This is a genomic window from Pseudonocardia terrae (assembly GCF_021343995.1).
Classification (GTDB): Bacteria; Actinomycetota; Actinomycetes; order Mycobacteriales; family Pseudonocardiaceae; genus Pseudonocardia; species Pseudonocardia terrae.
The window spans coordinates 1-97161 of record NZ_JAJTTE010000029.1 but is presented as its reverse complement, the minus strand read 5'-3'; the positions used below and the strand labels follow the sequence as shown (position 1 = coordinate 97161).

General features: G+C 73.2%; 90 protein-coding genes and 1 tRNA gene. 55 read left to right on the top strand and 36 right to left on the bottom strand.

From position 1 onward, the window contains the following. Nucleotides 1–147: 147 nt before the first annotated feature. Nucleotides 148–570 (bottom strand): hypothetical protein, encoded by a 423-nt coding sequence (locus LWC33_RS20170; RefSeq protein ID WP_233305968.1) that lies wholly within the window; start codon nt 568–570, stop codon nt 148–150. A 121-nt stretch (nt 571–691) separates the two neighbouring features. Beyond that, nucleotides 692–1717: a 6-phosphofructokinase gene (locus tag LWC33_RS20165; protein ID WP_233305967.1), complete on the bottom strand. Its 1026-nt coding sequence runs from the start codon at nt 1715–1717 to the stop codon at nt 692–694. A gap of 129 nt (nt 1718–1846) precedes the next feature. On the opposite strand from LWC33_RS20165, the gene LWC33_RS20160 reads away from it, so the two are divergent. After that, nucleotides 1847–2320 (top strand): hypothetical protein, encoded by a 474-nt coding sequence (locus LWC33_RS20160; protein ID WP_233305966.1) that lies wholly within the window; start codon nt 1847–1849, stop codon nt 2318–2320. Nucleotides 2321–2439: 119 nt separating this feature from the next. On the opposite strand, the gene LWC33_RS20155 is transcribed toward LWC33_RS20160, so the two are convergent. The 11 genes from LWC33_RS20155 to LWC33_RS20105 all read right to left on the bottom strand — a co-directional run bounded on the left by LWC33_RS20155 (nt 2440) and on the right by LWC33_RS20105 (nt 15315). Beyond that, nucleotides 2440–3243, bottom strand: coding sequence for a VldE C-terminal domain-containing protein (locus LWC33_RS20155; protein WP_233305965.1), 804 nt, complete (start codon nt 3241–3243; stop codon nt 2440–2442). Nucleotides 3244–3504: 261 nt separating this feature from the next. After that, nucleotides 3505–4584, bottom strand: a complete 1080-nt coding sequence (locus LWC33_RS20150; protein WP_233305964.1) for a DUF3616 domain-containing protein — start codon at nt 4582–4584, stop codon at nt 3505–3507. A gap of 32 nt (nt 4585–4616) precedes the next feature. Next, a complete protein-coding gene (locus tag LWC33_RS36145) occupies nt 4617–5138 on the bottom strand; it encodes a VldE C-terminal domain-containing protein (protein WP_233305963.1) in 522 nt (173 codons plus the stop codon). 618 nt (nt 5139–5756) lie between these two features. Beyond that, complete coding sequence (locus LWC33_RS20140; protein ID WP_233305962.1) at nt 5757–5948, bottom strand: hypothetical protein; 192 nt, start codon at nt 5946–5948, stop codon at nt 5757–5759. A gap of 265 nt (nt 5949–6213) precedes the next feature. Beyond that, complete coding sequence (locus LWC33_RS35640) at nt 6214–6393, bottom strand: DinB family protein (RefSeq protein ID WP_305080882.1); 180 nt, start codon at nt 6391–6393, stop codon at nt 6214–6216. Next, nucleotides 6390–7940, bottom strand: a complete 1551-nt coding sequence (locus LWC33_RS20130) for a lipopolysaccharide biosynthesis protein (protein WP_233305961.1) — start codon at nt 7938–7940, stop codon at nt 6390–6392. The genes LWC33_RS35640 and LWC33_RS20130 overlap by 4 nt, the downstream gene beginning before the upstream one ends. After that, entirely contained in the window at nt 7937–9172 is a 1236-nt protein-coding gene (locus tag LWC33_RS20125; protein WP_233305960.1) for a phosphotransferase, read from the bottom strand. The genes LWC33_RS20130 and LWC33_RS20125 overlap by 4 nt, the downstream gene beginning before the upstream one ends. A gap of 121 nt (nt 9173–9293) precedes the next feature. Next, complete coding sequence (locus LWC33_RS20120; protein ID WP_233305959.1) at nt 9294–13355, bottom strand: bifunctional nitrate reductase/sulfite reductase flavoprotein subunit alpha; 4062 nt, start codon at nt 13353–13355, stop codon at nt 9294–9296. A gap of 278 nt (nt 13356–13633) precedes the next feature. Beyond that, nucleotides 13634–13708, bottom strand: a tRNA-Arg gene (locus tag LWC33_RS20115). A 57-nt stretch (nt 13709–13765) separates the two neighbouring features. Further along, nucleotides 13766–14491, bottom strand: coding sequence for a DUF305 domain-containing protein (locus LWC33_RS20110; RefSeq protein ID WP_233305958.1), 726 nt, complete (start codon nt 14489–14491; stop codon nt 13766–13768). 5 nt (nt 14492–14496) lie between these two features. Continuing rightward, nucleotides 14497–15315 carry a thioredoxin-like domain-containing protein gene (locus tag LWC33_RS20105; protein ID WP_233305957.1) on the bottom strand — a complete coding sequence of 273 codons (819 nt, stop codon included), beginning with the start codon at nt 15313–15315 and terminating at the stop codon, nt 14497–14499. Nucleotides 15316–15430: 115 nt separating this feature from the next. Here LWC33_RS20105 and argS point away from each other — a divergent pair, with 115 nt between their 5' ends. The 10 genes from argS (at nt 15431) to LWC33_RS20055 (ending at nt 28000) form a co-directional block, all read left to right on the top strand. Continuing rightward, nucleotides 15431–17074 carry an arginine--tRNA ligase gene (argS, locus tag LWC33_RS20100; RefSeq protein WP_233305956.1) on the top strand — a complete coding sequence of 548 codons (1644 nt, stop codon included), beginning with the start codon at nt 15431–15433 and terminating at the stop codon, nt 17072–17074. A gap of 10 nt (nt 17075–17084) precedes the next feature. Beyond that, entirely contained in the window at nt 17085–18533 is a 1449-nt protein-coding gene (gene lysA / locus LWC33_RS20095) for a diaminopimelate decarboxylase (protein WP_233305955.1), read from the top strand. Nucleotides 18534–18645: 112 nt separating this feature from the next. Continuing rightward, a complete protein-coding gene (locus tag LWC33_RS20090) occupies nt 18646–20022 on the top strand; it encodes a homoserine dehydrogenase (RefSeq protein ID WP_233305954.1) in 1377 nt (458 codons plus the stop codon). A 37-nt stretch (nt 20023–20059) separates the two neighbouring features. Next, complete coding sequence (gene thrC, locus LWC33_RS20085) at nt 20060–21139, top strand: threonine synthase (protein ID WP_504937544.1); 1080 nt, start codon at nt 20060–20062, stop codon at nt 21137–21139. Continuing rightward, a complete protein-coding gene (gene thrB, locus LWC33_RS20080) occupies nt 21139–22065 on the top strand; it encodes a homoserine kinase (RefSeq protein WP_233305953.1) in 927 nt (308 codons plus the stop codon). The genes thrC and thrB overlap by 1 nt, the downstream gene beginning before the upstream one ends. A 329-nt stretch (nt 22066–22394) precedes the next feature. Further along, complete coding sequence (gene rho / locus LWC33_RS20075) at nt 22395–24602, top strand: transcription termination factor Rho (protein WP_372476659.1); 2208 nt, start codon at nt 22395–22397, stop codon at nt 24600–24602. A gap of 169 nt (nt 24603–24771) precedes the next feature. Further along, entirely contained in the window at nt 24772–24990 is a 219-nt protein-coding gene (gene rpmE, locus LWC33_RS20070; RefSeq protein ID WP_232871709.1) for a 50S ribosomal protein L31, read from the top strand. 92 nt (nt 24991–25082) lie between these two features. Beyond that, complete coding sequence (gene prfA / locus LWC33_RS20065; RefSeq protein WP_372476658.1) at nt 25083–26168, top strand: peptide chain release factor 1; 1086 nt, start codon at nt 25083–25085, stop codon at nt 26166–26168. A 124-nt stretch (nt 26169–26292) separates the two neighbouring features. Continuing rightward, the gene (gene prmC, locus LWC33_RS20060) at nt 26293–27153 is read left to right on the top strand and encodes a peptide chain release factor N(5)-glutamine methyltransferase (protein ID WP_233305951.1); all 861 of its coding nucleotides are present in this window, start codon (nt 26293–26295) and stop codon (nt 27151–27153) included. A gap of 187 nt (nt 27154–27340) precedes the next feature. After that, the gene (locus LWC33_RS20055; RefSeq protein ID WP_233305950.1) at nt 27341–28000 is read left to right on the top strand and encodes an L-threonylcarbamoyladenylate synthase; all 660 of its coding nucleotides are present in this window, start codon (nt 27341–27343) and stop codon (nt 27998–28000) included. 109 nt (nt 28001–28109) lie between these two features. On the opposite strand, the gene LWC33_RS20050 is transcribed toward LWC33_RS20055, so the two are convergent. Further along, nucleotides 28110–28808, bottom strand: coding sequence for a TetR/AcrR family transcriptional regulator (locus tag LWC33_RS20050; protein ID WP_233305949.1), 699 nt, complete (start codon nt 28806–28808; stop codon nt 28110–28112). Nucleotides 28809–28981: 173 nt separating this feature from the next. Between LWC33_RS20050 and glyA the strand changes: the two genes are divergently transcribed. The 18 genes from glyA (at nt 28982) to LWC33_RS19960 (ending at nt 45610) form a co-directional block, all read left to right on the top strand. Beyond that, complete coding sequence (glyA, locus tag LWC33_RS20045; protein ID WP_308190971.1) at nt 28982–30292, top strand: serine hydroxymethyltransferase; 1311 nt, start codon at nt 28982–28984, stop codon at nt 30290–30292. A 22-nt stretch (nt 30293–30314) separates the two neighbouring features. After that, nucleotides 30315–31595 carry a glycosyltransferase family 4 protein gene (locus tag LWC33_RS20040; RefSeq protein ID WP_308190972.1) on the top strand — a complete coding sequence of 427 codons (1281 nt, stop codon included), beginning with the start codon at nt 30315–30317 and terminating at the stop codon, nt 31593–31595. A gap of 183 nt (nt 31596–31778) precedes the next feature. Continuing rightward, the gene (locus LWC33_RS20035) at nt 31779–31982 is read left to right on the top strand and encodes an AtpZ/AtpI family protein (protein WP_308190970.1); all 204 of its coding nucleotides are present in this window, start codon (nt 31779–31781) and stop codon (nt 31980–31982) included. Nucleotides 31983–32050: 68 nt separating this feature from the next. Further along, complete coding sequence (locus LWC33_RS20030; protein ID WP_233305947.1) at nt 32051–32425, top strand: hypothetical protein; 375 nt, start codon at nt 32051–32053, stop codon at nt 32423–32425. After that, entirely contained in the window at nt 32422–33147 is a 726-nt protein-coding gene (gene atpB, locus LWC33_RS20025) for a F0F1 ATP synthase subunit A (protein ID WP_233305946.1), read from the top strand. The genes LWC33_RS20030 and atpB overlap by 4 nt, the downstream gene beginning before the upstream one ends. A 76-nt stretch (nt 33148–33223) precedes the next feature. Beyond that, a complete protein-coding gene (gene atpE / locus LWC33_RS20020) occupies nt 33224–33511 on the top strand; it encodes an ATP synthase F0 subunit C (RefSeq protein ID WP_372476657.1) in 288 nt (95 codons plus the stop codon). Nucleotides 33512–33518: 7 nt separating this feature from the next. Continuing rightward, nucleotides 33519–34079, top strand: coding sequence for a F0F1 ATP synthase subunit B (locus LWC33_RS20015; protein WP_233305945.1), 561 nt, complete (start codon nt 33519–33521; stop codon nt 34077–34079). After that, nucleotides 34079–34597 carry a F0F1 ATP synthase subunit B gene (gene atpF, locus LWC33_RS20010; protein WP_233305944.1) on the top strand — a complete coding sequence of 173 codons (519 nt, stop codon included), beginning with the start codon at nt 34079–34081 and terminating at the stop codon, nt 34595–34597. The genes LWC33_RS20015 and atpF overlap by 1 nt, the downstream gene beginning before the upstream one ends. Next, a complete protein-coding gene (locus LWC33_RS20005; RefSeq protein WP_233305943.1) occupies nt 34597–35427 on the top strand; it encodes a F0F1 ATP synthase subunit delta in 831 nt (276 codons plus the stop codon). Before atpF ends, LWC33_RS20005 begins: the two co-directional genes overlap by 1 nt. Nucleotides 35428–35483: 56 nt before the next feature. Then, on the top strand, nt 35484–37130 hold the full coding sequence (gene atpA, locus LWC33_RS20000) for a F0F1 ATP synthase subunit alpha (protein ID WP_233305942.1): 1647 nt from the start codon (nt 35484–35486) through the stop codon (nt 37128–37130). A 14-nt stretch (nt 37131–37144) separates the two neighbouring features. Further along, a complete protein-coding gene (locus LWC33_RS19995; RefSeq protein ID WP_233305941.1) occupies nt 37145–38089 on the top strand; it encodes a F0F1 ATP synthase subunit gamma in 945 nt (314 codons plus the stop codon). Next, the gene (atpD, locus tag LWC33_RS19990; protein WP_233305940.1) at nt 38089–39516 is read left to right on the top strand and encodes a F0F1 ATP synthase subunit beta; all 1428 of its coding nucleotides are present in this window, start codon (nt 38089–38091) and stop codon (nt 39514–39516) included. The genes LWC33_RS19995 and atpD overlap by 1 nt, the downstream gene beginning before the upstream one ends. 6 nt (nt 39517–39522) lie before the next feature. Then, nucleotides 39523–39915 (top strand): F0F1 ATP synthase subunit epsilon, encoded by a 393-nt coding sequence (locus LWC33_RS19985; protein WP_233305939.1) that lies wholly within the window; start codon nt 39523–39525, stop codon nt 39913–39915. A gap of 33 nt (nt 39916–39948) precedes the next feature. Continuing rightward, nucleotides 39949–40386 (top strand): DUF2550 domain-containing protein, encoded by a 438-nt coding sequence (locus LWC33_RS19980; protein WP_233305938.1) that lies wholly within the window; start codon nt 39949–39951, stop codon nt 40384–40386. Between the two features lie 55 nt (nt 40387–40441). After that, a complete protein-coding gene (locus tag LWC33_RS19975) occupies nt 40442–41023 on the top strand; it encodes a cob(I)yrinic acid a,c-diamide adenosyltransferase (RefSeq protein WP_233305937.1) in 582 nt (193 codons plus the stop codon). A 26-nt stretch (nt 41024–41049) separates the two neighbouring features. After that, a complete protein-coding gene (murA, locus tag LWC33_RS19970) occupies nt 41050–42318 on the top strand; it encodes a UDP-N-acetylglucosamine 1-carboxyvinyltransferase (protein WP_233305936.1) in 1269 nt (422 codons plus the stop codon). Nucleotides 42319–42435: 117 nt separating this feature from the next. After that, the gene (locus LWC33_RS19965; RefSeq protein ID WP_233305935.1) at nt 42436–43419 is read left to right on the top strand and encodes a DUF1206 domain-containing protein; all 984 of its coding nucleotides are present in this window, start codon (nt 42436–42438) and stop codon (nt 43417–43419) included. Between the two features lie 172 nt (nt 43420–43591). Then, on the top strand, nt 43592–45610 hold the full coding sequence (locus LWC33_RS19960; protein ID WP_233305934.1) for an ethylmalonyl-CoA mutase: 2019 nt from the start codon (nt 43592–43594) through the stop codon (nt 45608–45610). 604 nt (nt 45611–46214) lie between these two features. On the opposite strand, the gene LWC33_RS19955 is transcribed toward LWC33_RS19960, so the two are convergent. Beyond that, complete coding sequence (locus LWC33_RS19955) at nt 46215–47411, bottom strand: coiled-coil domain-containing protein (protein WP_233305933.1); 1197 nt, start codon at nt 47409–47411, stop codon at nt 46215–46217. A 254-nt stretch (nt 47412–47665) separates the two neighbouring features. On the opposite strand from LWC33_RS19955, the gene ehuB reads away from it, so the two are divergent. The 4 genes from ehuB to LWC33_RS19935 are packed head-to-tail and all read left to right on the top strand — an operon-like array spanning nt 47666 to nt 50777. Continuing rightward, nucleotides 47666–48577 (top strand): ectoine/hydroxyectoine ABC transporter substrate-binding protein EhuB, encoded by a 912-nt coding sequence (gene ehuB, locus LWC33_RS19950; protein ID WP_233305932.1) that lies wholly within the window; start codon nt 47666–47668, stop codon nt 48575–48577. Between the two features lie 19 nt (nt 48578–48596). Further along, entirely contained in the window at nt 48597–49310 is a 714-nt protein-coding gene (ehuC, locus tag LWC33_RS19945; RefSeq protein ID WP_233305931.1) for an ectoine/hydroxyectoine ABC transporter permease subunit EhuC, read from the top strand. Next, nucleotides 49310–49966, top strand: coding sequence for an ectoine/hydroxyectoine ABC transporter permease subunit EhuD (ehuD, locus tag LWC33_RS19940; protein ID WP_233305930.1), 657 nt, complete (start codon nt 49310–49312; stop codon nt 49964–49966). Before ehuC ends, ehuD begins: the two co-directional genes overlap by 1 nt. Nucleotides 49967–50015: 49 nt before the next feature. Further along, the gene (locus LWC33_RS19935; RefSeq protein WP_233305972.1) at nt 50016–50777 is read left to right on the top strand and encodes an amino acid ABC transporter ATP-binding protein; all 762 of its coding nucleotides are present in this window, start codon (nt 50016–50018) and stop codon (nt 50775–50777) included. A 14-nt stretch (nt 50778–50791) separates the two neighbouring features. On the opposite strand, the gene LWC33_RS19930 is transcribed toward LWC33_RS19935, so the two are convergent. Continuing rightward, nucleotides 50792–51679: a transporter substrate-binding domain-containing protein gene (locus LWC33_RS19930; RefSeq protein ID WP_233305929.1), complete on the bottom strand. Its 888-nt coding sequence runs from the start codon at nt 51677–51679 to the stop codon at nt 50792–50794. A 22-nt stretch (nt 51680–51701) separates the two neighbouring features. Continuing rightward, nucleotides 51702–52472: an enoyl-CoA hydratase-related protein gene (locus LWC33_RS19925; RefSeq protein ID WP_233305928.1), complete on the bottom strand. Its 771-nt coding sequence runs from the start codon at nt 52470–52472 to the stop codon at nt 51702–51704. A gap of 49 nt (nt 52473–52521) precedes the next feature. Between LWC33_RS19925 and LWC33_RS19920 the strand changes: the two genes are divergently transcribed. Together LWC33_RS19920 and LWC33_RS19915 are read left to right on the top strand one after the other, a co-directional pair. After that, nucleotides 52522–53238 carry a TetR/AcrR family transcriptional regulator gene (locus tag LWC33_RS19920; RefSeq protein WP_233305927.1) on the top strand — a complete coding sequence of 239 codons (717 nt, stop codon included), beginning with the start codon at nt 52522–52524 and terminating at the stop codon, nt 53236–53238. A 5-nt stretch (nt 53239–53243) separates the two neighbouring features. Beyond that, nucleotides 53244–54482 (top strand): cytochrome P450 family protein, encoded by a 1239-nt coding sequence (locus LWC33_RS19915; protein WP_233305926.1) that lies wholly within the window; start codon nt 53244–53246, stop codon nt 54480–54482. Between the two features lie 154 nt (nt 54483–54636). Here LWC33_RS19915 and LWC33_RS19910 read toward each other — a convergent pair whose 3' ends face one another. Then, nucleotides 54637–55170 (bottom strand): NUDIX domain-containing protein, encoded by a 534-nt coding sequence (locus LWC33_RS19910; RefSeq protein ID WP_233305925.1) that lies wholly within the window; start codon nt 55168–55170, stop codon nt 54637–54639. 32 nt (nt 55171–55202) lie between these two features. Here LWC33_RS19910 and LWC33_RS19905 point away from each other — a divergent pair, with 32 nt between their 5' ends. Both LWC33_RS19905 and nucS read left to right on the top strand, forming a co-directional pair. Beyond that, the gene (locus LWC33_RS19905) at nt 55203–56204 is read left to right on the top strand and encodes a helix-turn-helix transcriptional regulator (RefSeq protein WP_233305924.1); all 1002 of its coding nucleotides are present in this window, start codon (nt 55203–55205) and stop codon (nt 56202–56204) included. 6 nt (nt 56205–56210) lie between these two features. Then, on the top strand, nt 56211–56870 hold the full coding sequence (gene nucS / locus LWC33_RS19900; RefSeq protein ID WP_233305923.1) for an endonuclease NucS: 660 nt from the start codon (nt 56211–56213) through the stop codon (nt 56868–56870). Here nucS and LWC33_RS19895 read toward each other — a convergent pair. After that, a complete protein-coding gene (locus LWC33_RS19895) occupies nt 56832–57488 on the bottom strand; it encodes a TetR/AcrR family transcriptional regulator (protein WP_233305922.1) in 657 nt (218 codons plus the stop codon). The genes nucS and LWC33_RS19895 overlap by 39 nt on opposite strands. Nucleotides 57489–57724: 236 nt before the next feature. On the opposite strand from LWC33_RS19895, the gene LWC33_RS19890 reads away from it, so the two are divergent. The 3 genes from LWC33_RS19890 to LWC33_RS19880 all read left to right on the top strand — a co-directional run bounded on the left by LWC33_RS19890 (nt 57725) and on the right by LWC33_RS19880 (nt 61486). Then, entirely contained in the window at nt 57725–59218 is a 1494-nt protein-coding gene (locus tag LWC33_RS19890; RefSeq protein WP_233305921.1) for an aldehyde dehydrogenase family protein, read from the top strand. 109 nt (nt 59219–59327) lie between these two features. Beyond that, nucleotides 59328–61112, top strand: a complete 1785-nt coding sequence (locus LWC33_RS19885) for a 3-hydroxyacyl-CoA dehydrogenase family protein (protein WP_233305920.1) — start codon at nt 59328–59330, stop codon at nt 61110–61112. A 110-nt stretch (nt 61113–61222) separates the two neighbouring features. Beyond that, nucleotides 61223–61486, top strand: coding sequence for an Rv1322 family protein (locus LWC33_RS19880; protein WP_372476656.1), 264 nt, complete (start codon nt 61223–61225; stop codon nt 61484–61486). Between the two features lie 86 nt (nt 61487–61572). Here LWC33_RS19880 and LWC33_RS19875 read toward each other — a convergent pair whose 3' ends face one another. The 3 genes from LWC33_RS19875 to mce all read right to left on the bottom strand — a co-directional run bounded on the left by LWC33_RS19875 (nt 61573) and on the right by mce (nt 64958). Continuing rightward, nucleotides 61573–62643: a coiled-coil domain-containing protein gene (locus LWC33_RS19875; RefSeq protein WP_233305918.1), complete on the bottom strand. Its 1071-nt coding sequence runs from the start codon at nt 62641–62643 to the stop codon at nt 61573–61575. 270 nt (nt 62644–62913) lie between these two features. Continuing rightward, nucleotides 62914–64245, bottom strand: a complete 1332-nt coding sequence (gene ccrA / locus LWC33_RS19870) for a crotonyl-CoA carboxylase/reductase (RefSeq protein WP_233305917.1) — start codon at nt 64243–64245, stop codon at nt 62914–62916. A gap of 239 nt (nt 64246–64484) precedes the next feature. Beyond that, on the bottom strand, nt 64485–64958 hold the full coding sequence (mce, locus tag LWC33_RS19865; protein ID WP_233305916.1) for a methylmalonyl-CoA epimerase: 474 nt from the start codon (nt 64956–64958) through the stop codon (nt 64485–64487). A 142-nt stretch (nt 64959–65100) separates the two neighbouring features. Here mce and LWC33_RS19860 point away from each other — a divergent pair, with 142 nt between their 5' ends. Further along, the gene (locus tag LWC33_RS19860) at nt 65101–66285 is read left to right on the top strand and encodes an acetyl-CoA C-acetyltransferase (RefSeq protein ID WP_233305971.1); all 1185 of its coding nucleotides are present in this window, start codon (nt 65101–65103) and stop codon (nt 66283–66285) included. A 4-nt stretch (nt 66286–66289) separates the two neighbouring features. Continuing rightward, nucleotides 66290–67237, top strand: coding sequence for a methylmalonyl Co-A mutase-associated GTPase MeaB (gene meaB / locus LWC33_RS19855; RefSeq protein WP_233305915.1), 948 nt, complete (start codon nt 66290–66292; stop codon nt 67235–67237). Between the two features lies 1 nt (nt 67238). Here the strand turns inward: meaB and LWC33_RS19850 are convergent, their stop codons facing one another. After that, on the bottom strand, nt 67239–67742 hold the full coding sequence (locus tag LWC33_RS19850; RefSeq protein WP_233305914.1) for a MarR family winged helix-turn-helix transcriptional regulator: 504 nt from the start codon (nt 67740–67742) through the stop codon (nt 67239–67241). A 60-nt stretch (nt 67743–67802) separates the two neighbouring features. On the opposite strand from LWC33_RS19850, the gene LWC33_RS19845 reads away from it, so the two are divergent. Both LWC33_RS19845 and LWC33_RS19840 read left to right on the top strand, forming a co-directional pair. Continuing rightward, on the top strand, nt 67803–68114 hold the full coding sequence (locus tag LWC33_RS19845) for a thiamine-binding protein (RefSeq protein ID WP_233305913.1): 312 nt from the start codon (nt 67803–67805) through the stop codon (nt 68112–68114). Next, complete coding sequence (locus tag LWC33_RS19840; protein WP_233305912.1) at nt 68107–68817, top strand: alpha/beta fold hydrolase; 711 nt, start codon at nt 68107–68109, stop codon at nt 68815–68817. Before LWC33_RS19845 ends, LWC33_RS19840 begins: the two co-directional genes overlap by 8 nt. 58 nt (nt 68818–68875) lie before the next feature. Here LWC33_RS19840 and LWC33_RS19835 read toward each other — a convergent pair whose 3' ends face one another. Next, nucleotides 68876–69163, bottom strand: coding sequence for a hypothetical protein (locus tag LWC33_RS19835; protein WP_233305911.1), 288 nt, complete (start codon nt 69161–69163; stop codon nt 68876–68878). Between the two features lie 246 nt (nt 69164–69409). Here LWC33_RS19835 and LWC33_RS19830 point away from each other — a divergent pair, with 246 nt between their 5' ends. Genes LWC33_RS19830 through LWC33_RS19820 form a run of 3 tightly spaced genes read left to right on the top strand, consistent with a single transcriptional unit; the run spans nt 69410 to nt 72662 of the window. Continuing rightward, complete coding sequence (locus tag LWC33_RS19830) at nt 69410–70345, top strand: SCO6745 family protein (RefSeq protein ID WP_233305910.1); 936 nt, start codon at nt 69410–69412, stop codon at nt 70343–70345. Between the two features lie 56 nt (nt 70346–70401). Continuing rightward, nucleotides 70402–71409, top strand: coding sequence for a tetratricopeptide repeat protein (locus LWC33_RS19825; protein ID WP_233305909.1), 1008 nt, complete (start codon nt 70402–70404; stop codon nt 71407–71409). 50 nt (nt 71410–71459) lie between these two features. Beyond that, nucleotides 71460–72662 (top strand): glycosyltransferase family 87 protein, encoded by a 1203-nt coding sequence (locus LWC33_RS19820; protein WP_233305908.1) that lies wholly within the window; start codon nt 71460–71462, stop codon nt 72660–72662. Nucleotides 72663–72752: 90 nt separating this feature from the next. On the opposite strand, the gene glgB is transcribed toward LWC33_RS19820, so the two are convergent. The 7 genes from glgB to LWC33_RS19785 form a co-directional block, all read right to left on the bottom strand. Next, the gene (glgB, locus tag LWC33_RS19815) at nt 72753–75122 is read right to left on the bottom strand and encodes a 1,4-alpha-glucan branching protein GlgB (protein WP_233305907.1); all 2370 of its coding nucleotides are present in this window, start codon (nt 75120–75122) and stop codon (nt 72753–72755) included. A gap of 92 nt (nt 75123–75214) precedes the next feature. After that, nucleotides 75215–76633, bottom strand: coding sequence for a maltokinase N-terminal cap-like domain-containing protein (locus LWC33_RS19810; RefSeq protein ID WP_233305906.1), 1419 nt, complete (start codon nt 76631–76633; stop codon nt 75215–75217). Next, nucleotides 76630–78369, bottom strand: a complete 1740-nt coding sequence (gene treS, locus LWC33_RS19805) for a maltose alpha-D-glucosyltransferase (RefSeq protein WP_233305905.1) — start codon at nt 78367–78369, stop codon at nt 76630–76632. The genes LWC33_RS19810 and treS overlap by 4 nt, the downstream gene beginning before the upstream one ends. Before the next feature lie 82 nt (nt 78370–78451). Further along, nucleotides 78452–78805 (bottom strand): hypothetical protein, encoded by a 354-nt coding sequence (locus tag LWC33_RS19800; RefSeq protein WP_233305904.1) that lies wholly within the window; start codon nt 78803–78805, stop codon nt 78452–78454. 27 nt (nt 78806–78832) lie between these two features. Then, on the bottom strand, nt 78833–79060 hold the full coding sequence (locus LWC33_RS19795) for a type II toxin-antitoxin system antitoxin (RefSeq protein ID WP_233305903.1): 228 nt from the start codon (nt 79058–79060) through the stop codon (nt 78833–78835). A 4-nt stretch (nt 79061–79064) separates the two neighbouring features. After that, the gene (locus LWC33_RS19790) at nt 79065–79988 is read right to left on the bottom strand and encodes an SPFH domain-containing protein (protein WP_372476655.1); all 924 of its coding nucleotides are present in this window, start codon (nt 79986–79988) and stop codon (nt 79065–79067) included. Nucleotides 79989–80144: 156 nt separating this feature from the next. Continuing rightward, a complete protein-coding gene (locus LWC33_RS19785; RefSeq protein ID WP_233305902.1) occupies nt 80145–82118 on the bottom strand; it encodes an alpha-1,4-glucan--maltose-1-phosphate maltosyltransferase in 1974 nt (657 codons plus the stop codon). 357 nt (nt 82119–82475) lie between these two features. Between LWC33_RS19785 and glgP the strand changes: the two genes are divergently transcribed. Beyond that, a complete protein-coding gene (gene glgP, locus LWC33_RS19780; RefSeq protein WP_233305901.1) occupies nt 82476–85052 on the top strand; it encodes an alpha-glucan family phosphorylase in 2577 nt (858 codons plus the stop codon). Between the two features lie 116 nt (nt 85053–85168). Here the strand turns inward: glgP and LWC33_RS19775 are convergent, their stop codons facing one another. The 5 genes from LWC33_RS19775 to glgX form a co-directional block, all read right to left on the bottom strand. Then, nucleotides 85169–85402, bottom strand: coding sequence for an FmdB family zinc ribbon protein (locus LWC33_RS19775; protein ID WP_233305900.1), 234 nt, complete (start codon nt 85400–85402; stop codon nt 85169–85171). A gap of 175 nt (nt 85403–85577) precedes the next feature. Further along, entirely contained in the window at nt 85578–86402 is an 825-nt protein-coding gene (locus tag LWC33_RS19770) for a PadR family transcriptional regulator (protein ID WP_233305899.1), read from the bottom strand. Next, nucleotides 86399–87355, bottom strand: a complete 957-nt coding sequence (locus tag LWC33_RS19765) for a ParA family protein (RefSeq protein WP_233305898.1) — start codon at nt 87353–87355, stop codon at nt 86399–86401. The genes LWC33_RS19770 and LWC33_RS19765 overlap by 4 nt, the downstream gene beginning before the upstream one ends. A 189-nt stretch (nt 87356–87544) precedes the next feature. Further along, nucleotides 87545–88639, bottom strand: a complete 1095-nt coding sequence (locus tag LWC33_RS19760; RefSeq protein ID WP_233305897.1) for a hypothetical protein — start codon at nt 88637–88639, stop codon at nt 87545–87547. A 155-nt stretch (nt 88640–88794) separates the two neighbouring features. Next, complete coding sequence (gene glgX, locus LWC33_RS19755) at nt 88795–90822, bottom strand: glycogen debranching protein GlgX (protein ID WP_233305896.1); 2028 nt, start codon at nt 90820–90822, stop codon at nt 88795–88797. A gap of 100 nt (nt 90823–90922) precedes the next feature. Between glgX and LWC33_RS19750 the strand changes: the two genes are divergently transcribed. The 7 genes from LWC33_RS19750 (at nt 90923) to LWC33_RS19720 (ending at nt 97092) form a co-directional block, all read left to right on the top strand. Then, complete coding sequence (locus tag LWC33_RS19750) at nt 90923–91687, top strand: ABC transporter ATP-binding protein (RefSeq protein ID WP_233305969.1); 765 nt, start codon at nt 90923–90925, stop codon at nt 91685–91687. Nucleotides 91688–91776: 89 nt separating this feature from the next. Then, nucleotides 91777–92556 (top strand): enoyl-CoA hydratase/isomerase family protein, encoded by a 780-nt coding sequence (locus tag LWC33_RS19745; RefSeq protein WP_233305895.1) that lies wholly within the window; start codon nt 91777–91779, stop codon nt 92554–92556. 60 nt (nt 92557–92616) lie between these two features. After that, nucleotides 92617–93531: a ribonuclease Z gene (locus tag LWC33_RS19740; RefSeq protein ID WP_233305894.1), complete on the top strand. Its 915-nt coding sequence runs from the start codon at nt 92617–92619 to the stop codon at nt 93529–93531. Nucleotides 93532–93621: 90 nt separating this feature from the next. Continuing rightward, nucleotides 93622–94575, top strand: coding sequence for a class I SAM-dependent methyltransferase (locus LWC33_RS19735; protein WP_233305893.1), 954 nt, complete (start codon nt 93622–93624; stop codon nt 94573–94575). Between the two features lie 83 nt (nt 94576–94658). Beyond that, entirely contained in the window at nt 94659–95798 is a 1140-nt protein-coding gene (gene macS / locus LWC33_RS19730) for a MacS family sensor histidine kinase (RefSeq protein WP_233305892.1), read from the top strand. Further along, the gene (locus LWC33_RS19725; protein ID WP_233305891.1) at nt 95795–96442 is read left to right on the top strand and encodes a response regulator; all 648 of its coding nucleotides are present in this window, start codon (nt 95795–95797) and stop codon (nt 96440–96442) included. Before macS ends, LWC33_RS19725 begins: the two co-directional genes overlap by 4 nt. Nucleotides 96443–96651: 209 nt before the next feature. Continuing rightward, complete coding sequence (locus LWC33_RS19720) at nt 96652–97092, top strand: hypothetical protein (protein ID WP_233305890.1); 441 nt, start codon at nt 96652–96654, stop codon at nt 97090–97092. Nucleotides 97093–97161: the final 69 nt, after the last annotated feature.

Here is a 97161-nt window from a genome sequence, read left to right as displayed (position 1 = left end):
CACGACGCCACGGTAACCACGCGAGGCTCGGTTCGCCTACCCTTCCCCGAGGTATGTGTAGGCAGGCCGTACCGCGAGTCCGATTTACGTCGTTCCGGTTCGGACACAAGGGATGGAGCGAGCGACGACCGCGGCACCCGCACGCCGTCAGGGGGCCACGCGGAGGTGGCGCGGCGGGGTCGCGGGGACGAGCGTCGGGCAGATCCCGTCGCCCAGACCCTCCGTCATGCCCACGGCCCGGTCCAGCGCCGTGGGCGCGGTCACGCGGGTGCCGCGCAGCGCGGCGTCGGCGGCCAGCGAGAAGATCCGTCGCGCGCGCTCCGGGTCCCGCCAGCGGTGCCTGTCCGCGAACTCCACCCAGCGCGCCGGCGGGATCGTGGTCTCCTCCGGGTACTCCAGCTCCGCCCAGGTCACCGCGGTCTCGAACAGGTCGACGACGGCGTCCGGGTCGGTCTCGACGTCGAGCAGCCGGTCGTGGTGGGCGCGCCACGGATGGTCCGCGCGACACTCGGCGGGGCAGGCGAGCCGGGCCGGGACGGGCATCTGCCGACCTGCGGGCTGCTCGGGCACGCGGGCCTCCGATCCGGCGGGCGCTGGGGACTCCCCAGTTCTAGATCGCGACCGGCACCGGGCGGTTTCCGGACTGTTTCATCCGGATGAAGGAGGCCGCCGGACCCGCTCCGCCCCGGGCTCAGCCGAAGAACACCTCCGCCTCGGCGTAGAGCGCCGGGTCGACCGTCTTGAGCTGCTTGGTCGCCTCCAGGAGCGGGACCATCCGGATCTCGGTGCCGCGCAAGGCGGTCATCATGCCCCACTCGCCGGCCTCGACGGCGTCGATCGCGTGCAGGCCGAAGCGGGTGGCGAGCCAGCGGTCCCGGGCGGTGGGCGTGCCGCCGCGCTGGACGTGCCCGAGCACGGTGGTCCGGGCCTCCTTGCCGGTGCGGCGCTCGATCTCCTGGGCCAGCCAGTCCCCGACGCCGCCGAGCCGGGCGTGCCCGAACGCGTCCTTCTGGGCGCTCTGCAGCACCTCGGCGCCACCGACCGGCATCGCGCCCTCCGACACGACGATGATCGACGCGTAGGCGTCCCGGAAGCGGCTCTCCACCCACGCCTCGACGCGGTCGACGTCGAAGGGCTGCTCAGGGATGAGGATCCCGTTGGCGCCGCCCGCCATGCCCGCGTGCAGCGCGATCCAGCCCGCATGCCGGCCCATGACCTCGACGATCAGCACACGGTGGTGCGACTCGGCCGTGGTGTGCAGCCGGTCGATCGCCTCCATGGCGATGGAGACCGCAGTGTCGAAGCCGAACGTGTAGTCCGTGCCGCCCAGGTCGTTGTCGATGGTCTTGGGCACGCCGACGACCCGCACCCCGTCGTCGTGCAGCCTGGCCGCGACCCCGAGCGTGTCCTCGCCGCCGATCGCGATCAGGGCGTCGACGCCCTGCGCCTCGATCGTGCCGCGGATCCGGGCCACGCCGTCGTCGGTCGCGAAGGGGTTGGTCCGCGAGGAGCCGAGGATCGTGCCGCCGCGGGGGAGCAGGCCGCGGACGTCCGGCACCCCGAGCGGGCGCACGTCGCCCTCCAGGACGCCGCGCCAGCCGTCGCGGAACCCGACGAACTCGTGTCCGTACGCCGCCGCGCCCTTGCGGACGATCGCCCGCAGCACGGCGTTCAGCCCGGGACAGTCGCCCCCACCGGTCAGCACCCCGACTCGCATGGCGGGCCTCCGTTCTCCATCGATGCAGAAACGCGCTGATGTTACCGTCGTCACATCAGCGCGGCCGGGTGGGTCCGGGCATCCGGGACAGCCGCGGTTCGGGCCTCGGGGCCAGGGGTACCGATGGACATGAGCACGACCGACGCCGCCCCGTCCGACACCGTCTCCCGCTCCGTCGACGCCGCGCACTCCCGCCCCGAGGGCGCCTCGGACGAGCTGGTCGCGGCCGCCGGCAAGTTCTCCGAGATGCTCGAGCGGATCGAGCGGGCCCGCGGCGCGCTGTACGAGTTCCACCAGCTCATGGGTGGCGCCGACGCGATGCTCGACGACGTCGTGGACAAGCTGCGTGAGTGCGGTCAGCAGGAGTGGGCCGAGCGCATCGAGACGGAGCTCATCGGGCGCAACGCGATCGAGGGGCGGTGGAGCTTCCAGATCGTCGAGGACTTCGACGACAACTACTACGCCCCGCTCAAGGACACCGAGCGCGCGCTGCGCGACGACCTGATGGACGGGCGCCGGCACGTCTTCGAGGCCGAGATGAAGCAGAGCCGGCGCACCCACGGCCACCCCCACCACACCGCCACACCCGACTCGAAGGACTGAGGCGGAGGGTGGGAGTAGCCGCGTCCGGTCAGGCCGGCACGTAGACGAGGCTCCCGCTGAAGTCACCGGCTTGTGCGTCCGGCGCGGCGGTCACCTTCATCGTTGCGGTCAGGGCGCCCTCAGGTGCAGAGATCGGGATCCGGGGCGCCCGAGCCGGCGGAGCGCTCGAACGACACGTGCACGTGGTCGAAGTGGTTCTCGGTCGTGCTGCCCCGGTTCTCCATGGGCTCCCAGCCGTCGCCGTAGTTGATCCGCTGCTCCCAGATCACGTACGAGATGCCGAGGGCCTCGCGGTTGGCGAGGGCACAGGCGGCGATCCGGTCGCCGTGCGCGCCGGTCGTCATGAGGTCGATGGCCCGGCCGGCGGGGTGGTCCGAGACGCGTCCGCGCCCGGCGACGCCGATGAGGTCCGGCTGGTCGTAGAGGCAGGACAGGAACCGGGCGGCGTCGCGCACCCACGGCGTGACGGCACCCAGCCCGGAGAGGTCCACCCCGCAGTTCGTGCGGGCCTCGCGGGCCAGCCGCTCCTCCTCGGCCCGGCGGGCGGCGTCGTTGAGGCCCGCGGACTTCAGCAGGTTCTCGGCCGCGGCCAGCCCCGGCGGCTCGGCCTCGCGGCGGACCGGCAGGACGCTCGCCGCCAGTGCGGCGCCGTCCGCGGCGAACAGCTCGTCGTCGACGACGTCCGACGACGCCAGGTCCACCTGGGCGGACTCGACCGTGGAGGAGGTCCCCGTGCCCAGCAGCGACACCGCCGGAGCGAGCGCGGCGAGCGCGCCGCCGGTCACCGCGGCGGCGGTGGCGCCACGACGCAGCGCCCGACGACGGCTGCGGGGCGGCGGGGCGCCGGCACCCGCGAGCAGCCGGCGTACGTCGACCGTCCCGCGACCGGGCGCGCCCGCGGCGGGGGAGCGGTGCCGCGACACGTCCTGCCTTCTCGGTGCGAGGCCCGGGCGGACCGCCGGTGCGGGGACACCGGGCGGAGGGTCTCCGGGTCCGTCGGGGGAACCGGGCCGTCGCGTCGTGCCCGGAACGTAGCGGAGAGGTCACGAATGGCCCGGTATCCGTGACTCACCGTGAGGCGTGCGTGCCCGCGGGCGCGGCGAGCGGTCGGCCCGCGCGTCGAGTGCGGCCCACTGGCCAGCGGGGCTCACCCGTCGAGTGCAGCTCAACCCGTCGAGTGCGGCTCACCCGTCGAGCGTGATGATGTCCGCGAGCACGGACGACGCCGTCGGCCGCCGGTCCGGCCCGGGACTGTCGTGCACCACCAGCAGCCGCGCCGGCCCGGTCCCGGGCATCAGCGAGATGCCCTCGGCGTGGTCCTCGCCCTGCCCGTGCGGGAGCTCGCCGAGCAGCGGGAGGCGGTCCCGGCGGACCAGCCCGCTGCGGTCCGTCGCCGCCGCGTCGCGCCACCGGTACAGCCGCACCGGCCCGGACAGTGCCATGCTCGGCCCGGCGAGGACGAGCAGGTCGTCGCCGTGCGGGCAGAGGTCGCGCACGCCGAGCCCGCCCAGGTCGAGCAGGTGGGTGCGGTACCGCTCCCCGCCGGGGAAGGCGCCGAGGACCAGTTGCCCGTCGTCGGCCGGGTGCGGTTGCGGGAGCAGCTCGAGGACGACCGCCCAGCCGCGCAGCACCGGGCCGCGCAGCCCGACGTAGACCGAGTCGCCGTGCACGGCCAGGCCCTCGACGTCGAACCCGTTGTCCTTGCCCGGGATCGCCAGGAACGGGCCGAGCCGAGGGTCGTCGGCGAGCAGGTCTGCCAGGCCGATGCTGCCGGGTGCGCCGACGAGGGCCGAACAGGCGCCCGCGGCGGTGCGCAGCCGCAGCTCGGGCGGCCCCTCCGTGTACGCCTCGACGGCGAGCCGCGCGAGGACGTACCGGTTCTCCTCCCGGCGGACCTTCCCCAGCCGCTTGAGGGCCTTGGGCACGTCGTCGTGCGGGCGGACGCGGCGGCGCTTGAGGCTGTGCGAGCCGATGGCCCACAGGAAGGCGCCGGACCGCGCGAGGCCCTCGATGTCCGCCTCCTGGTCCGGCGGCCCGGGCAGCCGGACCAGCTCCGCGAGCGGGAACGTGACCGGTTTGTCGGCGACGGCGAGCCCGTGGTCGAGCTCGAGCCGCTCGACCGTCGCGGTCTCGTCCCCGGCGAGCCACAGGGCGGACCCCTCCACGCGCACGGCCGAGAGGTTCACGTGGTTGCCCGTGCGCACCGTGTCGCCCGCGAACCGGAGCTCGAGCTGCCGTTCGAGGCGGAGGAGGCCTGGGTCCATCCCCCAGTTCTACCGGGGCGGCGGGGTCGGGGTCAGCAGGTCGCGGGCCGCCCGCACGGCGCCGACCTCTCGAACGACACGTGCACGTGGTCCTCGTGGTCGGCCGTGGGGCTGCCGCGGTCCTCCATGGCCCGCCAGCCGCTGCCGTAGTTGATCCGCTGTTGCCAGATCACGCAGGAGACGCCGAGGGCCTGCATGTTCTGCAGCGCGCAGTCCGCGATCGCGTCCCCGGTCGCCCTGCCCACCATGAAGTCCGCGGCGAGGCCGGACGGGTGGTCCGAGGCGTTGCCGCGGCTGCCGCCCCCGAGCGTCTGCGGCTCACCGAACCGGCAGCCCAGGAACTCGACGGCGTCGGACACCCAGGGCTTCACGGCGCCGAGGCTCCCGGTGCTCAGCCCGCAGGAGGCGCGGCCGGTGCCCGTCTGCAGGGTCCGGCCGGCGAGCGCCTGCGTCGCGCGTTGCCCGGCCTGCGCGGCCTCGGCATCCTGCTCGTGCTGCCGTGCGGCCTCGGCGGCGGCGTGCTCGCCCGCCTTGCGGGGCGGCGACGACGCCACCCGCGGCGAGCGCGAGCGCGGAACCGCGGCGGGCGGGTCCGGGGAGCGACCGGACCGCGTCCCCCACCCGCGCGGGACGGCGCCGCGGGGAGCCCGGCGCCGGCTGCTGGTGGGGGATCGCGGTGCGGCCTCGTGGGGAGCGATGCCGGGCCACGACGACCTCTCGTGTTCAGCTGTCGGACGGCGACCGGGCCGCGGGCGGTTCGAAGGGGATCGGCCCTGCTGGGGAGGCGGGCGTTCGGGGCGCCCAGGGCCGTTCGTGATCGTTCCGTGATCCGGTCGCGGTCGACGCTAGGGCTTCCGGCCCGGGTCGTGTGGGGAGGTTGCTCCTGCTGAGACGATCGGATCGAGCGGAGCGGCGAACGGCCGTTCGGGTGGTGACGGTCTCGCCGGGTGGCCTGCGCCGTGGTCGCGTTCACCGGTGAGGTGCCGTTCGGCGCGTGGTTCGCGACGGTTGCGGCCGCTCTTCGGCCGGATGTCCGGTCCGGGCGGCCATGTCCTGCGTCCGTTCGATGCAGCGTCCTGAGTGGAGCCGGTGTGGATCCGAGCGGTGGGGCGGGCGGCTCCGAGGAGCTCCGCGCCTGCGGCGGGAAGGCCCACGGGCAGTCCGGCGCGCGGTCAGGCGCTGCGATGCCGGCCGTGGAGCGTCCCGGGCAGCCCGCCGCGCTGGATGTACTCGGCCTCCTCGGCGACCTCGCGGGTGGCGCACGGCCACGCCGCGGCGATACCCGACGCCTCGCGACACTCCCGGCAGTACCCGTGCGGGTCGGGGGTGTGCTGCGAGAGCGTCCGCTGCAACAGGTCGGGCATACCGGACAAGATCGACGCAAGCGCCACTGACTGTCACCTCCTGGAACTGTGGCCGCGAAAGTAGTGCCGCGACTACGCGAGGTGACAGCCAGGGGCGTGGTGAACCGGTTAACGGGGGCCTGCTATCGGCGTACGGCCGAGGGGTCCGACGGGCGATCCGTGGGCGGGCGAAACGGTCGGCCGAAGCCCTTGCTGACCGCCCGTTCTCCGTTTCCCGCGGACAGGGACGGAACCACCCGCCCGGGCCCCGCATAGGACCGGACTCTCACGAAGTAGTACGGGAGACAGTCCGTGGACGAAGCAGGGTGGTGCCGGTCAGGGTGGACGGGCGCCGCCCGTCGTACTCGGACACGCCGTCGAGCTTCCACAGCAGCGCCTCGCGACCCTGCCGGAAGGAGTGGAGCAGCTCGGCCTTGACGGTCGTTCCGCCGTCCTCCCGGCTCACGCCGGGACCGGCACCTTCTTCCCGCGCCGCAGATTGGCGACCACGGCCAGCTCCTCGGTGAACCGCCCACGCAGCAGCACCAGCACACCCGCGGCGGCGAGGACCCCCGCCACGCCGGCCGCGAGCAGCGTGAGCACGTCCGACCCGGCCGGGCGCACCACGGACGCGACCGCCCAGCTCGCCAGCGCGACCGCCACGACCGCGGGCACGTGCTTGACGTACATCCGCAGCACCGCGCCCATCAGCCCGTCGGACACCCGCGCCGAGAATCGCAGCATCACCAGGAAGTGCGCCAGGATCGCGACCGACGCCCCGACGGCCACCCCGTCGACGCCCCACAGCCGCGCACCGATCGAGCACAGCACCACGACCTCGGCCGCGTAGAGCCACTGCCGCCACGCCGCCCGGTACACCGCCCCGGTCGCGCGGGTGAGCGACGTGCTGATCTTGTAGGACGTGCGCGGCAGCAGGACCAGCGCGAACACCTGCACCGGCAGGATCACGGCGTCCCACTGGCCGCCGAGCAGGATGTGCACGACCTCGGGTGCGAGCACGAACAGCAGCACGGCGGCGGGTGCGGTAACCAGGGCGACGAGCGAGGACGTGCGGACATAGGCGTGCCGCAGCCGGGCGCCGTCGTCGCGCACCCGGGCCATGGCCGGGAACAGCGCCTTGTCCGCGGCGCCACCGATCACGTTGGCGGGCTCGGAGAGCAGGTTGTAGGCCCGGGTGTAGACGCCGAGCGGGCCGGTGCCCAGGACGTTGGCGACGACGAGGTTGTCGGCGTTGAGGGCGATCCAGTTGCCGAGCTGGGTGAGGGAGTACCCCGAGCCGAAGTTCAGCATCGGGCGCAGCCGCCCCCAGGCCGCGGAGGGCGCCTCGACGGCCACGGACGGCCGGGTCAGGGCCAGGTACCCGACGCATTTGATCACCGCCGCCGCGATCTCCGCCCACGCCAGCGCCGTGGCACCGAAGCCGAGCAGCGCCAGCACCACGGACACGCCGATGATCCCGGGCCCGGCCGCGAGCAGGTCGACGACGGCCATCGGCCGGAACCGCAGGTCCCGCTGCAGCAGCCCGGTGGGCACCGCGGTGGCACCGGCGAGCACGAGCGTGACCGAGAGCATCCGGAGCAGCCCGGAGTCCGCGGGCAGGCCCACCAGCCCGTTCAACGCCGGCGCGAACCCGAACAGCAGCGCCGCGAACACGGCCGACAGCACGATCGAGAACCAGAAGGCCGCCGCGACGTCCCGGTCGGTGAGCTCCCGTTGGTGCACGAGCGCCGCGGCCACGCCCAGCTGCGTGACCAGCTGGGTCAGGCCGACGACGAGCAGCGCGGCCGCGACCGAGCCGAACTGCTCCGGCGTGAGCAGCCGGGCGAGCACCACGGTCGCCGCGATCTGCAGCACCGCCTGCCCGACCGACCCCGTGAAGGACCAGGCGAACCCGCGGACCGTCCGGGCGGTGAGGCTCGGCTTCGACGGGCGGCCGGGGTTCGGGATCGGCTCCGTGGGCGGTTCCGGCGGCAGGGCCGGCGGTACCGTCATCGGCGCATCGCGGGGTGCACGCGGCCGGCGACGGCGAGCCCGGCGTACCAGGCGAGCTGCGTGGCGGCGCGGCGCACGGTCTCGCCGCGGCGCGGGGGCCCGAACAGGCTCTCCGGGGACAACCCGGACACGGCGGGATGGAACACCGAGTTCCCGACCCCCTTCGTCAGCATCAGGTCCGGCAGGCCGTCGCCGATCCGGCGGAGCTCGCGCGGGACCCCGTGGAAGCTCCAGCACTCCGCGAGCGGCGGCACCGGCCCCGGGTAGTCGAGCACGAACTCGAGATCGAGCACCTTGAGGCCCGCGTGAGCGTCCCACATGAGGTTGTGCGGGGAGAGGTCGAGCACGAACTTGCCGCGGTCGTGCAGGTCCCGGGCGAACCGGGCCAGCTGCCGGACGACGTCGGGCCGCAGCTGGTGCATCTCCTTCACCCCGGACAGCGGCCGCACGAGGTGCCGGCCGACGTCGGTGTAGAAGGGCGTGAGCAGCCAGTTCGGGCCGTGCTCGAGCAGCTCGGGCACCTCGGGCAGGTCGGCGAGCTCCTGGCGGGCCCGCAGCTCGCGTCGGAACGAGTCGAGCGCACCCGGGCGGAAGATCTTGCACACCGTCCGGCCGTGCACCGGGTGGTCGACGAGCGCGACGCGCGCCCGGTAGCCGGGGGAGTCCGGCGCCAGCATCCGCACGAGCGGGAACGGCACGGAGCAGGCCTCGATCAGCGCGGTGACCCGCGGGAGCAGCCGGGCCTGGACGCCGAGGTCGCCGAGGACCTCCAGGAAGTCCAGCGCCTGCTGCGGCCCGGTGGAGACGTGCAGCGGCTCGTAGTGCTGCTGCGGCGGGAGCTGGTGCAGGAGGCGGTGCGTGGTGCGGGCGCGGACCTCGCCGATGCGGTCGGCCATGCTCCGCACGCCCTGCACGACGCCGACCGGCGGCGCGACGTCGCAGGCGACCACGAAGGTGTGCGGGCCGCCGCCGGGCACCGGCTTGCCGCCCGGTCCCCAGTCGGCGCCGGCCAGCCCCGTGCGGGCGGCGGCGCGCTGCGCGGCGTCGAGCTCGATCACGTCGAGGATCTCCAGGCCGCGGGCGATGCCCGCCACCGCCTCGTCGATCTGGTGCGCCGCGGCCTCGCGGACCACGAACACCACCAGTCCTCGCCAGGCCGGGATCTCGGCGGCCGGCCGGGCCGCGAGGCCCCTCGGCGGTGTGACCGCGTCGCGTGCGTCGTCGATCGTCATCGTCCCCCCATCGGCCCAAGCAACGGCCGGACGGGGCGAGCATACGGGTGAGGTGAACTCCCGGTGAAGGAACCCTGACCGGGCGTCGACGATCACGCGTTCGAGCCATGACCTGGGATGATCAATACACGTCGCGCACGTAACGCCCGTCGGCGACCAGCTGCTTGACGTAGGCCGCGGTGCGGTCGGCGTCCATGCCCCCGTGCGCGGCGACGACGTCGCGCAGCGCGAGGTCCACGTCCTTCGCCATCCGGCCGGCGTCACCGCAGACGTAGAAGTGGGCGCCGTCGGCGAGCCAGCGCCACAGCTGCGCGCCGTGCTCGCGCATCCGGTCCTGCACGTAGACCTTGTGCCGCTGGTCGCGGGAGAAGGCGACGTCGAGCCGGGCGAGCGTGCCGTCGGCCCGCATGCCCTCCAGTTCCTCGCGGTAGTAGAAGTCCGTCGCGCACCGCTGCTCGCCGAAGAACAGCCAGTTCGGCGCCGTGTGCCCGCGCGCCCGCCGGTCCTCGAGGAACCCGACGAACGGGGCCACCCCGGTGCCCGGCCCGACCATGACCATCGGGGTGGCGGGGTCGGCGGGCGGCCGGAACCGGGGCGACGACCGCACCAGCACCGGCGTCGGCCCCTCGCCCGCCGCGTCGGCGAGGAAGGTGGAGCACACGCCGCGCCGGCCCCGGCCGTGCCGGCTGGTGAACCGGACCACCGACACGGTCAGCGAGACGGCGTCGGGGCTGGTCAGCGGGCTGGAGGAGATCGAGTACCAGCGCGGCTGCAGCGCGGTCAGGGTGTCCGCCCACTCCTGCGCCGGGGCCCGCACCGGGAACTCGGTGAGCACGTCCGGGGCCTGGCGGTCCCACGTCCAGCGCGCGAGGTCGGTGCCGTGCCCGGCCCGCAGCAGCTCCTTGAGCACGCGGTCGCCGGTCCGCTCGGCGACGAACCCCAACAGCGCCGGGGAGATCCGGGTGATGTCGAGGTGCCGGCCCAGCGCCTCGGCGAACGCCATGTCCTCGCCGCGCACCGTCACGGCGTCGTCGGCGGGCAGACCGGTCAGCTCCAGCCATTCCTCGACCAGGTCGGGGTGGTTGACGGGCCGGACGCTGAGCGCGTCGCCCGCCTCGTAGGCGAAACCCCCGTCGCCGGCCAGGGTGAAGCGGCGGATCTCCTTCGCCGAGCCGGGCAGGCTCAGCAGCCGGGTCTCGCGCAGCACGGCGTCCACGGGCACCGGCGCGGGCGTCGGCTCGGCGGCCGGTGCCGGCGGTGCGACGGGCCGGGTGGTGGCCGGGGCGCGCGTCGCGCCGTCGTCGGAGGTCAGCAGGGCCACGACCTGCCCGGTCCACGCGTCGGCGGGGGCCTCGAAGTCGGGGTCGCAGTCCACGCGGTCGAGCAGTCGGGTGCCGCCGAGCTCGGCCAGCCGCTCGTCGACCCGGCGGCCGTGCCCGCAGAACTCCGAGTAGCTCGGGTCGCCGAGCGCGAGGACCGCGAACCGGACGTCCCGCAGCGGCGGACGGTCGGCCGCGAGGTCCGCCCAGAAGTCCGCGCCCACGTCCGGGGAGTCGCCGTCACCGAACGTGCTCGTGACCACGAGGAGGTCGGCGTTCGGGGGCAGGGCGTCCGGACAGGTGTCACCCATGCAGACCAGCTGTGGTGTCCGCCCGACGGCGTCGAGTCGCGCCGCGACGGAGGAGGCCACGGCCTCGGCGTTGCCCGTCTGGGAGGCCCACAGGACGAGCAGGGGCCGCCGCCCGCCCACCCCTGGCTCCTTCGGCTCGCTCGCGGCCAACCGTGAGAAGGTGCCGGCGAGCATCCCGTTGATCCACGCGGCCGTGTCGGTCCCCACCGGCGCCCCGGCCGGCAGGACCGGCACGCCCGGCGCCCCGCCCCGGTCGACGCCGGCCAGGAAGCCCGCGAGGTAGCGCCGCTCGGCGCCGGTGAGCACCGGCGGGGTGAGGTCGAGCCCGAACACCGCTCCGACCTCCCGGGGGCCCTCGTCCGCGCTCGCCGGGAGTTCGGCGGGCGCGACCCTCTCCAGCGCGACGGCGCACGCCTTGAGCTCGGGCTGCAGCGAGGCGGGGTCGACGGCGTCGTTGGTGACGGCGTTGACCGCGAGGTCCTCGCCGAACAGATCGCTCCAGTGGAAGGGCGCCCAGCAGGTACCGGGCCGCATCCGGTCGGTGACCACGGCGGGCAGTACGGCGCGGCCGCGCCGGGAGGCCACCGCCACCCTGTCGCCGTCGGCGATGCCCGCGGCCTCGGCGTCGGCGGGGTGGATCTCGACGAACGGGCCCGGGTTGAGCCTCGTCAGCGCCGGGACCTTGCCGGTCCTGGTCAGCGTGTGCCACTGGTGCTGCAGCCGGCCGGTGGTGAGGACGAGCGGGTGCTCGTCGTCGGGCAGCTCGGCCTGCGGCATGTGCGGGCGGGGGAGGAACTGCGCCCTGCCCGACGGCGTGGCGAAGGACAGCCGCCCGTTCTCCGGCCGGCGACGCCGGCTGATCCCGTCGTTGAGGTAGCGGACGGGGTTGCGATCCGGCCCGTCGGGCGCGGCCGGCCACTGCACCGGGGTCCCGCGCAGCCGCGCGTAGCTCACGCCCCGGACGTCGTACCCCGTGGCGGGGTTCCAGGCCCGCTTGAGCTCCTCGAAGACCTCCTCGGCCGAGGAGTAGGTGAAGTGCTCGGCGTACCCCATCTCGCAGGCGACCCGGGCGATGATCTGCCAGTCCGGCAGCGCCTCGCCCGGCGGCGTGACCGCGGGCTGCAGGAGCGTCAGGTTCCGCTCCGAGTTGATCATCACGCCCTCGACCTCGGCCCACATGGCCGCCGGGAGCACGACGTCGGCGTACGCGTTGGTCTCGGTGGCCTCGAAGACGTCCTGGGTCACCACGAAGTCGCAGCGCTCGAGCGCGTCGACCACCGTGCCCCGGTTCGCCACGCTGGCGACCGGGTTCGTGCAGACGATCCAGCAGGCCTTGATCTCGCCCTCGGCCATCCGCGCGAACATGTCGATCGTCCCGGTGCCGACGTCGGCGCGGATCGTGCCCTCCGGCACCGCCCACAGCTCCTCGACGAAGCGGCGGTCGTCGGCCGAGAGCACGGCCCGCTGGCCGGGCAGGCCGGGGCCCATGTAGCCCATCTCCCGTCCGCCCATGGCGTTGGGCTGGCCGGTGAGCGAGAACGGCCCGGAGCCGGTGCGGCAGATCGCCCCGGTGGCGAGGTGCAGGTTGACCAGGGCGTTCGTGTTCCAGGTGCCGTGGGTGCTCTGGTTGAGCCCCATCGTCCAGCAGCTCGTCCAGTTCGCGGCGCCACCGATCAGCCGGGCCGCCTCGCGCAGGTCGTCCTCGGGCACGCCGGTGATCGAGGCGACGGCCTCGGGCCCGTAGTCGGCGAGGAACTCCGGCATCGCCTCCCAGCCCTCGGTGAACCCGGCGACGAACTCCTCGTCGACCGCGCCCTGCTCCACGAGCAGGTGCAGCAGCCCGTTGAGGAGCGCGAGGTCGGTTCCCGGCTCCAGCTGCAGGAACAGGTCGGCCTTGGCGGCGGTCGCCGTCCGGCGGGGGTCGACGACGATGAGCTTCGCGCCCTGCTTGACCCGGTCCATCATGCGGAGGAAGAGGATCGGGTGGCAGTCGGCCATGTTCGCCCCGACGACGAGGAAGACGTCGGCGTGGTCGAGGTCGGCGTACGAGCCGGGCGGCCCGTCGGAGCCGAGGGACTGCTTGTAGCCGGTGCCGGCGCTGGCCATGCAGAGCCGGGAGTTCGACTCGATCCATCTCGTCCGCCAGAAGCCCTTGGCGAGCTTCGTGGCGAGGTACTGGGCCTCGAGGGTCATCTGGCCGGAGACGTAGAGCGACAGCGCGTCCGGCCCGTGCTCGTCGAGGATCTCCCGCAGCCGGCGGGCGGTGTCGGTGATGGCGGCGTCGACCGGCGTGGGCTCGGCCTGCGCCCCACGCTCCGGGCGGCGCAGGGCGGTCCGCAGCCGGCCGTCGGCGACGAGCATCTCGGCGCTGTGCGCACCTTTGGTGCACAGCCGGCCGGCGTTGGCGGGGTGGTCGGCGTCGCCGCGGACCTTGCGGATGCGGGTGGCCCCGTCCGGGCCGGGCTCGAGGTCCAGCACCATCCCGCAGCCGACGCCGCAGTAGGAGCAGACCGTCCGAACGCTGGTGAGCGGGCCGGGGTCCGGTGTGCCCACGCCTGTTGTCCTCCGTGCGTCGTGCTGCCCGACCTGGGGCGGGCTCTCGCCACCCGCCCGGCCGACGCTAGGAACGGGGGATTGCGGGCACGTCAGCGGAATCGGTCCGCCGTGTCACATCCCCCTCACCGCGCCGTGTGCGGGTGTGTGCGGCAGTGGGCCGGGTCACGCCGGGCGCGAGCCGGGGACGGATGCGGTCCGGCCGGGACCGCTGGAGAACGAGAACGGCCCCTCACCCTGTTCTCGCTGGTGAGGGGCCGTATCCGCTGTGGCACTGGTGGTGCCCCCGGCAGGATTCGAACCTGCGCTCCCGCCTCCGGAGGGCGGTGCTCTATCCCCTGAGCTACGGGGGCGACTCCCGCTCGCCGCGTTCCCGCGGCGTGCAGGAGAACCCTACAACACCCTCCGGATCAGTTCTGCGGGAGGGGCTGGGCGCCGCGTGCGGCCAGCAGCTGCCGCATGAGATCGGCTTCGGAGGTCTGCGCGGTGAGCGCCTGCGCGGCCAGGTTGCGGACCTCCGGCAGGGCGGCGTGGTCGGCCGCGTACTGCAGCATGTCCGTGCCGCCGAGGTGGTGGCGCAGCATCAGCTGCAGGAACAGCGTGTCGAGCTGCGCGCCCTTCGCGGCCCGCAGGTTCGTGAGGTCCTCGTCCGTCGCCATGCCCGGCATCCGGGCCGCGCCGGCCCCGGATGTGCCGGACATGCCGGACATGGAGTGCCCGTGGCCGCTGTCGCCGGGCTCGGCCATCCACGTCATGTACTGCCGGCCCGTCGGGAAGGCCGGGGCGCCCCAGAGCCCGAGCCAGCCCTGCATGCGCCCGATCTGCTGCAGCTGCGTGGTCTCGATGTCGAAGGCCAGCTGCTTGACCTGCGGGTCCGTGGTGTGGTCCCGGGCCCACGAGGCCATCTCGACGGCCTGCTCGTGGTGCACCGTCATGTCCTGCGCGAACCCCACGTCGACCGAGTCGGCCGACGGCGTGGTGGTCGCGGCGGATCCCGGCAGGCCGACCAGCATCCCGGCGGCCCCGCCGATCAGCAGCAGCGCCACGGCGGCGGCGATCACGACCAGGGGACGGACCCACCGCGGCTCGCGGCGGCCGGGTTCGGCCACCGCGTCCGGTTCGAGGTCCGTGGCCACGGGGCTCACTGGCCGCCCGGCGCCTTGCTCGGGTCGGCCATCGTGCCGCCGGTCGTGCCGGCGCCGCGCTCGGCCACGATCGTGCCCCCGTTGATCTCCGAGACCGCCGGGGTCGGCTCGAACGGCGGCGGGTTGTCCTGGTCGAACGCGCCCGGGCCGAGGGCCTGGCAGGTCGCGCCGATCTCCGGGTAGTTGTACTGGTTGCGGCGCAGCGAGGCGATGAACTGGTCGATCCGCGGGTCGTTCGCGTCGCTCAGCTTGAGCTGGTGGTTCCAGGCCTGCAGCGAGATCGGCTGGTCGAGACCCGGGTAGGGCGCCATCACGGTGTACGGCTGGCCGTCGACCTTCTTCGCGAGGGTGTCGAGCGCCGCCCCGCTGACCTGGTCGGGGTTGTAGGCGATCCAGATGGCGCCGTGCTCGAGCGAGTGCACGAGGTTCTCCTGGCGCACCGCCGTCTTGTAGACGATGCCGGTGCACGCGGCCCAGTACTGGTCGTGGTCGCCGCCCATCGGCGGCGTGTGGGTGTAGGCGACCCGGGTCGGGCCGACGACGTGGCCCTGGCCGGACCCCGTGTAGTTGTCCGTGACCACGCCGGGGATCTGCGCGGACGGGTCCTTGTTCGTGTCGCTCGGCGTGTACGCGGCGAGGGCGTCCTGGGCGGCGCTGTTCTCGTTGTTCCGGTAGACCGCGTAGCCGAAGATCGCGCCGGCGAACAGCACGACGACCAGCACGCCCGCGATCAGGCCCCACGGCGTCGACCGCTGGGTGACGACCGAGTTGCGGGCCTTGTTCCGACTCGCCTTGCTGCTCTTGCCGCTGGCCATGAACCGTCCAGTTGATCGGGTTTCGAGGGCGACCTCACCCAATTGGCGGTCGCGGCCCCGCAGTCTAGGAGCGCCGCCTGAGAAACCGCCGAGTGCCACCTCCTATCCTCGTGGGGTGACTCCCGACGTGCTCGCCGACCTGGTCCGTGTCGCCGCGCTGGACGTGCTGGTCGCGCGCGGTCTGGCCGCGGACGCGCTGCCCGCCGACGCGGGCGTCGAGCGGCCCCGCAACCCCGAGCACGGCGACTACGCGACCAACGTGGCGCTGCGCACGGCGAAGAAGGCCGGCGTCCCCCCGCGGGACCTCGCGGGCTGGCTGGCCGAGGACCTCGCGGGCCGCGCCGGGATCGCCTCCGCCGAGGTCGCGGGGCCGGGCTTCATCAACCTGCGGCTGGCGGCGGACGCGCAGGGCGCGCTGGTCGGCGAGGTGCTGGCGGCGGGGGAGTCCTACGGCACGGGCGACGAGTACTCCGGGCACAACGTGAACCTGGAGTTCGTCTCCGCCAACCCCACGGGCCCGCTGCACCTGGGCGGCACCCGCTGGGCCGCGGTGGGCGACGCGCTGGGCCGGGTGCTCACCGCGCGGGGCGCCAAGGTGACCCGCGAGTACTACTTCAACGACGCCGGCGCGCAGATCGACCGGTTCGTCGCCTCCCTGGTCGCCGCGGCGAAGGGCGAGCCCGCGCCGGAGAACGGCTACGGCGGCGCCTACATCGCCGACATCGCCGCGCGGGTGGTCGAGGCCGAGCCCGCGGCGCTGGGTTCCCCCGACCAGGACGAGATCTTCCGGCACGTCGGCGTCGGGTTCATGTTCGCCGAGATCAAGCAGGACCTGCACGAGTTCGGCACGGACTTCGACGTCTGGTTCCACGAGAACTCGCTGCACGAGTCCGGAGCGGTCGACACCGTCGTCCAGCAGCTCAAGGACTCCGGCGCGCTCTACGAGGCGGACGGCGCCTGGTGGCTGCGGACGAAGGACTTCGGGGACGACAAGGACCGGGTCGTGATCAAGAGCGACGGCCGCCCGGCCTACATCGCCGGCGACCTCGCCTACCTGCGGGACAAGCGGGCGCGCGGCTTCGACCTGTGCATCTACATGCTCGGCGCGGACCACCACGGGTACATCGGCCGGCTCAAGGCGGCGGCCGCGGCGTTCGGCGACGACCCCGCCGTCGTCGAGGTGCTCATCGGGCAGCTGGTGAACCTGGTGAAGGACGGCCAGCCGGTGCGGATGAGCAAGCGGGCGGGCACCGTCGTCACGATGGAGGACCTGGTCGAGGCGGTGGGCGTCGACGCCGCGCGGTACTCGCTGATCCGCTCGTCGGTCGACTCCGCGCTCGACGTCGACCTCGACCTGCTGGTCAAGCGCAGCAACGACAACCCGGTCTTCTACGTGCAGTACGCGCACGCCCGGCTGGCCTCGCTCGCCCGCAACGCCGCCGACCTCGGCGTCGAGCCCGGTTCCGCGTACGGGCTGCTCGAGCACTCGCGCGAGGGCGACCTGATCCGCACGCTCGGCGAGTTCCCGGAGATCGTGCGCGCGGCCGCCGAGCTGCGCGAGCCGCACCGGGTCGCGCGCTACCTCGAGGCCCTGGCCAGCGCGTACCACAAGTTCTACGACAGCTGCCGCGTCCTGCCGATGGGCGACGAGGAGGTCACCGAGCTGCACCGCGCCCGGCTCGGCCTGTGCGTCGCCGCCCGGCAGGTGCTGGCCAACGGACTCGGGCTGCTCGGCGTGAGCGCACCGGAACGGATGTGAGGACGGACCCGTGAGAGCGCACCCCGCCGGCCCGCTGCACGGCGGCATCCAGGCGCCGCCGGAGACCGCCGGCCCCCGCCCCACCGGCGCCGCCGAGCTCGACCACCTCGCGCCGGCCGTGTGGCCGCGCAACGCCGCACGCGGCGCCGACGGCGCGCTGCGCGTCGCCGGCGTCGACGTCCGGGAGGTGGCCGAGCGCTTCGGCACCCCGCTGTTCGTGGTCGACGAGGCGGACTTCCGGTCCCGCGCGGCCGAGTTCGCCGCGGCGTTCGGCGCGGAGTCCGTGCACTACGCCGCCAAGGCCTTCCTGAGCACCGAGATCGCGCGCTGGGTCGCCGACGAGGGCCTGTCGATGGACGTGGCCAGCGGCGGCGAGCTGGCCGTCGCGCTGCGGGCCGGCTTCCCGCCCGGGCGGATCGCGATGCACGGCAACAACAAGTCCGTCGCCGAGCTGACCGCCGCCGTGGAGAGCGGGGTCGGACGCGTCGTGCTCGACTCCTTCCACGAGATCGTCCGGCTCGACGCCGTCGCGGCCGAGCAGGACGTCGTCCAGCCGGTGATGATCCGGGTCACCGTGGGCGTCGAGGCGCACACCCACGAGTTCATCGCGACCGCGCACGAGGACCAGAAGTTCGGGTTCTCCCTCGCCGGCGGCCCCGAGTCCGACGCCGCCGAGGCCGCCCGCCGGGTGCTCAAGGCCGGCAACCTGCGGCTCGTCGGGCTGCACAGCCACATCGGCAGCCAGATCTTCGACACCGAGGGCTTCGAGGTGGCGGCCCACCGCGTCGTCCGGCTGCTGGCCGACCTGCACCGCGAGCACGGCGCGGCGGCCCTCGCCGACCTGGCCACCCTCGACCTCGGCGGCGGGATCGGCATCGCCTACCGGCCGGACGAGGACCCGCTGTCGATCCCGGCACTGGCGAAGGAGCTGCGCGGGATCGTCGAGCGCGAGTGCGAGGCCGCGGGGCTCGACCTGCCGGAGGTCGCCGTGGAGCCCGGGCGCGCCATCGCCGGCCCCGGCGGGATCACGCTCTACGAGGTGGGCACGCTCAAGGAGGTCCCGCTCGGCGTCGGGGCGCGGCGCTACGTCAGCGTCGACGGCGGGATGAGCGACAACATCCGCACCGCCCTCTACGACGCGCTCTACGACTGCCGGCTCGTCTCGCGGTCGTCGGCCGTCGACTCGCTGCCCGGCGGCGACCGGCCCGCGCTCTCGCGGGTGGTCGGCAAGCACTGCGAGTCCGGCGACATCGTGGTGCGGGACTGCTGGCTGCCCGCGGACCTCGCGCCCGGCGACCTGCTGGCCGTGGCCGCCACCGGCGCCTACTGCTACTCGATGGCCAGCTCGTACAACCGGCTGCCGCGGCCGGCCGTCGTCGCGGTCCGCGACGGCGAGGCGCGGGTGATCCTGCGCCGGGAGACCGACGAGGACCTGTTCCGGCTCGAGGTCGGCCCGTGAGCGTGGGCACCCCGGACTGTCGCGCGGGGCGCCGGACAGGGATGATCCCCGGTCGGAGCCGGTCGGTCGGACCGGCCGGACCGGCCCGCACCACCGTCTCAGGAGGATCGTCGTGACGTCAGACGCGCCCGTGCGGGTCGCGCTGCTGGGCTGCGGGACCGTCGGGTCCGAGGTCGTCCGGCTGCTCGAGGACCAGGCGGGGGACCTCGCAGCCCGCGTCGGCGCGCCCGTCGAGCTGGCCGGGGTGGCCGTGCGCCGCCCGCACCGGCACCCGACGCTGAACCCCGACCTGGTGACCACGGACGCGTCCGCGCTGGTCACCCGGGACGACGTGGACGTCGTCGTCGAGGTCGTCGGCGGCGTCGAGCCCGCCCGCACCCTGCTCCTGCAGGCGATCAAGGCGGGCAAGTCCGTGGTCACCGCGAACAAGGCGCTGCTCGCCGAGGACGGGGCCACGCTCGCCGAGGCCGCCGACGGCGCGGGCGTCGACCTCTACTACGAGGCCTCCGTGGCCGGGGCGATCCCGCTGCTCCGTCCGCTGCGCGAGTCGCTGGCCGGCGACCGCATCACCCGGGTGGCCGGGATCGTCAACGGCACCACCAACTTCATCCTCTCCGCGATGAGCGCCTCGGGCGCCGGCTACGCGGAGGCCCTCGAGGAGGCCACCCGGCTCGGGTACGCCGAGGCCGACCCGAGCGCCGACGTCGACGGCTACGACGCCGCCTCCAAGGCCGCGATCCTCGCCACGATCGCCTTCCACACCCGGGTCACCGCGGCCGACGTGCACTGCGAGGGCATCCGCCGGGTCACCGCCGCGGACATCGCCGCCGCCCGCGGGCTCGGCTGTGCGATCAAGCTGCTCGCGATCTGCGAGCGCGTCCCCGGCTCGGGCGGCGCGCCCGAGTCGGTGTCCGCCCGCGTCTACCCGGCGATGATCCCGCTCAGCCACCCGCTGGCGGGCGTGAACGAGGCGTTCAACGCCGTGTTCGTCGAGGCCGACGCCGCCGGCCAGCTCATGTTCTACGGCCAGGGCGCGGGCGGCGCGCCCACCGCCAGCGCCGTGCTGGGGGACCTGGTCGCCGTGGCCCGCAACCGGGTCGGCGGCGGGCGCGGGCCGCGCGAGTCCGCCTACGCGAGCCTGCCCGTGCTGCCGATCGGCGACGTGCACACCCGCTACCACGTGAGCCTCGAGGTCGCCGACCGCGCGGGCGTGCTGTCCGCGGTCGCGGGGGAGTTCGCGCGGCGCGGGGTGAGCATCGCCGCGGTGCGCCAGACCGGCGGCCGCGAGGACGGGGACGTGCCGGAGACCGAGGCCGCGGAGGAGGAGCAGGCCGCGCGCCTGGTCGTCGTGACGCACGGGGCGCCGGACTCCGCGCTGCACGCGACGGTCGAGGCACTGGCCGGGCTCGACGTGGTCCGCGGCGTGGAGAGCGTGCTGCGCGTGGAGGGGCTGGGCCGTCCGGTCAGCACCCTCGGCGTGGCCGGATGAACGCGCGGGCGAGCGCCGCGCGATGACGGGAGAGACTGTGAGCACCGCCGTGAACCGGCTGGCCCCCTGGCCGGGCGTGATCGAGGCCTACCGCGACCGGATGCCCGTCGGGCCGGACTGGGAGATCGTCACCCTGGCCGAGGGCGGCACCCCGCTGATGCCGGCGCCGGTGCTCTCGGAGCGCACCGGCTGCGAGGTGTACCTGAAGGTCGACGGGCTCAACCCGACCGGGTCCTTCAAGGACCGCGGGATGACCATGGCCGTGACCGCGGCGCTCGCCGAGGGCAAGCAGAGCGTGCTCTGCGCGTCGACCGGCAACACCTCCGCCTCGGCGGCCGCGTACGCCGCCCGCGCCCGGATGACCAGCGCCGTGCTGGTGCCGCGGGGCAAGATCGCGCTGGGCAAGCTGGCCCAGGCCGTCGCGCACGGCGCCCGCATCCTGCAGATCGACGGCAACTTCGACGACTGCCTCGAGCTGGCCCGTAAGACCACCGCGGACTACCCGGCGATCGCGCTGGTCAACTCGGTGAACCCGACCCGGATCGCGGGCCAGGCCAGCGCGGCCTACGAGATCTGCGACGCCCTGGGCCGCGCCCCCGACGTGCACTGCCTGCCGGTGGGCAACGCGGGCAACATCACCGCGTACTGGAAGGGCTACCGCGGCTACCACGCCGACGGGCTGATCTCCGCGCTGCCGCGCATGTTCGGCTTCCAGGCCGCCGGCGCCGCGCCGCTCGTCGAGGGCGCGCCGGTGAAGAACCCCGAGACGATCGCCACGGCGATCCGGATCGGCGCACCGGCGTCGTGGAACGGCGCAGAGACCGCCCGCGAGGAGTCCGACGGCCGGTTCGCCGCCGTCACGGACGACGAGATCCTCGCCGCGCACCGGCTGCTGTCCACGCGCGAGGCCGTGTTCGTGGAGCCGGCGTCGGCGGCGAGCGTCGCCGGGCTGCTCCAGGCCTCGGCCAACGGCTGGCTCGACCGCGGGCAGCTCGTGGTGTGCACCGTCACGGGCAACGGCCTCAAGGACCCGGACAGCGTGCTGGCCACCGCGCCGGCCCCCGAGATCGTGCCGATCGACCCGAGCGCGGTCGCCGCGGCCCTGGAGCTGGTCTGATGGGACGGCCGACCGAGGTGCGGGTGCGGGTCCCGGCGTCGTCGGCCAACCTCGGGCCCGGCTTCGACTCGCTCGGGCTCGCGCTCGGTCTCTACGACGACGTCGAGGTCTGCGCCACCGCCGAGCCCGGCGTCCGCGTCGAGGTCGAGGGCGAGGGCGCCGACCAGGTGCCCTGTGACGAGACGCATCTTGTGGTGCGCGCCATGCGGACCGCGTGGGCGCTCTTCGGCGACGAGCCGGCGGGCCTACGGATGCGGTGCCGCAACGCGATCCCGCACTCGCGCGGGCTCGGCAGCTCGGCCGCCGCCGCGGTGGCCGGCGCCGTCGCCGCCTGTGTGCTCTCCGGTCGCGACCCGAAGCTCGAGCAGGAGGCGTTGCTGCAGGTCACGGCCGGGATGGAGGGACACGCGGACAACGCAGCGGCGAGCCTGCTCGGCGGGTTCGTGGTCGCCTGGGAGACACCGCAGCAGGTCGGGAACACCTTCGGAAACCTTCCTGCCCGGTTCCACGCCGTCCGTCTCGACGTGCACGCCGGCATCGCGCCGATCGCACTCGTCGCAGGGGTCGAGTCCTCCACCAAGACGACCCGCGGTCTGCTGCCCGAGCTGGTCCCGCTGCCCGACGCGGCGTTCACCGGGAGCCGGACCGCGCTCTCCGTCCTCGCCTTCACCCAGCGGCCCGAGCTGCTGATGGCGGCCACGGAGGACCGGCTGCACCAGGGCTACCGTCGCCCGGCCTACCCCGAGTCCGCGGACCTCGTCGACGCGCTGCGCGCCCACGGCGTGCCGGCCGCGATCTCCGGCGCCGGACCGACCGTCCTCGCGCTGACCTCGGCGGGAACGCTGCCCGAGGAGCTGGACACGACCGGGTTCACCGCGCTGCCGCTGCCCGTCGACACGCTCGGCGCGCAGGTCGAGATCGGCTGAGGTTCCCGGCCGACACGCCGGGCCCGACCGGGGGTTGTTGTTGCCGCGGAACCGTGGACGGTCTACCCTCGGCCTCGCACGGCGATCCACGCGTCATCCGCGTGGCCTCTCGAGCCGGAACCCACTCACTGCAGTCCATGCGGTCGGAATCCGGACCGGACCGAGCGGCCTCTTCCCCGCGACCGTCGCACTGGTCGCCGCCCCTGCACATCGCCGACGGCGGCTCTCTTCATGCCGCCCCGGCGTCGTTGTCCGGCGGAGGAGCCGGACGTGACGTGTGGAATCCGCTGGTCCCGGCACCGCCTGCGGGCCGGTCAGGAAGGAACTTCGTGAGCGAGACCGATCTCGTCAGCACCCCGGCAAGCGCAGAGGGTGCTGCCCCCAAGAGGCGGGGCGGACTGTCCGGAATGGTCCTCGCCGACCTGCGTCAGCTCGCCGGAGAGCTGAACATCCCGGACATCGCCGGGATGCGGAAGGGCGACCTCATCGCCGCCATCAAGGAGAAGCAGGGCGCCGCGCCGGCGCGCCGGACCTCGAAGAAGGCCACCGACGCCGACCAGCTCCCGCTCGACGGCGGCGAGGACTCCGCGCCCGTCAAGCAGCGCCGCACCCGGGCCACCAAGGCCGCCACGGCCGAGGCGCCCACGGCGCCCACGGCCGACTCCGCGTCTTCTGCGGCCTCTGCGGCCGTGTCCGCGGCTCCGGCCGAGAAGCCCGCCGAGGCCCCGGCCGAGCAGGCCGCCGAGAACCCCGCCCCCACCCGGCGCCGCCGCGCGGCGAGCCGGCCCGCGGGCGCGCCCGACCCCAAGCCGACCCCCGGCGTCAACGGGGTCACCCCGGCCGCCGAGGTGAACGGGCAGGTCAACGGGCACGCGCCCGAGCAGCCCGCCGACGGTGCCGCCGCCCCCGCTGCTGAGCAGTCCGGCGAGACCGCCGCCACGGAGGGCGAGGAGGGCGGCCGTCGCCGGCAGACCCGCCGCCGCTCCGGTGGCGAGCCGCAGTCCGACACCCTCGAGGCGGTGGCCGCGAGCGTCGGTGCGCCCGACAAGGAGAAGAGCGACCGCGGCGAGCGGTCCGACCGCGACGGCGAGGGTGGCGGGCGCAACCGCAACCGCAACCGCAACGAGCGGAACGCCGAGGGCGGCGGCCGCAACCGCGGCGACCGCAACGAGCGCGGCGACCGCAACGAGCGCAGCGACCGCAACGACAACCGTGCCGACAACCGCGGCGACGGCCGGAACGAGCTGCGGGACTCCCGCGCGGACGAGGACGGCGACGACGACGGCGACGGCCGGGGCCGCCGCGGCCGCCGGTTCCGGGACCGCCGCCGGGGCCGCGACCGTGACACACGCGGTGGCGAGCGCAACGTCGACACCGAGGTGCGCGAGGACGACGTCCTCCTCCCGGTGGCCGGCATCGTCGACATCCTGGACAACTACGCGTTCGTCCGGACCACCGGCTACCTGTCCGGCCCGAACGACGTCTACGTGTCGCTGTCGATGGTCCGCAAGCACGGCCTGCGTCGCGGCGACGCGATCACCGGCGCCGTCCGCCAGCCGCGCGAGGGCGAGCAGCAGCGGCAGAAGTTCAACCCGCTGGTGCGCATCGACAGCATCAACGGGCGGGACCCGGAGTCGGGGAAGCAGCGGGCGGAGTTCACCAAGCTCACCCCGCTCTACCCGAACGAGCGGCTGCGCCTGGAGACCGAGCCGTCGAAGCTCACCACCCGGGTCATCGACCTGGTCATGCCGGTCGGCAAGGGCCAGCGCGCGCTGATCGTCTCGCCGCCGAAGGCCGGTAAGACGATGGTGCTGCAGTCGATCGCCAACGCGATCACCACCAACAACCCCGAGTGCCACCTCATGGTCGTCCTCGTCGACGAGCGGCCGGAGGAGGTCACCGACATGCAGCGGTCGGTGAAGGGCGAGGTCATCGCCTCGACCTTCGACCGCCCGCCGTCGGACCACACGGCCGTCGCCGAGCTCGCGATCGAGCGCGCGAAGCGGCTGGTGGAGCTGGGGCACGACGTCGTCGTCCTGCTGGACTCGATCACCCGCCTGGGCCGCGCCTACAACCTGGCCGCCCCCGCGTCGGGCCGGATCCTGTCCGGTGGTGTCGACTCGACCGCGCTCTACCCGCCGAAGCGGTTCCTGGGCGCGGCGCGCAACATCGAGGACGGCGGCTCGCTGACCATCTTCGCCACCGCGCTGGTCGAGACCGGCTCGACGATGGACACGGTGATCTTCGAGGAGTTCAAGGGCACCGGCAACGCCGAGCTCAAGCTGGACCGCAAGCTCGCGGACAAGCGGATCTTCCCGGCGATCGACGTCGACGCCTCCGGTACCCGGAAGGAGGAGCTGCTGATGTCCGCGGACGAGTTCGCGATCAGCGTGAAGCTTCGCCGGGTGCTCTCGGCCCTTGACCACCAGGCGGCGATCGACCTGGTGCTGGGGCAGCTCCGCAAGACCCGCACCAACATCGAGTTCCTCATGCAGGTCCAGAAGACCACGCCGGGGAACTTCGGCAACGACGACTGACCGCGCTCGGCGACCCGGCCCCGGTGGGAATCCCCGCCGGGGCCGGGTGGTTGAATGAGGTCGTACGCATCCGGCTCCGGTTCACCCACATCCGGGGGCTCTGCCCCCGGAACCCCCTGAAGAACGAGGGGTGTGAGACCCGGCGGCCGATCTTCGAGAGGAACATCCCATGCGTGAGGGCATCCACCCCCAGTACGTCGAGACCCAGGTCACCTGCGGTTGCGGCAACTCGTTCACCACCCGCAGCACCAAGACCAGCGGCGTGATGACCGTCGAGACCTGCTCCGCCTGCCACCCCTTCTACACGGGCAAGCAGCGGATCCTGGACTCCGGTGGCCGCGTCGCCCGCTTCGAGGCGCGCTACGGCAAGCGCAAGGCCGCCAAGTAGCTTCTCCGTCCGGCGCCCGTCCCCGCACCTGGGGCCGGGCGCCGTTCGCATGTCAGGGGTGACGACGAGGAGAACGGGAGCATGTGGTGGCGGTGAGCAGCAGCGCGGCAGGCGTGGATGCGCTGATCGACGAGTATGCCGAGCTGGAGGCCCGGCTGGCCGACCCGGCCGTACACGCCGACGCGGCCACGGCCCGCAAGCTCGGCCGGCGCTACGCGGAGCTCGGCCCGGTCGTCGCCGTGGCGCGCGAGCTGGCGGGGGCGCGGTCGGACGAGGCCGCCGCCCGGGAGCTGGCGGCCGAGGACCGGGCGTTCGCCGAGGAGGCGGACGAGATCGCGGCGCGGATCCCGGCCCTGGAGGCGCGGCTCGCCGAGCTGCTGGTCCCGCGCGACCCGCACGACGGCGACGACGTCGTCATGGAGGTCAAGTCCGGCGAGGGCGGCGAGGAGTCGGCGCTGTTCGCGGGCGACCTCGTGCGGATGTACACCCGCTTCGCCGAGCGGCACGGCTGGAAGGTCGAGGTGCTCGACTCCGTCGGCTCCGACCTCGGCGGGTACAAGGACATCACCCTGGTCCTGCGCTCGCGGACCCCCTCGGCCGACGGTGTGTGGTCGGCGCTGAAGTTCGAGGGCGGGGTGCACCGCGTGCAGCGGGTCCCGGTCACCGAGTCGCAGGGACGGATCCACACCTCCGCGGCCGGCGTGCTCGTCTACCCCGATACCGGGGAGGACGCCGAGATCGAGGTCGACGAGAACGACATCCGGGTCGACGTCTTCCGCTCGTCCGGGCACGGCGGGCAGAGCGTCAACACCACGGACTCCGCGGTGCGCATCACGCACCTGCCCACCGGGATCGTCGTGAGCTGCCAGAACGAGCGCTCGCAGCTGCAGAACCGGGCCCGTGCCATGGAGGTGCTGCGGTCCCGGCTGCAGGCGCTGCACGAGGCCGAGCAGGCCGCGGCAGCGTCGGCGGAGCGGAAGTCGCAGGTCAGGACCGTCGACCGGTCCGAGCGCATCCGCACGTACAACTTCCCGGAGAACCGGATCTCCGACCACCGGGTCGGCTACAAGGCGCACAACCTGTCCACGGTGCTCGACGGTGACCTCGACGACGTCGTCGCCGCGCTGACCCGGGCCGAGCGGGCCGAGGCGATCGCCGCCGCCGAGGAGGGCGCGTGAGGCCGGCGCGTTATGGAGCCATAACGCGTTCGAGGCGTCGGGCTGGGCTGCGTTATGGAGCCATAACGCGCTTGGCGTGCCGAGCCGGGGCGCGGCATGGACCCGCACTGCGCGCGGGGTGCGCGTGAGTCGGCAGCCGCTGCGGGTGGCGATCGCGGAGGCCGAACGGGCGTTGGCGGCGGCGGGGGTCGAGTCGGCCCGGGCGGAGGCGGAGTTCCTGGCGTCGTATGTCGTCGGGGTGCCGCGCGGGCAGCTGATGCTGCACCCCCTCGTCGACCCGCCGCAGGTGGAGGAGCTGCGCCGGCTCGTCGCCCGGCGCGTCACCCGCGAGCCGCTGCAACACGTCCTGGGCACGGCGGTGCTCGGACCGGTCGAGGTCGCCGTCGGGCGCGGGGTGTTCACACCGCGTCCGGAGACCGAGCTGCTCCTCGAGTGGGGCCTGCGCGCGCTCCGCACGGTCGAGAACCCGCTGGTCGTGGACCTGTGCACCGGGTCGGGCGCGCTCGCGCTCGCCTTCGCCGAGAGCCGGCCCGACGCGCGGGTGCACGCCGTCGACATCGACCCGGGCGCGCTGAGCTGGGCGCGGCGCAACATCGCGGCCCACGGTGACCGGGTGACGCTGCACGCCGCCGACGTCCGCTGGCGCGACCCGCTGCCCGCGCTCGAGGCCCGCGTCGACCTCGTGGTGTGCAACCCGCCGTACGTGCCGGAGGGCACCCCGGTGCCGCCCGAGGTCTCCGACTGGGACCCGGCGGTGGCCGTGTTCGGCGGGGCCGACGGGCTCGCTCTGATCCCGGCGGTCATCTCGTTGGCCGCGACCCTGCTCCGCTACGGCGGCGGCCTCGCGATCGAGCACGACGACACCCACGGCGAGGCCGTCCCGGCCCTGCTCCGGCGGCGGAAGGTGCTCATGGACGTCCAGGAGCACCACGACCTGGGCGGCCGCCCCCGCTTCGCCACCGCCCGCCGCACCACCCCCGCCTGACCTCCCGCGAGTCGGACCCTGGGCTTCCGCGAGTCGCGAGATCTGTCAGCGCGAGTCGCGAGTTCCGGTGACGCGAGGCGGGTGTTGCGGCGGTGCGGGTCGCGAGTCGTGACGGCGCGAGTCGGAGTTGCCGCATGTCACGGGGGTGCGGGCGGGGCGTCCCGGGCGCGGTCGTAGGGTGCCGGGCGTGACTGCTCCGGCCGTTCCCGTCTACGACTGCTCCGACCCCGACGCCCGCCTCGAGGGGCTGGCCGCCGCCGCCCGCGCCGTGCGGGCCGGGCAGCTCGTGGTGCTACCGACGGACACCGTGTACGGCCTGGGCTGCGACGCGTTCTCCTCGACCGCGGTCCGCAGCCTGCTCGCCGCGAAGCACCGCGGCCCGGACATGCCGGTGCCGGTCCTGGTCGGCTCGTGGTCCACGATCGACGGCCTGGTCCTCGGCGTCCCCGCGACCGCGCGCTCCCTGATCGAGGCGTTCTGGCCCGGCGGGCTGTCCCTCGTGCTGCCGCACGCGCCGTCGCTGTCGTGGGACCTCGGCTCCACCAAGGGCACCGTGATGCTGCGGATGCCGCTGCACCCGGTGGCGCTGGAGCTGCTGCGCGAGGTCGGCCCCATGGCCGTGTCCAGCGCGAACATCTCGGGCCGGCCGCCCGCCAGCACGGCCGCCGAGGCCCTCGACCAGCTCGCCTCGTCCGTCGCGCTCTACCTCGACGGCGGCCCCAGCGGAGACCCCGTCGCCTCCACGATCGTCGACCTGACGGGGAAGCAGCCGCGCATCCTCCGCGAGGGCGCCGTCACCCGTGCCCAGGTCAGCGAGGTCGTCGGCCAGGACGTCCCCCTCGGCTGAGCGGGGCGCCAGAGCTGTTCGATCATGAATCCGCAGCTCTCGTGTGAGCGTGTGCGGTAGGTCGAGCGGGACGTCGGAGCTGTGATCGAACAACCGCTGAGGTCCCGGTTCACACCGGCAGGCCCACTTCTGCGGCGAGGCGGGTGGTGAGGGAGCGGAAGTGGGCCTCGTGCGCCACGACGACGTTGTGGGTGTGGCCGAAGAGCTCGAAGCCGATCGCGCCGAAGAGGCCGGACCAGGCCAGGACCAGGCGCCCGCCGAGACCGGTGTCGTCCGGGAGGCCGAGCTCGTCCAGCAGGCCGGGGGCCATGACCTGCGGGTCGTCGCCGGGCGGGGGAGCGACCACGCCGGACGCGATGCCGTCGGCCACCACGCGTGCGAGCACGATCGCCACCCGGCCGGCGGGCGCGATCGTGTCCTGCGGCGCCGAGTAGCCGGGCACGGGGGAGCCGTAGAGCAGCGCGTACTCGTGCGGGTGCGCGAGCGCCCAGGTCCGCGCCGCACCGCAGGCGGCGTGCCAGCGGCCGAGGAGGTCCTCCCGGGCGGCGGTGGCCTCCGCGACCTCGACGGCGTCGCCCAGCGCGTCGTACCCCTCGACGATGAGCCGGGTGAGCAGGTCGTCGCGGCTGGGGAAGTACCGGTAGACCGCCGACGACACCATCCCCAGCTCGCGCGCGACGGCCCGCAGCGACAACGCCGCCGCGCCCGAGGTGGCCAGGTGCGTGCGGGCGACGTCGACGATCTCGGTGGTGAGCTGCGCGCGGACGCGCTCGCGGGCCGTGCGGGGCGCGGAGCGGGGGGAGGTCATGCGCAGCAGTCTCCCAGCGGAGCGGAGCGGTGTCCACATCGGCGAGCACCGATCCGGAATCGAGGTGCGGGATCGAACGGTCCGTGTATGGCGCGGTGACGCTCCGCAGAGCTCTCCGACATCCGAACGGGTCCTCGACGGACGGGGAGGAACCGCAGGTAGCCTGGTGCACCGTGAGTGCGCACAGCGAGAACGCCCCCGCTCAGGACGTGCCGTTCTGGGGTCCGGACTTCGGAGCCCTGCAACAGGAGGACCCGGAGATCGCCGGCGTCGTCCTCGACGAGCTGGAGCGCCTCCGCGGCGGTCTGCAGCTGATCGCCAGCGAGAACCTCACCAGTCCGGCCGTGCTCGCGGCGCTGGGCTCCACGCTCTCGAACAAGTACGCCGAGGGCTACCCCGGCCGCCGCTACTACGGCGGCTGCCAGGTGGTGGACCGCGCCGAGGAGATCGGCAACGCGCGCACCAAGGCGCTGTTCGGCGCCGAGCACGTCAACCTCCAGCCGCACTCCGGCGCCAGCGCGAACCTCGCCGCCTACGCGGCCTTCGCCAAGCCCGGCGACACCGTGCTGGCCATGGACCTCAAGCAGGGTGGCCACCTCACCCACGGCTCCAAGGTCAACTTCTCGGGCCTGTGGTTCCACGCCGTGTCCTACACGGTGCGCGAGGACTCCGAGCTCATCGACTACGACCAGGTCCGCGACCTGGCGCTCGAGCACAAGCCGAAGATCATCATCGCCGGCGCCACCGCCTACCCGCGGCTGATCGACTTCGCCCGGTTCCGGGAGATCGCCGACGAGGTCGGCGCCAAGCTGATGGTCGACGCGGCGCACTTCATCGGCCTGGTCGCCGGCAAGGCGATCCCGTCGCCGGTGCCGTTCGCCGACGTCGTCACCGCGACCACGCACAAGGTGCTGCGCGGCCCGCGCGGCGGCATGATCCTCGCCCGCGCGGAGCACCAGAAGGCGATCGACAAGGCCGTCTTCCCGTTCTCCCAGGGTGGCCCGCTGATGCACTCGGTCGCGGCGAAGGCCGTCGCGATGAAGGAGGCGTCGCAGCCCGCCTACCAGGCCTACGCGAACCAGGTCATCGCCAACGCCCAGGCGCTGGCGAAGGGCCTCGAGGCCGAGGGCATGCGCGCGGTCTCCGGCGGCACCGACACGCACCTCGCGCTGATCGACCTGCGCCCCATCGGCGTGACGGGCGGCGAGGCCGAGGCCCGCTGCGACCTCGCCCGCATCACGCTCAACAAGAACGCCATCCCGTACGACCCGGCCCCGCCGATGAAGCCTTCGGGCATCCGGGTGGGCTCGCCCAGCACGACCACGCAGGGCATGGTCGAGTCGGACATGGCCGAGATCGCCTCGCTGCTGGCGCGCGCGGTCAAGGCCGAGCACGGCACCACCGCGGGCGACCGCGAGCTGGCCGACGTCGCGGAGGCCGTCTCGGCGCTGGTCTCCCGCGCCCCCGCCTACCCGCGCGGCTGACCCGGCCCGCGCGCACGCGGTGGTGCTCGCCCAGGCCTCGTACGGCCAGTCCTCCTTCGGGCTGGGCCTCCCGATCCGGGAGTACCTGCTGGTCGGGCTGGCCGCCGCCGTCGTGACGTTCCTGCTGGTCGGCCTGGTCCGGGTGCTGGCGCTGCGGCTCGGCGCCGTGGCCTGGCCACGCGGCCGGGACGTCCACGTCACGCCGACGCCGCGCTGGGGCGGGCTGGCGATGTTCGGCGGCGTGCTCGCCGGTATCGGGCTGGCCGCCCAGCTGCCGGCGCTGCGCCTGGCCTTCGACTACTCGCGGGACGTCCAGGGCGTGCTGCTCGCGGCCGTTCTCCTGGTCGCGGTGGGCGCCCTGGACGACCGCTTCGAGCTCGACGCCATCACCAAGGCCGCCGGTCAGGTCACCGCGGCCGGCGTCCTGGTGCTGTTCGGCGTGCAGTTCTCGGTGTTCTGGATCCCGTGGGGCGGGGGAGGCACCGGGATCTCCGGCTCGATCCTCTCGCTGGGACCCGAGCAGGGCGTCGCCCTCACGGTGGTACTGACCGTCGCCCTGGTCAACGCCATGAACTTCGTCGACGGCCTCGACGGGCTCGCCGCCGGCATCGGCCTGATCGCCGCGACCGCGACCTGCGCGTTCGCGATCGGCCTGGTCCGTGAGAACGGCAACGACGCCGCCGCCTACCCGCCCGCCCTGATGGCCTCCGTGCTGGCCGGGGCCTGCCTGGGGTTCCTGCCGCACAACTTCAACCCGGCCCGCATCTTCATGGGCGACTCCGGCTCGATGCTGATCGGGCTGATGCTCGCCGCCGCGACGACGAGTGCCTCGGGCAAGATCCCGATCACCACGACGACCGACGGCACGGACGTCCTGGCGCTCTTCGCCCCGCTGATCGTGCTGGCCGCGGTGGTGTTCGTGCCGCTGCTCGACCTGCTCATGGCGGTCGTGCGGCGCACCCGGGCCGGGATGAGCCCCTTCTCGCCGGACAAGATGCACCTGCACCACCGGCTGCTGGAGATCGGGCACAGCCAGCGGCGCGCGGTGCTCCTGATCTACCTGTGGGCGGGCATCCTCGCGTTCGGCGCGGTGGCGCTCGCCCTGATCGACGACCCGGCCTTCGTGCTGTGGGCGGTCGCGCTCGGTCTCGGGGTGGCCGTTCTCGCCACCGCGGTACCCCGGGTGCGGACCACGTCGAGATCACGGTCGCAGCCCGGTCGACGCCCTCCCGCGGGAATCGGACCAACGGGACAGAGTGACCTGCCCGACAATCGTACGCACAGGTCAGGGGGGTCGAGTTAGCGCTCATTCGCTGTGATACCGTCCGCACGAGGTCGGAGCACCGGCCCGGTTCGTCCCTGTCGGCAGTCTCCCGCTGCGCCACACCTTCGGGGCCGAACCAATCTCCGGTCGATGCGAGGAGTGGCGGTTGCACGCTGAGTTCCAGGGTAAGAGCAGCCCCGTACGAGGCGGCTGACGGGTCCGGTGGACGGTGGCCAGGGTCCCCAACTGGGCGATCTCCTGTCCATGGGCGTCACCATGGCGCTCTGTCTCGTCGCCGGGTTCGGACTCGGATGGCTGGCCGATCGACCGGGGCACACGTTCCCGACGTTCGCGCTGGTGGGCCTGGCACTCGGAGTGGTCGCCGCGGTGCTCTTCGTACGCCGTCAGTTCAAGCGCTACCTATAAGACCAACGAGAGGATGACGAAGAGGTGAGACATCCGTGGTGACGGGAGTTCCCGGGTACGTTCCGCCCGTGACCAAGGCGACATTCCGCCGGTCGCTCTACGGTGCTGTCGCCATCGCGGTGATCGCCCTGGCGGTGCTGATCCCGCTCGGTTACCTGCTCCCGGCCGTCTTCCTCTGCGTCGGAGTCGCCCTCGGCCTGCTGAACACCGTCTTCGCGATGCAGTCGGTCCTCCGGTTCTCCCGGGGTGAGACCCAACCCTCCAAGGCGAAGTTCTCCGGCTCGGTCCTCGCCCGCCTCGCGGTGATCACGGTGATCGCGGTCGGTTGTGCCTACCTGTTCCGGCCCAGCGGGATCGCGGTCTTCGGGGGCCTCGCGCTGTTCCAGCTCCTGGCGACCGTGAGTTCCACGCTGCCGCTGATCAAGGAGATCCGTAGGAAATGAGTGACTACGTCCTCGCCGCAGAGGACATCACGCCCGGCCAACACTGGACGGGGAGCCTGTTCGGCCTGACGGTCAATCTCGACACGATCATCGCGACGCTCATCGCGTCCGTGATCGTCTGCGGTTTCGGGATCTACATGGCGCGCCGGGCGACGAAGGGCAAGCCCTCCGGCCTGCAGGTGGCGTTCGAGGCGCTCACCGGCTGGGTGCAGGGCCAGGTGCGGGAGGGCATGGGGTTCCGCACGCCGCGCGGTGTCGTCGGCCTGTGCGTCACGCTCTTCGCGTTCATCCTCATCTGCAACTGGCTCGCCGCGTTGCCGTCGGAGCACTGGATCCCGCCGCCGACCGCGGACGTGAACCTCGTCTACCCGATGGCGCTCCTCGTGATCGTGTGGGTCAACGTCGCGGGCATTCGCAAGAACGGGGCGAAGCGCTACTTCTCGCACTTCACCAAGCCCTACGCGTTCCTCGCTCCGATCGAGTTCATCACCCAGTACTTCTCCCGCCCGTTGTCGCTGGCCCTGCGGCTGTTCGGCAACATCTTCGCCGGCGGGATCATGGTGTCGGTCATCGCGCTGATGCCGGCGTACATCCTCTGGGCCCCGAATGCGGCCTGGAAGCTGTTCGACATGTTCATCGGCGCGATCCAGGCACTGATCTTCACCCTGCTCACGCTGATCTACTTCAGTGAGGCCGTGGGCAGCGAGAACGAGGCCCACTAACGGTGGCCGCCGAGGCCCCCATCCCGACGAACTCGCGCCACGCGACGGCGCGGTACGAGAAAGCACGAGGAGAGTCATGAGCGTCCTTGCAGCCACGCTGGCCCAGGCGGCGACGGCGGCCCCGTCCAACACGCTGGGCCTGGCGATGGTCGGTGGTGGTATCGCACTCGGTGGTGGCGCCATCGGTGCGGCCATCGGTGACGGTCTCGCCGGTTCCGCGGTCATCCAGGGTGTCGCCCGCCAGCCCGAGGCCGCCGGTCGCCTGAACACCACCATGTTCCTGATCATCGGTCTGGTCGAGGGCATGTACTTCATCAACCTGGCGTTCATGGCGCTCTTCGTGTTCGTCACGGGCGCGAGCTGAGCTCGACATGACGACCGAGGTCGTGGCGGCGGGATCGAACAACTTCCTGCTGCCCAATTTCACGATCGTCATCGAGTTCGTGATCTTCCTCGCCGTCCTGTTCGTCTTCTACCGCTTCATCGTCCCGCCGCTCACCAAGGCGATGCGCGAGCGGGACGAGATGGCCAAACAGCAGGCGGAGAACCGCGCGAACGCGGTCCGCAGGCTGCGGGAGGCCGAGGAGCGTTACGACAAGGCGCTCGTCGAGGCCCGGGCCGAGGCCTCCGCCATCCGGGACGAGGCGCGCGCCGACGCGCAGCGCATCCGGGAGGAGAGGCGGTCGGAGACCGAACGCGAGGTTTCCGAGATCCGCAGGCGCGGCGAGCAGGAGATCGCGACGCAGCGCGAGCGGGCCGTCGGTGACCTCCGCCCCGACCTCGGGGCGCTGTCCACGCAGCTGGCCGGCCGGATCCTCGGCACGCCGATGGGTGAGGGCGGACCACAGGCCGAGACGGTGCGGCGCTTCCTGGCCGGGCTCGAGAACCGGTCCGGTGGCGTCGACGCCCCGAGCGCGGGAGGCAGGAGCTGATGGCCGTCATCATCGCCGAGCTCGTCGGCTTCGTGGTCATGCTCATCGTGATCTACCGGCTGGTGGTCCCGATCGTCAGCCGCATGGTCCGGCAGCGTCAGGACGAGGTGCAGCGGCTGGTCGAGGAGGCCGACGAGGCCGAGCGCAGGCTCGACGAGGCGCAGAAGCGCTTCGACTCGGCGGTCGCCGAGGCTCGCGACGAGGCCTCTCGGATCCGCGACGACGCGCGGGTCGAGGCCACCCGGATCCGCGAGGAGCTCACCGAGCAGGCCGAGCGCGAGATCGAGCGGATCAAGGCCCGGTCCGAGGAGCAGCTCGCGGCCGAGCGCGACCAGACGGTCCGCAGGCTGCAGGCCGAGATCGGCGGGCAGGCGTTGCAGCTCGCCGAGCAGATCGTCGTCGAGCACCTGTCCGACGAGCGGCGGCGCAGCGCGACGGTCGACAGCTTCCTGGAGAATCTCGAAGGGCTGCCGCACGGGAGCGCGGCGGCGGCCGGCGTGCAGGGAGGAAGGGCCTGATGGCCGCGGTTCTGCAGTCCGCCAGCCGCGAGGCGCTCGCGCAGGCGCGAGGGCGACTCGACGACGGGATCGACCGGTCGTCGGCTTCAGAGTTGGCCCAGCTCGGCGACGATCTCTTCGCGGTCTCGCGGTTGCTCGACGCCGAGGTGGTGCTCCGCCGGCACCTGGCCGACGCGACGGTCCCGGCGGCCTCCCGGACGAACCTGGCCGACCGGCTGCTGGACGGCAAGGTCGGGCGTGCGGCGCTCGATGTCGTCTCCGACCTGGTCTCGGCGCGCTGGTCGCGCCCCGGCGACCTGGTCGTGGCACTCCGGACGCTCGGTCGGCAGGCCACGCTGGCCGTGGCCGAGAAGGACCGGTCGCTGGACGAGGTCGAGGACCAGCTCTTCCGCTTCGGCCGCATCGTCGAGCGCGAACCTCAGCTGGGCAGACTCCTCGGAGATCGCAACACACCCGCGGAGAAGCGGATCGGCCTGCTGCGCACCGTGCTCGGGCGCAAGGTGTCCACCGTCACGGCGACGCTTCTCGAGCAGGTCGTCCGGGACCCGGGCGCCCGGGGCATGGACCTCGAGGCCGAGGAGCTGTCCGAGCTGGCCGCCGCCCGGCGGGACCGCTCGGTGGCCCACGTCAGCACCGCGGTCCGGCTCTCGCCTGGCCAGGAGCAGCGGCTGGTGGACTCGCTGACCAGGCTGTACGGCCGGCCGATCTCGCTGCAGGTCGAGCTCGACCCCTCGCTGTTGGGCGGCCTGGTGGTCCGCATGGGTGGCGAGCTGATCGACGGCAGCGTGGCGGGCAGGCTCGCCGCCGCACGCCGAAGCATGCCGAGCTGACCCGCGCACGCCACAGCCGCTGACCCGCACCACGAACAGAAGGAAAGACGACAGCCATGGCAGAGCTGACGATCTCCCCCGAGGAGATCCGGAGTGCGATCTCCGGCTACGTCTCGTCGCTGGAGACCGAGACGTCCCGCGAGGAGGTGGGCACCGTCGTCGACACGGGCGACGGCATCGCCCACGTCGAGGGTCTGGCCTCGGCCATGACCAACGAGCTGCTCGAGTTCGAGGGCGGCGTGCAGGGCGTGGCACTGAACCTCGACGTCCGCGAGATCGGTGCGGTCGTCCTCGGCGACTACACCGGCCTCGAGGAGGGGCAGTCGGTCAAGCGCACCGGCAACATCCTCTCGGTCCCGGTCGGCGACGGCTTCCTCGGTCGCGTGATCGACCCGCTGGGTGCCCCGATCGACGGTCTGGGCGACATCCCCGCGGAGACCACCCGCGTCCTCGAGCTGCAGGCCGCCTCCGTGATCGACCGCCAGTCGGTCAAGGAGCCGCTGCAGACCGGCATCAAGGCGATCGACGCCATGACGCCGATCGGCCGCGGCCAGCGGCAGCTGATCATCGGCGACCGCAAGACGGGCAAGACGGCCGTCTGCGTCGACACGATCATCAACCAGAAGCAGAACTGGGAGTCGGGCGACCCGAAGAAGCAGGTCCGCTGCATCTACGTCGCCATCGGCCAGAAGGGCTCCACGATCGCCGGTATCCGGCAGTCGCTGGAGGACGCCGGCGCGCTGGAGTACACGACGATCGTCGCCGCCCCGGCCTCCGACCCGGCCGGCTACAAGTGGCTGGCCCCCTATACCGGCTCGGCCCTCGGCCAGCACTGGATGTACCAGGGCAACCACGTCCTGATCGTCTTCGACGACCTGTCCAAGCAGGCCGAGGCCTACCGCGCGATCTCGCTGCTGCTGCGCCGCCCGCCGGGGCGCGAGGCCTACCCCGGCGACGTCTTCTACCTGCACTCCCGCCTCCTGGAGCGCTGCGCGAAGCTCTCCGACGAGCTGGGCGCGGGCTCGATGACCGGCCTGCCGATCATCGAGACCAAGGCAAACGACGTCTCGGCGTACATCCCGACCAACGTCATCTCGATCACCGACGGCCAGGTCTTCCTCGAGTCGGACCTGTTCAACCAGGGCGTCCGGCCGGCGATCAACGTCGGTATCTCGGTGTCCCGGGTGGGCGGCTCGGCCCAGGTGCGGGCCATGCGCTCGGTCTCCGGTTCGCTCCGCCTGGACCTGTCCCAGTATCGCGAGCTCGAGGCCTTCGCCGCCTTCGGCTCCGACCTCGACGACGCGTCCGCGCGGGCTCTGGGTCGAGGCGAGCGGCTGGTCGAGCTGCTCAAGCAGCCGCAGTACTCGCCGTACGCGGTGGAGGACGAGGTCGTCGCGATCTGGCTCGGGACCTCCGGCCAGCTCGACTCGGTCCCGGTGGGCGACGTGGGCCGCTTCGAGAGCGAGTTCCTCGCCCACCTGCGCCGCAGCCACGACGGCGTCCTCACCGAGATCCGGGACACCGGTAAGCTCGAGGACTCCAACGTCGAGCGGCTCACCGGCATCGTGGCGGACTTCAAGCGGCGGGACTTCACGGCGGCGGACGGCTCCTCGGTGGTGCCGAAGGATGCCAAGGCGCTCGACGAGGACGAGGTCGACCGCGACTCGGTCAAGGTCAACAAGCCGGCACCGGCTTCGAGCTGAACGGATAGCGACCCATGGCGGCACAGATCCGGGTGCTGCGGCGGCGGATCCGGTCGACGCAGTCCATCAAGAAGATCACCCGCGCGATGGAGCTCATCGCGACCTCGCGGATCGCGAAGGCCCGCGCGCGGGTGGACGAGGCGAAGCCCTACGCCGAGCAGATGACGGCGGTGCTCACCGAGCTCGCGAGCAACTCCGCGCTGGACCACCCGCTGCTCGTCTCGCGGGAGAACCCGCGGCGCGCTGCGGTCCTCGTCGTGACGAGTGACCGTGGCCAGGCGGGCGGTTACAACGCGAACGTGCTCAAGGAGGCGGAGCAGCTGCAGTCGCTGCTGCGCGAGCAGGGCAAGGAGCCGGTCCTCTACGTGATCGGACGTAAGGGCGTGCAGTACTTCCGGTTCCGCAAGCGCCCGGTGGCCGCCTCGTGGACGGGCTTCTCCGAGGAGCCCCGCTACGCGAACGCCGCGGAGGTGGCGCGGACGCTCGTCGCGGCCTTCATGGCGGGCGCCGACCAGACCGCCGAGGTCGAGGGCGAGGGCGAGGTCGAGGGCGTCGACGAGCTCCACCTGGTGTACACGCAGTTCCAGAACATGGTCACCCAGACGCCGCAGGCGCGGCGGATGGCGCCCCTCGAGGTCGAGTACACCGAGCAGGACGAGGCCCGCGACTCGGAGGGGCCGAGGGCGCTCTACGAGTTCGAGCCCGACGCCGACACGCTGTTCGACGCGCTGCTGCCGAAGTACGTCGGCGCCCGCCTGTTCGCCGCCCTCCTGGAGTCCGCGGCCTCGGAGTCGGCCAACCGCCAGCGTGCGATGAAGGCGGCGACGGACAATGCCAACGAGCTGATCCGTAACCTGACCCTCGAGGCCAACCAGGCCCGCCAGGCACAGATCACCCAGGAGATCAGTGAGATCGTCGGTGGGGCCGACGCTCTCGTGAGTTCAGGAAGTGAGAGCTGATGACCGCCACCGCCGACACTGGCACGATCACCGGCCGCGTCGTCCGGGTCACCGGCCCGGTCGTCGACGTCGAGTTCCCGCGCAACCAGGTGCCGGACCTGTACAACGCGCTCACCGTCGACGTGACCTTCGGTGACCTCGCGAAGAAGCTGACCCTGGAGGTCGCCCAGCACCTGGGCGACAACCTGGTCCGCGCCATCTCGATGCAGCCGACGGACGGCCTGATCCGCGGGCAGGAGGTCACCGACCTCGGCCGGCCGATCTCCGTCCCGGTCGGCGACCAGGTCAAGGGGCACGTGTTCAACGCGCTCGGCGACTGCCTGGACCAGCCCGACCTCCAGATCACCGGCGACCTGTGGGGCATCCACCGCAAGGCCCCGTCGTTCGACCAGCTCGAGGGCCGCACCGAGATGCTGGAGACCGGCATCAAGGTCATCGACCTGCTCACCCCGTACGTGCAGGGTGGGAAGATCGGTCTGTTCGGCGGCGCCGGCGTGGGCAAGACGGTGCTCATCCAGGAGATGATCACCCGCGTCGCCAAGAACTTCGGTGGTACGTCGGTGTTCGCCGGTGTCGGCGAGCGCACCCGTGAGGGCAACGACCTCATCACGGAGATGACCGAGTCCGGCGTCATCAACGACACCGCGCTGGTGTTCGGGCAGATGGACGAGCCGCCGGGCACGCGTATGCGCGTCGCCCTGTCGGCCCTGACGATGGCGGAGTACTTCCGCGACGAGCAGAACCAGGACGTGCTGCTCTTCATCGACAACATCTTCCGGTTCACCCAGGCCGGCTCCGAGGTCTCCACGCTGCTGGGCCGCATGCCCTCCGCGGTGGGCTACCAGCCGACCCTGGCCGACGAGATGGGCGAGCTGCAGGAGCGGATCACCTCGACCCGCGGCCGCTCGATCACCTCGATGCAGGCGATCTACGTGCCCGCGGACGACTACACCGACCCCGCGCCGGCCACCACGTTCGCCCACCTGGACGCGACGACGGAGCTCTCCCGCCCCATCTCGCAGAAGGGCATCTACCCGGCGGTGGACCCGCTGACCTCGACCTCGCGGATCCTCGACCCGCAGTACATCGGCGAGGAGCACTTCCGCGTGGCCAATGAGGTCAAGCGGATCCTGCAGAAGTACAACGACCTGCAGGACATCATCGCGATCCTCGGTATCGACGAGCTGTCCGAGGAGGACAAGCAGCTCGTCGGCCGGGCCCGCCGGATCGAGCGCTTCCTGTCGCAGAACCTGCTGGTCGCCGAGCAGTTCACCGGCCAGCCGGGCTCGACGGTCCCGCTGAAGGAGACGATCGAGTCCTTCGACAAGATCGCCAAGGGCGAGTTCGACGACGTGCCCGAGCAGGCCTTCTTCCTCTGCGGCGGCCTCGAGGACCTCGAGAAGAACCGCAAGAAGCTCGAGGGCTGATCGCGTATGGCTGAGATGACCGTGGAGCTCGTCGCGGTCGAGCGGCGGCTCTGGTCGGGCAAGGCGAGCTTCGTCCTCGCCCGCACCACCGAGGGCGAGATCGGCATCCTGCCCGGCCACGAGTTCACGCTCGCGCAGCTGGAGGAGGCGGGCGTCGTCCGGATCGACCCGATCGACAGCGCCTCCCTCACGGTGGCGGTGCACGGCGGCTTCCTGTCGGTCACCCCGGCGGGTGTGTCGATCCTCGCCGAGTTCGCCGAGCTGGCCGAGGAGATCGACGTCAGCCGTGCCCGGGCGGCGCTCGACCGCGCGGACACGTCGGACGCCGAGGGTGCGGCGGCGCACAAGCGGGCCGAGGTACGGCTGCAGGCGGCCGAGTCCGCCTCGGCGGGGCAGTAGGCCCGGGCAGCAGGCGGGAGCGTCGACGCAGCAGTGACCGAGACCGTGGCGATCGTGGTCGGGGTCGTGCTGCTGGTGCTCGTCTGTCTGCTGCTGGGCTGGCTCGCCGTACGGCGGGTGCGACTCATGCGGGGCGGCGGCGTGGACCTGTGTCTGCGCCGCCGCTTCGCCGTTACGGACTGGCACTTCGGCGTCGGGCGCTACCGGGGGGACGAGTTCGCCTGGTACCGGCTCACCAGCTTCCGGGTGGGGCCGACCGCGGCCATCGACCGCACCCGGGTCGAGATCGTCGACCGGCGGGCCCCGCGGCCCGAGGAGTCCTTCGCCATCCCCTACGCCACCGCGGTGCTGCGGTGCCGTGACCACGGCGAGGACGTCGAGCTGGCCATGTCCGACGACGTCCTCACCGGCTTCCTGGCCTGGCTCGAGGCCACCCCGCCCGGGCGGACGGGCTACCGGCAGGCCAGCTGAGCGGCCTGCCCTTCGGGCCGGGGCCCGCACGGGCGACGGCGGCTAGGCTCGGTCCATGGCCGTGCACCTGACCAGGATCTACACCAAGACCGGGGACGACGGGACCACCGCGCTCGGCGACTTCAGCCGCGTCCCGAAGACCGACCGCCGGCTCGCGGCCTACGCCGACACGGACGAGTGCAACGCGGCCGTCGGCGTCGCCGTCACCGTCGGGCAGCTCGAGGAGCGGCTCCTGGTGCCGCTGCGGCAGGTGCAGAACGACCTGTTCGACGTCGGGGCGGACCTGTGCGCGCCGGTCGTCCCGGACCCCGAGTACCCGCCGCTGCGGATCGACGAGAAGTACGTCACGCGACTCGAGGGCTGGTGCGACGAGTTCAACGCCGAGTTGCCCAAGCTCGCGTCGTTCATCCTCCCCGGCGGCACGCCCGGCGCCGCCTACCTGCACGTGGCCCGCACGGTCGCGCGGCGGGCGGAGCGCAGCGTCTGGGCGCTCCTCGAGACGGACCCCGAGCGGACGAACCCGCTCACGGCCAAGTACCTCAACCGGCTCTCCGACCTGCTGTTCATCCTGTGCCGCGCCGCGAACCCGGACGGCGACGTGCTCTGGCAGCCGGGTGGGCCCGAGGGCGGCAGCTGAGCCGCGAGCCGATACCGTCGGGCGTCGTGACGGAGCATTTCGCGGTCCGCGGCGGGGCCCGGCTGTCCGGGACGGTCGACGTCGTCGGGGCCAAGAACAGCGTGCTGAAGCTGATGGCGGCGGCGCTGCTGGCCGAGGGCACGACCACCATCACGAACTGCCCGGAGATCCTCGACGTCCCGCTCATGGCGGACGTGCTGCGCAGCCTCGGCTGCACGGTCGAGGTCGCGGGGGACCGGGTCACCATCGACGTGCCGGCCGAGCCGGGTGCTCAGGCGGACTACCGCTCGGTGTCGCGCCTGCGCGCCTCGGTGTGCGTGCTGGGGCCGCTCGTGGCGCGCTGCCGCAAGGCGGTCGTCCCGCTGCCGGGTGGCGACGCCATCGGGTCGCGCCCGCTGGACATGCACGCCAACGGGTTGCGCAAGCTGGGCGCGACCACGGAGATCGAGCACGGCCGCGTCGTCGCCCAGGCCGACGACCTCCACGGCGCGCAGATCTGGCTGGACTTCCCGAGCGTCGGCGCCACCGAGAACATCCTCATGGCCGCCGTGCTGGCCGAGGGCACCACCGTCATCGACAACGCCGCGCGCGAGCCCGAGATCGTCGACCTGTGCGTGATGCTGCAGCAGATGGGCGCGAAGCTCGAGGGCGTCGGCTCGTCGACGCTGACCGTGCACGGCGTCCCCGGCCTGCAGCCGACCACCCACCGCGTGATCGGCGACCGGATCGTGGGCGCCACCTGGGCGTTCGCCGCGGTGATGACCCGTGGTGAGGTCACCGTCCGCGGGGTCGACCCGCACCACCTCGAGCTGGTCCTGGACAAGCTGCGCAGCGCGGGTGCGGAGACCCGCGCCGGCATCGACGAGTTCTCCGTGGCGATGTCCGGCCGGCCCCGGGCCGTCGACTTCGTGACGCTGCCGTACCCGGGCTTCGCCACGGACCTGCAGCCCATGGCGATCGCGTTGTCCGCGGTGGCCGACGGCACCTCGATGATCACCGAGAACGTCTTCGAGGCGCGCTTCCGGTTCGTCGACGAGATGGTCCGGCTCGGGGCCGACGCCCGCACGGACGGCCACCACGCCGTCGTCCGCGGGGTGGAGCGGCTCTCCAGCGCCCCGGTGTGGGCGAGCGACATCCGGGCCGGCGCCGGGCTCGTTCTCGCCGGGCTGTGCGCCGAGGGGGTGACCGAGGTCTGGGACGTCGACCACATCGACCGGGGCTACCCGCGGTTCGTCGAGAACCTGGTCTCGCTGGGCGCGGACATCCGGCGGGTGGCGGCCGACCCCGAGCGGTAGCAGCGCCGGCTCCTCCTGTCGGAGCAGTCCGAGATGCCGGATCCCTCCCGGCGTGCGACAGTCCGCGTCACCTCGGGTGAGTCCTCACCCGGATGCGTGACCGCCGGAGGTGTCCCCATGACCGACGTCAGCCCGGACCGTTCGTCCCGCCTGTCGCGCAGGCACGCGGCGGGGCGGAGTCCGGACGGGCCGTCGGACCGGGACGGCACGGCGGACAGCACGTCGGTCGGCACGTCCTCCGGCGGCGTCGGCGAGAAGGTGGGCGAGGTCGCCGGGTCCGTCGGCACCGCGGCCCGCGGGGCGCACCGGCAGGCCGCGAAGGCCGCCCGCAGTGAGCCCGTGCGCAAGGGGGCGCGGGTCGGGATCGCCGCCCACGGTGTGCTGCACCTGCTCATCGCGTGGCTCGCGTTGCAGGTCGCGTTCGGCGGCGGCGGGGAGGCCGACCAGAGCGGCGCGGTCACCACGCTCGCGCAGCAGCCCTTCGGGCGCGTGCTGCTCTGGGTGCTGTTCCTCGGGTTCGTGGCCGTGATGATCTGGCGGATCTCCACCGCGCTGTTCGGCTTCGGCTACGTCGACGACGGCAAGAAGAAGCTGGTCAAGCGCCTGACCAGCGCCGGTCAGGCCGTCGTCTACGCCGCGCTGGCCGTCCTCACCGTGCGCGCCGCGGTGCAGGGGAGCGCGCAGGGCGGCGGGGGCAGCAAGGCCACGGCGGGCGTGCTCGGCCTGCCCGGCGGGCAGATCCTCGTCGGGATCGTCGGCGTCGGTGTGGTGATCGGTGGCGCGGTGATGATCTGGCACGGCGCGAAGAAGAAGTTCACCGAGGACCAGGACCTCGCCGGCGTCCAGCCGCAGGCGCGGAAGCTCGACGAGCGCACCGGGCAGGTCGGCTACGTCGCGAAGGGATTCGCGATCGGGGTGCTGGGCGTGCTGATCGTGTCCGCGGCCGTCACCTTCGACCCGGCCAAGGCCAACGGCCTCGACAGCGCGCTGAAGACGCTCGCCGGCCAGCCCTTCGGCGTCGTCCTGCTCACTCTGGTGGCCCTGGGGATCGCGGCCTACGGCGTCTTCTGCTTCTTCGACGCGAAGTACCACCGGGTCTGAGGGGCCCGTCCGATCGGACGGGCCGCCACCTCGGATGCGTACTTTTCCGCGCACGTCGCGTACTTTTCCACTCAGACAGGTGTGACGAGGCCCGGTCGACTGGGGTGGCGGAGGCTACCGGCCAGTACGATCCGGGGGTCCCCGCTGGCGTGGCGAGACGTGGAGGTGTCCGGTGCCGTACCCGACCGATCGAGAGCGCGACCGCCCCTGGGTGATCCGGACCTACGCCGGTCACTCGTCGGCGGAGAAGTCCAACGCGCTCTACCGGCGCAACCTCGCCAAGGGGCAGACGGGTCTGTCCGTCGCGTTCGACCTGCCGACGCAGACCGGCTACGACCCCGACGACGAACTCGCCAAGGGTGAGGTCGGCAAGGTCGGCGTGCCGGTCAGCCACATCGGCGACATGCGCACGCTCTTCGACGGCATCCCGGTCGCCGAGGCCAACACCTCGATGACGATCAACGCCCCGGCGATGTGGCTGCTCGCGCTCTACGTCGCGGTCGCCGAGGAGCAGGCCGAGGCCTCCGGGCTGGACCACGCCGAGGTGCGCGCGAAGCTCGCCGGCACCACGCAGAACGACATCGTCAAGGAGTACCTGTCCCGCGGGACGTACGTGTTCCCGCCGGCCCCGAGCCTGCGGCTGATCACGGATATGGTGGCCTGGTCGGTCACCGAGATCCCGAAGTGGAACCCGATCAACATCTGCAGCTACCACCTGCAGGAGGCGGGCGCCACGCCGGCGCAGGAGCTCGCGTACTCGCTGTCCACCGCCATCGCGGTGCTGGACTCCGTGCGCGACTCCGGTCAGGTGCCGCCGGAGCGGTTCGGCGACGTCGTCGGGCGGATCTCGTTCTTCGTCAACGCCGGGCTGCGGTTCGTCGAGGAGATGTGCAAGCTGCGCGCCCTCGGCAGGCTGTGGGACACGATCACCCGCGAGCGCTACGGCGTGGAGAACCCCAAGCAGCGGCGGCTGCGCTACGGCGTGCAGGTCAACTCGCTGGGGCTCACCGAGGCCCAGCCGGAGAACAACGTCCAGCGGATCGTGCTGGAGATGCTCGCGGTGACCCTCTCGAAGGACGCCCGCGCCCGCGCGATCCAGCTGCCCGCGTGGAACGAGGCGCTCGGCCTGCCGCGCCCGTGGGACCAGCAGTGGGCGCTGCGCATGCAGCAGGTGCTCGCGTACGAGACCGACCTGCTCGAGTACGAGGACCTGTTCGAGGGGTCGCGCGTCGTCGAGGCGAAGGTCACCGAGCTGGCCGAGGCCGCGCAGGCCGAGATCGACCGCGTCCAGGAGATGGGCGGGGCGGTCGCGGCCGTCGAGAACGGCTATATGAAGGGCGAGCTGGTCAGCTCGCTCGCCGGGCGGCGGCGGCGCATCGAGTCCGGCGAGGAGATCGTCGTCGGGGTCAACAAGTTCGACACCACCGAGCCCAGCCCGCTGCAGGCCGAGGGCGCGGCGTCGATCGAGACCGTCGACCCGGAGACCGAGGCCGCCGCGATCGCCGCGATCCGGGAGTGGCGGGCCTCGCGGGACCAGGGCGCCGTGTCGGAGGCGCTGAAGAAGCTGCAGGACGCGGCGAAGACCGACGAGAACCTCATGCAGGTCTCGATCGACTGCGCGAAGGCGGGCGTCACCACCGGCGAGTGGGCCGGGGCGCTGCGCGAGGTGTTCGGGGAGTTCCGGGCGCCGACCGGGGTGTCGGCGGCCGTCGCTTCGGGGGAGGCGGCCGTGGAGATCGCAGAGGTGCGCGAGCGGGTCCGGGCGACCGGCGAGGAGCTGGGGTCGCGGCTGCGCATGCTCGTGGGCAAGCCGGGCCTCGACGGGCACTCCAACGGCGCCGAGCAGGTCGCCGTGCGGGCCCGCGACGTCGGCTTCGAGGTCGTCTACCAGGGCATCCGCCTCACCCCGGCACAGATCGTCGCGGCCGCGGTGCAGGAGGGCGTGCACGTGGTCGGGTTGTCGGTGCTGTCCGGCTCGCACCTCGAGGTCGTGCCGGCGGTCGTCGAGGGCCTGCGGGCCCAGGGCGCCGACGACGTCCCGGTGATCGTCGGCGGCATCATCCCCGCCGAGGACGCGAAGGCACTCAAGGACAAGGGCGTCGCCGCCGTATTCACGCCGAAGGACTACCAGCTCACCGAGATGATGGACGAGATCGTCTCCCTCGTCCGCCGGGAGCACGGGCTGGACTGAGCCCATGATCGCGATCCGGGCGGGGTCAGCCTCGCGGACCGAGGCCCCGCCCGCCCGGCTCGTGCTCACGGATGTCCGCGGCGACGCCTGGTGCGGGCGGTGGTTCTCATGGCGCATACCGGCCGGGCGCCGCCCATCTGCAGCGGCCGGTGGCCAGCAGCTGGACGCCTCTCGTCCACGGCGGCACGTGTCGCAGGCGGACGCGCACATCTGCAGTGGCGCACCACATCCGCTGCGGCCGTGCGGCACATCCGGAGTGGGCGCGACACATCCGGTCGACGGGGTGTGGGCGGCCCGAACGCGTGCGTGAGCAGCTGGTCGCTGGTTCGAGGGCCGGCCCGCCTGCATGCCTGTCGGAATGCGGCATCGAACGGCCCGGCTCGCCGGCCGGGACCTCGCACACCCGGTCGGGCCGGGTACAGTCCGTCGACGACCTGTGCGGCGAACGCCGCGGGTGTGAGGGCGGGCTTGGACGGGTGTGCCGCGCTCGATGGAGTGTGGGACAGACCCGGCCTGGTGCCATCACCGGGAGCGGCGGCGCGCCGCCGCGACAAGGGAGCGCGGTCCGCGGCCGGGGAGTGCTGCGGGCGGGTGGGGTGTCGCGTCAGGCCTCGTCGCGCTCCTCGCCGCGGCGGCGGAAGAAGCTGAAGCCGGGGATGCCGTTGATGGCCTGCCGCACGCCCTTGAGCTCCTCGAGCAGCTCGTGGACGTCCGGGCCGACCCGGTCGAGGGTGGCGAGGATCGGCATGATGTCCGACTCCAGGTGCTCGGTGAGCGCCGGGAGCTGGTCGACCATGCGGATCGCGGCGTACAGCTCCTCCTCGGAGAACTCGTCCACGAACCTCCTGGCCAGCGGCGCGGCCCGCTCCGCGATGGGACGGTAGGTCGCGAGCAGCGCGCCCGCCTGGTCGCTGAGGCCGGAGGCGTCCCCGACGAGCCTGTCGGCGCGGTCGGCCACGCCGGCCGCGCGCTGGACCAGGCCGGAGGCGTCGTCGGCGACCGAGCCCGCGCCGGCGACGATCGTGCGGGCGTCCTCGGCGACCGAGCCGGCAGAGGCGACGATGCGCTCCGCGTCGGCCGCCACGCCGCCGACCCGCGCGACGAGATCCTCCGCCGACGTCGCGGTCGTGGTCACCCGCGTGATCAGCTCCTCGGCGGAACTCGCCGTACCGGAGACCCGGGTGATGAGCTCGTCGGCCGAAGCCGCCGTCCCGGACACGCGCGTGATGAGTTCTTCGGCGGACCCGGCGGTGCCGGAGACGCGGGAGATGAGCTCCTGGGCGGACTCGGCGGTGACCCCGACCTGGCCGAGCAGCTTCTCGGCCGACTCGGCGGTGCCGGCGACTCGCGTGATCAGCTCGTCGGCCGTGCCTGCGGTGCCGCGGACCCCCGCGATCAACCCCTCGGCCTCGTCGGCCACCGCACGGACGCTCGAGACGAGCCCCTCGGCGTCGGACGCGGTCGTGGCGACCCGGGTGATGAGCGCGGTCGCGTCGGCGGCGGTGCGGTCGACCCGCGCGATCAGTCCCTCCGCCGTGCCGGCAACCCGGTCGACCCGGCCGATCAGTCCGTCGGCCCGGTCGGCGACACCGTCGACGCGGTCCAGCAGGCCCTCGACCCGGCCCGCGATGTCGTTGACCCGGGCGAGCAGGGCCGAGACCTCGTCGAGCAGCCCGACGGTCCGCTCCGGCAGCCCGGCCGCGACGCCGACCGCCCCGCCCGTCCACTCGGCGACGGCCCGCGCCCCGTCGAGCAGGTCCGAGGGGCCCGGGACGGGCAGACCCGCGATGCGAAGTGCCATGCGGTGATCCTCCCGTATCGGCGCGGCCCCGGCCGGGTCGCGTACGTCCGTGTGCCGGACCGGTCACTCTGCGCGACCACCGGGCTCGACGAACGGTGCACATGGTGGCCGTTCGTCACAGTCGCGTAACGACCGTGTGTGACCACCTGATCGACCACCTAGGTTCGATCTCCGTTGCCGGTCACCGGCGCAGGGGGTGTGCCCGGGCCGGCCAGCTCGAGACGACGACGTCGACAGCCGAAAGGGTGCCTGCCATGTCCGGATCCGCCTGGACCCGCCGAGAGTTCTTCCGCCGCAGTGCGATCGCGGGCGCCGTCGCCATCGGCGGCCCGGTGCTGCTGTCGGCCTGCACGCAGACCAGCACCGGTGGTTCCGGCGCGGGCGGCACGCTCGACCGCGCGAAGTCCGCCGGCACGATCAAGGTGGGTATCGCCAACGAGGCGCCGTACGGATTCACCGACAGCACCGGCAAGGTCACCGGGGAGTCCGTCGAGGTCGGTCGCGCGGTGCTGAAGAACCTGGGGATCAACGACCTCCAGGCGACCACGGTGGACTTCGGCTCGCTCATTCCCGCGCTGAACGCCAACCAGTTCGACATGGTCACCGCGGGCATGTTCATCAACCCCCAGCGCTGCCAGAGCGCGGCCTTCTCCACCCCGGACTACACCGCGCCGACGGCCTTCCTCGTGCCGAAGGGCAACCCCGACGGCGTGGCCACCTTCGAGGACATCAAGAACAAGAACCTCCGGCTCGCGGTCCTCAGCGGCGCCGTCGAGCAGGGGTACGCCCAGAAGAGCGGCGTGCCGGACGGCCAGATCCAGGTCTTCGACTCGCAGAACACGCTGCTGCAGGCCGTGACCTCGGACCGGGCCGACGCGGCCGCGCTGACGAACATCTCGCTCAACGACGTCGTCTCCAAGAACCCGGGCGCGAACGTCGAGGTGACGAAGGGCTTCTTCCCCACCATCGACGGCAAGCAGACGGTCTCCGCGGGCGCCTTCGTGTTCCGCAAGGCGGACACCGACTTCGTCAACGCCTTCAACACCGAGCTGACGAAGCTGCACCAGAGCGGGCAGTGGCTGCAGATCGTCCAGCCGTTCGGGTTCAGCCAGGACAATCTCCCGGGGCCGGACGTCACGACCGAGAAGCTCTGCGCGGCCGCCTGAGCGTCGGCACGGGGCCACGGTGGACAACCTCCCGCAGATCGTCTCCGTCCTCGGGGACGGCATACCCGAGACCGTGATCGCGACGCTCGGGGGCGTCCTGCTGACGATCGTGCTGTCGTTCGGCGCGGGCCTGCTGCTGCTCTCGCCGTCGCGCACGGCGCGGGGCGTGACCCGGGTGTACGTGGAGGGCTTCCGCGGCACGTCCGAGGTGGTCCAGCTGTTCTGGATCTACTTCGTACTGCCCGTGCTGGTGGGCTTCCAGCTGCTGCCGCTCTTCGCCGGCATCGTGGTGCTGGGGCTCAACCACGGGGCGTACGGCGCCGAGATCGTGCGCGGCGCCATCCAGTCCGTGCCGCGGGCCCAGTACGAGGGTGCGATAGCGCTCAGCCTGTCGCCGGCGCAGCGGATGCGGCGCGTGATCTTCCCGCAGGCCTTCGTGGAGATGCTGCCGCCCTTCAACAACCTGTTCATCCAGCTGCTGAAGTCGACGGCGATCCTCGCCCTGATCACCGTGCCCGAGGTGACCCGCCAGGCCCGGGAGGTGCTGATCCCGAACTACGGCTCGGACACGCTGCTGATCTTCGGCGTGACGTTCGTGATCTACCTGATCCTCGCCGCCCTGATCACCCTCGGCATGCGCCTGCTGGAGCGCGCGGCCTCGGCGCGGCTGGGCCGCCGGCCCTCCCGCGCGGCGCGGCTGGCGGCGAAGGCCACCGCGGGGGTGGCGTCCTGATGCCGCTCTGGGACTGGAACTACGCGTTCGACATCCTGCCCGACCTGGTCCTGGCGCTGGTCACGACGATCGAGATCACGCTGCTCGGCTCGGTGGTCGCGCTCCTGCTCGGGCTGGTGTTCGCGGTGCTGCGACGGCTGCACATCCCCGTGCTCGACCAGGTGTTGTGGGCCTTCATCGAGGTCGTGCGCTCGACCCCGCTGCTGGTGCAGGTCTTCTTCCTGTTCTTCGTGCTGCCCCAGTTCGGGATCACCCTCAGCGCGTTCGTGGTCGGCGTCGTCGGGCTCGGGATCCACTACGCGACCTACACCTCCGAGGTGTACCGCGCGGGCATCGACGCGATCCCGAAGGGGCAGTGGGAGGCGTGCACGGCACTGTCCCTGCCGCGCCTGCGGGTGTGGACCGGCGTCATCCTGCCCCAGGCGGTCCCGCGCGTGCTGCCGGCGCTGGGCAACTACGTGATCTCCATGTTCAAGGAGGTCCCGCTGCTGCTGGCGATCGGCGTGGTCGAGGTCGTCAACGAGGCCCGCGAGATCGGTTCCCTGACCTTCCGCTACACCGAGCCCTACACCATCGCCGGCCTGTTGTTCCTGCTGCTGAGCTACCCGGCGTCCATGCTGGTCCGACGACTGGAGCGCCGCCGTGCCGCCGCCTGACACCACCGAGTCGACGACCGAGCCGATGACCGAGCCGACGACCGAGCCGATGATCGTGTTCGACGGCGTGGAGAAGCGCTTCGGCACGAACGTCGTGCTCAAGGACCTGAGCTTCACCGTGGCGCCGGGCGAGCACGTCACGCTGATCGGCCCGTCCGGCTCGGGCAAGACGACGATCCTGCGCCTGCTCATGACCCTGGAGCAGCTCGACGAGGGCACGATCTCGGTGGGCGGACGCTACCTCTCCCACGAGCTGCGCAGCGGCACGCTGGGCCCGCCGCGGGAGAAGTACCTGCGCGACGTCCGCAAGCACATCGGGATGGTCTTCCAGCAGTTCAACCTGTTCCCGAACATGACGGTGCGCGGCAACCTGGTCGAGGGCCCGACGCGGGTGCTCGGGCTCTCGAAGGACGAGGCGAACTCGCGCGCCGAGGAGCTGCTGGACCTCGTGGGGCTGAAGGAGAAGATCGACGCGCACCCGACCCAGCTCTCGGGTGGGCAGCAGCAGCGTGTGGCGATCGCCCGGGCGCTGGCCATGCGGCCGGACGTCCTGCTCCTCGACGAGGTGACCTCGGCGCTGGACCCCGAGCTCGTCACCGGGGTGCTGAAGCTGTTGCAGGACATCGGCGACACCACCGACATCACGATCCTCTGCGTGACCCACGAGATGGGCTTCGCGCGGGACTTCTCGGACCGCGTGATGATGTTCGACGGTGGTCGGGTGCTGGAGGACGCGCCCCCGGACAAGCTCTTCACGGACCCGGACCACCAACGCACCAAGGACTTCCTGCAGGCGGTACTCGACCACTGACCCGCGGGCGGCGCTCACACGCTCGGGTTGCCCGCGCAGATCGCCTCGGTGGTGAGGTCGGCGGGCGGGACGTTCTCGGCGCCGAACCCGAAGGGCCGCACGACGTCGAGCCAGCGACCCGAGGCCTGCAGCTCGGCCAGGCCGGCGTCGAAGGCCGTGCGCAGGTCGGCGTCACCGGGGCGGAAGGCGAAGGCGCCCACCGGGTAGCTCCGCCGGCCGTCGCCGTCGACCGTCGCGGCGACGCCCGGGGTGACCTGCAGCGGCGTGCCCGGGTTGCGGGCCAGCTCGTCGAGCAGCGAGATGCGGGTCAGGGCGGCGGCGGGGACTTCTCCGCCCGCGACGGCCCGGAACAGGGTGCTCTGCCCGTCGTAGGTGCGGACCGCCTCCGCCGGGACGCCGGCCGAGAGCGCGTACTCCTGCTCCGCCGACCCGGTCAGCACGCCGAGGGTGATGCCCGCACGTCGCACGCCGTCGAAGGTCCGGATGCCGTGCGGGTTGCCCGCCGGGACGAGGAAGGCCACGGGGGCCAGGAAGTCCGGGCGGGAGAACGCGACGCGCGCGCAGCGTTTCGGGGTGATCGTGGTGCCTGCGGCGACGATGTCGAACTGCTCGGCCAGCAGGCCGTCGAGCAGGCCGGCGAAGGGGACCTGGATCGCCTCGATCCCGCCGACCCCGAGCCCGGCGAGGACGGCCCGTGCCACCTCGGGTCCCTCACCGGTGACCGAGCCGTCGGCGGCCGAGAAGCCGTAGGGGCGCTCGCCGGCGATCCCGATGCGGGCCACGCCGTCGGCCCGCATGCGCTCCAGTGCCGAGGCCGCGCGCGACCCACAGCCCGCCAGCGCGGCGGCGCCCCCGAGCGCGGCCGCCCCGGCGAGCAGCGATCGTCGGGAGACCAGGTGCATCGCGCCGAAGACTAGTGGGCGGTCAATCCGGCCAGACGGGGTGCCGCTTCTCGAGGAACGACGCCATGCCCTCCTTCGCCCCTGCGGACTGCGACATCGCGGCCATGACCTCGACGGCGATCGCGTAGGCGTCGGCCTCCGGGCGGTCGAGCTGCGCGTAGAGCGTCTGCTTGCCGACCTCCTTGCCGAACCGGCTGCCGCGGGTCGCGCGGGCGAGCAGCGCCTCGGTCCGGGCGTCGAGCTCGGCGTCGGGCACGACGTAGTTGACCAGGCCCCAGTCGGCGGCGGTGCGGGCGTCGATCGGGTCGCCGGTCAGGGCCAGCTCCATCAGCCGCTTGCGGCCGACGTTGCGCGCCACCGGGACCGCCGGGGTGTGGCAGAACCAGCCGCCCTTGCCGCCGGGCAGCGCGAAGGCGGCGGACTCGGCCGCGACGGCGAGGTCGCACGTGGCGACGAGCTGGCAGCCGGCCGCCGTCGCGATCGCCTGCACCTTCGCGACCACCACCTGCGGCACCGCCTGGATGGTCTGCATCAGCTCGGTGCACAGGGTGAGCAGCTCGCGGACGCCCTTGAGGTCCCGCGCGGCGACGTCGGCGAAGTCGTGCCCCGCCGAGAAGGCCTTGCCCTCGGCCCCGAGCACGATCCCGGTCGCGGCGCTGCTGCCGGCGGTCTCGAAGGCGTCGAGCAGCTCGCGGAGGTGGTCCTCGGAGAGGGCGTTGCGGCGCTCCGGCCGGTTCATCGTGATGCGGACGGTCTCCCCGTCCTCCTTGACCAGGAGGTGCTCGTAACCCATGGGTTCACGGTAGCTGGACGACCGGGGGTAAGGGGTCTACCGTGACCGCATGACCGGATCGGCACTTTCAGTCACCGGGTCAACGGGGGCCGAGTCACGGGAGGACCGGCTCCTCGACGCCGCGGCCGATCTGCTGGTCCGGTGGGGCTACCAGCGCGTGACGATCGACGAGGTCGCCCGCCGGGCAGGGATCGGGAAGGGCACGGTCTACCTGCACTTCCGCACCAAGGAGGCGCTGTTCCTCGCCGTCCTGATGCGCAGCCACCGCACCGTGACCGCGGGCATGGCGGACCGGATGGAGGCCGATCCCGCCGAGGCGCTGCCCGCGCGGGCCGTCCGCTCGATCTACCGCGAACTGCTCGACGACCCGGTCACCCGGCCGCTCTACCTCGGCGACCCGGAGGTGCTGGGCCGGCTCGCGCACGAGGCGGCCGAGGCGCTGGGCGGCCTCACGGCCCGGCGCACCGAGGTGGGCCGGCGCTGGTTCTCGCTCGTGCGCGAGGCGGGCCGGATGCCCACCGACCTGCCGATCGACGCGCAGATGCACCTGTTCTCCGCCGTCACGACCGGCTTCTTCTTCCTCGACGGCATGCCGTCCACACCGGGTCCCACCGACCCGGACGCGCGTGCCGACCTGCTCGAACACGCCCTGCGGAGCGCCCTGGAGATCCCGGGCGCACCGCTCACGCGCGAGTGCGCGGCGGAGTGCGCCGCGCTCTTCCGCTCACTGCTCGACGACATGCCCACCCTGAGCGAAACCAGGTGACCACCATGGCCGTGCTCGACGCACCCGCCCTCACCGACCCGGAGCTCCTCGCCGACCCCTGGAACGCGTTCGGCCGCCTGCGCGAGCAGGCACCCGTGTTGCGCAGCCGGTTCGGGCTGGGTGGGGACGAGACGCCGCTCTGGCTCGTGACCCGCTACGCCGACGTCCGCGCCGTGCTGGGCGACCCGCGGTTCGTGAACGACCCCGCGGACGTCGCGGGTGGCCGGGACCCGCGCAAGGAGCTGATGGCCGCCATCGGGATCACGCCCGATCTCGCGGAGTACATGACCCGGAGCGTGATCGACGCCGACGGCGCCGACCACACGCGGCTGCGCAAGCTCGTCTCCCGGGCGTTCACGGTGCGCCGCGTCGGCGACCTGCGGCCGCGCGTCGAGGAGATCACCGCGGGGTTGCTCGAGGAGCTGGCGGTCGCGGAGCAGCCGGTCGACCTCGTCGAGGCCTACGCCTACCCGCTGCCCATCACGGTGATCTGCGAGCTCGTCGGGATCCCGGAGGCGGACCGGCCGAACTGGCACGTCTGGGGCCGGGAGCTGGTCTCGGCCGACCCCGAGCGCGTCCCCGGGGCCCTCCGGGCGACCGTGGACCACATCCACGACCTGGTCGCCCGGCGCCGCGCCGAGCCGGCCGACGACCTGCTCGGTGCCATGCTGCGCGCCCAGGAGGAGGACGGGGACCGGCTGTCGGAGTTCGAGCTGGTCACGATGGTCCTCTCCCTGGTCTTCGCGGGGCACGAGACGACCGCGCACCTGATCGCGAACTCGGTGGCCGCCCTGCTGAGCCACCCCGGCCAGCTGGCCCGGCTGCAGGCCGAGCCCGACCTGTGGCCGAGCGCGGTCAACGAGCTCATGCGCCTGTGGGGCCCGGTCAGCCTGGTCCGCGTGCGGTACGCGACCGAACCGGTCGAGATCGGCGGGGTGCAGATCCCGGCCGGCGCCGCCGTACAGCCGGTCCTGCTGTCCGCCAACGGCGACCCGCGCGAGTTCGACGACCCGGAGACGATCGACGTCGGGCGGCGGGCCGAGCGGGGCGAGGGGCACGTCGGGTTCGGCCACGGCGCGCACTACTGCCTCGGCGCCGCCCTGGCCCGGCAGGAGGGCGAGGTGGCGCTGCGGGCGTTGTTCACCCGGTTCCCGTCGCTCGAGCTCGCCGTGCCGCCGGAGGAGCTGGTGTGGCAGCCGGTCCCGGGCTCCCGCCGCCTGACCGCCCTCCCCGTCCGCCTCTGACACCGGCGCACCAAGGAGCCATAACGCGATCTCAGGCCGTCCCTGTGCGCGTCATGGTTCCATGACGCGATTCGAGAGCCTGAGCCAGCGCGTCATGGTTCCACAACGCGACCTCACAGCGTCGGTTCGTGCGTCATGGCTCCACACTGCGGTGTCAGGGTCGGCGGTCGCGGAGCTGCAGCAGTTGGTAGGCCGCGATGGACTGGGCGTCGGTGATCTCGCCGCCCGCGATCATGGCCTCGAACTCGGTGATCGTGAACCACGCCTGCCGCATGTCCTGCTCGGTGTGCTCGCGCTGCGCCTCGCCCTCGGTGAGGTCGGTGGCGAGGTAGACATGGCCGCGCTGGCTGGACATGCCGGGGGCGACGTCGAGCGTGCCGATCTTCTCCATCCGGCCCGCCCGCAGCCCGGTCTCCTCGACCAGCTCGCGCACGGCCAGCTCGGCGGGGTCCTGGGCGGCGCGGTCGGGCGCGGTGCCCGCCGGGAACTCCCAGCGCCGCAGACCGATCGGGTAGCGGAACTGCTCCACGAGGTGCAGCCGGTCGCCGTCGCGGGGGATCACCAGGGCGTAGGTGGGCTTGTCGATGACGCCGTAGACGCCGTCCGAGCCGTCGGGGCGGCGGACGGCGTCCTCGCGGACGGTCATCCAGTTGTTCGCGTAGACCTGCCGGGTCGAGAGGGTCTCCACACGGTCAGCCTCCCACCTGCGACGATCGAGCCGTGCGCGCGTCCCGGCTGATGGCCCTGCTCTTCGTGCTGCAGCGGCGCCGCGCGGCCACGGCGGCCGAGCTGGCCGCGGAGCTCGAGGTGTCCGAACGGACGATCTACCGGGACGTCGCCTCGCTGAGCGAGGTGGGCGTGCCGATCTGGACCGAGCCCGGGCCGGGCGGCGGGATCCGGCTCGTCGACGGCTGGCGGACCCGGCTCGACGGGCTGACCTCCCGCGAGGCCGCGGCCATGCTCACCCTGGGCGCGCCGCAGCTGCTCGCCGAGCTCGGCCTCGGCACCGCGCTGGCCGGGGCCCAGGCGAAGATCCTCGCGACGCTGCCGGAGGAGCTGCGCGCCCACGCTCGCGTCGTCGCCGAACGGGTGCACCTCGACGCCCCGGGCTGGTTCCAGAACCCCGCCGAGGTCACCCACCTCGCCGTGCTCGCCGAGGCGCTGTGGGAGCAGCGCCGGGTCCGGATCGCCTACGGACCGCACGCAGGATCGAGGGTCGGCTCCGCAAGCTCCGCCTCCGTGCACCGCGAGGTCGAGCCGCTCGGGCTCGTGCTCAAGGCCGGCGTCTGGTACCTCGTGGCCGGGGTCGACGGCGACGTCCGCACCTACCGGGCCGCCCGGATCGCCGAGGCCGTGCCGCTCGACGCGACCTTCGCACGGCCGGAGGACTTCGACCTGCCGGCGTGGTGGGCGGAGTCGGCCGCCCGGTTCGCCGCGGCGATGCTGCGGGAGAAGGTGCGGATCCGGGTCTCGCCGGCCGGGTTGCGAGGGCTGCCGCACGTCACCGATCCGGACGCCGCGCACGCCGCCGTCGCCGCCGCCGGCGAGCCCGACGACGACGGCTGGCGTGAGGTGCTGCTCGACGTCGAGTCGCTGCAGGTCGCCGCCGGGCAGCTCGTCGCGCTGGGCGGGGAGGTGGAGGCGCTGGAGCCGCCGGAGCTGCGGGCGCGACTCGCCGAGCACGGGCGGGCGCTGGCCGAGCGCAACGCACCTCTAGGGTGACGGCCCGTGCGCCTCGTCATCGCCCGCTGCCAGGTGGACTACGTCGGCCGGCTCACCGCACACCTGCCGATGGCCCCGCGGCTGCTGCTGGTCAAGGCCGACGGATCGGTCAGCGTGCACGCCGACGACCGCGCCTACAAGCCGCTCAACTGGATGAGCCCGCCGTGCTGGCTCAGCGAGGAACCGGGTGTCTGGACGGTCCGCAACAAGGCCGACGAGTCGCTGGTCATCACCATCGACGAGGTGCTCCACGACTCTTCGCACGAGCTGGGCGTGGACCCTGGCCTGGTGAAGGACGGCGTCGAGGCGCACCTGCAGGAGCTGCTGGCGGCGCACCCGGAGACCTTCGGCGAGGGCTGGACGCTGGTCCGCCGCGAGTACATGACGGCGATCGGCCCGGTCGACCTGCTCTGCCGCGACACCGCGGGCGGGCACGTGGCGGTGGAGGTCAAGCGGCGCGGGGAGATCGACGGCGTCGAGCAGCTGACCCGCTACCTGGAGCTGATGAACCGCGACCCGCTGCTCGGGCCGGTGGCCGGGGTGTTCGCGGCACAGCAGATCAAGCCGCAGGCGCGCACCCTCGCCGAGGACCGCGGCATCCGCTGCGTGACCGTGGACTACGACGCGCTACGGGGCCTCGACCCGAAGGACCTCCGCCTCTTCTGAGGTCTCCTCGTAGGGCGGGACCAGCGCCCCACGCAGCTGGAGCAGCGTGAAGTCGCGGAGGTCGCCCGCGGTCGAGTCCGGCCGGGTCAGGACCTGCAGGAGCAGGGCGTTGGTGTGGTAGCGGGCGGTCCGGTCGGCGTCGAGGTCCAGCCCGAGCACGTCGGAGGCGTGCCGCAGCGCCGTCTCCAGGATCAGCGGGATCTGTGCGATCACGCGGACGTCATCCGGACCGTGGGGCGGCCCGTCGCTGCGGATCGCGTCCTCCTGCAGCGCCGCGAACAGGGCGAACGTGAGCGTACGCCGGGCCGTCAACATCAGGACCATCTCGCCGACGGCGACCCGGACGATCTCGTGCGCCTGCGCGCCGGCGACGATCCGGTCCTTCACCCGCGCGACGGCCTCGGCGATGCGCGGCGCGAAGAGGTGCCCGATCAGGGCGTGCTTGCTGCCGAAGTGGTTGTAGCAGGTGGCGGTGGCGACGCCGGCCCGCGCGGCGACCTCGGTGATCCGGGTGCCCTGCCAGCCCTGGGCCGAGAACAGCTCCTCGGCGGCGCGCAGGATGGCCCGGCGCGTCTCCGCGTTGCGCTCCTCGCGCCGCCCGGGCCGCCTCTCGGTCATCGCCGGAGGTTAGCCCAGCGCATTCGCGTTGTGGAGTACCTGGAACGCGTTATAGGTTTCCCCTCCGCGCGGGTTCACCGGGACCCGTGTCCCGAGCGCGGACCGAGGGCGCGGCCCTGTGCGGAGGAGGGGTCCGCGCAGCGCCGCGTCCCGTCCCGGACCCGGCCGTCGGCGATGGTCCGCCCGGGTCGCCGGAGGCACACGCGGCCCCTCGCGCCCGCCCTACCCTGACCGACGTGACCGCCAGCACCGAGGCTCCGGCCAGCACCAGCACCGACACCTTCGACTCGCTCGACCCGCGGACCGGCGAGGTCGTCGGCACCCACCCGGTCCACGGCGAGGCCGACGTGCTCGCCGCGGTCGCCCGGGCCGAGGAGGCCGCGCGGTGGTGGCGGGGGCTCGGCTTCAGCGGCCGCCGCGAGCGCCTGCTGGCCTGGAAGAAGGCGCTGGTCGCGCGGCTGGACGAGGTCGCGGGCGTGGTCGCCGCCGAGACCGGCAAGCCCCTCGACGACGCCCGGCTCGAGCTCGTGCTCGCCGTGGACCACGTCGACTGGGCAGCCAAGCACGCGAAGAAGACGCTTGGCCGGCGGAAGGTGTCGCCGGGCATGCTGGGCGCCAACCAGTCCGCCACGCTGGGCTACCCGCCGATCGGGGTCGTGGGCGTGATCGGGCCGTGGAACTACCCGGTGTTCACCCCGATGGGCTCGATCGCCTACGCGCTGGCCGCGGGCAACGCCGTCGTGTTCAAGCCGAGCGAGCTCACCCCGGGCGTCGGCGCGATCCTCGCCCGCACCCTCGCCGACGCCGTGCCGGAGACGGTGCTGCTGGAGGTGGTGACCGGGTTCGGCGAGACGGGCGCGGCGCTCTGCCGCGCCCCGGGCGTCGGCAAGATCGCCTTCACCGGCTCGACGGCCACCGGCAAGCGGGTCATGGCCTCCTGCGCCGAGACCCTCACCCCGGTCCTCATCGAGTGCGGTGGCAAGGACGCGCTGATCGTCGACGCGGGCGCCGACGTCGAGGCCGCCGCCGACGCCGCGGTGTGGGGCGGGATGTCCAACGCCGGCCAGACGTGCGTCGGTGTCGAGCGGGTGTACGTCGTCGAGTCCGTCGCCGAGGAGTTCACGGCGGCGCTCGTGGCCAAGGCACGGGCGCTGCGGGCGGGCACCCAGTTCGGCCCGATGACGATGGCGTCGCAGACCGAGGTCGTCCGCCGGCACGTGCGCGACGCGCTGGAGAAGGGCGGCCGGGCGGTCGTCGGTGGCGAGGACTCGGTGCGGCCGCCGTTCGTGGAGCCGGTCGTGATCGTCGACGTGCCGGAGGACTCCTCCGCCGTCACCGAGGAGACCTTCGGCCCGCTGGTCGTCGTCAACCGGGTTCCGGACGTCGCCGAGGCGGTCCGGCGGGCCAACGGCACCGGCTACGGCCTGGGCGCCAGCGTGTTCACCGGCTCGGCGAAGGAGGGCGAGCGGATCGCCGAGAGCCTGCGCTGCGGCATGGTGAGCGTCAACGGTGTGATCGCCTTCGCGGGCATCCCGTCGCTGCCGTTCGGCGGGGTCGGCGACTCGGGCTTCGGACGCATCCACGGCGAGGACGGCCTGCGTGAGTTCACCCGCCCCCAGGCGGTGGCCCGGCAGCGGTTCGCGCTGCCCGTCCCGGTCACCAGCTTCACCCGCACCGCCACGCACATGGGCACCCTGATGGGGCTCGTCCGGGCACGTCACGGCCGGTAGACCCTCCGTCCGGAGGGGTGTTCCCGGCCTCATGCGTGGGTTACCAAACAACGGGGGATGAGAGGATTACCGCTCGGTAGAGACCCTCGAGGCAGCGGGAGGTAACGGCGTGGCACGCGAGTTCCGGACGGTCGGTGTGGTCGGCCTGGGCACGATGGGTGCGGGCATCGTGGAGGTGTTCGCCCGCAACGGCCTGGACGTGATCGCCGCCGAGGTGGACGCGGCCGCCGTCGAGCGCGGGAAGGCGCACCTGGAGACCTCGACGAAGCGGGCGATCGAGCGCGGCAAGCTCACCGAGGAGCAGGCGGGCGAGCTGCTCGGCCGGATCACCACGACCACGTCGCTGGCCGACCTGGCCCCGTGCGACCTCGTCGTCGAGGCGGTCCCGGAGTCGCTGCAGCTCAAGGCGTCGGTGTTCGCCGAGGTGGACAAGCACGTCGGCCCGGAGACGATCCTGGCGTCGAACACGTCGTCGCTGTCGGTCACCGAGCTGTCCGTGCGCACCGCCCGCCCGGGCAAGGTCGTCGGGATGCACTTCTTCAACCCGGCGCCGGTGCAGAAGCTGGTCGAGCTGGTGCGCACGGTCGTCACCGAGCCGGACGTGGTCGAGGACCTCCAGGCCTTCGCCGCCACGCTGGACAAGGTGCCGGTCGTGATCGGCGACCGCGCCGGGTTCATCGCCAACGCGCTGCTCTTCGGCTACCTCAACCATGCCGCGCGGATGTACGAGTCGCGCTACGCGAGCCGCGAGGACCTCGACGCCGCCATGCGCTACGGCTGCGGCTACCCGATGGGCCCGCTCGCGCTGCTCGACCTCATCGGCCTCGACACCGCGTACGAGATCCTCGAGACGATGTACGCGCAGTCGCGCAACCTCATGCACGCCCCGGCGCCGGTCTTCAAGCAGATGATCACCGCGGGCCTGCTGGGCCGGAAGAGCGGCCGCGGCTTCTACACCTACGAGAAGCCGCACAGCAGCAAGATCGTGCCCGACGCGCTGACCCCGGGCTCCGTCGTCCCCGAGGACGTCCCGACGCGCGAGGTCCAGCGGGTCGGCGTGGTCGGCACGGGCACCATGGCCAGCGGCATCGTCCAGGTGTTCGCGCAGGCCGGGTTCGACGTGGTGGTCCGGGGGCGCAGCGACTCGAAGGTCGAGGCGTCGATCGGCGGCATCCGCAAGGCGCTGGACAAGGCCGTGGTGCGCGGCAGGCTCACCGAGGAGGAGCGGGACGCCACGCTCGGCCGGATCACCGGCACCACCTCGCTGGAGGACTTCGCCGACGTCGACCTCGTCGTCGAGGCCATCGCCGAGGAGCTCGAGGTCAAGCGGGCCGTGTTCGGCGCGCTCGACGAGATCTGCAAGCCGGGCGCGATCCTGGCGACCACGACGTCGTCGCTGCCGGTGGTGGAGTGCGCCGCGGCGACCCAGCGCCCCGCCGACGTGATCGGGCTGCACTTCTTCAACCCGGCGCCGGTGATGAAGCTGGTCGAGGTGGTGTCCACGATCAGCACCGCGCCGGAGGTGGCGGCCACCGCGCTGGCGCTCTGCCAGAAGCTCACGAAGGTGCCGGTGTCCTGCGGGGACCGGGCCGGGTTCATCGTCAACGCGCTGCTGTTCCCGTACCTGAACGACGCGGTGAAGATGCTGGAGGCGCACTACGCCACGGCGGACGACATCGACGCGGCCATGAAGACGGGCTGTGCGCTGCCGATGGGGCCGTTCGAGCTGCTCGACGTGGTCGGCCTGGACGTGTCGCTCGCCATCGAGAAGTCGCTGTTCTCCGAGTTCCGCCAGTCCGGCTTCGCCCCCGCCCCGCTGCTCGAGCACCTGGTCACGGCCGGCCGGCTCGGCCGCAAGACCGGGCAGGGCTTCCGGGACTACACCGCACGCTGAGCTGTGACCCCGCCCGGCGCCGCGCACGCGACGGTGCCGGGGCGGTTACGGTCGGACACATGGCACGCGGTCGACGGCCCCGCCCCTCGGAACGGGGGCGGGGTCGTCCCGTGTCCGCACCCCTGTCGTCGGGGATCGTCACCCGCGCGGAGTCGGGGCCCGACGGCGAGTGGGCCGTCCGGCACGTCCCCGGCGGGTCGTCGGTGAAGGACTACCGCTGCCCGGGCTGCGACCAGCTCATTCCCGCCGGCGTCGGGCACGTGGTGACCTGGCCGACGGGGGAGTGGGGCGGCGTCGAGGATCGCCGCCACTGGCATCTGCCGTGCTGGAACGCGCGCGGCCGCCGGCGCCCGGGCGTGCGCCGCCCCCGCTGACGGGCACGCTTCCTCCGCCTCGCACACGGCATCGACGCGCCGCACAGACGCTCTCGCGCGTGTGCGGTACGTCGAATGCGTGCGGGTCAGGCGCGCGCCGCGGCCGGGTGGGGGCGCGGGCGGCGGGACTGCTCGCTCGCCTGCGCGGGCACGGCGGCCCCGTCCGACGGCGCCCCGTCCGTGTGCCCGCCGTCCGTGTGCCGGCCGTCCGTGTGCCGGCCGTCCGTCCCGCTCTCGTCGGCGAGCGGGCCCAGGGCCGCCAGGTCCGCGACGAGTGCGGCGCGGGCGTGCGCGAGCTGCTCGGCGACCCGGCCGCGCAGGTCCGTGAGCTCGGCGACCCGGCGCTCGGCCTCGCGGACGAGCCGGTCGGCCTCGGCGCGGGCGTCGGCGACGATCCGTGCGGCCTGCTCGTCGGCGGTGCTGCGGGTGGTGCGGGCGTACTCGTCCGCCTCGGCGCGCAGCCGGGCGGTCTCCTGCTCGGTCGCCGTGCGCTCGGCCCGTAGCGCCTCGAGGGTCTCGGTGCGCCGCTGGTCCATCGCGATCCGGAAGTCCTCCTGGACCTGGTCGCGCTCGGCGGCGGCCGCCGCGGTCGCGGCGGTGATCGCCGCGTCGGACTCGGCACGGCGCTTCGCGATCGCCTCGTCGTTCGCGAGCTTGTCCTGCGCGGCCTGCGCCTGCAGGGCCTTCGCCTCGGCGACGATCCGCTCCGCCTCGTTCCGGGCGTCGGCGAGCAGCGCCTCGCGGCGGCGCTCCGCGTCCGTCCGGCGCTCGGCCAGCTCCTGGTCGCACTCGGCGCGCAGCCGGGTCACCTCGGCGTCGGTCTGCGTGCGCGTCTCGGCGACCTCGTCCTCGGCCAGCCGGAGCATCGAACGCATCCGCTCGCTCAGGCCCTGGACGCTGTCCGGCGGCCCCGACAGTCGGCGCACCTGCTGGCGCGTCGACTCCAGCCGGCCGCGGGTCTCGTCGAGCTCCCGGGTCAGCCGGGTCACCTGGGTGACGGCGGCGTCCCGGTCCGCGGCGAGCAGCCGGACGTCGGCGTCGATCCGGTGCAGGTGCCCGTCGACCTGCTCCTGGTCGTAGCCGCGGCGGACGACCCGGAAGCCGGCTGTGGGCTGGTCACCGGCGTCGGGACGAGGGTTCTCCGGTTCACCGACCATGAGCGTCACCGTACCGGGCTACCGCGTTTCGCAGAGCGTCACGCGCGCCTCTGCGTGGGCTCCGTCACCCGTCCGGGCGTGGGCCGATCTGCGTCCCGCGCTGCGACATCCGCAGTACGGCCCCCTCACGCTCGATCGTGCGCCCGCCCGCCGCACTGTGGCTCCCCAACGGCACGCCGACCCCGGGCTCCGAGTGCGGTGTGGCTCCACAACGCACCGGGACGGGATCCGGGAGTGCGTTGTGGAGCCATTCGTGCCGAACGGGCCGGATCAGACGCCGCGGAAGCGGTTGATCGCGTCGAGGTGCTTGGCCCGCTTCTCCGGGTTCGTCACGCCGAGGCCCTCCTCGGGGGCGAGGGCGAGGACGCCGACCTTGCCCTGGTGGGCGTTCTGGTGGACGTCGTACGCCGCTTGTCCGGTGTCGGCCAGCGGGTAGACCTTGGAGACGGTCGGGTGGACGAGGCCCTTGTCGATCAGCCGGTTCGCCTCCCACGCCTCGCGGTAGTTCGCGAAGTGCGAGCCCACGATCCGCTTGAGGTTCATCCAGAGGTACCGGTTGTCGTACTCGTGCATGTAGCCCGACGTCGACGCGCAGGTCACGATCGTGCCGCCCTTGCGCGCCACGTAGACCGACGCGCCGAAGGTCTCCCGGCCCGGGTGCTCGAAGACGATGTCCGGGTCGTCGCCGCCGGTGAGCTCGCGGATCCTGGCCCCGAAGCGCTTCCACTCCTTCGGGTCCTGGGTCTGCGGGTCCTTCCAGAACCGGTAGCCCTCGGCGTTGCGGTCGATGACCAGCTCGGCACCCATGGCCCGGCAGATCTCCGCCTTCTCCGGCGAGGAGACGACGCAGACCGGGGTGGCGCCGCCGTTGAGCGCGAACTGGGTGGCGTACGAGCCGAGCCCGCCGCTCGCACCCCAGATCAGGACGGTGTCGCCCTGCTTCATGTCGGCGCCGTTGCGGGAGACCAGCTGGCGGTACGCGGTGGAGTTGACCAGGCCGGGGCTCGCCGCCTCCTCCCAGGTCAGGTGCTCGGGCTTGGGCATGAGCTGGTTGGACTTGACCAGCGCGAGCTGTGCGAGCCCGCCGAAGTTGGTCTCGAAGCCCCAGATCCGCTGCTGCGGGTCCATCATCGTGTCGCCGTGCCCGTCCGGGCTCTCCAGCTCGACGGACAGGCAGTGCGCGACGACCCGGTCACCGGGCTTCCACGCGTTGACCCCGGGCCCCGTCTTCAGCACGACGCCGGCCAGGTCGGACCCCACGATGTGGTACGGCAGGTCGTGCCGCTTGGCCAGCTCGGACTCGCGCCCGTAGCGCTTGAGGAAGCCGAAGGTGGACACCGGCTCGAAGATCGAGGTCCACACGGTGTTGTAGTTGATCGCGCTGGCCATCACGGCCACGATCGCCTCGCCCGGGCCGAGCTCGGGCGTCGGCACCGTGTCCAGGTGCAGGCTCTTGCGCGGGTCCTTGTCGCGGGTGGCGATGCCGTCGAACATCTCCGTCTCGTCGGCGTGGACCGTCATCGCCTGGTAGTGGTCCGGCACTGACAGCCCGCCCACGGCGTCGAAACGCTCGGCGAGAATGGCGTCGAGGATCTCCTGCACGGCCTGGCCTCCGGTGGCATGAGTCGTGTGTCTTGCTTGGGATACCGATCAGTTACCGCTCAGTATGGTACCCGAGGCATTGTGGCCGTGCGCTGCTCCGATAGGGCCGATCGTGACGCAGCCCACCGACTGGATCAATGAAGCAGCCCCTCCGGCCGGGCGGGAACTGCCTGATCGGAGGGGCTGCGGAAGACCGGATCGGCAGGACCCGGAGCTCGGTGCCGGCCTCGGAGCCGGCCTCAGTGCGCGCCGGCCGCCGGCTCCACGAGCTCGACGAGCACGCCGCCGGCGTCTTTCGGGTGCACGAAGTTGATGCGCGAGTCGGCCGTGCCGCGGCGCGGCTCCGGGTAGAGCAGGCGCAGGCCCTTGGCCTCGAGCGCCTCCATCGCGGCCTCGATGTCGGTCACCCGGTAGGCGAGCTGCTGCAGGCCGGGCCCGTTGCGGTCGAGGAACTTCGCGATCGTGGAGTCCGGGCGCAGCGGGGCCAGCAGCTGGATGCGCGTCGCGGAGGCGGGGTCGGTGCCGGGCGCCGCCAGCATCGCCTCGCGGACGCCCTGCTCCTCGTTGACCTCCTCGTGCGTGTTCACCAGCCCGAACACGTCGTGGTACCAGGCGATCGCCTCGTCGAGGTCCGCCACCGCGATGCCGACGTGGTCGATCTGCGTCAGCAGGGATCCGAGCGCGCCGTGGGCCGATTCCGTCTGTGCCGTCATGCCCCGGAATGTAATGCTCGGTGCCGGGCCCGACGCCGTGTGTGGCTGCTCACCCCCTCCGTTCGGCCCGTCTCCCGGCCTGTGACCGGCGGGTATCGTCCGTGCCGATTCCCGTGTGCCAACGCAGTTGCTGGAGGTCGTCGTGGCGCAGTCCGTGATCGTCGCTGGTTCCCGAACGCCGGTGGGCCGGCTGCTCGGATCGCTCAAGGGGTTCTCGGGCGCGCAGCTCGGCGGAATCGCGATCAAGGGCGCCCTGGAGAAGGCCGGGGTGGCCCCCGAGCAGGTCCAGTACGTGATCATGGGTCAGGTGCTCACCGCCGGCGCCGGCCAGATCCCCGCCCGCCAGGCCGCCGTCGCCGCCGGCATCCCGATGGACGTCCCGGCGCTGACCGTCAACAAGGTCTGCCTGTCGGGCATCGACGCCATCGCCCTGGCCGACCAGCTCATCCGCGCCGGCGAGTTCGACATCGTGGTCGCGGGCGGGCAGGAGTCGATGACGCAGGCACCGCACCTGCTGCCGAAGTCCCGCGAGGGCGTGAAGTTCGGCGACACCGCACTGATCGACAGCATGTCCTACGACGGCCTGTTCTGTGCCTTCGACCAGGTCGCGATGGGTGCGTCGACGGAGAAGCACAACAGTCGCTACGACGTCACCCGCGAGGACCAGGACGCCTTCGCCGCCCGGTCGCACCAGCTGGCCGCCGCGGCCGTGAAGAACGGCGTGTTCGACGAGGAGATCACCCCCGTCGAGATCCCGCAGCGCAAGGGCGACCCGATCGTCTTCTCGCAGGACGAGGGCGTCCGCGCCGAGACCACCGGGGAGAGCCTGGCCAAGCTGCGCCCGGCCTTCGCCGCGGACGGCACGATCACCGCGGGGTCGTCGTCGCAGATCAGCGACGGCGCGTGCGCGGTCGTGGTGATGAGCAAGGCGAAGGCCGAGGAGCTGGGCCTGAGCTGGCTGGCCGAGATCGGCGCGCACGGCGTGGTCGCCGGGCCGGACACGAGCCTGCACGAGCAGCCGGCCAACGCCATCGCCAAGGCCTGCGCCAAGGACGGCATCGACCCCAAGGAGCTCGACCTCGTCGAGATCAACGAGGCGTTCGCCGCGGTCGGCCTGGTCTCCTCGCGCAAGCTCGGCCTCGACGAGGAGAAGGTCAACGTCAACGGCGGCGCGATCGCCCTCGGCCACCCGATCGGCATGTCCGGTGCCCGGATCACCCTGCACCTGGCGCTGGAGCTCAAGCGCCGCGGCGGCGGCGTCGGCGTGGCCGCGCTGTGCGGCGGCGGCGGGCAGGGCGACGCGCTGATCCTCCGCGTCCCGGCCTGATCCCTTGGCCCAGCAGTCCCCGCAGGAGCTGGTCGACCGCGCGCTGGAGGGCCAGCAGCGCGCGGTCGCCCGGCTGATCTCCCTCGTCGAGAGCGGCTCGAAGGACCTGCCGGAGGTCGCCGCGCTGCTCGCCCCGCACACGGGGCGGGCGCAGGTCGTGGGCCTGACCGGCTCGCCGGGCGTCGGCAAGTCCACCACCACGTCGGCGCTGGTCACCGCGTTCCGGGAGCAGGGCAAGCGGGTCGGCGTGCTCGCGGTCGACCCGTCGTCGCCCTTCTCCGGCGGCGCGCTGCTCGGCGACCGGGTCCGGATGGGCGACCACGCGGTCGACGAGGGCGTGTTCATCCGGTCCATGGCCACTCGCGGACACCTGGGCGGCCTGGCCTGGGCGACCCCGCAGGCCCTCCGGGTCCTCGACGCCGCGGGCTGCGACGTCGTGCTGGTCGAGACGGTCGGGGTCGGACAGTCCGAGATCGACGTCGTCTCGCTCGCGGACACCACGGTCGTGCTGCTCGCCCCCGGGATGGGGGACGGGGTGCAGGCCGCCAAGGCCGGGATCCTCGAGATCGCCGACGTGTTCGTGGTCAACAAGGCGGACCGCGACGGCGCCGGCCAGACCGTGCGTGACCTGCGCTACATGATGTCGCTCGGCGAGCGGCGGGACGCCTGGAAGCCGCCGGTGTGCCGGACGGTCGCCGCCCGCGGTGAGGGCGTCCGGAAGGTCGCGGAGGCGATCGACGAGCACCGGGCCTGGCTGGAGTCCTCCGGCGAGGGCCCGCGCCGGCGCCGCCGGCGGGCGGAGAACGAGATCGAGGCGATCGGGCTGGAGAAGGTCCGCGCGCGGCTCGGCGACGTCCGCGGCGGCGCCGCGCTCGAGACGCTGGCCGAGAAGGTCGTGGCCGGCGAGCTGGACCCCTACCGCGCCGCCGACGAGCTGCTGGACGGCCTGTAGCTCAGCGGAAGTCGCCCGACGCGGCGCGGATGCGGCCGAGCAGGTCGAACAGCTGGGACTTGCCCTGCGCGTCGAGCCCCACCAGGCCGAAGTCGACGTCCGTCACGGACTTGGTGGCCTGCTCGAGCCGCTCCAGCCCGTCGGCCGTGATCTCCACCAGCGTGGCCCGCCGGTCGGTGGGGTGCGGGGTCCGGCGCACCAGCCCGTCGGCCTGCAACCGGTCGACGATGTTCGTGACGCTGGTCGGGTGCAGCTGCAGACGCTCGCCCATCACGCGCATCGGCAGCTTCTTCGCGCGCGAGAAGCTCAGCAGCACCAGCGCCTCGTAGCGGGCGAAGGTGAGGGAGTGCGGCTTGAGCGCGGCGTCGACGGCGGAGAGCAGGATCTGCTGCACCCGCATCACGCTCGTGACGGCGGCCATGGTGTCCGAGGGGCCGATCCGCTCGGCCCAGAGCTCCGCCGCCCGGTCGATCGGGTCGAAGGGGAGCGGATCGCGCGCGGCCATGACCGCGAACGCTAGCAGGGCGGACACCCACGGCCCGAGATCATGGGGCAGGCTGGCGGCATGCTCGTAGCGTTCAGCATCGCGCCGTCCGGCAGCTCGGCCGCGGACGGCAGCGTGGGCGACGCCGTCGCCGAGGCCGTCCGCGTGGTCCGGGAGTCCGGACTGCCCAACGAGACGACGTCCATGTTCACCACCATCGAGGCCGAGACCTGGGACGAGGCGATGGCCGTGGTGGGCCGGGCGGTCGAGGCCGTGCAGGCCCGGTCCCCGCGGGTGAGCCTCGTGCTCAAGGCCGACATCCGCCCCGGGTACACCGGCCAGCTCGGCGCCAAGGTCGAGCGGATCGAGAAGGCGCTCGGCACGGATGGCTGAGCCGGAGTTCCTGCTCCTGCACGGGGCCTGGCACCGCGGGTCGAGCTGGGCGCCGCTGCAGGCGGAGCTGCGGGCCCGCGGCCGCGCGTCGGTGGCGCCGGACCTGCCCGCCGACGAGCCGGGGGCCGGCGCCGCCGAGTACGTCGCGGCGGCGCTCGCCGCGGCGCCCGCGGAGGGGCCGGTCGTGGTCGTCGGGCACTCGCTCGGCGGGCTCACCGCGCCGCTGGTCGCCGCGGAGCTCGGGGCGCGCACGCACGCCCTGGTGCTGGTCGCGGCGATGTTGCCCGAGCCCGGCCGGGCGCACAACGACCTGCTCCGCGAGGACCGCACGATCATGGCGTCCGGTCGCGGGCCGGGCCCGGAGCGCGGCCCCGGTGGCACGACGAGCTGGCCTCCCGAGGCCGCCGAGGCGTCCCTGTACGCCGGGGTGGCTGAGGAGCTGGGCGCGGCGGAGCCGGTCCGGGAGGCGATCGCGGACCTCCGCCCGCAGGCGTGGGTGATCGGCAAGGAGGTCACCCCGCTGACCGCGTGGCCGGCGGTGCGGACGGTGTCGGTGATCTGCGGGGACGACCGGATGGTGAACCCGGAGACCTCGCGCCGGCTCGCCGGCGCGCGGGGCTTCGAGGTGCGCGAGCTGCCCGGCGGGCACTTCCCGATGCTCACCCGTCCGGCCGCGCTGGCCGACCTGCTCACCGGGCTGTAGGAGCCGCCGAGAGCGCCGACGACCGGCGGGATGGTCCCGCCGGTCGTCGGTCGGCTGCTCAGGCGATGTTGAGCGTGAAGAAGAAGACGCCGACGAGGATCGCGGCGAAGCCGAGCGCCATCGCGATCTTGGCGAGCTTCGCGGTGTCCGGGTTGCGCACCGCGGCGATGCCGACCCCGATCGCGGCCAGCCCGCCGACCCAGCCGACGATCGAGATCGGGCTGGCGACCAGCGCGACGATGCCGATCACGAGCGCGACCTTGCCCAGGACCGGGCTCTGCCGGCGGGCGGTCTTCTTGCGCGCCTCCGCCAGCAGGCGGTCGGCGACGGGGTTCTCCTGGCTCATCAGATCCTCCGGTCAGGGGACGGTCCCGGCGCGGATCCGTCCGGCGGGCACGCCCGGTGACGTGCCGTCTCTTCCCCGGACTCAACGAGTGCGCGCCGTCGCTGGTGCTCCGCCGGTCCGGTGATCGGCGGTCCGCCGCCGCGAACCGCGGGTGCCCGCCACCACCGGAACGGCGCAACCTCGACCCCTGGATCCGGGATGGTCGGACGTCCTACCGTCGTGGGGAGCACGACGACGGGAGGCGCCATGACGACCCGGACCACCCCTGTGACCAGCCCGGAGGCCGCGGGCGGCGAGCACCGGGCCCGCCGGATGTGGCGGGCGTTGGAGCCGTTGCACGCGGTGACCTACTTCGCCCCGGAGGCGCGGGCGACGGGGGAGTCGCTGGGGCTGCGCGGCTTCTGGCGCGGCTACTTCGGACAGCGGGCCGCACCGCTCGGCCCGGTCCCGGCCGAGGTGGTGACCGCGCTGTTCTACAACTTCGCGCCCGGCTTCGTGGCCCGCTCGGTGCCCGAGGTCTGGTCGGTGGCCACGCCCGCGCAGCTGCTCGACGCCCGGCTCGCGGCGGTCGACGCCGCCCTGCGCCGCGCCCTCGGCGACGTCGGCTCCGCGGAGGTCGCGGAGGCGGCCGAGCTGGCCCGCGCGGCCGCGGCCGCGGCGTCGACGGCCGGCCGGGCCCTCGCCGCGGCCAACGCCGCCCTGCCCTGGCCCGACGCGCCGCACCTCGTCCTGTGGCAGGCGCAGACGATCCTGCGCGAGCAGCGCGGCGACGGGCACGTCGCCGCCCTGGTCGCCGCCGGGATCGACCCCGTCGAGGCGCTGGTGGTGTTCGCGGGCGCCCAGGACCTGGCCGGCGACTGGCTGCGCGAGCGGCGCGGCTGGACCGTCGAGGAGTGGGAGGCCGCGCGGGCCCGGCTCGCCGACCGGGGACTCGTCGAGCCGGGCGCCGGGGAGACCGTCGCCGACACCGTGCTGACCGAGGCCGGCCGGCGGCTGTGCGCCGAGGTCGAGGCGCGTACGGACGCCCTCGCCGACGAGGCCTGGCGGGCCCTCGGTGACGCGCGCGCCGAGCGCCTGGTCGCCCTGGCCGGGCCCCTGGTGGAGCGGGTCCTCGCGGCGGGCGACTTCCTCGAGCGCAACCCGATGGGCATGCGACCGCTGGTGTCGGCCGGCTCCGGCTGATCCCCGGCGCGCCGGTGGGGCGGGCGACGGGCGGGGCGGATGAGGATCGTGCCAGGATGGACGGCGTGTCGCGACCCGATCCTCGTCAGGCAGCTCAGACGGCGGCCCTGTCGTCCGCGTTGGCGGGCGCCGTCGATCTCTCCGCGCTGAAGGCCCGCTCCGAGGCCGCGGCCCGCCAGCAGGCCGCGGCCGCGCAAGGCGGTGCCCCCGGTGGGGCCCCGGCGGGTTCGCCGGGCGGCGGCCGGTACGTCGTCGAGGTCACCGAGCAGACCTTCCAGCAGGACGTGCTGGAGGCGTCCCTGCAGGTGCCGGTGATCGTCGACCTCTGGGCCACCTGGTGCGAGCCGTGCAAGCAGCTCTCGCCGGTCCTGGAGCGGCTGGCGAACGCCAGCGGCGGCGCCTGGATCCTCGCGAAGGTCGACGTCGACGCGAACCAGCGGATCGCCCAGGCCTTCGGTGTGCAGTCGATCCCGATGGTGGTCGCGGTCGTCGCCGGCCAGCCGGTCGACGCGTTCCAGGGAGCCCTGCCCGAGCCGCAGGTCAAGGACTGGATCGCGCGGATCCTCGACGCCCTGCGCGACCGCATGCCCGCCATCGCCGAGGGCGAGCGCCGGGCGGCCGCGGGCGGCGACGCGGTCCCGGAGGAGGAGCCGGAGGACCCGCGCTTCATCGAGGCGGAGGACGCCCTCGAGCGCGGGGACTACGCCGAGGCCGAGGCCGCTTACCAGCGGATCCTCGACCAGGAGCCGGCCAACGAGATGGCGCAGGCCGCGCTCTCCCAGGTCCGCTTCCTGGCCCGCGCCGAGGCGGCCGACCCGTCGGCCATCGACCGGGCCGACGCCGCGCCCGACGACGTCGACGCCCAGCTCGCCGCCGCCGACGCCGAGGTGGCCCAGGACCGGGCGGAGTCGGCCTTCCAGCGGCTGGTCGCCGCCGTCGGCCGGACCTTCGGCGACGACCGGGAGAAGGTGCGCAGCCACCTCGTCGGGCTGTTCGAGCTGTTCCCCGCGGACGACCCGCGGGTGAGCACCGCCCGTCGCGCCCTGGCCCGCGCGCTCTTCTGAGCGCGAGGCGCGCGGCCGGGCGCGGGCCCGGCCGACTACGGTCGGCAGCCGTGTCGACGACCAGCCCGCAGCCCGTCGCCGATCCGCCGCGGCCCCCGGCCCGGCGGTGGCCGGCGGCCCGCGTCGGCGCCGTCGTGCTGGCGGTGGCGGCGCTCGCGCTGACCGCCGTCCTGCACGCCACGCACCACAACTGGCTGGTCCTCGGCCTGTCCTCGACGGACATGCGCGAGCTGCACGCCGACTTCGACACCTTCTGGCACTCCGCCGTCGCGTTGACCCAGGGCGGCGACATCTACGCGACGCCGGCGAAGCTGCGCAACCTCAACCCCCCGGTGCTGAGCCTGCTGCTCGCGCCGCTCGCGGGGCTCGACGTGGTCGTGGCATACCGGGTGTTCGCCGCCCTCACCCTGGTGTTGATCGCCGGCGCGGTGCTGCTGGTGTGCCGCGAGCTGCGGCTGTCGTGGTGGTGGACGGCGGGCGCCACGCTGGCGATGCTCGCGTCCTCCCCGCTGCACGGCACGCTCTACCTGGGCCAGATCTACGGGATGCTCCTGGTCGGGCTGGTCGCGGGGTGGCTCGCCGAGCGCCGCGGGCACCCGCTGCTCGCCGCCGCGCTCTACGGCGTCACCGTCGCGCTCAAGCCCTCGCTCGCCCCGGTCCTGCTGCTCCCGGCCGTGCAGCAGCGCTGGCGGCCCTTCTGGGCGGGGATCGGCGGCGCGGTCGTCGCCACGCTCGTGGGGGCGCTGGCGGCCGGGCCGTCGAGCGCCCTGGAGTGGCTGCGGATCGGGTTCGGCGAGCCGGTGCCCGACGTGCTGGACAACGCCGCGTTGCCCGGCGAGGCGGTGCGGCTCGGCCTGCCGTCGGCCGTCGGGACGGTGCTCGGCGCGGTCGTCCTGATCGGGACGCTGGTGTGGCTGGCACGCCGCACCCGGACGGGCGCGGCGGACCCCGCCGGCACCGCGCCGTGGGCCGTGCTCGCCGCGAGCCTGCTGATGTCGCCGATCTCTTGGCACAACTACTTGCTACTGCTGTGGCCGGGCGTGCTCGCCGTGGTGGCGGTGTCGGCCGCGGGGAGTGCGCGCCGGGCCTGGGTGGCCGCGCTGCTGGCGCTGCCGCTGATCCCGGTCTCGTGGGGCGACCTCTGGGCGCCCGACGACCCGTGGACGCCGGTGGGCCGCAGCCTCTACTGCGCCATCCTGCTGGCCTACTGGATCACGCTGCTCACGAGCGCCGACCGCAGTACGGAACCATAACGCTCCAAATCCCGGCTCCTGATCGCATTATGGTTCCATAACGCGGAAAAGGAGCCGGGTGAGCCGCGTTATGGAACCATACGGCAGCGGTCAGATGTCCCGGACGTCCTCGTCGGCCGGGCCGATCTCCTTCTGCACACCCCGCATCAGGTCCGGGGTGTGCGCGGCGCCCGCGGGCGGCGCCTCGACGGCCGGCTCGGTCGCGGCGGACCGGGCGGGCCGCTTCGGGTGCACCGGGCCGCCGGTCTCCTCCGGGACCAGCCACAGCACGCCCGACGGGGGCAGCCGCAGCACGGCCGACGCGGGCCGCCCGTGCCACGCGGACCGCTCCGCCTCGACCGTGCCCAGGTTGCCCACCCCGGAGCCGCCGTAGTTCTCCGCGTCGGTGTTGACGAGCTCGCGCCAGCGGCCGGCGAACGGCAGGCCCACGCGGTAGTTCTCCTTCGGCTGGCCGGAGAAGTTCGCGATGCAGGCCAGGACCGCCGGGCGGCCGTCGTGGTCGGTGCCCTGCCGCAGGAAGCTCAGCACGTTGCCGGCGGCGTCGTTGGCGTCGATCCACGAGAAGCCCTCGGGCGAGTGGTCCGCGGTCCACAGCGCCGGGTGCTCGCGGTAGGTGCGGTTGAGGTCGCCGACGAGGCTCTTGATGCCGCCGTGCAGCTGGTCGGCGAGCAGGTCCCAGTCGAGCGAGCGCTCCTCGGACCACTCGCGGACCTGGCCGAACTCCTGGCCCATGAACAGCAGCTGCTTGCCCGGGTGCGCCCACATGAAGGCGAGCAGCGCGCGGACTCCCGCGGCCTTGTTCCAGTCGTCGCCCGGCATCCGGGTCCACAGCGAGCCCTTGCCGTGCACGACCTCGTCGTGGCTGATCGGCAGGACGTAGTTCTCGCTGAACGCGTACATCAGCGAGAAGGTCATCTGGTTGTGGTGGTAGCTGCGGTGCACGGGGTCGCGCCCGACGTAGTCGAGCGTGTCGTGCATCCAGCCCATGTTCCACTTGAACCCGAAGCCGAGCCCGCCCATGTAGGTGGGCCGCGTGACGCCCGGCCACGCGGTGGACTCCTCGGCGATCGTGACGACGCCGGGGTGCTCCCGGTAGACCGTCGCGTTCATCTCCTGCAGGAAGGAGACGGCCTCGAGGTTCTCCCGGCCGCCGTACTGGTTCGGCAGCCACTGGCCGTCCGGGCGGGAGTAGTCGAGGTAGAGCATCGAGGCCACGGCGTCGACCCGCAGGCCGTCGATGTGGAACTCGTCGAGCCAGTACAGCGCGTTGGCGACCAGGAAGTTGCGCACCTCGCGGCGGCCGAAGTCGAACACGAGCGTGCCCCAGTCCGGCTGTTCGCCGCGGCGCGGGTCCGCGTGCTCGTAGAGCGGCGAGCCGTCGAACCGGGCCAGCGCCCACTCGTCGCGCGGGAAGTGCGCGGGCACCCAGTCGACGATCACGCCGTAGCCGTGCCGGTGGAGCGTGTCGACGAAGTACCGGAAGTCGTCCGGGGTGCCGAAGCGGGAGGTCGGCGCGTAGTAGCCGGAGACCTGGTAGCCCCAGGAGCCGCCGAACGGGTGCTCGGCCACCGGGAGCAGCTCGACGTGCGTGAAGCCCGTCTCGCCCAGGTACTCGACGAGCTGGTCGGCGATCTCCCGGTAGCCGTTGCCCTGCCGCCACGAGCCGATGTGCAGCTCGTAGACGCTCATCGGCTCGGCGTGCGGCTGGCGGACGGCGCGGGCGGCCATCCACTCCTCGTCGCCCCACTCGTGGGCGTTCGTGGTGACCACGGACGCCGTGGCGGGCGGGACCTCGGTGGCGAACGCCAACGGGTCCGCCTTGTCGCGCCACACGCCGTCGCGGCCCAGGATCCGGTACTTGTACCGCGTCCCGACGCCCACGCCGGGCACGAAGATCTCCCAGACGCCGGCGCCGCCGAGGGAGCGCATCGGGTGCGCCCAGCCGGCCCAGCCGTCGAAGTCGCCGGTCACGCGCACGCCCTGGGCGTTGGGCGCCCAGACCGCGAAGCTGGTGCCGGTGACCTGGCCGTTCGCTGTGTCGTAGGTGCGCACGTGCGCGCCGAGCACGTCCCAGAGGCGCTCGTGGCGGCCCTCGCCGATCAGGTGGAGGTCGACCTCGCCGAGCGTCGGCAGCCAGCGGTAGGGGTCGTCCGTGACGTCGACGCGGTCGCCGTAGCGGACGCGGATCGTGTAGTCGCCGCCCGGTCCGTCGACGACGCCGGAGAACAGGCCGGCGTCGTGCACCTTGACGAGCGGGTGCGCGTCGTCGGGGTCGCCGCCCCGCAGCACCCACACCTCGTCGGCGTGCGGGCGCAGCACGCGGACGACGGTGCCGCCGCCGGCCGTCGGGTGCGCGCCCAGCACCCCGTGCGGGTTGTGGTGGGCACCGCCCAGGAGCCTGTCGGTCGTCGCCTGGTCCGGGGGGCAGGGGTCGATCGTGCGGGTGTCCTCGTGTGCCACCCGGGAACCCTATTGCGGACGCCCGGAACGTGCCCACTGTGGTCCGCCGAACGGGTTGCGGCCCTTGGCCAAACCCGTTCGCGCGAACTTTTCTACAGCGAGATCTGCGGGTCGGACTCCGGATCGGTGGTGTCCACGCCCTTCTCCTGCGCCTCCTCCACCAGCCGCGCGATCGAGGTCAGCGGGATGCTGGCCCAGGTCGGGCGGGAGCGGGTCTCGTAGACGACCTCGTAGACCGCCTTGTCCAGCTCGTAGGCCCGCAGCACCGCGGCCTCGGCACGCGGGTCCCGGCCGGAGGCGAAGGCATAGCCGTCGCAGAACGCCGAGCGGTTGCGGACCGCCCACTCGTCGGCGCGGCGGAAGAGCTGCTGCTGCTCGTGCTCGTCGGCGTCGGCCAGCGTGACCTGGTGGTAGACGGCGTAGTCGAAGGACCGCAGCATCCCGGCGACGTCGCGCAGCGGCGAGTCCATCCGGGTGCGCTCGGCGAGCGGGGCCGCGGGCTCGCCCTCGAAGTCGATGAGCAGCCAGCCGCGCGGGGTGCGCAGGGTCTGGCCGAGGTGCAGGTCGCCGTGCACCCGCTGGGTGGGGATCTCGCCGGTCAGCGCGTCGTACACCGCGCGGATGCCGTCGACGTGCTCGCCCAGCGCGGGCACCTGCGACGCGGCCTCGGTCAGCCGGGCGGTGAGCGCGGCCCGCAGCTCGTCGGCGTCGCGGGTGCCGGTGCCCAGCGCCGCGGCCAGCTCCGTGTGCACCAGCGCGACCGTCTCGCCGAGCCGGCGGGCCTCGCCGGCGAAGTCGCCGCCGACCTCGTTCGCGAACAGGTCGCCCTCGGCGAACAGGTCCCGCACGCTGGTCAGCGCCATCGCCCAGCCCTCGGCCGAGTTCGACGCGAAGTCCTGCAGCATCCCGAGCGTGGCCGGCCGGCCGTCGAGCGAGCCCTCCACCGCGCCCTGCAGCGACGCCACCTGCTCGCTGCCCTCAGCGCGCAGCGCGCGGTGCAGCTCGAGGTCCGGGTTCACCCCCGGCGCCACCCGGCGGAACAGCTTGAAGATGCTCCGGTCGGCGAACGCGACCGAGGTGTTGGACTGCTCCACGCCGAGGATCCGGCCGGCGACCCCGCCCTGGATCTCGACGCCGGGCTCCGGCACGAACCGGACGTCGCCGTAGGTGCGACCCTCCCGGATGGCCTCGTGCAGGAAGGCCGTGGCCTCCTGGTCCCACATCGCGTCGTACGCGATCCGGTCGCCGACGGCGCCGATCGTGGCGTACTCCAGGTCCGGCGCGGGCTGGTACCGCCGCCCGACCAGCAGCTGGTAGTGCTCCGGCGCGGTGCCGTCGGCGAAGGTCACCCGGAGCAGGCACAGGTCGAGGAGCAGCTCGCCCTCGCCGATCAGGGCGGTCGAGCTCGCGACCGCGACGGACTCGACGGGCCTGCCCTTCGCCGGGAACCAGCGCTGGCGCGCCAGGTAGTCGGGCAGGTGGGCCGGGAGCTCCTCGGCGAGCGCCGTCATGCAGTGTCCTCCGCGGGCTTGATCGAGAACCAGTAGAAGCCGTGCCCGGGCAGCGTGAGCAGGAACGGCAGCTGGCCGATCCGCGGGAACGGCACGCCGCCGGTGAGCTCGTGCGGGATGTACCCCTCCCAGGTCGAGAGGTCGAGCTCGACCGGCTGCGGGAACCGGCTCATGTTGTTCACGCACAGGACCGTGTCGTCGCCGTACGTGCGGGTGTACGCCAGCACCGACGGGTTGGACCCGCCCAGCTCGTGGAAGTCGCCGAGGCCGAAGGCGTGGTGGCGCTTGCGGGCCTCGATCATGTGCCGGGTCCAGTGCAGCAGCGAGGTCGACGAGTTCGACTGCGCTTCGACGTTCACCGCCTGGTAGCCGTACACCGGGTCCATGATCACCGGCAGGTACAGGCGGCCGGGGTCGCACATGGAGAACCCGGCGTTGCGGTCCGGGGTCCACTGCATCGGGCTGCGGACGGCGTCGCGGTCGCCGAGCCAGATGTTGTCGCCCATGCCGATCTCGTCGCCGTAGTACAGGACCGGCGAGCCGGGCAGCGACAGCAGCAGCGCGGTGAACAGCTCGAGCTGGTTGCGGTCGTTCTCCAGCAGCGGGGCGAGCCGGCGGCGGATGCCGATGTTCGCCTTCATCCGCGGGTCCTTGGCGTACTCCGCGTACATGTAGTCGCGCTCTTCGTCGCTGACCATCTCGAGCGTGAGCTCGTCGTGGTTGCGCAGGAAGATGCCCCACTGCGCGCCGGACGGGATCGGCGGCGTCTGGGCCAGGATCTCCGAGATCGGGAAGCGGTTCTCCCGGCGCACCGCCATGAAGATGCGCGGCATCAGCGGGAAGTGGAAGGCCATGTGGCACTCGTCGCCGCCCACCTCGGGGTCGCCGAAGTACTCCACGACGTCCGACGGCCACTGGTTGGCCTCGGCGAGCATGACCCGGCCCGGGTACTCGTCGTCCATCACCTTGCGGCAGCGCTTGAGGAAGCCGTGCGTCTCGGTGAGGTTCTCGCAGTTCGTGCCGTCCCGCTCGTACAGGTAGGGCACGGCGTCGAGCCGGAAGCCGTCGATCCCGAGGTCCAGCCAGAACCGCAAGACGTCGATCATCGCCTCCTGCACGGCCGGGTTGTCGTAGTTGAGGTCCGGCTGGTGGGAGAAGAAGCGGTGCCAGTAGAACTGGCCGCGGACCGGGTCGTAGGTCCAGTTCGAGGACTCGGTGTCGACGAAGATGATCCGCGCCTCGGGGTAGCGCGTGTCCTCGTCCGACCACACGAAGAAGTCCCCGTACGGGCCCTCGGGGTCGCGGCGGGAGGCCTCGAACCAGGGGTGCTGGTCCGACGTGTGGTTCATGACCAGGTCCGTGATCACGCGGATCCCGCGCTTGTGGGCCTCGTCGATGAGCACCACGAAGTCCTCGACCGTGCCGAACTCCGGCAGCACCGCGCGGAAGTCGCGGATGTCGTACCCGCCGTCGCGCAGCGGGGAGTCGTAGAAGGGCGGCAGCCAGAGGCAGTCCACGCCGAGCCACTGGATGTAGTCCAGCTTCTCGGTGAGCCCGCGCAGGTCGCCGAAGCCGTCCCGGTTCGAGTCGTTGAACGCACGGACGAGCACCTCGTAGAAGACCGCCGTCTTGAACCACTGCGGGTCGACCTCGAGGGCGCGCGCGTGCCCGTAGTCCTCGGCGTCCGGCTCGTTGACGACGAGCTCGCCGCTGTCCGTCTCGACCGTCTCACTCATCGGTTGCGGACTCTATCCGGGCCGGCCCGGTTTCTCAGTCTGGAACGCGGGCCGACCACCGCCCTTTCCGTTCGCGACCGGATCACCCTCCGCTCGCGGCCGTGGCGGCGTGCTGCGAGTCGACGGCCTTGCGCAGGGCCTTGGGGACGGGGCCGGTGCGGGCGGTGAGCGCCTCGATGCGGTCCTTGCGCTGCTTCGCATCGGCTCGGCCCACGACCGTCCGCAGCCGGGCCGCCGCGGCGAGGGCGACCGCGGCGGCGTCGGCCTCGGCGATCCCCTCGGGCCGCACGCCGTGCCGGGCCGAGCGGGCGGAGTCGAGGAGCGCCGCGGCGCGCAGCAGCAGGCCGCGCTCGCCGGAGCCGGTGAAGCGCTTGCGGGTCGGGTCGTAGCTCAGCAGGTAGAGCTGCTCCGCCAGGGAGAGCGGGGTGGTCGGCACGGGTCCTCCTCCGGTGTCCGGGCGGGATCAGTCCTCGGGGTGCTCGCCGGTGTCCCGCTCCTCGCGGCGGGGCCGCCCGGGGCGGCGCATCGGCCCCGCCGACCCGGGCAGCCGGCCGGCGTCGGACAGCGCCCGGCGGAGCAGGAACTCGATCTGGGCGTTGGTGCTGCGCAGCTCGTCGTCGGCCCACCGGACGAGCGCGTCGTGCACGGCCGGGTCGAGGCGCAACAGGATCTTCTTGCGCTCGGAGGGCATCCGGTTACGAGTAGAGCGAGCCCGTGTTGACGACGGGCTGGGTGTCGCGGTCGCCGCAGAGCACCACCAGCAGGTTGCTGACCATGCTGGCCTTGCGCTCCTCGTCGAGGTCCACGACCTCCTGCTCGCTGAGCCGGTCGAGGGCCTGCTTGACCATGCCCACCGCGCCCTCGACGATCTTCTCCCGGGCCGCGACGACCGCGCCGGCCTGCTGGCGGCGCAGCATCGCCTGGGCGATCTCGGGGGCGTAGGAGAGCCGGGTGATGCGGGACTCGATCACCGCGACGCCCGCCGACTCCACCCGCGCCGCGATCTCCGTCGACAACCGGCCGGTGATCTCGTCGGCGTTGTCCCGCAGCGAGAGCCCGGGTGCGCCCTGGTTGTCGTACGGGTAGCTGGTCGCGATGTGCCGGACCGCGGTCTCGGACTGGATCGCGACGAACTCCACGAAGTCGTCGACCTCGAAGCTCGCCTTCGCGGTGTCCCGGACCTGCCAGACGACGACGGCGGCGATCTCGATCGGGTTGCCGTCCGCGTCGTTGACCTTGGCGAGCTCGGTCTCGTGGTTGCGGATCCGGGTGGAGATCTTGCGCCGCTGGGTGAACGGGTTGAGCCAGCGGAAGCCGCTGGTGCGGATCGTGCCGAGGTAACGGCCGAACAGCTGCACCACGCGCGCCTCGCCGGGTGCCACGGCGGTGAGCCCGCCGGCGAGGATCAGGCCGACCACCAGCGCGAACGCGCCCAGACCGGTGCCGACGGGGCCGAGCACTCCGCTGAGGGCGAGCAGTGCGATGCCGCCGAGGACGAGCACCAGGACCACGGCCAGCATCCCGAAGCCGCCGGCTCCGGTGAGCGGGCGCTCCTCGACGTGCGGCTGCGGCATCTCGGGAACGTCGGGGGCCGGGGCGAGGGCGGGGGAGTCGGACATGGCGGGCTCCTTTCGTGACATTCCCACCATAGCAAAGTGATATCAGTTTTTGCCACCACGATTCGGCACACACGACCCGGCACACACGACCCGGTACACACGACGACGCCCGCTCCGCACGGGTGCGGGACGGGCGTCGTCGGGAAGGGGGCGGGGTCAGCCCCGGTGCACGCGCAGGATGTGCGCGACGTTCTCCAGCGGCTGCAGCCGCACGTAGTTGCGCTCCTGCCAGCGGAAGATGTCCCCGGTGATCTCGTCGGTCACGGTGAACGAGTCGTTCCAGCCCAGGCCCAGCTCCGGCATGTCGAGCCGGACCATGCCGTCGCGCACCTCGTGGGAGTTGAGCGTGACGACCACGATCACCGCGTCGCCGCTCTCCGGGTCCCGCTTCGAGTAGACGAGCAGCTCGGGGTTGTCCACCTCGTGGAAGTGGATCTCGCGGATCTGCTGCAGTGCCGGGTGGCCGCGGCGGATCTCGTTCAGCCGGCCGAGGAACGGCTCGAGCGAGCGGCCCTCGTTCAGCGCGGCCTGGAAGTCCCGCGGGCGCAGCTCGTACTTCTCCGAGTCGAGGTACTCCTCGCTGCCCGGCTTGACCGGGGTGCCCTCGAACAGCTCGAAGCCCGAGTACACGCCCCAGGTCGGGGACATGGTCGCGGCCAGCACGGCGCGGATCGCGAACATCGCGGGGCCGCCGGTCTGCAGCGACTCGTGGAGGATGTCCGGAGTGTTGACGAAGAGGTTCGGCCGGCACTCGTCCGCGCGCTCGGCGTGCATGAGCGCGAACTCGGCCAGCTCCTCCTTCTCCGTGCGCCAGGTGAAGTAGGTGTAGCTCTGGGTGAAGCCCAGCCGCGCGAGCCCGAAGAGCCGGGCCGGGCGGGTGAACGCCTCGGCCAGGAACAGCACGTCGGGGCAGCGCGCCTTGACCTGCCAGATCAGCCAGTGCCAGAAGTTCGGCGGCTTGGTGTGCGGGTTGTCCACCCGGAAGATCCGGACCCCGTGCTCGACCCAGTGCAGCACGACCCGCAGCGCCTCGGCGTAGAGCCCGGCGGGGTCGTTGTCGAAGTTGATCGGGTAGATGTCCTGGTACTTCTTCGGCGGGTTCTCCGCGTAGGCGATCGACCCGTCCGGCCGCACCGTGAACCACTCCGGGTGGGCCTCGACCCACGGGTGGTCCGGCGCGCACTGCAGCGCGAAGTCGAGCGCGACCTCCATGCCCAGGTCCTTGGCGCGGGCGACGAAGGAGTCGAAGTCGTCGAGCGTGCCGAGCTCGGGGTCGATCGCGTCGTGCCCGCCGTCCGCGGAGCCGATGGCCCACGGGGAGCCGACGTCGCCGGGCTCGGCGTGCACGGAGTTGTTGCGCCCCTTGCGGTGCACCGTGCCGACGGGGTGGATCGGCGGCAGGTACACGACGTCGAAGCCCATGCCGGCGATCCGGTCGAGCTCCTTCGCCGCGGTGACGAACGAGCCGTGCACGGCGCGGCCGGTCTCGTCCCGCCCGCCGGTGGAGCGGGGGAAGAACTCGTACCAGGAGCCGAACAGCGCCCGCTCGCGGTCGACGTAGACCTGCTGGGTGCGGCCGCGGGTGATCAGCTCGCGCACCGGGCGCTCGGTCATGATCGCGTGCACCGCCGGGAAGAGCGCCGGGGCGACGCGGGCGTGCAGCGGCAGCGCGGTGTCCCGCAGCGCGTTGGCGGCGCCGAAGAGCAGGTCCCGGTTGGCGCGCTCGCTGGGCCGGCGGCCCACGCGCTGCAGCAGCCGGGCGCCGCTCTCCAGGTCGTTGGCCAGCTCGTCGGCGGTCTGGTTGGCCTTGAGCTTGGCCTCGACGGTGTGCCGCCAGGTGGCCCACGGGTCGCTCCAGGCGTCCACCCGGAAGGTCCACAGCCCCGGCTCGTCCGCGACGACGGTGGCGGCGAACCGGTCCGTGCCCACCCCGTCCGGCAGCATCCGCACGTGCTCGGCCTGGGCGGTGGAGCCGAGCCGCTTCCACACGACGTTGGCGGCCACGGCGTCGTGTCCCTCGCGCCAGACCGTGGCGCGGACCGGGATCACCTCGCCGACCACGGCCTTGCTGGGATGACGGCCGTCGCCCACCGCAGGACTGACGTCATCGATCCCGAGCCGACCGGTCATCGACGCCACCCCCGCTTTCGTTGATCGGATTGCACGCCGTCGACCCGCATCGCGTGCGTCACAACCGTACCTACCCCGTCCACCGCCGCGTGTAACGGGACCGGGCGCGGCGGCACAGGTTCACACGCTCTTCACCGAGCCGCCGGGACCGCCCGGCGACCCGCCCGCGGCGAGCGGTCGATCCAGCTGCGCAGCGTGACGGCGCGCGAGCCCGGCGGCCTGCACGGCACCCGTCCGCGCGTGGGCACGACTCCACCCGATCGTGATCGACGGGAGGTCCCGCCGCCCCCCCGCGTCCCGGGCGGGGGGTACCGCTGGATCGGTCACCTGACCGATCCCGTACTACTCTCCGCCCCCGTGAGAGCCCTCCGCCGCTTCACCGTCCGTGCACAGCTGCCGGAACGGCTGGCCCCGCTGCAGACCCTGGCGACCAACCTGCGGTGGAGCTGGCACCCGGCCACCCGCGAGCTGTTCGCCTCGCTCGATCCCGACGCGTGGGAGCGGTCGGGCGAGGACCCGGTGCGGCTGCTCGGCGAGATCCCGACCGCGCGGCTGACCGAGCTGGCCGAGGACGCCGAACTGGTGTCGACCGTCGCCGGCCTGGCCGCCGACCTGGAGCGCTACCTCACCGAGGACCGCTGGTACCAGGGCGAGGAGGGGCGCGGGCGGGCGGGACGACCGGATGCGATCGCCTACTTCTCCATGGAGTTCGGCGTGTCCGAGGTGCTGCCGAACTACTCCGGGGGCCTCGGCGTGCTGGCGGGCGACCACCTCAAGGCGGCGTCGGACCTCGGGGTGCCGCTGATCGGCGTCGGGCTGCTCTACCAGTCCGGGTACTTCCGCCAGTCGCTCTCCCTCGACGGTTGGCAGCTCGAGCACTACCCCGTCCTCGACCCGCAGGGCCTGCCGCTGCAGCTGCTCACCGGCGCCGACGGCGAACCGGTGGTCGTCGAGGTCGCCATGCCCGAGCGCCGCACGCTGGCCGCTCGGGTGTGGCAGGCCGCCGTCGGGCGGGTGCCCCTGCTGCTGCTCGACGCCGACATCGAGGCCAACGACGCCGACCTGCGGACCGTCACCGACCGGCTCTACGGCGGCGACCAGGACCACCGCATCAAGCAGGAGATCCTGATCGGCGTCGGCGGCGTGCGGGCGGTGCGCGCGTACTGCGCCGCGACCGGGCACCCGGAGCCCGAGGTCTTCCACACCAACGAGGGCCACGCCGGCTTCCTCGGCCTCGAGCGCATCCGCGAGCTCCGCTCGGCGAAGGGCCTCGACTTCGACCAGGCACTGGCCGCGGTCCGCTCCGGCACCGTGTTCACCACGCACACCCCGGTCCCGGCGGGCATCGACCGCTTCCCGGTCGACCTGGTCCGCCGCTACCTCACCGACGCGCTGCTGCCCGGCCTGCCGACCGACCGGCTGCTCGCGATGGGCTCCGAGGACGACCCGGCCATGTTCAACATGGCGCACATGGGGCTGCGGCTCGCGCAGCGCGCCAACGGCGTCTCGCGGCTGCACGGCGAGGTCTCGCGCGGCATGTTCGGCGGCCTCTGGCGCGGATTCGACGCCGAGGAGGTGCCGATCGGCTCGGTCACCAACGGCGTGCACGGGCACACCTGGGAGTCCCCGGACGTGGCCGCCCTGATCGGCGAGCCCGGCGCCGGCTTCGCAGCCTCCTCCACGTCGAGGGTCGGTTCCGCACGCTCCGCCTCCGCCCTCGACCACGTCGGCGACGCCGAGCTGTGGGGCCTGCGCAACGCCCTGCGCGCCCGGCTGGTCGACGAGGTCCGCCGCCGCGTGCGGGCCGCCTGGCTGGAGCGCGGGGCGTCCACCCCGGAGCTCGGCTGGACCGACCACGTCTTCGACCCGGACGTGCTCACCGTCGGCTTCGCCCGGCGCGTGCCGACCTACAAGCGGCTCACGCTGATGCTGCGCGACCCGGCGCGGCTGCGCGACCTGCTGCTCGACCCGCACCGCCCGGTGCAGCTGATCGTCGCCGGCAAGTCCCACCCGGCCGACGACGGCGGCAAGGCGCTCATCCAGCAGATCGTCCGGTTCGCCGACGACCCGGCCGTGCGGCACCGCATCGTGTTCCTGCCGGACTACGACATGTCGATGGCCCGCTACCTGTACTGGGGCTGCGACGTCTGGCTGAACAACCCGCTGCGCCCGCTCGAGGCCTGCGGCACCTCCGGCATGAAGTCGGCGCTCAACGGCGGGCTCAACCTCTCCATCCGCGACGGCTGGTGGGACGAGCTCTACGACGGGAGCAACGGTTGGGCGATCCCCACCGCCGACGGCATCGACGACCCGCACAAGCGCGACGACCTCGAGGCCCAGGCGCTCTACGAGCTGCTCGCCACGCAGGTCGCCCCTGCGTTCTACGAGCGCGACTCCGGCGTGCCGCCGAAGTGGACCGCGCTGGTCCGGCACACCTGGGAGACCCTGCGGCCCCAGGTCCAGGCCACCCGGATGGTCCGGGAGTACGTCGAGGACTGGTACGCGCCGGCCGCCGAGGCCGCCCGCACCGTCACGGACTCGGACTTCGCCGGGGCGAAGGAGATCTCGTCCTACCGCGAGAAGCTGAACGGCGCGTGGACGAAGGTGCAGGTCACCGGGGTCGACGCGTCGGGCCTGCCGGACACCCCCGTCGTCGGCGCGCCCATGACCGTGCGGGCGGCGGTCGACCTCGGCGGCCTCTCGGCCGACGACGTCACCGTCGAGGCGATCGTCGGCCGGGTCGACGAGGCCGACGAGCTCGACGACACGGTCCGCATCGCGATGAAGCACGTCGGCGCCACGGACGGCACGGACCGCTTCGAGGCCGTGGTACCGCTGCCGCACGCGGGCCTGGCGGGCTACACGGTCCGGGTCCTCCCGCAGCACCCGCTGCTGACCTCGCCCGCCGAGCTGGGCAAGGTCGTCCTCGCCTGAGGGCTGTGCACGAACGGACGGCGCTCCCGCACCTCTCGTGAGCGGGAGCGCCGTTCGTGCAGGTGGGCGTCGACCTCCCGTGGGTCGCCCTCGCGTGGGGTCGACCTCGCGTGGGGTCAGCCGCAGCCGCAGGCCCCGCCGCAGCAGCCGCCCCCGCCGCCCATCGGAGCCATCGCGGGGCCGGCGCCGGCACGACCGCCGGCACGGCCGCCGAGCGAGACGGTGGAGAGCAGCTTGACGGTGTCGCCGTGGCCCTGCGGGCAGGCGGCCGGATCCGAGGCCGCGGCCATGGGGCGGTCGACCTCGAAGGTCGTGGTGCACTCGCGGCAGCGGAACTCGTAGCGCGGCATGGTCGGAAGAGTACGCCGCGGGGCCCGGTCACAGCCATGATCCGCGGACGGGCAGCGGGACGACCGGTTCGTGGACGTTCTGCCGCCGCGGCGTGGATCAGGGCACCGTGGATCGGCGCGGCGTCGGATCAGTGCGGCGTCGGATCAGTGCGGCGTCGGATGACCGGGGTGTCGGTCACCGGCGCGGGGTGTCCGCGTCCGGGTGGCCCAGCACGCGGTCGAGGCCGTGGATGAAGGCTGCCCACTCGCGGCGCCGGGAGGTCAGGATGCGCCGACCCAGCGGCGTCAGCGAGTAGTGGCGCCGGTCGGGCCCGAGCGTGATCAGCCGGTCGTTCTTCAGCCGGTGCAGGCGGCGGTAGGTGGTCTGCAGGGAGGGACGGAACACGCCGTCGCTGCGCTCGCGGAGCAGGTCGTGCACCACGCGCCCGTTCTCCGGCCGCTCCTCGGCGATAGCGAGGATCAGCAGGTCCAGCTGGCGGGTGTCCCGCAGCCGCACCTCGCCGTAGCGGCGGGTCCTGCGGGCGGCGTCGGCCCGTTGCGGGGCCGGCGAGCCGCTCCGCCCTCGGCTCGTGGTGGTTCGGCGGTCCCCGCGGTCGTCGTCCGCCCGGGGACGCGCGCGCGAGCGGCGCTCGGTCCTGTCGTCGGGGGAAATGGGTTCGCTCCTCGGGTCGGGGTCAGGGGCATCGGTGGTGCCGGCGTCCTCGTCGCCGGCCTCGTGATCGGCGTCGTCGGTGCGGGCGCCGGTGTCGGCGTGGTCGGTGTCGGCTCGATCGGTGTCGGCGACTTCGCGGTCGGCTCTCTCCGTGTCCGCGTCTCCTGTGGCCTCGTCGATGTCGTCCTCGGCGTCGTCGTCGGCGTCGTCCTCCGGGTCGTCGACGGCGGCGTCCTCGGCGGGCGCGCCGGTGCGACGACCGGCGGGCCGTCGGCGGCGGCGCGCCGGACGGAGGGCCGCGGCCGGGGCACCGAAGGCCGAGGACAGGTCCCGGGTGGGCCGGTTCATGCCCGTGCCTTCCTCCGTGTCCGGCCGCGCGGCCGTTCGGCCTCCTCGGCGGCCTGCAACGCGGTGAGCACCTCGACGCCGAGCGCCCGGTAGTCGCCGGCGACGCTCGCGGCCGTCGCGGAGATCCGCCTGGTCCGAGTGCCCGAACGCAGCTCCTCCCACCAGGCGGGCTGGGCGGCGGCCTCCACCTCGAGCTCGTGGGCGAGCTTGCCCAGCCGTCGCGCGTCCTGGGCGGTGCGCTCGGCGTGCCGGATGGCGGTCTCGAACCGCGGCGAGGAGCCGCCGAAGGCCTCGTCGATGGCTGCGAGGGCCTCGCCCTGCACCGCGCGGGCGCGACTGCCCGTGGCGAACAGCACCACGCCGAGCAGCCCGAGCCGGGCGTTGATCTCGCGGGCGAGGGTGAACCGCTCGGCGACGAGCGTCATGCCGAGCAGCCCGCCGAGGTCGGACTTCGTGGGCATCAGGACCCAGCGGGCCGACCCCAGCGCGAGGTCGGTGAGGATCGTCGACTCCGGCGGGCAGTCGACGAACACCACCTCGTAGTCGGTCGCGACCGGCGCGAGCACGTCGCCCAGCACCCGGAACGCCTCGCGCCCGTGGTGCTGGAGGCGGGAGACCATCACCGGGGTCAGGTCCTCGAGCCGGGCCCCGCCGCACACCACGTCGAGCTGCGGCCGGACGTCCCGCGCCGGGTGCAGCGGCGTCCCCGCGATGATCGAGGCGAGCAGCCCGGCGCCCTCGTCGTCGATGTCGGAGCCGCGGTAGCCGAGGTCGTCGGCCAGGTTGGCCTGCCGGTTGAGGTCGAGGAGCAGACAGCGGTAGCCCGCACCGGCGAACTGCCCGCCCAGGTTCGCGGCGATCGAGGTCTTCCCGACGCCGCCCTTGTCGTTCACGATCGCGATCACGCGGGACAGCGCGGACTCGCGCTCACGGTCGCTCGAGCGCCCGGCCACGGGCCACCTCCGCAGTGGTCGACGACGGGCGGTCCGGAACGCGCCGCCCGGGAGCAGGGTCCTGCGCTGGTACCCGACCGCGCGCACCGACACACCCCCACGCGACGACGGCGTCCGACCTGGTCAGCGGAATGGTGCGGACGTCGCAGTAGTGAGTAGGCCGAGCGAACCAGTGCTTCTCGGTGCTACTCAGTCCGGGTTCGATCCGCGCCCGCGCCGTCGGGCCGTCCGTTCCCCGCCGCCGCTGCGACCCGAGGAGCCACTCCGGGTGCGCTGCGCCCGTGTCCCGCGACCGGCCAGACCCCGCTGGCTCGTCACCCGCGAGGGGCGGGTGCGTGGGGTGAGGAGATCGCGGAGCTCGTCCTCGGAGGGCTCGGCGTGGTCGACGGGCTCGTCGTCCTCCTCGGCGGAGTCCTGTTCTTCGGCGGAGTCCTCGTCCTCGGCGGAGTCGTCCTCTTCCGCGGAGTCCTCCACGTCGGCGGAGTCGTCCTCGGCGGTGTCGTCCTCGGCGGTGTCGTCCTCGCCGGTGTCGTCCTCGTCGGCGTCCTCCTCGTCGGCGTCCTCCTCGTCGGCGACGTCCTCGTCGGACTCGGCGGTCAGGGACTCGTCGTCGGCCTCGTCCGTGTGGTCGTCGGCGTCGGCGGAGTCCTCGTACTCGTCCTCCTCCGAGTCCTCGTCCGAGTCCTCGTCGTACTCGTCGTCGGCGGGCTCGGATTCGTCGTCGGCCTCGTCCGAGTCCTCGTCGTACTGGTCCTCGGCGGGCTCGGACTCTTCGTCGTACTCGTCGTCGGCGGGCTCGGACTCTTCGCCGGCCTCGTCCGAGTCCTCGTCGTACTCGTCGTCGGCAGGCTCGGGCTCCTCGGCGGTGTCGTCCTCGGAGCGGTCGTCCTCGTACCCGGCCTCTTCGGCGCCGGCGTCGTCGTCGTACTCCTCGTCGGCTTCCTCGTCGCCCTCGGCGTCGTCGTACTCGTCCTCGTACCCGTCGGTGTCCTCGGTGTCCTCGTCGTACTCGTCCTCGGCCTCGCCGGGCTCCTCGTCCCCGAGTTCCTCGCGGTCCTCGGGCGCGATCCCGTCCTCGAGCTCGTCCGGAGTGGTCTCGTCCTCAGCGGAGGCGGCCGGCGCTGCGCCCTCGCCGGTCAGATCGGCCACGACCTGCGCCTCACCGGTCTCCTCGACCCGGATCCGCAGGGTCAGCTTCTTGCTGCCGAGCATGATGTAGCCGCTGATGTCGGCCAGGTCGCCGGACCGCGTCCCGTCGGGCTCGTTCTGCTCCGGTTCTGCCATCACAGGTCCTCCTCCTGCTCGCGCGGCGGACCCGTGGTCACCGCGGCCCGCCTGAAATGGCGGGCGGCGCGCGGATGCCCGACGGGCCCGGAGCCACAAACTCGACCGGACCGAAGTTCGGCCGTTCGTCCGGCGGGCGGCGGCCGACCGGGTGATCAGCCCGGAATGCGCCGGAACAGCAGAAGCGAGTGCGGCGGGAGCGTGATGGTGCTGCGCGGCCGCAGGGGGCGCTCCGAGACCGGGCAGCCGTCCTCTCTCGTGCTGTCGAGCACCGGGACGAGGGGCGAGCCTCCGCCCGGCAGCACACAGGGAGCGCCCGTGCCGCCGGCGTGCAGCAGGAACACCCACTCCCCGGCGAGCAGGCCGAGGGAGCGGGCGTGGGCGTCGTGCCAGTCGTCCTGGGTCAGCGGCCGGCCGGAGGGGTGCCACCACCGCACCTCCTCGTCGCGGAGGAAGCGGTCGCGGTGCAGCGCGGGGGAGGCCCGGCGGATCGCGGCGACGCGGGCGACGAACCGGGTCATCGCGTCGGCCGCCCCCGGGTCGAGCTCGTCGGGGGACCAGTCGACCCAGGTGGCGGCGTCGTCGAGGCAGTAGGCGTTGTTGTTGCCCTGCTGGGTCCGCCAGCGCTCGTCGCCGCCGAGGATCATCGGCGTCCCGATCGACAGCAGCAGCGTGCCGAGCATGGCCCGGGCGGTCGCGCGCCGCCGCGCCCGGACGACGGGCGACGACGTCTCGCCCTCCACCCCGAAGTTCTGCGAGCGGTTGTCGTCCGTGCCGTCGCGGTTCTGCTCGCCGTTGGCCTCGTTGTGCTTGCGCTCGTAGGAGACGAGGTCGCGCAGGGTGAAGCCGTCGTGCGCGGTCACGAAGTTCATCGACGCCCACGGCCGCCGCCCGGACAGCGCGTACAGGTCGGAGCTGCCGGTCACCCGGGACGCCAGCTCGGCGATGTGCCCGTGGCCGCGGAAGAAGTCCCGCACGGCGTCGCGGTAGCGCCCGTTCCACTCCGACCACGCGACGCCGAAGCCGCCGACCCGGTAGCCCTCGCCGGTCGCGTCCCACGGCTCGGCGATGAGCTTGCAGGTCGACAGCACGGGGTCCTGGGCGATCGCGGTGAGCAGCGCGGAGTTCGGGTCGAACGGGCCGGAGTGCGGCCGGCCGAGCACCGAGGCCAGGTCGATGCGGAAGCCGTCGACGCCGTAGTGGGTGACCCAGTGCCGCAGGGCGTCGCACACCAGGCGGATCACGGTGGGGGAGCCGGCGTCGAGCGTGTTGCCGGTGCCGGTGATGTCGGCGTCGTGGCCGAGGCCGCCGAGCGAGTAGTAGGCGCGGGCGTCGAGGCCCCGGTAGGAGAGCGTCACGCCGCCGACGCCGCCCTCGCACGTGTGGTTCGGGACGAAGTCGAGGATCACCTCGATGCCCGCCCGGTGCAGCGCGTCCACCATGGACCGGAACTCGGCGGTCTCGGCGCCGGGCGTGCTCGCGTACCCGCCGTGCGGCGCGAGGAAGCCGAGCGTGGAGTAGCCCCAGTAGTTGCGGGCGCCGCGCTCGAGCAGGGCGGGCTCGGACGCGCTCGCGCACACCGGCAGCAGCTCGACGGCGGTGACCCCGATCCGCAGCAGGTGGTCGACGACCGCCGGGTGCGCCAGTCCCGGGTACGTGCCGCGCAGCTCCGGCGGGACCTCGGGGTGCCGCGCCGTGTACCCCTTCACGTGCAGCTCGGCGACGACGGTCTCCGACCACGGGACGTCCGGGCGCGGCGGCAGCGGCGTGCGGTCGGGCGCCTCGACCACCGACAACGGCACGGCGCCGAGCGAGTCGACCCGGCTCGCCGGACCTGTCATCGGGTCGTCGACCCAGCCGTACGCGGCCCGCAGGTCGGTCACGTCGCCGGTGATCCGCCGCGCGTACGGGTCGACGAGGATCTTGTGCGGGTTGAACCGGTGGCCCTCCCACGGGCGGTACGGGCCGTGCGCCCGGAAGCCGTAGCGCTGCCCCGGCCGCACCCCCGGCACGTGCCCGTGCCAGACGCCGAAGGTCCGCTCGGGCAGCTCCACCCGCCGCTCGACCAGCTCCCCGGGTGCACCGTCCACGAGACACACCTCGACGGCGTCGGCGCTGGTCGAGGCGACGGCGAAGCGCACCCCGGTGTCGTCGACGTGGGCACCCAACGGGAAGACAGGCACGATCGGCGAGGATAAGGGGGTGAGTTCCCCCGGATCGCCCGCCGGCGCAGAAACCTCCGTGCAGAGCGTCACACCCGATCTGTCCGATCTCGTGATCAACATGGACGGGGTCTCCGTCCGCCGCGGGAAGACCGTGCTGCTCGACTCCGTCGACTGGCAGGTCGAGCTCGACGAGCGCTGGGTCGTCCTCGGCCCCAACGGCGCCGGCAAGACCACCCTGCTGCGCCTCGCCGCCGCCGAGATGCACCCGACCGCAGGCACCGTCGAGATCCTCGGCGAGCGGATGGGCCGGGTGGCGGTGTTCGAGCTGCGCCCACGCATCGGCCTGACCTCGGCGAACCTCGGCATCCGGATCCCGGGCGACGAGGTCGTGTCCGACGTCGTGGTCAGCGCCGGGTACGGCGTCCTCGGCCGCTGGCGGGAGCGCTACGACGCGATGGACACCGAGCGCGCGGAGCACCTGCTCGCGCAGCTCGGCATGGCCGGGTTCGCCGACCGCGAGTACCGCACGCTCTCCGAGGGCGAGCGCAAGCGGGTGCTGATCGCCCGCGCGCTGATGACCGATCCCGAGCTCCTGCTGCTCGACGAGCCCGCCGCCGGCCTGGACCTCGGCGGCCGCGAGGACCTCGTGTCGCGGCTGTCCACCCTGGCGCTCGACGCCGAGGCGCCGGCGTCGGTGCTGGTCACGCACCACGTCGAGGAGATCCCGCCGGGGTACTCGCACGGCCTGCTGCTGCGCGACGGGAAGGTCGTCGCCGCCGGGCTGCTCGACGACGTCCTCACCGACGAGAACCTCACCGCCACCTTCGGCCTGCCGCTCGCCGTGCAGCGCCGCCGCGGGCGGTACAGCGCCTGGCTGCGCTGAGGTGGCACGAGCGGCGACACGAGAACGGGCCCTCCCCGTCGGGTGAGCGGGCGGGCCCTGGCGCCCGCCCGCCGGGTTAGGGTCCGGGCGTGACGGAATTCGTGAGGCTCGAGGTCGACAACGGGGTGGGCACGATCCGGCTGGACCGGCCCCCCATGAACGCGCTCAACCGGCAGGTGCAGGGGGAGCTGCTGCAGGTCGCGCAGGAGGCCGCGACCAGGGCGGACGTCCGGGCCGTGATCGTCTACGGCGGCGAGAAGACCCTCGCGGCGGGCGCCGACGTCAAGGAGATGGCGACCATGTCCTACTCGGACATGGCCCCGCAGGCCCGGGCGCTCTCCGCCGGGCTCGGCGCGCTCTCGATCATCCCGAAGCCGACCGTCGCCGCGGTCACCGGCTACGCCCTCGGCGGCGGCCTCGAGGTCGCCCTGGGCGCCGACCGCCGCATCGTCGGGGACAACGCCAAGCTCGGCTTCCCGGAGATCCTTCTCGGCATCTTCCCCGGCGGCGGCGGGACCCAGCGGCTCGCGCGGCTGATCGGGCCGTCGCGGGCCAAGGACCTGATCTACACCGGCCGGTTCGTCGACGCCCAGGAGGCGCTCGCGATCGGGTTGGTCGACGAGGTCGTCCCGGCCGACGAGGTGTACTCCCGGTCCGTCGAGTACGTCTCGCAGTTCACGTCCGGGCCGGCCCTGGCCTACGCCGCCGCGAAGAAGGCGATCGACGGCGGCCTCGACACCGACCTGCGCACGGGCCTCGACATCGAGTCGGAGCTGTTCGCGGGCGTGTTCGCCAGCGACGACGCCGCGATCGGCATGAAGTCCTTCGTGGAGAACGGCCCCGGCAAGGCGAGCTTCACCGGCCGCTGACCGCTGTGCGCGGTGGTGGTGCTCCGGCACCACCACCGCGCACGGGCACCGGAGGTGCAGATGGAGCGCGAGCTGGTGGTGCTGGGGACCGCGAGCCAGGCGCCGACGCGGACCCGTAACCACAACGGCTACCTGCTCCGATGGGACCGGGACGGGCTGCTGTTCGACCCCGGCGAGGGCACCCAGCGGCAGATGCTCTTCGCGGGGATCGCGGCGAGCGTCGTCACCCGGATCTGCCTGACCCACATGCACGGCGACCACTGCCTCGGCGTGCCCGGCGTGGTGCAGCGGCTCTCCCTCGACGAGGTCGCGCACCCGGTGCACGCGCACTACCCGGCGTCGGGGCAGGAGCACTTCACCCGGCTCCGGTACGCCACCTCCTACCGGGAGCGCGCGGACCTGCGCGAACATCCCCACGACCGGGACGGCGTCGTCGCTCGGGACGAGCTCGGCGCCCTCGAGGTCCGGCGCCTGGAGCACCCCGTCGAGGCCTTCGGCTATCGGCTCGTGGAGCCCGACGGCCGCCGTATGCTGCCCGACGCGCTGGCCCGCGCCGGCATCACCGGCCCGCGCGTCCGCGAGCTGCAGGCCCGCGGCGAGCTCGACGGCGTGCGCCTGGAGGAGGTCAGCGCGCCGCGTCCGGGCCAGGTGTTCGCTTTCGTCATGGACACCCGGCTCTGCGACGGCGTCCACGCCCTGGCGGACAGCGCGGACATGCTGGTCATTGAGGCGACCTTCCTGCACGAGGACGCCGACCTCGCCCACGCCTACGGCCATCTCACCGCGCGTCAGGCCGCGGCCGTCGCGGCCGAGTGCGGGGTACGCACGCTGGTGCTCACGCACTTCTCCCAGCGCTACACCGAACCGGAGCGGTTCGCGGCGGAGGCGCGGGAGGTGTTCGACGGCGAGCTGGTGGTCGCCGAGGACCTGATGCGGATTCCCGTGCCGCCGCGGGTGGTCGTCGGGCCGACCTAAGATCTGCGCCCGCCCCCGCGTACGCGTCCACGGCCCGGCCGGCGCAGGGTCGCGCCCGGGCCGCACCGGCCCTCGCTAGGGTCGCTACCCATGAGTACGGACCAGGTGCCCACCCCGCACGCCACCGCCGAGCAGGTCGAGGCGGCGTGGCAGGACCCGAAGCTGGCCAACGTGCTCTACCACGACTGGGAAGCGGGCACGTACGACGAGAAGTGGTCGATCAGCTACGACGAGCGCTGCATCGACTACGCCGCCGGCCGCTTCCGCCTGGCCACCGGCTGGGACGGCCGCCCCTACGGGCACGCGCTGGAGCTCGGCAGCGGGACCGGCTTCTTCCTGCTCAACCTGATGCAGGCCGGTGTCGCGGAGAACGGCTCGGTCACCGACCTCTCGCCGGGCATGGTGCAGGCCGCGCTGCGCAACGCCGAGCACCTCGGCCTCCCGGTCGACGGGAAGGTCGCCGACGCCGAGACGATCCCGTACCCGGACGACACGTTCGACCTGGTCGTCGGGCACGCGGTGCTGCACCACATCCCCGACGTGGAGCAGGCGTTCCGCGAGGTGCTGCGCGTGCTCAGGCCGGGCGGCCGGTTCGTGTTCGCCGGCGAGCCCACCACGGTCGGCGACGCCTACGCCCGGAAGCTCTCGCAGTGGACGTGGAAGGCCGCCACCACCGTCACCAGGCTGGGGCCGCTGCGGGGGTGGCGCCGCCCGCAGACCGAGCTCGACGAGTCGAGCCGCGCCGCCGCCCTCGAGTCCGTCGTCGACATCCACACCTTCGACCCGGCCGAGCTGGAGCGGATGGCCGAGCGCGCCGGCGCCCGCGGGGTCCGCGCCGTCACCGAGGAGCTCACCGCCGCGATGCTCGGCTGGCCGGTGCGGACGTTCGAGGCCGCCGTCCCGCCCGGGAAGCTGGGCTGGAACTGGGCGATGTTCGCCTACCACTCCTGGCAGCGGCTCTCGGCGCTCGACGCCGTGCTCGGCCGCGTCGTCCCGCGGGCCTGGTTCTACAACGCGCTGATCTCCGGCACCAAGCCCCGGTAGGACTACGGATCCGGGCGGCCCGGCGGACCGGCAGGCTCGCCGGTGTGTTCCGTGCCGCCCCCGTTCCCGCCACACTGATCGACGTGGAACGCCCGCTCGAGCCGCTGTGGCGCGGCGTCGTCGTCTACCGCGTGCTCACGCTGGTGACGGTGATCGGGGTGTCGGCCTTCCACATGACCGACTACGCGGCGCCGTGGGGCGCGGCGCTGGTGCTCGCGGTCATGACGGCCTGGACCGCGGTGCTCGCCCGCGGCTACCTCGGCGCCGGGTTCGAGGACCGCCGCGGGCCGCTCGCGCTGGCCGACCTCGCCGTCAGCGCGGGGATCATGCTCACCACGCCGCTGATCGTCACCGACGCCCAGCTCGACGCCTCGGTCCCCGGCATGGGCTCGATCTGGACCTCCGGCGCGGTGCTGGCCTGCGCGGTGGCGTACCGGATCGTCGGCGGGGTGGTCGCGGCCGCGGTGATCTCCGCGGCGTTGGTGCTCGCCAAGTCCCGGGCCACCCTGACCGAGCTCAACGACATCCAGATCCTCGTGCTCGCCGGGCTCACCGTCGGCTACGCCTCGCTCGTGCTGCGCCGGGCTGCCGAACGGGTGCGCCGGGCCGTCGCCGAGGAGGCCGCCGCGGGGGAACGGGAGCGGCTGGCCCGGGCGGTGCACGACGGGGTGTTGCAGGTCCTCGCGCACGTCGGGCGCCGCGGCGCGGACCTGGGCGGGGCCGCGGCCGAGCTCGGCGCGCTGGCCGGCGAGCAGGAGGTCGCCCTGCGTACGTTGTTGACCAGCGGCAACGCCCAGGTGGACGCCGAGGGGCGGCGCGATCTGGCGGCGACGCTGCGGGCGGCGGCGTCGGGCCGGGTCACGGTGTCGGCGCCCGCGCACCCGGTGGAGCTGCCGGCCGCGACGGTCGCCGAGCTCGACGCCGTGGTGCGTGCCGCGCTGGCCAACGTCGAGCGGCACGTCGGCGCCGCCGCCCCGGCCTGGGTCCTCGTCGAGGAGCTCGACGGCGCGGTCGAGATCAGCGTGCGCGACGACGGCCCGGGCATCCCCACCGGCCGGCTCGCGGAGGCGGAGGAGCAGGGGCGGCTCGGGGTGGCGCAGTCGATGCGGGGACGCGTGGCCGGGCTCGGCGGCACCCTCGACCTCGACACCGGGCCCGGCCGGGGCACCGAGTGGACGATCCGGATCCCGGCCCGGGTGGACGAGCGCAGGGAGAGCGTGTGAGCGTGACCGTGATGGTGGTCGACGACCACCCCATCTGGCGCGAGGGCGTGGCCCGGGACCTGGCCGAGCGCGGCCTCGAGGTCGTGGCCACCGCGCCCGACGCCGGCGCCGCCGTCCGGATCGCCCCCGCGGTGCGGCCGCAGGTCGTGCTCATGGACCTCAACCTCGGCGGGACGTCCGGGGTGGACGCCATCGCCGGGATCGTCTCGACGCTCCCGGACACCAGGGTGCTCGTGCTGTCGGCGAGCGGCGAGCACGCGGACGTGCTGGAGGCGCTCAAGGCCGGCGCCACCGGCTACCTGGTGAAGTCGGCGAGCGCCGAGGAGCTGGTCGACGCGGTGCACCGCACCGCCCAGGCCGTCCCGGTCTTCACCCCCGGGCTCGCGGGGCTGGTGCTCGGCGAGTACCGGCGCCTGGCCCAGCGCCCGGAGGGGGAGCCCGCGGTGCCGGCGCTGACCGAGCGCGAGACCGAGGTGCTGCGGCTGGTCGCGAAGGGCCTCACCGCGAAGCAGATCGGGGAGCGGCTCGTGGTCTCGCACCGGACCGTCGAGAGCCACGTGCAGAACACCCTGCGCAAGCTGCAGCTGCACAACCGCTCCCAGCTCGTCCGCTACGCCATCGAGCAGGGTCTCGCCGACGACTGACCCCACCGGGTGTTCCCTGCGTCGAAAGGCCACACCCTTCGACCAGATTTCCCGGCCACACCGGCACGGCGAGCGGGCGGTCGCGCTCCGTCGTCAGGCAATCGACAGGTTGCCCCGGGTTTGCGTGATCAGTTCGGGTGGGGACCCCCGCCACGTCCGCCGGGACCCGGAGGAGTGGACCGGCGGACTCGGATCCGGAGGAGAACGAGATGTTCGCAGCCCCGCGCCCCGCCGCGCCCGGCGACCGGAGCGGGCCGCCGGGGTCGGGGGCCGTGCCGCCCCGGCGCCCACGGCAGGCGCTCGGGCTCGGCACCGACGTGACGCGCGGCGCCTGGGGGCTGATCTCGCTGCTGAGCCCCGAGGCGGTGGTCGGCGTTCTCCACACTCCGGCCACGCCGCGCGCCCGCGCCGTCGTCCGTGTCCTGGGCGCGCGTCACCTCGTCCAGCTCGCGGCCGTCCGTCTGGTGGGCACCCGTACCGGTCGCGCCGGTGGTGCGGTCGTCGACGGGCTGCACGCGCTGAGCTGCCTCGCCCTGGCAGCCGGCTCCCCGACCTGGCGACGAGGAGCGTGCGCCGACGCCGTGGTGGCCGGTGTGTTCGCCGCCCTGGGCGCGGGCGCGACCGCTCGCCCCCGACGGCCGGCGCGCTGACCGGCTGGGCGAACCTAGGTGGCTGGTGTCGAACGGTCGGTTCGGCAGTGTGGGCTGCTCGGTTGGCTG

What these genes read in the sequence shown, in the direction of transcription:
- LWC33_RS20125 (WP_233305960.1), bottom strand. Translation starts at nt 9,172, where the DNA reads ATGACGATCGACGACGCACGCGACGCGGTCACACCGCCGAGGGGCCTC.
- LWC33_RS20165 (WP_233305967.1), bottom strand. Translation starts at nt 1,717, where the DNA reads ATGCGAGTCGGGGTGCTGACCGGTGGGGGCGACTGTCCCGGGCTGAAC.
- LWC33_RS20130 (WP_233305961.1), bottom strand. Translation starts at nt 7,940, where the DNA reads ATGACGGTACCGCCGGCCCTGCCGCCGGAACCGCCCACGGAGCCGATC.
- LWC33_RS19835 (WP_233305911.1), bottom strand. Translation starts at nt 69,163, where the DNA reads ATGAGCCAGGAGAACCCCGTCGCCGACCGCCTGCTGGCGGAGGCGCGC.
- LWC33_RS19790 (WP_372476655.1), bottom strand. Translation starts at nt 79,988, where the DNA reads ATGTCCGACTCCCCCGCCCTCGCCCCGGCCCCCGACGTTCCCGAGATG.
- LWC33_RS19785 (WP_233305902.1), bottom strand. Translation starts at nt 82,118, where the DNA reads ATGACCGGTCGGCTCGGGATCGATGACGTCAGTCCTGCGGTGGGCGAC.
- atpE (WP_372476657.1), top strand. Translation starts at nt 33,224, where the DNA reads ATGAGCGTCCTTGCAGCCACGCTGGCCCAGGCGGCGACGGCGGCCCCG.
- LWC33_RS19985 (WP_233305939.1), top strand. Translation starts at nt 39,523, where the DNA reads ATGGCTGAGATGACCGTGGAGCTCGTCGCGGTCGAGCGGCGGCTCTGG.
- LWC33_RS19830 (WP_233305910.1), top strand. Translation starts at nt 69,410, where the DNA reads ATGACGACCCGGACCACCCCTGTGACCAGCCCGGAGGCCGCGGGCGGC.
- LWC33_RS19920 (WP_233305927.1), top strand. Translation starts at nt 52,522, where the DNA reads ATGACCGGATCGGCACTTTCAGTCACCGGGTCAACGGGGGCCGAGTCA.
- LWC33_RS19750 (WP_233305969.1), top strand. Translation starts at nt 90,923, where the DNA reads ATGGACGGGGTCTCCGTCCGCCGCGGGAAGACCGTGCTGCTCGACTCC.
- LWC33_RS19850 (WP_233305914.1), bottom strand. Translation starts at nt 67,742, where the DNA reads ATGGCCGCGCGCGATCCGCTCCCCTTCGACCCGATCGACCGGGCGGCG.
- LWC33_RS20150 (WP_233305964.1), bottom strand. Translation starts at nt 4,584, where the DNA reads ATGGACCCAGGCCTCCTCCGCCTCGAACGGCAGCTCGAGCTCCGGTTC.
- ehuD (WP_233305930.1), top strand. Translation starts at nt 49,310, where the DNA reads ATGCCGCTCTGGGACTGGAACTACGCGTTCGACATCCTGCCCGACCTG.
- LWC33_RS19840 (WP_233305912.1), top strand. Translation starts at nt 68,107, where the DNA reads ATGGCTGAGCCGGAGTTCCTGCTCCTGCACGGGGCCTGGCACCGCGGG.
- ehuB (WP_233305932.1), top strand. Translation starts at nt 47,666, where the DNA reads ATGTCCGGATCCGCCTGGACCCGCCGAGAGTTCTTCCGCCGCAGTGCG.
- LWC33_RS19740 (WP_233305894.1), top strand. Translation starts at nt 92,617, where the DNA reads ATGGAGCGCGAGCTGGTGGTGCTGGGGACCGCGAGCCAGGCGCCGACG.
- LWC33_RS20015 (WP_233305945.1), top strand. Translation starts at nt 33,519, where the DNA reads ATGACGACCGAGGTCGTGGCGGCGGGATCGAACAACTTCCTGCTGCCC.
- LWC33_RS19845 (WP_233305913.1), top strand. Translation starts at nt 67,803, where the DNA reads ATGCTCGTAGCGTTCAGCATCGCGCCGTCCGGCAGCTCGGCCGCGGAC.
- LWC33_RS20140 (WP_233305962.1), bottom strand. Translation starts at nt 5,948, where the DNA reads ATGCCCGACCTGTTGCAGCGGACGCTCTCGCAGCACACCCCCGACCCG.
- LWC33_RS19935 (WP_233305972.1), top strand. Translation starts at nt 50,016, where the DNA reads ATGATCGTGTTCGACGGCGTGGAGAAGCGCTTCGGCACGAACGTCGTG.
- LWC33_RS19895 (WP_233305922.1), bottom strand. Translation starts at nt 57,488, where the DNA reads ATGACCGAGAGGCGGCCCGGGCGGCGCGAGGAGCGCAACGCGGAGACG.
- LWC33_RS19975 (WP_233305937.1), top strand. Translation starts at nt 40,442, where the DNA reads ATGGCCGTGCACCTGACCAGGATCTACACCAAGACCGGGGACGACGGG.
- LWC33_RS19770 (WP_233305899.1), bottom strand. Translation starts at nt 86,402, where the DNA reads ATGAACCGGCCCACCCGGGACCTGTCCTCGGCCTTCGGTGCCCCGGCC.
- LWC33_RS19775 (WP_233305900.1), bottom strand. Translation starts at nt 85,402, where the DNA reads ATGCCGCGCTACGAGTTCCGCTGCCGCGAGTGCACCACGACCTTCGAG.
- LWC33_RS19795 (WP_233305903.1), bottom strand. Translation starts at nt 79,060, where the DNA reads ATGCCCTCCGAGCGCAAGAAGATCCTGTTGCGCCTCGACCCGGCCGTG.
- atpD (WP_233305940.1), top strand. Translation starts at nt 38,089, where the DNA reads ATGACCGCCACCGCCGACACTGGCACGATCACCGGCCGCGTCGTCCGG.
- LWC33_RS19955 (WP_233305933.1), bottom strand. Translation starts at nt 47,411, where the DNA reads ATGGCACTTCGCATCGCGGGTCTGCCCGTCCCGGGCCCCTCGGACCTG.
- LWC33_RS19810 (WP_233305906.1), bottom strand. Translation starts at nt 76,633, where the DNA reads ATGACGGCGCTCGCCGAGGAGCTCCCGGCCCACCTGCCCGACTACCTG.
- LWC33_RS19875 (WP_233305918.1), bottom strand. Translation starts at nt 62,643, where the DNA reads ATGGTCGGTGAACCGGAGAACCCTCGTCCCGACGCCGGTGACCAGCCC.
- LWC33_RS19915 (WP_233305926.1), top strand. Translation starts at nt 53,244, where the DNA reads ATGGCCGTGCTCGACGCACCCGCCCTCACCGACCCGGAGCTCCTCGCC.
- LWC33_RS19925 (WP_233305928.1), bottom strand. Translation starts at nt 52,472, where the DNA reads ATGGGTTACGAGCACCTCCTGGTCAAGGAGGACGGGGAGACCGTCCGC.
- rpmE (WP_232871709.1), top strand. Translation starts at nt 24,772, where the DNA reads ATGCGTGAGGGCATCCACCCCCAGTACGTCGAGACCCAGGTCACCTGC.
- LWC33_RS19965 (WP_233305935.1), top strand. Translation starts at nt 42,436, where the DNA reads ATGACCGACGTCAGCCCGGACCGTTCGTCCCGCCTGTCGCGCAGGCAC.
- LWC33_RS20050 (WP_233305949.1), bottom strand. Translation starts at nt 28,808, where the DNA reads ATGACCTCCCCCCGCTCCGCGCCCCGCACGGCCCGCGAGCGCGTCCGC.
- LWC33_RS20005 (WP_233305943.1), top strand. Translation starts at nt 34,597, where the DNA reads ATGGCCGCGGTTCTGCAGTCCGCCAGCCGCGAGGCGCTCGCGCAGGCG.
- atpB (WP_233305946.1), top strand. Translation starts at nt 32,422, where the DNA reads ATGAGTGACTACGTCCTCGCCGCAGAGGACATCACGCCCGGCCAACAC.
- LWC33_RS19825 (WP_233305909.1), top strand. Translation starts at nt 70,402, where the DNA reads ATGGACGGCGTGTCGCGACCCGATCCTCGTCAGGCAGCTCAGACGGCG.
- thrB (WP_233305953.1), top strand. Translation starts at nt 21,139, where the DNA reads ATGGGACGGCCGACCGAGGTGCGGGTGCGGGTCCCGGCGTCGTCGGCC.
- mce (WP_233305916.1), bottom strand. Translation starts at nt 64,958, where the DNA reads ATGACGGCACAGACGGAATCGGCCCACGGCGCGCTCGGATCCCTGCTG.
- LWC33_RS19930 (WP_233305929.1), bottom strand. Translation starts at nt 51,679, where the DNA reads ATGCACCTGGTCTCCCGACGATCGCTGCTCGCCGGGGCGGCCGCGCTC.
- LWC33_RS19995 (WP_233305941.1), top strand. Translation starts at nt 37,145, where the DNA reads ATGGCGGCACAGATCCGGGTGCTGCGGCGGCGGATCCGGTCGACGCAG.
- treS (WP_233305905.1), bottom strand. Translation starts at nt 78,369, where the DNA reads ATGAGTGAGACGGTCGAGACGGACAGCGGCGAGCTCGTCGTCAACGAG.
- LWC33_RS19735 (WP_233305893.1), top strand. Translation starts at nt 93,622, where the DNA reads ATGAGTACGGACCAGGTGCCCACCCCGCACGCCACCGCCGAGCAGGTC.
- LWC33_RS20160 (WP_233305966.1), top strand. Translation starts at nt 1,847, where the DNA reads ATGAGCACGACCGACGCCGCCCCGTCCGACACCGTCTCCCGCTCCGTC.
- LWC33_RS19760 (WP_233305897.1), bottom strand. Translation starts at nt 88,639, where the DNA reads ATGGCAGAACCGGAGCAGAACGAGCCCGACGGGACGCGGTCCGGCGAC.
- atpA (WP_233305942.1), top strand. Translation starts at nt 35,484, where the DNA reads ATGGCAGAGCTGACGATCTCCCCCGAGGAGATCCGGAGTGCGATCTCC.
- atpF (WP_233305944.1), top strand. Translation starts at nt 34,079, where the DNA reads ATGGCCGTCATCATCGCCGAGCTCGTCGGCTTCGTGGTCATGCTCATC.
- LWC33_RS20105 (WP_233305957.1), bottom strand. Translation starts at nt 15,315, where the DNA reads ATGGCCAGCGGCAAGAGCAGCAAGGCGAGTCGGAACAAGGCCCGCAAC.
- LWC33_RS19720 (WP_233305890.1), top strand. Translation starts at nt 96,652, where the DNA reads ATGTTCGCAGCCCCGCGCCCCGCCGCGCCCGGCGACCGGAGCGGGCCG.